The sequence below is a fragment of the Maricaulis parjimensis genome, from assembly GCF_016817355.1.
In the GTDB taxonomy this organism is placed as follows: domain Bacteria; phylum Pseudomonadota; class Alphaproteobacteria; order Caulobacterales; family Maricaulaceae; genus Maricaulis; species Maricaulis parjimensis.
Map to the genome: position 1 here is coordinate 127,094 of NZ_JADOTT010000001.1, position 115,343 is coordinate 242,436.

Here is a 115,343-nt window from a genome sequence, read left to right on the forward strand (position 1 = left end):
CAGCAGGGCAATGGCGGTCTCGACGGCCTCACGGTGTCGCTGACGGCGTTTCCACCCAAGGGAAGGGAGGGAAATTCAGGAGGGTTTTGCGAGCAGGATCCGCGACCGCCATCCAGCCCAGACAGCGCCTGTGCCGGCAATCAAAGCCCAGATGAAAAGCACGCCGGACAAGCCCCCCAGCGGCACCACTACCGCAGAGGCAAGGACCGGAGCCACGAACTGGCCGAGGAAGAACATGCCGGTCCACATACCCGTACCCCGGCCGCGCACGGGTTCCGGAAGCAGATGCAGCACCCAGGACAGCAGTGTCGGCAACAAAAGCCCCGACCCCACGGCTGTGCAGATGGCGAAACCGGCCGTCACAGCCAGAACGCCGGACAGGCCCATTCCGAGATATCCCAGCGCCACGATGCCAAGCCCCAGAGCCAGCAAAGAGACCGGCGCCCGCGCCTTGAGCCTGTCAAAAACAAAAGCGCCGGCCAGCACACCGGCATTCACAGCGGCGCCGATCAAGCCGATCGCGCCTGCCGATACCACGCCTGCCAAGGCCAGAATGTCACCCAGTTTGACGATCGTCGTGTAGAAAAGCACGCCCGCGAGCAGGGTGATAAGCAGAACCGGCAAGACGCGGCCAAGCGGAAAAGCCTGTCCTGAACCCGTCTCCTGATGACGCTCGGTCGGCTCAAACAGCATCGTCGCCACGATCGCTGCCAAAGGCAGTGCCAGGAGATACATCAAGAAGGGCCCGCGGGATCCGAAGACTTCGCCCAAAGCACCGCCCACGGCGATCAGGACAATGGCACTGACGCTGACCACACCGATCTGCAAGGACACCCAGCGCTGCCGTTCCTCACCCTCGAAATAGTCGGCAATCAGAACCGTAGCCACGGTCATGATGACCGCTTCGGCAATGCCCAGGCCCACCCGCGCGATGATGATGGGTATCAGATCCGCGAGGAAAAAGGGCGTGATCCCGACCGCGGCATAGGCCAGCAGCGCAAAGGTCAGAAGATGTTTCCGGCCAATCCGGTCTGACAACCAGCCGGCGAAGGGGGAAAACAGGGCCACACACAGGGCCGGAATGGTCAGGGCAATCGGAACGAGAAACTCGCTTCCCGGCACACCGGAGAATTCGCGGGCCAACATGGGAAGGACCGGAACGAGCGAGATGATCGCCATGGCCGGCATGACGGAGACCAGCAGCAGCACGATACCGTGCCGCGCGCCCGCGACACCAAGCGGCGGCGCTGAATGAGAGGAAGTCGGTCCGGTTCCGGACATGATCAGGTCTCCTGGAAGCTTGGCCGGGCTTAGTGCCCACCATTGCGGGGGCCTGGCGGCATGGCATTGCCGACCACGGACTCGGACGGATCAACGCCGAAACGGTCCGCCAATTCACTGCCATTGAATGCGTGCGAGAAGGAGGCCTCATCATAGGGCAGCATGGTCGCATTCCAGGCGTCGTAACGCGCCTTCAAGGCCGCGAATTCATCCGGATAGCGGTCTTTCAGATTGCCCCGCTCAAGCGGGTCCGCCACCACGTCGAACAGGAATTCACGCCCCGCAATCGACAGATATTTCCAGCGCCCATGACGGACAGCTTTCTGGTCATGCACCTTGAACCGCCAGAAGAGATCGCGTTCGGGCAGCCCGTCGCCGGCCAAAAGCGGCGCGATATCCAACCCGTCCGGCGCATAGTTTTCCGGAATGCCTGCCTGTGCCGCAGCCGCCAGGGTCGGCAGCCAGTCCATGCTCATCACAGGCGCATTTATCTCGGCACCCGACGTCGTCCGTCCGGGCCAGCGCATCAACGTCGGAACGCGAATACCGCCTTCCAGCAACTCGGTCTTGCGGCCCGAGAACGGCCAGGTGTCGGAGAAGCGTTCGCCACCATTATCGGACGTGAAGACCACGATCGTGTTGTCGCTCAGACGCAAACGATCGAGCGTGTCGAGCAGACGCCCGACCTGATGGTCCAAGCGCGTCACCATTTCGGCATAGGTAGCCAGCGTGCCACCGTCAAAATGCAGCAGTCCAAGCGGATTGGGATTGGCGGAGAGGCGGTCGGACTCTGCCGTGTCACCCGGCCCCTCCCAGGGCCAGTGCGGCGCTGAGAAGTGCAGGCTCAGCATGAACGGGCGGCCATTGCGGGCAAAGGCTTCGACCTGGTTGATGGCCTGCTGCCCCAGAAGGTCAGTCAGATAGCCCGTCTCTTCGACAGGCACATCGCCATCCCACAAATCCGGGCGGCCGCCCATTGTGTGGCTGAAGTAATCGACCCCACCATTCCGGTAGCCCCAGAAATGATCGTAGCCACTTGTCAGCGGGCTGTAGTCCGGCAGACGGCCCAGATGCCATTTTCCGACAAGCGCGGTCTGATAGCCCGCAGCCTGAAGGATGGACGGCAAGCTCACATGGCCGGACGGAAAGCCGACATTGCGCGTGGCCAGAGGCTCCTCAAGCCCCACCGGCAGCCGATACTGGTACTGGCCCGACATCAGGGCCGTACGGGTCGCCGAACAGACGGGACTGTTGGAATAGGCACTCGTCAGGCGCACGCCTTCAGCGGCGAGGCTGTCGATGCGTGGCGTTTCGTAATCACGGCGCCCGAAGCAGGACAGGTCCGCATAACCCAGATCATCCGCCATGATGAAGACGATATTGGGCGGAGATTGCGGGCCTGATCCGGTCGAGAAGTCAGAACAGGAGGCGGTCAGCGTCGCCGCCCCCACCCCGGCCAGAAGAGACCGGCGGGACAGACTTGTCCCGCCGGTAACTGGTTGGGCGGCAGCAAGCCTGCCTGGCCGAAGCGTCTTCTGCGTCATTAGAAGTCCATGCGCAGCACGGCACCGAAGGTCCGCGGAGGCTCCATGGCCGATGCGACAACATTGCCGGCCCCGACCTGATAGGTCGACGCAATGGCTTCGTCCGACAGATTGCGGACATAGGCCGTCAGGCTCCAAGCATCGCTGTAGGGCGCGAGGGTGAGCGAGGCATCTGCCGTCAGAACACTGTCCACGCGGCTGCCGGGCACATAGTTGAAGCCGATTTCGCGCTCACCGCGATAGCGGGCATCCAGAGTACCGATGATCTCGAAACTTCCGGTATCCCAGATCTGCTGCACGCCGCCGGTAAACGTCCATTCCGGTGCATTCAGGGCATCCTGACCGGAACAATCGACCAGGAATTCCCGCGGGGTCGCCGGATTGCCATCCACACCCAGCTGGGTCGTGTCGCAGCCCGTAACCGGCGTCAGGAAGTTCGGCGGATCGGTATCATCCGACAGGTCAACCTGGTTGAAGCTGTAAGAGTCATAGGAGGCATCCAGATATTGGACCATACCCCGGATGGAGGTGGTCTCCGTGGCCGCATACTGGAAGTCGATTTCCACGCCCTGGATCGAGGAGTCGCCGACATTGCGAGTGTAGAAGGAATTATTGCCGCGACCATCCAGGCCAAGCGCAGCCAATTGCTGACCTTCATATTCCCAGAAGAAGATTTCGGCATTCAGCTCGAGCGTGTTGTCAAAGAAACGGTTCTTTGACCCCAGCGTGAAGGCGTCGATGAATTCCGGATCATACTCCTCGAACCCGAAGGCCTGATTGAAACCACCGGCGCGGAAACCGGTCTCAAAGCTTGCATAGAGGAGGTTTTCGTCGGTCAGGTCGTACTCGACCGCAATCCGGTAGGTGACTTCCTCATCACCGCTCTCACGATCGACGACTGTTGGCGTTGCGACGATGAGAGCGCCCGGCCCCATCGGCCCGAAAGGCCCATAAGGAGTCACAGCAGGAACACCGGCCGGGTTGTTGGCGATTTGGTCCAGCAACACGAAGAGGGGCGGCCCTGTCAGCAAAGCCGGGTCAAGCGCGCCCAACGTATCCGCCGGCGTCAGACCGACCGGCAAGGTCGGAACCTGCGGACAGCTCGGCGGTCCGAAGGCTGGTTCATCAAGACAGATGCCGGCCATGGAAATGGCCCGGGTGTCAAAGCTGCGCGTTTCATCCGTATAGCGGACACCGCCCACCAGACGGAATGTATCGGTCACATTCCAGGTACCGCGCGCGAAGAAGGCGGTGGATTCCACGTCACTGGCGAAGTCATTGAAAGTGATCGTGGCAAACTGGTTGAACGCATTCACGCCTTCCACGGATTCCTCGAACCAGTAGGCGCCAAGGATGTAGTCAAACACATCGGTCGAGCCGGAAAGCCGGGCTTCGATACTGTACTGCTCGGCTTCATCCTGATTGATGGCGGCCTTGAAGGGCGGACCATTGAACTGGTTGTCCAGCGTGGAGTTCCGGTAGGCCGGAATAATGACGAGATCACCCCAGTCAAATGCGTAATTGATCTCGGCACTCACCCCCCAATAACGGTCATCGCGGGAGGGATAGGCGTAACCGGTGAGCGGAGAATAGAGCGGTGCCCCGATCGAGTTGTCCTGGATGAATTGCAGGGAGGCCGGATCGTGAAGGCCGGCGAAATCTCCCGTCGGCGCCGGAATGAAGGGCCAGTTGGGAACCGGCAAGTTCGGTGAGAAGGGCGCAAACGTGTAGACGCCCTGTGTCTGGAGCCCCGAGCCCACTCCGCCCTGGGTCGAATAATCGGCCGACAGGCGGATCGAGAGCGAGTCCGTGGCATCCACCAGATACTGGGCCCGCACCGCGATGTCTTCGGCATCGCCTGTGCCATCGTCGAAGTAACCGTCATGCCCGGTTGTCGTCGCCGCCAGACGGAAGGCCGAGTTGCTTCCCGCAGAAATATTGGTCACGGCGGTCGCCTCATACGAGGAGTAGTTGCCGAAGCCGAACGTGACGCTCGTGCTGTTCTCGCCGATAACCGGAAGATTGGGGATTACATTGATCGCGCCGCCGGTCGAGTTGCGGCCGTAGAGCGTGCCCTGGGGGCCTTTGAGAACCTCGACCCGGTTCAGGTCGAGAAAGGCCGATGCCGTCGATGACGGACGACCGATATAGACGCCATCAATGTTGAAGGCGATCGCCGGGGCGGTATAGCCATTATTGGTGAAGTTACCGACACCGCGCACGAAGTAGGCCGTGTTCGCACCACCGCCATTGCTGACCGTCAGCGCCGGAGCCACCTTGTTCAATTGGGTCGCGTCTCCGACACCAGCCCGCAGAAGGTCCTCGCCGGAGGCCGCGTTGATCGGAAGCGCAGCGTCCTGCAGCGTCTCCTCGCGGCGCTGCGCCGTGATGGTGATGGTGTCGAGCTGACGGCTGCGACTGGTGTCATTGGCATCTGCCGCGTCATTGTCCTGAGCGAATGCCGGACCCGACAAGGCGACGAGAATCGCGAGTGCTGATACACAGCCTCGATCATTCATGAACATGGCTTCTCCCCTGTATATGGTTTTGTATTTTTTCTGTGACAGACCGTCGCAGAAGCCCAGCCATTCGTGAAATTGTTTTATTGGATGGCGGACTATCATTTTTTGTGATGATTGCGTCTCGCTTCCCGGATGGGTTCATCACGAAATTTGATGCGTTTGCATAACGAGGATCAGTTTTACCTTCGTCCTCCGGCATCCCAGCCTTGGCGCGATTTCCAGGAGGACAATATGCCGACGATCGAACTCTACATGGCGCCGAGTGCGTGTTCACGCGTACCGCTGATTCTGCTGCATCGGATCGGCATTCCCTTCAAAACGAGAACACTCGCCTTCATGCGCGGCGATCATCGTCATCCTGACTATCTGGCCCTGAACCCGTCCGGCAAAATCCCGCTTCTGCTCCATGACGGGCGCCCTCTGGCCCAGAACACGGCGATCATCACCTGGCTACACGCGACCTTCCCTGAAGCCGGGATCCTCTCGGACGCACGTGAACCGGACGCACAGGCCGACAGGCTGTCCGAACTCCTGCGCTTTTCGGCAGACCTTCATCCCTTGGTGACCCGGATCCGCATGCCGCAGCTTTTCTGCGACCTGCCCGGAGCCCCCGCGCGCACGGCCGAAATGGGCCGGGCAAGCATGGCCCTGCAATTGGCGGACCTTGAAGCAAAACTCTGCAAGCAAGACTGGTTGTCCGGCGAAAACTGGGGGGCGCTCGACGCCTATCTTCACTGGGTGTGGTTCCGCATCACAGGCGCCGGCTTCGACGGCACAGACTTTCCCGCCCTGCAGGCCTTCTATGCCCGCACCCTGGAACTGAATGCGGTCAAATCGGCCATGGCGGATGAAGCCGAGGCCCATGCCTGGCTGGAATCACAAGGCCTCGCCTTCACGCCACCGCCCGCGTCGTAGACAGGCAGCTGCGGGTCAGGCGGGATGTACGCCCTGCATCTCGCCAACCCCCTTGAAGATCTCCGACTTGAACCACTGAACACCCGGATCATCCACACGGGCCTCGTGGCAACTGATCATCTGCCGCATGGCCGGCAGTTCGAACGGCAATTCCGCCATCCGCAGATTGAGGCGTTCCGCGTAAAGCCGGGCCAGGCTCTTATGGGTCACGGTAAGAAGCGGTGTGCCGGATACCAGCTCCGGAGCGGCCATGAAGGACGAGACCCGCATGGCGACATGCCGCTTCCGGTCCAGCTGGGACATGAAGGTTTCCACATAGGAGTTGCGCCTGACCCGGCCGATCTCAACGATCACATGACCACTGTTGAAGAAGTCATCCTCGGTGATCATTCCATCAGCCAGAACGGGATTGCTACCGCACCCCAGAACCACCTGTTCTTCGTCATAGAGATGCTCAACCGCCTGATCGTGGCGTGTCATGTATTCCGGAGTGATCAACAGATCGATTTCACCTTGCTGGAATTGCTCAACGCTGCGCTCCGACGGATTGGCGAAATCAACGGAAATGCCTGGTGCCTTTTCGGAGATCAGACGGGCGATGTGAGGCATGGCCAACACCACAAAATAGTCCGAAGCGATCACCTTGAAGACCCGTTCCGATGTCGCCGGGTCAAAGTGGGAAAGCTGGGCCACAAGGGAATCGATATCACCCAGCAGGCTTTTGAGCCGGGGGCCGAGACTGAGCGCATGGGGCGTGGGCACCATGCGCTTGCCATGCTGGGTCAACAAGGGGTCGTTGAAATACTGGCGCAAGCGGGTCAGCACGCCACTCATGGCGGGCTGGCTGACATTCAGCCGTTCAGCAGCGCGCGAAACATGGCGCTCTTCAAGCAGCACATCGAGCGCCTGCAACAGATTGAGATCGAGTCCCTTGAAACGCACGGCAAGCCTCCCCTCGCTTGGCGGTTCGCGCGAGCCCCAAGGCCCGCGCCGGTGACATGGCACCCCGGTGTATAACAAACGCTTATCGAAATATATAACGACAATCATTTTGGCGCATGAATAGAGCTGCGCTACTCAGGTCGGGAATGCTGCCGTCAGACTGCGACGGCTCCCACCCGGTCCGGTCGACACGACCGGAAAAAACAAGTCAAAAACCGGGACACCCGAGGAGAAACCATGGCAAATTCAACGAGTTCGACATCCGACCAGAGCGCGACTCCTCATGTGCAGGCGCGCGTCAATGACATCCGGTTTGTCGGATATGGCGTTCAGGATCTTGAAGCCGAGAAAAATTTCTACATCGACGCCTGGAAGCTGGTTGAAGTGCCCAGTGATGATGGTCTGGTCTACCTGGCCGCACCGGGAAGCAGCACACAATACTGCGTCCGCCTGCGCCAGACCGACGAACCACGCATCGATGTGATCTCATGGGCAGCCAAGGATGAAGCCGAGGTGGACGCCCTGTTCGAACAGGTCAAGGCCGCGGGCGGCAAACCCGTGACCGAGCCCGGCGCATTGACCGGTCTGGGCGGCGGCTATGGCTTCCGCTTCTTTGATATCAGCGGTTTTACCATTGAAGTCGCGACCGGTTTCGAACGCCGTGAGCCGGAAATCCTGGCGGATGGGGAGCCGCGGCCCGAAAAGATCAGCCACGTTGTCTTCCACGCCCCCGATCACAAGCAATGGGTGAAATTCTATGAAGCCGCGCTCGGCTTCAAAGTTTCCGACTGGCTGGGCGATTTCATGTGCTTCCTGCGCTGCAATGAATGGCATCACCGCATGGCCGTGGTGCCCGGACCGCCGACCTTCAATCATATCGCCTATGACATGCCGGGCGTCGACGCGATCATGAAAGGACTGAAACGCCTGCGCAGCATGGATCATGATGTCGTCTGGGGCGTCGGCCGCCACACCGCCGGCAACAATATCTTTTCCTACTATCTGACCCCGGGGGGCTGGGCTGTCGAATACACGTCGGATCTGGAAAAAGTGGATGACGCGACCTGGGAAGCGAAGGTTCATCAGCCGAGCCTCGAGACCATGGATCAATGGGGTGTCGGCATCGGCGGCCCCCAGACCATGCCGCAGCCCAAGCCGGATACCGGCCTGTTTAACGCTCCGGAGGTCTGAGCCTTGGCGCTTTACCAATTCTTCCCCAACTACATCTGGAATCTGTCCGTCGCGATCGCGATGGCATCCGGGGCCGAGATCGGCGAAATTGTCGACATGTGCCAACCCATCCGCGACGCCGCCGACAAAGGCGCCGATGCGGGCACGCCGCAATTCATGGCGGAATGGGCCAAAATGGCCGACAAGCTCAGCGCACTGGCTGACGAAGACCTGGCCAAGGGGCGCAAGTTCTCCGCAGCCGACAAGCTGCGCCGGGCCTGCCTTTACTACACCACCGCCGAGCGCATGCAGGGCCATGGTCATCCGGGCCGGATGGAGACTTTTCGCAAGGCCCAGAACGCTTTCAAGGCCTATGTCGAATATGGCCGTGAGAACTGCGAACGGGTCGATATCCCCTATCAGGGCAAGTCCATTCCGGGCCTGCTGACCCGCGCCGAAGGCGTCGAGGGTCCTGCTCCCTGCGTCCTGTTCGTCAACGGGCTCGATAGCTGCAAGGAATTGCTCTACTGGACCTTTCTGCCCAAGGAACTGGCCCGCCGGGGAATTTCGACCCTGTGCATTGACCAGCCGGGCACGGGCGAAACGCTGCGGGTCCACGAATTGCCGGCCACGCCCTTCACCGAGGAATGGGCCACGCCTTGCTTTGACTGGCTGGCTGCCCACCCTGAAATCGACGCTGATCGGATCGGCATTTCCGGCATTTCACTGGGCGGGCATTTTGTCGGTCGTGCGGCGGCGTTCGAGCCACGCTTTGCTTCGGCCGCCGTTTGGGGTGCCAATCACAACTGGGCCGAGGTCCAGCAGAAGCGCCTCAAGAGCGAGGGCGAAAACCCTGTGCCGCACTACTGGAAGCACGTCATGTGGGTATTCGGCGCCTCCGACATGGATGACTTCTTCAAGAAGATCGAGGGCATGAACCTCAATGGCGTGATGGAGAAAATCCGCATGCCCTTCCTGGTCACGCATGGTGCCGAGGACCGCCAGATCAGTCTGGACTACGCCCATCAGGCCTATGATCAGCTGGTGAATTCGGAACGCCGGGAATTGAAGATTTTCACGCCGCGCGAAGGCGGGGTGGAGCATGTCGGCGCCGACAATATGAGCTTCGGCCGGCACTACATCGCCGACTGGTTCGCGGAAACCCTCGGCGGGCATACCGGCTGACCCAAACCATCCGACCGGTCCAACAAAAAGCCGGCGAAACACAACAGTGAGGAAAACCATGGACAGCAAACCCGTACGCCGGGTCGTGACCGGACATGACGAGAACGGACAGGCCATCATCCAGGAGGATGGTTTCGTGCCACGCGTTCAGCGCATTGGCGGCAACATCGGACCGATGTTCTTTGAAGTGTGGAACACGCGCGAGACCCCGGTCCGCATTGACCGGGCCAGCGGAGAACCGGCCGAAGACGGGATCGTGCTGGCGCCGCCGGCGAACGGCACCCGGATCCGTGTGCTGGAAATCGAGCCGGAAGGCGACAAGCTGGAAAGCCTTACACCGGAAGAGCGCAAGGCGCATTTCGCAGAGATCGGAGCAGAAGATGCGGTCGTCGCCGATGGCACGAGCGAGCGTCACGCTTTCATGCACCGGACCGAGACTGTCGATTACGGCATCATTCTGGAGGGTGAGCTCGTCCTGATCATGGACGAAGGCGAGACCACGGTCCGGGCAGGCGATATCGTTGTTCAGCGCGGCACCAATCATGGCTGGGCGAACCGGTCGGACAAGCCGTGCCGGGTGGCCTTCATCCTGATTGACGGCAAGTTCGACGCGGACCTGGCCTGAGGCGCGCATCATGAAGCTTGCTACACACCCCAATGGCACGCCGGACGGTGAACTTGTCATCGTTTCGACCGATCTGAGCCGGGCCGTCAGCGCTTCCGGGATCGCAGCCAATTTGCAAACCGCCCTGGAGAACTGGGCGCAGGCAGGGCCAGCGCTCGGACGCCTTGCAGAGGACCTGGCGGCCGGACGCGTCGATGGCGATGCCTTTGATCCGCTGGCGGCGCTCGCCCCCCTGCCCCGCGCCTGGCAATGGCTGGACGGGTCAGCCTTCCCCATGCATGGCGAGCTCATGCAGAAGGCTTTCAACCTACCACCGATCGAGACCGACCGGCCGCTCATGTATCAGGGGCTGTCGGATCGTTTCCTCGCGCCATCGGAGCCTGTCCCTCTGCCCTCCGAGGAGGATGGTATCGATTTCGAGGGCGAGTTTGGCGTGATCGTCGATGCCGTTCCGATGGGAATCACGCCGGAAGACGCGCGCGAACACATCCGCCTCATCGTCCAGATCAATGACTGGAGTCTGCGCACCATTGCGCCGATCGAGATGAAAACCGGCTTCGGTTGGGTCCAGGCAAAACCGGCCTGCAGCATGGCGGCCGCGGCCATCACCCCGGACGAGCTAGGCGGGGCCTGGCGTGAAGGCCGGGTCTGCCTGCCGCTGGAAATCGACTGGAATGGCACACGTTTCGGGGCAGCCCGCGGCGATGAGATGGAATTCGGATTCCACGAACTGGTCGCACATGCAGCCCGCACCCGGGATCTGGTCGCCGGGACGATCATCGGCTCCGGCACAGTCTCCAACACAGCTTACGCCGAAGCCGGGTCCAGTTGTATCTCCGAACGCCGGGCAATCGACATGATCGAGTTTGGGGAGATCCGGACCCCCTTCATGGCCTTTGGCGACACGATCCGCATGAATGCACGCGATGGGGCGGGGCACTCGATCTTCGGAGCCATCGAACAAAAAATCGTCCGGGCCTGACCCCGACCCTTTGGGAGAACACATCATGGCAAACTGGAAGTCCGACCTGGTTGGTCAGCAAGCCCCGGATCAATCCGCTGCCTCCGGCGACAGTCGCAAGGCCAGCATCCTGATCATCGGCGCCGGCATTGGCGGTTTGTCCGCTGCCATCGCGCTGCGCCAGAAAGGGTTTCCCGTCGAGATCATCGAACGGGATCCGGAATGGTCCGTCTACGGGGTCGGTATTATCCAGCAGGCCAATGTCATACGAGCGGTCGCAGAGCTGGGCGTGATCGAGGACTATGTCGCGTCCGGTTTCGGCTTCGACCATGTGAAAATCTTCGCGCCCAACGGCCAGGAAGTGGCCACGGTCCCGACCCCCAAGCTGGCGGACGGCTATCCAGCCAATATCGGCATTGGCCGCCAGGCCCTGCAGCGGGTCCTGGGAGAAAGCGCGGTGAAGGCCGGAGCGAGGCTGAAACTCGGTGTCACGGTCGATCATTTCGAGGACACGGGCGATGCGGTTGATGTGACTTTCAGCGATGGCAGTACCGGCCGCTTTGATGGTGTCATCGGTGCGGATGGCGTCTACTCCCAGACACGCAAGGCCCTCTTCCCGGAATTGTCCGGACCGGAATTCACCGGCCAATCGGTCTGGCGCTACAATTTCCGCCGCCCCCCGGAGGTCGAAGGCCTCTGGGTCTATAATGGCAGCCCGGGCGTTGGCCTGGTGCCGATGGGCGAGGACATTCTCTACATGTATGTGACGACCGCCGAGCCAGGGAATCCGCGCTTTGACCCGGACAGTCTGGCCGGTGAAATGCGCGCGCGGATCGAAAATCATCCCTCGCCACTGGTCCGGGGTTTCGCCGAGCACATCACGGATCCGGCCGAAGTTGTCTACCGACCGCTCGAAGGCCTGATGGTCGAGGGCGACTGGAGCAAGGGTCGCGTGGCGCTGATGGGCGACGCCGTGCATGCGACAACGCCCCATCTGGGTCAGGGTGCCGGACTGGCGATCGAGGATGCACTGGTGATCGCGGATGAGCTGTCCAGGCATGGCGATGTCGCGACCGCATTCAAAGCCTTCCGCGACCGTCGCTTCAAGCGCTGCGACTATGTTGTGAAATCAAGCCTGGCAATCTGCATGGGGCAATTGGGCAAGGGGCCGCTTATCGACAATTCCCAGGCGACCGGCGAAATGTTCCAGGTCGTCTCCGAGCCGATCTGATCCCCCTGCCTCTGGAGAGAGGCTCAGCCGGGCTGGGCCCCGCATGCCTCCAGAGCGCGACGCACGAGTGCCTCGACGGATCCATCATGCCGGAACCCCGCCCGCTCAGCGGCGGGTGTCGACAGGATGGGATGCCGGCCGAAGGCCGCCTCAAGGGCTTCATCGGCCTGATAGCGCACATCGCACACCGATTGTCCGTTCGCAGCGGCGATAGCCACCACCAACGCCTCCATGGTTACGCGCAGGGCCGGCAGTGTCACCACACGGTCTTCCGGCAAGAAGGCCGTGTCCATCGATACCGCATGCGCCAGGCATGCCGCCGTCTGCTGCACCGACATCAGCCAGACTTCGGCCTGACGGGAAACGGGCAGCGTGATGGTCCGACCGGCGGCAATAGCGTGAAAAACGTCGCTCATGAAAGCGGATTTCAGCCCCGCAGCCCCTTCCGGACGCGCGACGATACCCGGCAGGCGCAGCCCCACCGCGTCAAGTTCGCCCCGGCGGGTCAGGGTCGCAAGCGCGTCCTCGACCATGCGTTTGTGAAGCCCGTATATCAGGCGGGGCCGCAAGGGCGTGGCGTCATCGACCCCGGCTTCCGGCAAGGGGTCACCAAACACGGCAATCGAGGACGAATAAACAAAGCGCGGCCGATCCAGTCGGCGAGCCGCCTCGCCCATGAGTGTCAGGCTGGCTTCGACATTGACCGCAAAGGACAGGTCGGGGTCTGCTTCAGCCGCACCGCCCGGCAGTGACACCAGGTGAACGACTGACCGAGCGCCCGCCTCAAAGGCTGATGCCAGGATATTTGCCTGCCGCAAATCACCTTCTATCCGGGTCAAACGCTCATGGGCATCCAAGCCATGAAGGGAACGGTCAAGCGCAATCACACCTTGCCCTTCCGCAAGCAGTTTTGTGACCAGGGCCCGGCCGACAAACCCTGCAGCGCCGGTAACAAGAACAGACATGGGACGCCCCCGATATTGGATGATCGCGCGGCAGGAACCGCCTGGAAATTTGCGCTGCCAAGTCTAGCCCGCAACGCGCCGGCAACCTATGCTCTACGGACGATAAACCGACCGAAAAACAAGGAATTGTTTCGGTCTGAACCCGTTCTGGCCACGCGGCGCATCATGGATCTCTTCAGCGACATTCTCTCCAGCATCTCGCTGCGTAATCTGAACCTCGCCCGGTTCCGGTTGCGGGCGCCGTGGGGACTCAACACACAGGGTTTTCCGCCCGGTTTCAGCCTGATCGTTCTGGAAGGCGAATGCTGGATCGGCCCCCGTGAAGACAAGCGACAAGTCTTCAGCAAGGGCGATTCCTTCATTGCGCCGCGCGGCGAGGACATCGAGTTTGCCTCCGAGGCCGAAGGGCCAACCGAGAACATCGCCCGGGTCTGGCAACAGGATGCCTATGCCGGGTTCGAAAACGAGCCTCCGGCAGCGGTTCACGACCGGGTCTGGGGCGGCGATGGTGCGGCCTGCGAACTCCTTGGCCTCGCCTTCGAATTCTCCTCCGGCACGGACGAACGCTTGTTGAAGTCCCTGCCCCGCACCATCGCCCTGCACGATGATGGCAATTACCTGCTCCCGCTCGCCAACTCGGTCGCGCTGTATCTGGCTTCAGCCAATTTCCAGAACGAGCCCGGCGCTTTTGCACAGCGCTCGCGCTTGGCGGAAGCGGTGATGATCAGTCAGTTGCGGCGATACCTGCTCAATCAGCCTGACCAGACCGGGCTGATTGGCGGCATCCGCGATGCCCGGCTGAACAAGGCCCTGGATGCGATGCACCGGGACCAGGGGCGACGCTGGACGCTCGAAAGCCTGGCCCGGGAGGCCGGTATGAGCCGATCGGCCTTTGCCAAGCATTTCAACGACATCATTGGCGAACCGCCCATGTCCTTCCTGAATACATGGCGCGTGAAACGCGTGTGCCTAGAATTGACCCGTTCGGACATTTCGATCAGCGAGGCCGCGCGCCGGGCCGGCTTCCCCTCTGAAACCGCCATGCGCCGCAGTTTTTCCAGGGAAATGGGCTGCAGCCCCCGCGATTGGCGCCGGGAACAGCGCCAATCGCGAAACGGACCAGCCGAAGCATCTCAGTCGAAATCGTCGAGAACCTGACGCAGGAGTTTTTCGGCATCCTCGGTGACGCCGGTTTCGATATTGCGCCCCACTCCGGGAACGTTATCCAACATGAAGTCCCGGACCTTGCGAAGCGGACCGGGAATGCTGTGATAGATGCGACCCAGATTGCGGGCGAACTTGGTGGTGTAATTGGTATAGGGCCGCCGCAGGTCCTCATACTTCGCCAGCCCCGCCCGGATTGATGCCGGATCGTCCATGTCAGCTTTCTTCAGGTATTCGGCGAGGATGTAGGCATCCTCGATCGCCATTCCGGCTCCGTAGGCGGCATAGGGTGAGGTTGGATGGGCCGCATCACCCATCAGCGTCACATTTCCGGTCGTCCATTGTTCCAGCGGCTTGATGTATTCGACGATCCAGCGGAACAGCTGTTTGTCGTGATCCGTCTGGTCGAGAATGTCTCGCGACGGCGCCGCGAAATGACCGATCCGGTCCTTTACATACTGGGTGACATTCTCGGGCGGTGCCTCGCCCTTGTATTGCTCGACCAGCCACCATTCAAAGCATTGCTTGCCTTCAAAGACGAGCGGCGCATAGCCCATTTGAAAGTTCTGGTCGTGCTGGATCACGGTACAGTCGGCTTCAATTCCCTTGGCTTCGCACCAGCCCAGCCAGACAGCAATGCCCAGCGGTTTGGGCGGCGCCACGTCAGGATAGAGCTGACCGCGAATTCGGGAGCGGACACCATCAGCGCCGACTAGGACCTTGGCCCGCTCGACATGACCGTTCTTGAAATGAATGGTGACGCCGTCTTCATCCTGTTCGAAACGCTCGAACTCGTGTTGCGGCACAATCAGATCGTCGGGCACTTTGTCCAGCATGCGGGCGTAGAGCTCTTTGCGCATCATGCCGGACTGCCAGCCATTCGCATTGGCGCGCTTGAGCAGGTCTTCATCGATATTGATACGGGCTCGGACACGGCCATCCCAGCGGCGGAATTCGGCGCGCATACCATTGTAGATATCCTCGATATCCACACCCAACCGGCGCAGGATGGTCAGCCCCACCGCATTGAGGATGATCGCCCCACCCAGAGGGGTGACCTTGTCAGCGCGCTCGAAAACCTTGGCGTTAAGCCCGGCGCGGCGAAGCGCAAGGCCGGCAGTAATCCCGGCCGGCCCTGCCCCGATGATTGCAACATCCAGTGCTGCCATGTCGTCCTCCCAAGACTGTTAGCCTTGGGTTCTAAACAAGGATATCGGGACGATATACGGGTAAAACGTCCAGTATTTCAGCCTTATCGTCCACACCAACGCTGGGCCAGACAAGCTTGCCCGGTCATTGCGGAAATCGCTGGCATCCTTGCGCCGTGTATTGCCGGACTTGCAAAGGAAACTGGCCCCCGATGGAAGCCTAGCCCTCCATCTCCTCCAATTCCTTGCCCCGGGTTTCACGAACCATTTTGACCACGAACCCGATCGAAAGCACTGCGAAGAGTGTGTAGATCCCGTAGGCGCCTGCCAGCCCGATCGAGCTGAGCATGCTCAGGAAAGTGATGGAAATCAGGAAATTCGTTCCCCACTGGAACAGGCCTGCCACCGCCAGGCCGGAACCCCGGATCTGATTGGGGAACATCTCGCCCAGCATGACCCACATGACGGGTCCCCAAGAGAAATTGAAAAACATCACATAGAGATTGGCGGCGATCAGCGCGACAAGCCCCATCTGGTCAGAGAGTTTCAAACCGCCGCCTTCAACCAGTTCGCCAGTCGAAAACGCATAGGTACACAAGGCGAGGGTCACGGCCATGCCGGCCGACCCGATCACCAGCATCGGCTTCCGACCGATCTTGTCGATCACCAGAATGGCAATTGTCACAGAAGCAATCGACAATCCGCCTGACAGGACGTTCTGAAGCAGGGCATCGCTTTCCGTGAAGCCGGCAGCCTGCCAAAGCACGGCGCCGTAGTAGAAAATAATGTTGATGCCCACGAGCTGCTGGAAGCAGGCGAGGCCAATACCAACCCAGACGATCGGACGAATTTTTCTGGCGATGGGATCGATAAGGTCACGCAGGCGAGGCTGATGGTCTTTCTCGATCGAGCCGCGGATTTCGTCGACTTTGCGGGCCGCTGCCTCCTGGCCGAACAATTTGCCCAGAACCAGGCGCGCTTGATCCGTCCGGTTCCGGAAGACGAGGAATCGCGGGCTTTCCGGGATAATGAAAAGGGCCAGGAGGAAGACGACTGCCGGAATCAATTCCATCCAGAACATCCAACGCCAGGCCGGGAAACCACCCCAGAAAACCGCCGTCGATCCCCCCGCGGCGCCGGCCAGAAGATAGTTCGACAAGAAGGAGAAGAAGAGACCGGAAATGATGGCAATCTGCTGGATCGTCGCCAGGCGTCCCCGCATGCGGGCCGGGGCAATCTCCGAAATATAGGCCGGGGCCATGACCGAAGCCGCACCGACAGCCAGGCCGCCAAGAAGCCGGTAGAGCACGAATTCGGTTGCGCCATTCGCAATGCCGGAACCCCAGGCCGACACGATGAAGAATACGGCCGACACGACCAGCAGGGTGCGGCGGCCGAACAAATCGGCAGCACGGCCGGCAATCAGGGCTCCGATCGCGCACCCCAGAAGCATGGACGCCACGCTCCAGCCTGTACCGACATCCTGCGTATTGAACGCGGTTTGGAGGCCCTCCACCGTCCCGTTGATCACGCCGCTATCATAGCCGAACAGAAAACCGCCGATCGTTGCGACGAGCGAGATCAGGATGATGTATCCCAGATTCTGGGTCCCGGCCGGCTCAAGCGCTGCCGTGTTGGTAGATTCTGCCATGCTCTTCTCCTCCCCACGGACCCGAGCCCCGGGTCCAGAGATCCGGGGCAGGCGGATGCCTGCCCCTCGTTTTCAGATGTGGATGCGTGTCAGGGCGTGCCCGGGCCCCAGACGAAGGTGTTTTCACCGGACCCCAGATCCGCAGTCCGGCCTCGCCATTCGAACCTGCCCTCCAGCCCCTCTGGCAGCGTGATCCGGGCGGTGAGCGTATCACCTTCCAGCTCATAGATCGTGTCGATCCGGCCCAACGGGTGCATCATGGCGGCATCCACTGATGTCAGCGGTCCCAGGTGAGGCGCGATATGCACGCGGCTGAAACCCGGTGCCGCGGGCTGGATACCTGCGACATAGGTCAGCAATCCCGTCGTCGGGTGACCGCTCCAGGCATGCGTGTCCGAGCGCGACGGGTCCGGTGTTTCCGGGAAGGTCGTGAAATTCTGGCTCAGCATCTCCCGCCAGGGTGTCAGCATGTCGACATAGCGATCCGTCAGACCGGCATGGTCCATCGCCTGGGCGAGGTAGAAGGAGAAATAATAGGTCGAGCCAAGCATCCCTTCCGGCGGAGCGATTCCGCCTTCCGGACGGGTCACACGCTCCAACATGTCACGATGCTGGGCTTCCGGGATGATGTCGTAAAGCACAGGAAGAATGCCGGCATGCTGGCTGAAAATCGCCTGTTCGGGCGTGTCGGCAAACAGGCCGCGTTCTTCGTTCCAGCAAGCGGTATTCAGACTGTCGCGGATGGCCTCTGCACGCTCCAGATAGACCGGTGTCAGATCGGCATTGCCCAGAGCGGTTTCCAGCTCGGCGGCATCCTGCAAGGCGCCGAAATACTGCATTGAGATCACGCAATGCTCCGGCCCGGTGCCGCCGCGCCATTCCCAGCCGCTGAGGTGACCGACCCAGTCCACGAATGGCCAGCCCGAGGTTTCCTGGACCAGACCATTGGGGCCCAGATTTCCGGTATACCAGTCCAGAATCTCACGCGTACCCTGGAGATTCCGCTCGATCACGCTCGTGTCAGGCTGCCGCATCCAATAGTCGTGCAGCGATCCGATCCACAGCAGTGAGAATGGCGGGATCACATTGTCGCTGGTTTCCGGCCAGGCTGATTGGGGGAGATTATTGTTCCACCGCGAAGCATCGACAGCATCGAGGGCCTGCACCGCAAGGCGCGGATCACCCGAAACGTCGTAGGACAGAAGCATCTGGATTCGGGTATCGCCAATATATTGGAGCTGCTCCCAATACGCCGTGTCCATGTAAGTCTCATGGGCATCGAACAGCGCAGTGTCCCAACCGATCTGCCAGATCCGGTTCAGCTCGGAGTCATTGCTGACAAAGTGCCCGTTCTGTTCGAACGGATAGCCGGTTTCGAACGTATCGAACCGCTCCAGCGTGAGCGGTTCATCGCCGGTTTGCACCGTGATCTCGACAAACCGCCAGCCGCGCCACCAATAGGGGCCCAGGCGTTCATTCTCTCCGCCGTCAAGGATCAGCGTGTCGGAAAGTCCACGGGCCAGCCCGTCATCCACGCGGGCCCGGTCCGTGTATCGGATCATCCGATTACCGCCGAACTCATTGGAAATCCGCGTTTCGTCACGCGGATCATACAGCGCTTCCACATAGGTCATCTCGACCTCTGCGCCGGCACCACCGCTTGTTTCCAGGACGGGATAGGCCGCCAGAACGCGGCCGGCATCGATCAGGATGTTCGCCTCAGTGTGAGGCGGTACCACGATAGCTGACTCCGGAAAGCCCGTGGCTTCCACGCCGGACGCGCGCACAACTTCTCCGCTCGAAATCGGCGTGTAGCGCATCTGTGGCAACTGGTCCTCGACAAGAGTGAGAGGCGTCGGCCGGCTGTCGAGCGGAATGGCTGCAGACCAGTCTCCACCTGTGACGGAAACCCGGTTCCAACCATCCAGACGCTCCGAAGCCGTGATGGTCTCCGGCCCACCAGCGGCATAGTATCCACCGCCGACCTGTTCGATCGTCTGCCGCATGCCCGACCCGACAGTGCGGGACGCGTCGACGCGAACCTGCCAGTCCCCGGCATCTCCGAGTGAAACCGGCAGCGCCGTATCATCGGGCATCAGGTAGAGACCGGTCCGGCCACCCGTTAGCTGAGCCAGAGCGGCGAACTCGCCATCATTCCAGACCTGGATAGCCAAGGCGTTCTCGCCTGCAACGAGGAATGGGGCGAGATCAATGACTTCATAGCGCCAATGTTCGTGGTCACCCCGGGAGGGACCGTCCGCAACACGTTCGCCATTCACGTAAAGAATGAAGCGGTTATCCGCACTGATGCGCACCGGAAAACTTTCAGGAAGCGCCTCCAATTCGACCAAGCGGCGGAACTGGAGCGAAATGGGCGTATTCGCTTCGTCGGCGGCGAGACTTGCAGCCGCCGTGATCCAGCCGGGTCCCGTTGCATCAACCGTCGCGACCGGGGCCGGTGCCACTGTCTGTGCGCTCTCACTACAGGCACCAGCCCACACAGCAGCCAAACACGTCGCCGCAAGCATCAAAGACCGTTTCATTTCACTTCACTCCCCTGAATTTCGCTTTTGCGATGAGTTGTTGTCGAGCGTCCCCTTACCGGGTGACACTCCAGGACACCGGTCCGATCAGTCCGGACGGACGCAAGGGTGCATCCGGCATGTAGGTGGGTGCCGCGGTGAAACTGATGGCGTCCGCACCCTCCTGCCGATCCCCGATCAGCCGGTTGACCCACAAGTTTGCGACCCGGATTTCGAGCGTGTTGGTGCCGGGCTCAAGAATTGGCGCAATGTCGAGCCGGTAGGGCGCACGCCAGACAATGCCGGCGCTCTCACCATTCACAATCACTTCTGCAACATCGCCAACTCGGCCAAGATCCAGCCAGACCTGATCGGCCTGGACCCCTGCTACGGGCATGTCAAAATGGGTGTCGTAAGACGCCACGCCGGAGAAGTAGCGAATGCCGTCCTGGTCAAAGGTCTCCAGCGCCCGCAAAGCGTTCATTTCGATCTGTTGGGGCGCGCCGCGACCAGGCTGGAAACTCACTGTCCAAGGTGCCAGATCCACGCTCAAAGCATGTTCTTCAGGCGTGACAAGCTGCAATGCGCTTTGATCCGTGGGTCGCCGCAGCACGATGAAACGCGAGTCATTGGCCGGGATTGTGATCGGAATAACCGTCACTTCACCCTCTTGCCGGTAGCTGGCCGGTCGGACCTGCCCCGTTACAGCGTCCCAGATGTCCGGCGCGCGCCCGAGAGTGCGCAGACGGATATCGCCTGTGACTTCATCCTCCGTCGGATTGACCACAAAATAAATCTCCGCATCACCACTGGTGCGGTGTGCGAACATCAAGCCCAGGGCGGAGCCCGTGGAGCCAACCTCGAAGTCGGGCGCTACACCGATGGCCTCCAGCCCCGCCTCAATCCCTGTCTCGGGATGAACGTTTTCCAGGCTCCAGATACGGTCAACCAAGGCGCTGAACGCATGATCATCATCCCCCAATGAGGGCGAAGCCACAGGCGGATTGCCCATGATTTGGGCTCCCGCCCTGGCCAGGCGGTGCAAGGCTTCAAGAACCGGCAGGGACATGTGTGCGCTTGTGCCGGACAGGGCAATGGCGCGATAGCGCGCGCCACCCGGACTGACCAGATCCCCATTGGGGGCAACGTCCAGATCGGCCAGCATGGCCGCATTGATGAAATCATAGCCGTAGCGGGTCGGCAGCTCTTCTTGAAAACCGGGCGTGTTGTAGAGCACGGTCAGCGGCGTGTCCTCGCCATAGAAGATCGCGACATCGGACACATGCCGTCCCTGCTGGAGCAGATAGGCCCCGCGGGACATGTAATCGACCCATGGCCCGGCCATTTCGGCCCAGGTTTCATGCCGGTTGAAATACTGGCCGAAAATCGCCAGCGAGAGCCCGGGCTGGAGGTCATCCAGCGGCTGGTGGACCGAGGTATGAACCACCGGCCGGTTCACGCCGCTGACAAGCTCCAGATCGATGACATGCTGCAAGTCCGCGGGCGCGAAAGCCCAAGGCGAAAAGGCTGACGTCATGGATTCCGCGGCAACCAGATTCTGGCCGTAGAAATGCGCGACCGAAGCGGCCCCACGCATGTCAGCCAGCAATCCCTGTCGAGGCTGCCCGTTTTCGGCGAAGGTCCAGAGCGCGGACATCGGAATATCTGCATGGCGGCGCATGTCCAGCTCATCTCCCAGAACGGGACGGCCGTCCTCAAGCGCTTCGCCATAAACGATCAGCCCGTGTTCGTGGGCAACATCAGCAACGACGCGGTAGTGCACGTCTGACAGGAGTTCCGCCAGGGTCTGTCTGTAGTCGTACAGGAATTGCTCGGTCTGCTCGCTCGTCCCGATGATGGCTCCCGCCAGGGCCGGCAACCACGGACGCGCATCATAGCCGCGCCGCGCCTCAAACTCTTCCAGCATTCGCGGCGTCCAGTTCGACGGACCGATCTCGACGCTATCAGTCAGAAGCGCCGAAATTCCGCCTGGGCCAAACGCGTCCTCACCCACTACATCGGCGTAGCGCTGAAGATAGGTTTCCAGATAACGGCGCACTGCGTCAGCATCATACTTGTCGACCTCAAGGCCCGTTGCCTCCGGAGACGCCGGATGATTGGTCTTGCCTGTCAGGGACCAGCCCATGCGGTAGATCCGCCAGCTCTGGCCGGCCGGAGGTGTCCAGTCCAGGCGGCCATCGGCCTGCAAGTACTCCGTCACATCGATCACCGCGTCGGGAACGGGACCGGAGACAAGGCGGGGGTCTTCCAGATCGTGATAGCTCGGAGCGATGCCAAAGCCGGCGCGCAGCTCACTTTGAGGCATGAGGGTATTGGCATAGAGGCGGAATTCACCGACCGAAATGTGGGCAGGCCCGTCCATGGGCGGCACGCCCATATCCAGTTGCGCGCCCGGCACACTCCCCAGTGCACTCAGGGATGGCGTAAAATTGCTCGGGTTCAAGACGATCCGGAAGCGCTGCGCCATGACAGCATCAAAACTCACAGTCGTCGCGGCCTCTCCCAGCGGAATTTCCGTGATCGGGGTCCAACCCGCCTCAAGCTCGGCCTCGAGTTCCGGGTTGAAACGCGGCGGCCCGAAGGGCGGCAAGGCATGTTCAACATAGAGCCGCGCTGAACGGACCGTGACCGGCTCAGCAAAGCTCAGAATGAGGTCCGGTTGCGCGCTGGTTCCGGCTGGGTCGACTTGCACGCCGGTCGTCAGGGCCGCATCCAGCAAGGGCGCAGGCGAAGTCGTGGTGTGGCCCGTTTCGACGTGAATCGGATCCGGAAGTGGCGCATGACTCAACGGCACTGCCAGGACCGCAATTTCGCCATGCGCCACAGGAGGTTCGGACACGGGTTCCGCGCCGAAAAAGCCGACAAAGCCGGCCGTCTGATACACACCGGTCTCAGTGGGGAGAGCACCCAACCGGTCTGCAACAGGCTCGCCGCCCGGAACGATGGTTTCGCTCCAGACAAGTTTCTTCATGCCATCCTCGGGAGACACCCAGGGGCCGCCGGTTTCGCTCCACCCCGGCGACGCGGCGATGGCAAATTCCAGGTCATAGTCTGCGGCCAGACGCACGGCGTGCCGGAAGACATCATTCCATTCGGGCGTCATGTAGACGAGACGCTCGTCAACCACTTGAGGTGTGCCAAGATTGGCGTCGAAATTCTGGACGCCCCCAATGCCGACGCGATGCATCCAGGCCAGGTCCTGCTCCACCCCATGGCGCGTGATATTGCCGTTCAGCCAATGCCACCAGACGCGCGGTCTCGCCGACTGAGGCGGATCGACGAAATCAGCCTCGGTCGGTCCGGACGCCTCGGCTTCCGCCTGCGTCCCCGCTTCCGGTCGCGGCATGACGCCCGCGCAGGCTGACACCATGCCCCCGAGAAGCACGACCGACGTCAAAAGGCGGGACGCCTTCAGCAAGCTTTTTATCGGTTCCGTCACGCCTTTTCCCCTCATTGATCACACGCTCGCCGGCTCAACGACCGGCAATGGGTTCTGTTCTGGCAGCCTGCCGGACCCGCCAGGCCCGGCAGGCTGTGCCCGTCCTACGGTTCCAGGGTTTGGGCCGGCACGTCGGCCGTTCCCGTCAGTGCAGGTTCTTCCCCGGCACTTGCGGCCACGGCGACGCCATACTCTCCCCCGGCGATCTGCCAGGCATTCGCCTCGGAATCGAATTCGGCGAGCAGGCGCGCATCAACGGTGAGGCTGACTTCGGCACTGTCCCCCGGCTCGAGCACGACCCGGTCAAAGCCGACGAGGCGCTGCAAGGGATGGCCCGCCGCGTCCGTCAGGTAGACTTGCGGAACATCTGCGCCCGCTCGATCACCGGTATTTTCCACTTCGAACGTCACCTGCAGGGTTTCGCCGCCCGTGACCTGAAGGTCGGAATAGGCAAAACTCGTATAGCTGAGGCCATGTCCGAAGGGGAAACGGACGGGTGTGCCCGTCCGGGCAAACCATCGGTATCCGACATCGGATCCTTCCTCGTATTCCACCGTTACGGTTTCGCCCTCAACGGTGCCGAGCCCCGGAAGCGGAATGCGCAGATACTGGCCTTCAATCGGGAACGTCACCGGAAGGTGGCCCGACGGATTCACATCGCCGAACAGCACTTCCGTAATCGCTTGGGCGCCAGCCTGCCCGGGGTACCAGGCCGCCATGACGGCGCCGACTTCATCGATCCACGGCATGGCAACCGGGTTTCCGGTTTCCAATACGACAATCGTGTTCGGGTTCGCAGCGGCGGCCGCCGCCACGATGGCATCCTGGCCATTCGGCAAGGTCAGATCAGGTTGATCGAAACCCTCGGCAGCATGGGAAGTCACAAACACAATGGCGATATCGGCCTGCGATGCAATGGACGCAGCAGAGGACGGATACTGGCCTGGGTCAAACCGAACCTGCGCCTCACCGGCCCGGGCCCGGATGGCATCCAGCGGCGCCCCCGGGAAGTAACGCTCGGCCCGCCAGCCCGCCATCGAGCCATCGCCACCGATCGGAACCTCTGCGGCAAACCCGCCATCCGGAGTGACCTGTGAGGATCCACCTCCCGACAACACGCCATAATTGGACCGGCCACCAATAACCGCAATGGACTGGGCCTGAGCCGTGAGGGGCAGCAAGTCTCCCTCATTTTTCAGAAGGACCAGACCTTGGCGCGCAGCCTCCAGCGCGAGCTGTCCATGCGCCTCCAGATCAACCTCCGGCGCCGGCTGCTCCTGGTCAATGCCGACGGAGTAGATGCCATAGAGAATGCGTTGGACCATCTCCGAGATGCGGGAGTGAGGAATGTCACCGCGCTCGACGGCGGCACGCAGGGGCGCATCAAACCAGACTTCGTCATCGAGTTGCTGGCCGGATTGCTGGTCCAGACCGTATTCCGCGAAGCGCCAGTCATAGACGGCACCCCAGTCTGACAGGACCCAGCCCTGATAGTTCCAGTCGCGGCGAAGCACATTGTTCAGGAGCTCATCATTGCCGCAGGCATAATGGCCGTTCACCAGATTATAGGCGCACATGATCGAGGCCGGCTGCCCCTCCTCAAGCGCGATCTGGAACGCCAGAAGGTCGGACTCGCGGTGTTCAGCCGGGTCGATGATGGCGTTGAATGTGTGACGATTGGTTTCCTGCCCGTTGAGCGAGAAATGCTTCACCGTGGTCACGACCCCGGCCTCTTGGGAGCCTCGGACAGACGCAGCAGCCATCAAGCCGGTCAGCAGAGGGTCTTCGGAGAGGTATTCGAAATTGCGGCCATTCCGCGGATCACGGACCAGGTTCATGCCGCCGCCAAGGAGGACGTTGAAACCTCGGCTGCGCGCCTCCAGCCCCAAAGCCCCGCCGATATCGTGCATCAGCGCCAGATTGAACGTCGATCCCATGGCCAACCCGCCCGGAAAAGCGGTGGCCGTGTCGCCCGGGCGAGAACCGAACGGGTTGGTGATCCCAAGGCTGGCGTCTGTCTCGCGCAAGGACGGAATACCCAGACGCTCCACACCCGGGATGTAGCCGGCACCGGGAACCGCATCATCAGGAAGCGGGTTCGGACGATCGCCGAACTGCAGCGCCATGGGACCGTGGATGATGTTGAAGCGCTCATCATCGGTCATTGCCGCTTCGGCGAGGCGCGCGCGTTCTGCAGGATCAAGACTGGTATCCCGCCAGGGTTGATTGTCCTGAGCCGAAGCGGCCCCCAGGCAGGTGGCAAGTACAAGCGCGGATACGCCGATCCTGATCGTCATCATGGTGTCTTCCCCGTTTTGTGTCCGCCTTTGGCGGTACGTTTGTGGCGATGGTCTGAATAGGTTTGGAGGCAGGTCTAGGGCGTGCCTCGGGTTTCGAGCTGGCCTTGCCAGAACTGACGCTCCGCGGCCTCGGGATCGGAGACCAGTCGACAGGCAGCATCAATGAGATAGGTCTCTCGCCCGCTCAGGGTGTAGGGCCGCCATTGCGGCTGCCCTTCGACCGTTGGCACGCCCTGTCGTGCGAAGGATCCCCACAGCGAACTCATATTGTGTGCGGCCAGTCTTTGCTCCGGCGGGGTCGGGTTTCCAAAGAATGACCCCATGCCCGGATTGCCGACATTGTTGAACTTCATCACGATGTCTGACGCATGCGGACTTCCGATCTCGAACTCCGTGCCCGGAAAGCGATCCGTGCTGTGATAGTCCAGGATGTATGCGTAGACGGGCGCCTGGCCCTCGGCGGCCTTCGCTTCGGCAACATGGACGGCCTGCGCCCGCCAGGGCATGGCGGTCTCGATGGCCATCAGGAGCTGAGAGGGCGTGGCGTCCGGACGCGACGCCCGGAAGGCCTCCAGCCAAGCGGCTGCATCGCTGCCATGACTGGCCGTCAACCGCGCGATCAGCCCCGCCTCATCGAGCGAAAATGCCTCTGGGTCACCGAAATGGAAGAAGACGGCTTCATCGCGGTTCGTGCCGATAATCAGCGGCTTGTTCGCTGAAATGGCCGGAGCATGCTCCTTGAACGGAACCTCCGGCAACACCTGGCCATCAATGACGGGCCAGAACCACTGGTCCCGATTGGCCGGCGGCTCTCCCGGCTCCCGAGACCCGGGCGGTAGCGGATTGTCGCCACCATTTTGAAAATTCAGCCACTGCTCGGCCGACAGATCGAGAAGTTCAGCCGGGTCATTCAGGTCGAACCAGCGCATCGCTTCGCGGGCGACATCTGTGGCCTGCTCCGGCGACCAGTCATTCGGTCCGATCGGGCTTTCAATGGACGCACGGGCAAACAAGGGGGCCGCTTGCGGCATGGCATAGAGGCAGCTGACTTTGCCGCCTCCACCGCTTTCTCCGAAGATTGTGACATTCTCCGGGTCGCCACCAAAAGCCGCGATATTGCTGCGCACCCAGTCCAGCGCGGCGACCAGGTCCAGAAGCCCCGGATTGGCCGGGTAGTCGTCGCCAAGCAGACCGCCCAGATACAGATAGCCAAACACGCCGAGCCGATGGTTGACTGCAACGACCACGACGTCCTGTTCACGCGCCAGATTGGCGCCGTTCTGGTATTCGCGAGCGCCTGAGCCCACCGTAAAGCCGCCGCCATGGCAATAGAACATGACGGGCCGGCTGCCCGACTGGGCATCCGGGGTCCAGATGTTCAAGAAGAGGCAGTCTTCGGAACTGGGCTCACCGCCAGGCCCCTGAACAGGCTGGATCGCCTGGGGACCAAATTGTGTGGCATCGCGGACACCGGACCAGCTGGCGGGCGGGGTCGGCGCGCGAAACCTTTGCTCCCGCCCGGAGACGGGACCCGCATAGGGAAGACCGCGAAAGACGCGAACGCCGCGCTCGACATCGCCACGCACCTGGCCGTATTGCGTCGCGACAGTCTGCGCATCGACGTCTCCAAAGGCCCGGCCCGTCAGGGCCGACATGCCCAAGCTGGCACCACCGGCCGCCAGGATAGCCCTGCGCGACAAACGCCCCTTCAACCAAGAATGGGTGTGCATGCGTCCTCCTCATTCGGCAAAGCCGACATCTGGCCCTATTGCGACTCTGGCCGGCAGTACCTTCCGGGGAGGGCAAGCCGACAGGACGAGAGCTCTCTTGTGGGACGGCACACTCACACGATGTCAGGCAAGTTTCAATAGTTTTCGGTCATAATCGCTCACAAAACTGCAAACGAGGATCGCGCGCGTGCGGTTCAACGGTAAGCATGCTCTGAATGAAAATGGTGGGGAGGCGGGAGATCCGCCTAGGCGTCGGCGATAATGACGTTCACGCCGGCCTTTTGCAGCATTTCGAGATCACGGGGCTTGATACGGGCATCCGTAATGATCGTATCAATCTCGTCGATAGCGCACACGACATTTCCGGATGATCCTTCAAACTTGCTGGCATCCACAAGAACGACGATTTCATCCGCCCGCTCGATCAACCGGCGCTCCGCAGCAACCAGGACAACATCCGCCTGCATCAACCCCTGCGGTCCGATGGAAGCGGCGCCCATGAAAAGCTTGGGCGCATGAAAGCGCGGCATGCCATCTTCGCCAAAGACAGACAGGATAATGTTCTGCTCGGGGAAAACCGCACCGGCAGGAACCAGAATACGGGTCCCGCGCTGGCCAAGCAGAGCCGATACAATGTGGAGCGAATTGGTCAGCACCTGAAGATTAAGGCCGGCCAGATGCGAGCACATCTGGAGCGTTGTGGACCCGCCATCAATCATCACGCCTTCGCCGGACTGGCACAGCTTCGCAGCGGCTTTGCCAATCGCCTTCTTTTCTCGAAGATGCAGGTTGATGTTTTCCTGGAAGGGCACGCCGGCCAGACGCTGGAGGTCTGTACCACCGGTCTCGTTCGACGCATTCAGGCGCCGGGCCCCACCCCGGACACGCTCCAGACGCCCCTCCTGAGCGAGGCGTTCCAGATCCCGGCGTATCGTCGCCGGAGACCCATCGATTCGCCGCCCGAGCTCCTGAAATGAAACAAATCCCCGTTCCTCAAGCAGGCGAAGGATAAAGTCCTCGCGTTCAGAAGCGTGCATGCTCTTTCCTTCGAGTGCGTCGGCCTATCAATCAGGGCCACTCATCTTTGACGCGTATATCAATGAGTGCCTTCCCTCAAGCTTGAGCTCGACCAACTCATTGGTTTTGCTGAATCAGCACTCGACACTAACCCTCGTGAATCTGATTGCAAATTGCATCAAGATTCTCGAATTCGCGCCCACCACTCAAACCACTATGATTCATAGATTTCCTCAAAATTTATTGATAAACAATAATTTCGCAGCCAATTTTGTTGTAAATGAGCGATTTTTCTAATTTTTCGATTGAATACGATTGACAATTGTCACTCTCAACCGTCCTAAATGGCGTCGCATCGCTCCAAAAACAAAGAGGGCGAGCAAAAAGCGCAATAGTGAATTCTATGAGCGGGAGGAATAGGAAATGAACAGGACATTTGGGCCGTCCCGGGCCAAATGGGGACTAGCCCTATTGGCCAGCACCAGCATGCTGGCCCTGACTTCACCCACATTCGCACAGGACGAAAACGCACCGTCCGTTGACGAGGATGTCATCATCGTCACGGCCAACAAGCGTGAAGAGCCGATCCAGACCGTCGCAGCGACGGTGAATGTGGTCTCCAATGAAACCATTTCGGACCTGCGGGTTACGACCGTGCAGGAACTGACAACTGTCGTGGGCGGCCTTTCGTTGACCATGACAAGCCCGTCGGAACAATCCGTTTCCCTGCGCGGCATCAAGATGCCGAGCGCCGGGGGGTCTGGGGGGACCACCAACACGGTTGAATCCTACATCAACCAGGTTCCGATCAGCTCGGTCGATCTTTTCTCGGCCACGCTGGACATTGGCCAGGTGGAAATCCTGAAGGGCCCGCAGGGCACGCTTCAGGGCCGCCCGTCTCCGTCCGGCGCCCTGATCGTCACAACGATGCGCCCGTCATTCGACGAAGCCAATGGCTTCATCGAGGGAACGCTGACCGATCATGACGGCCGCAACATCCAGGCGGCCTATGGCGGCCCGATTGGCGACAACTTTGCCTTCCGCCTTGCCGGCGTCTATGACTATAACGGCGGCACGGAAGTACAGAACATTGCCAATGGCAATTCCAACTATGCCGAGATCTATGTGACACGGGGTTCGCTGTCCTGGATGCCGAATGACCGGCTCCAGATCGATGCGATGCTCCAGTACACGCATGATGAGCGGGACTTCTATCGTCAGGTCACGGGCGCACCGCCCTGTACGGCCGCCGACCGTCCGGCCGGTTACGCCAACCCGATCGACTACCCGGTCAGCTCTGTGGGCTGTGGACAGGAAATCACCCTGTTCGACCGCATCGCAATGACCGATGGCGACAATCTGAATGTCTACGAAGGGACGCTGTTCACGCTGAACGCCAGCTTCGAGATCAATGACATTCTCGAACTCGTCTATGTCGGTGGCTACAACGACAACACCTATGACAACCGGCTCGATTTCGACTTTGCCGGCATCGGTGCCGCCAACCAGATCCCGACCTTCCTGACCGCATCCAACGAGAACACGACCTTCTCGAACGAGCTGCGCCTGCACGGGTCGCCGAACGATTTCTACAACTTCATCTTCGGCGTTTTCACGGCTCACCGTGAAACCAGCGGCACTCTGGACTTCGTCCCGTTTGCCTTTGGCATTCCGAGTGGAAGTGAAACGGATGATTTTGGCATCTTCACCAATCAGCGCTTCCAGCTGACGGATGATGACAGCCTCGAACTGGGTGTTCGCTACACGCAGATTGATGTCGAGAACACGATCTCCAGCGTCGAGACCAGCTATCATGCGATCACGGGCAATGCGAACTACCGGCACTTCTTCACGCCGGATGTCATGGGCTATGTGAATTTCGGCACGTCCTACCGCCCCGGTTCTGCCGGCACGCGGGGTTCGCCCGTGGATGGCGTCATTCCGGCGTCTTACGGCAATTTCGACGACGAACACTCGCAGTCGCTCGAGTATGGCCTGAAGACCCAATGGTTCGATAATCGCCTCACCGCGAACATCGCCATCTTCGATCAGGCTTATGACGGCTATATCGCCTCGCAGTTCAACATTGCCTGTACCGGTGTTCCTTCTGCACCGGGCACGGGAACCCAATGGGGTACGCGAGACGGCACACCGACCGGCGATGGCTGCTTCGGCACCATGTTCGGCAATGGCGATGCCGTGTCCAAAGGGTATGAGATCGAGCTGAGCTTCGACATCACCGACAATTGGACCATCAACACCATCTACACCTACACGGATGCGCACTTCGACAACGCGCTGGTGCCGTGTAACGACTATGATGGCGATGGCGTCCTCGACACCAATGGTCCGCCCATGGTTCAGGAAGGCCGCTATGTCAGTGAATGCGCGGTCAATGGTCCGCTCGGAGCCCTGCCGTCCCGGAGCTGGAGCGCCAACACCAATTACGACTTCCAAGTCGGTGGTCTGGACGCCTATGTCCGTGCCAGTGCTGTTGGCTACGACTCCTACTTCTTCCCGCAGACCGGACGCACTTTCGAGGGCGACCTGCGCGTGAATGCCTATGTTGGCATCCGCGACCAGGACCGGAATTGGGAACTCATGCTGTGGGCGAAGAACCTCTTCGACCACGTCGTGGAAGACACGGATGGTGGCGACTGGACGATTTTCGGATCGGTCCCGTCGGGCCTGCGTGTCGGCACGGTCACCAACCATCGTGAAGTCGGCCTGACCCTGCGTCGCGACTTCTAGAAACAACCTCCCTTGAGGCTGAATTGGCCGATTGGCGACGCACTATACCGGTGGCGCATTTTGTTTGCCCCGGAGCGTTCCGCCGATCGGCCATTTTTTCGCCCGGACACAAGTCAAACCGGGCGCCTGCCCGCCACCCTCGACCTAAAGGAGTCCGCCATGACCGCCCTGCGTCCACTTACGACCCTTGCCATGGTGTCAGCACTCGCACTCGGTGCATGTGGCACCGAACCCGATGCCGACGGACCTCTCGTTGAAACCCTGTCCGGCCCGCTTCTGGGTTCAACGGCGGCTGGCGTCGACAGCTTTCTGGGCATTCCCTACGCCGCGCCGCCGACAGATGACCTTCGCTGGCGCGCGCCCCAACCCGTCACGGCATGGTCCGCCACGCGTCCTGCAACCGGGTTTGGCGATGACTGCCAGCAAACGCCCTTCGCCCAGGATGCGGCTCCCAGCACCGCCCCCTTCTCCGAGGACTGCCTCTTCGTCAATGTCTGGCGCCCGGCGGACGTCGAACCAGGAGCAGACCTGCCCGTCGCCGTCTGGATCCATGGCGGCGGCTTCGTCAATGGCGGTTCCTCACCGGCCATTTATTCGGGTGAGAGCTTTGCCCGGAACGGTGTCATCTATGTCAGCATGAATTACCGGCTGGGTCGTTTCGGCTTCTTTGCCCACCCCGCCCTGACCCGTGAAAATGCCGATGAGGGCCTGCTGGGCAATTACGGATATCTCGATCAGATCGCCGCCTTGAACTGGGTGGAGGCCAATATCGCAGCCTTCGGCGGCGACCCCGACAATGTCACGATTTTCGGAGAATCCGCCGGCGGGGCCTCTGTCCAGGCGATGCTGACATCACCATTGGCGCAAGGTCTTTTCGACCGCGCCATCATTCAGAGCGGCGGCGGCCGGCGAACAGGCTTCTCGGACCGGCGCCTGCAGGACGATGCGCCCGGATCCCCCTCCCTGGAAAGCCTTGGCGTGGCGTTTGCCGAAGCGCACGGGATCACGGGCGACGGCCCGGCGGCCCTGGACGCCTTGCGCGCACTCCCGGCCTCGGAGATTGATGGCGGTCTGAGCATGGCCAGCATGGGCCAGCAGGGCGCGACCTATGGCGGCCCATCCATCGATGGCCGTATCGTGACGGCGCCGCTCCAGGACCAGTACATGTCCGGACAGTTTGCCATGGTGCCATTGATGATCGGGGCAACGAGCGCTGATCTCGGCTTTTTGCCGGTGGCGACAAAAGCCGATGCCTTCAACCTGTTCGGGGATTCGGCTGACGCTGCGCGGGCCGCCTATGACCCGGACGGTGTGCTACCGGATGCAGCAGTGATTTCTGCCATCGGGGGCGACCTCTTCATGGTCGAACCCGCCCGCTTTGTTGCCAGCCGGTTCAACGCGGCCGGCAATCCCGTCTTTCACTACCGCTTCAGCTATGTGGCCGAAGCGCTACAGGACACATTCAGCGGAGCGCCGCATGCCAGCGAGATACCCTACACGCACAACACGCTCGCGAACCGCCGGGACGGCGAAACAACCACGCCCGGCGACCAGGCCGTTGCCGAACTGACCCATCGCTACTGGCTGAACTTCATCCGGTCCGGCGACCCGAACAGCGACGATCAGACCGCCTGGCCGCTTTATTCGGCAGTGACAGAGCCGCTCATGGACATCAGCGCATCCGGCGAGGCCGTCGCCGGGCGTGACCCCTGGTCGGACCGGCTGGACATGGTCTGTGATGCCTTTGCGGGAACCGGCTGTCCGGAAGACGATCCGGAATAATCCCGGGGCACCCCTGTCTTGCCTATCAAAAAGGGCCGCGCCTTGGTTCAAGGTGCGGCCCTTTCGTCTGGAAGATGAGCCTGGCTCAGTGACCGCCAGCACCACCGGCGAGCATGTTGCCAACCCCGATGATCACTGTTGACCCAACCAGAAGGGTGATGCCGGCCCAGACCAGCCATTTGGTCTTGGCACTCGCACCCGACCATTCCTTCAGGGCAAAACCCCACAGGGTGGAGAAAAGGATGATGCTGGCCATGTGCAGGGTCCAGGAGGAGAAGCCATAGCTACCCATCTGGCTTTCACCCATCGTGTAGAAGAAGAACTGGAAGTACCAGAGCGTCCCCCCGAAAGCCGCCAGAAGATAATTGGCAATCAGCGGCACGCGCCCCGGCTTGGCGTCTTCGATCGTCACAGTGCCGGCGTCATCCACGACAGCCGCCTTGCGGCCAAACAACTCCATGAAAGAGCGGTTCTTGCGGATCAGATAGCCACACCAGATGAGATTGGTGGTGAGACCGCCTGCCAGAACGACACACAGGACCGGCAGCCCCTGCGAAAGCGTGTTGGTGCCCGCCGCCAGGGTCAGGTCCCGGATTTCCTGCCCTGCATCAAGGCCCCAGGCAAAACAGCCGGACATCACCCCGGAAAAGACGGCGATCAGCAGTCCTTTCTTGAGATCAAACTCCGCAACACCCGCATTGGCGCCACCATCCGTCTCGCGTTCCTTGGAATTGCCGGCAATGGCCACCACGATGATGCCCAAAACAGTGACCACAATCCCGAGGAGCGTCACCTGTCCGCTTTGCGTCATCGCAATGTCCAGCAAAGTCCCCCGGAAAATCGGCGGACCAAGTGTGCCGATGACAGTCGTCAGCCCCAGCGCCACGGCCATGCCCAGGGACAAGCCGAGAAAGCGCATGGTCAGGCCGAAAGTCAGGCCACCAAAGCCCCACATGGCACCCCAGAACCAGCACCAGAACAGCGTGCTCTGCGACGTGGATCCGAGGACGCCCAGAAGGTCTTCCGTTCGCAGGGATGCAAAGATCCACGGCGCGATCAGCCAGGAGAACACGCCCCCGACGATCCAGAAAATCTCCCAGGACCAGAGTTTGATCCGCTTGTAAGGCACGTAGAAACTGGCTGAGGACAAACCTCCTAGCCAGTGAAAGAATACGCCCAGCATTGGATTGGCATTCATGTTCTTCCCCGTTTAGTGCGGCATCCGTTTTGTCAGGATGTCCATGTTGATTTGAGAAATTCGGGTCACCCCTGTCAGGGCCATCGCGACACGCATCTCCGCGTCGATGAGGTCGAGAATGTGGGCAACGCCAGCCCGGCCACGCCCCGCCAGGGCATAGGCCCAGGCCCGCCCCAACAACACGCCGTCAGCACCCAGCGCGAGCATTCGCACGACATCCAGCCCCGATCGGATACCGCCATCGGCCAAGATTTTGAGATCGCCTGAAACCGCATCCGCAATGGCCGGCAGGGCCTCGGCGCTCGCTGGCACGCCGTCCAGTTGCCGGCCGCCATGATTGGACACAACAAGACCATCCACACCGAGCCGCGCGGCTTGCCGGGCATCATCAACATCCAGGATGCCCTTGATGATCAGGGGGCAGTCCCAGTGCTCGCGAATGAAGTCGATGTCAGACCAGGAAATTGCCGGATCGAAATTGTTCCGCATCCAGGCAAAGAAATCCTGCAGGCCGGTCTTGCCTTTCAGCACCGGCGCGACATTGCCCAGATGATGGGGACGCCCCCGCAAGCCCACATCCCAGGCCCAGCCGGGGCGCAGCAAGGCTTGGGCCGCGCGGCGCAAATCTCCGGCAAGACCCGGCGCGCCGGCCAGACCGCTGCGATAGTCGCGATAGCGGGTGCCCGGGACGGGCATGTCGACGGTGAAAACCAGCGCCGGACAACCCAGATTCCGAGCTTCGGCCATCAGGTCGCGCATGAATTCCCTATCGCGGATCATGTAGAGCTGGAACCAGAAGGGCTGGCTCACCCCGGCCCGCACTTCCTGAAGGGGGCAGGCTGAGACGGTCGATAGTGTGAAGGGAATGCCGGCAGTTTCAGCGGCCTGCGCGGCCTGCACCTCTCCACGGCGGGCATTCATGCCAGCCAGTCCGATCGGACCAAGTGCGACCGGCATGGCGAGGGATTGCCCGAACAGCTCGGTCGACAGCTCAATATCGGAAACATCCCTCAGGACGCGCTGTCGCAAGGCTATGCCATCAAGCGCCTCGCGATTGCGTGACAGCGTTACCTCTGCATAGGAGCCGCCATCCATGTATTCGAACAGAAAATGGGGAAGACGCCGTCTGGCCAGTTCGCGATAGTCATGGATGGACGCTGCGATCATGCCACAACACCCTGCTCATTCACGCGGTCCCGCCAGGCAGTCTGATAAGCGGCGAGCTCGTCTTCGAGCGGTCTGACCGGGGACAGCGGTGTCGCTGGCTTCAAGTCTGGATTGAGCAGCCGAAGGGCGCCGAAAGACACATCATTGTGGGCATGCGTGGTGTAGACCTTCATGTCCGGACGCAGGCGCGCGAGACCGCGGACAAACACTTCCGCTTCTGCAAACCGCCCCTCCACGAGAAGCGTGCCGCGGGCGCCAATCAGGTCGAGGGATTCATCCATGACCATGGCGGCGTACAGACAGGCCGCGGCCCGCCGCTGAAACCAGTTATCCGGTTGATTGAGCCAGGTCCCCTTTGTCTCCGGGAAAGGGCCGAAGCCGGGCGCGAAAGTCGGAAGCAACATGGCCTCATTGGCGATGACCGGTGCCACGGAGGCGAGCATCTCCGGCTGGTCCGGCTTGATGTCCACACGGCGGGTATCGATCCCGATCAGGGTTTCGATCTCGCGCCCTCCCATGAAACGGGCGGATGGAACCGGACGTCCGGCAATATCGACATTGATCAGACAGTCGCGCCCGGGCTCCAGACTGGCCGGGTCAAAGGCGTCGGCCATTGACCGCATGGCCACAAACCAGGTGCCCGTGGACAGGATGGTGCAATCCGCATCGGCGATTTCCGGGAAGCCACGCGCTGCGACCAAGGCCGCATTCGAGTCGTGCAGTCCACAATGGATTTCAACGCGCTCCGACAGTCCGGTTTTCGCGGCCAGATCAGGTGAAAGACGCCCGATCACATCACCCGCGCGGGCCAGGGGGGCAAACTTTTCGGCCCAGCCCAATCGCTTGGCCATCGGTGAAAAGTCCTGTTCAGCCGGTGACCAGAGATCCGTATGACAGCCCAGACTCGTCACTTCACTTGTCGCGACGCCAGACAGACGCCACGCCCAGAACTGGGCGAGCGGCATGATGGTGGCCGCGTCAAACAAGCCGGGATTGATTGATTGGAGCCAGAAGAGCTGGGTGCCAAGATTCAAGCCGTCCGGAAGGGAAGGTGACCCGTTGACGGCAAACGGATCCCGCTCGGCCCAATAGGCCTCCCTGATCGCGTCCGGCACCGGTTGTTCGTAGTCCATCGGCGGAGCCACAAGCTGTCCGTCCCGCACCAACGCGGCACTGGCGCCATGGCAGACCGGAATGATCGCTCGAATGGGACCGCGCTTGGAAAACTCAGTGAGCGTTTCCACGACCCATTCAAACGTCGCTTCCGTGTCGAGCGCACGATAATGCGGCGTCTGCGGACTGGCGTTCGGCCGCGCCGCCCGCTCGACCAGCTCGCCGTCAGACGTCCAGGCGCTCAGCTTGCTCAGCGTCTTCCCGACATCCAGGACTATGATTTCGGCAGGCTTCAATTTGGCTCCCCATGCTCTATTTTGATCGATATGTATCGAAACTGATTGAGACGCGCCAGCTTTAATGTTATTTGACCCTCGCGACGCATGTCGTGGATCCGCACCCCAGAACAATTGGACGGCCGATGTCGAGTATTCCTCTTAAATTTCCTGAAGCTATTCCTTTCGTTGTTCCCCAGAACCGATGGTCCGACGACGACGCCCAATCCCTCACACCCGAGGGCTTGCTGCTGTATCGGTCCAATCTGCTTGGCTTCGATCTGACCGTCACGAATTTCGGGGGCGGCAATACATCTGCCAAGCTGAAAGAAACCGATCCGCTCACCGGCGAAACGGTTGATGTGCTCTGGGTGAAAGGCTCAGGTGGGGATATCGGGTCCATGCAGCTCGACGGCTTCTCCACGCTTTACCAGGACAAGCTGCTCGGTCTTGAGCGGCACTATGGCGGTCCGGAAGATGACGACAAGATGGTGGGTTACCTTCCCCATTGTACGTTCAATCTGAATCCGCGCGCAGCGTCCATCGACACACCGCTGCACAGCCTTCTACCCTTTGCCCATGTCGACCATGTGCACCCCGACGCCATCATCGCGCTTGCCGCCTCATCGGGCGGCGAGGCCGCCACGCAAGAAATCTGGGGCGGAAAGATCGGCTGGCTGCCCTGGAAGCGCCCGGGTTACACGCTGGGAATCCAGCTGCGCGACTATGTCGCCGCCAATCCCGGCCTCGAAGGCGTCATGCTTGCGGGCCACGGGATCATCTGCTGGGCCGATACGGCCAAAAATTGCTATGATCACACGATCCAGCTGATCGCTGATGCCGCCAACTATCTGAACCGTAAAATGGATGGTCGGCCAGCCTTCGGAGGCCAACAGATCACGCCGCGGGACGACCGCCGGGAGATTGCAGCCCGGTTGATGCCGAAACTGCGCGGACTGATGACCGGTGCCCGCGCCAAGGTCGGTCATTTTGCCGATGATCCGGAAACCCTGGAATTCGTCGGCTCTGTCGACTTCAATCGCCTGGCTCCGATCGGCACTTCCTGTCCCGACCACTTCCTGCGGACCAAGATCGCACCGCTCGCGCTCGACCCTGAGCGCCTGGAGGATGACGCTTATCTCGCACAATCCATTTCGGATTACCGCGACGCCTATGCCGCCTACTATAACCGCTGTGCCAGCCCGCAAGACCCGGCAATGCGCGATGCCAACCCGATTGTGGTGCTCGTGCCCGGCATTGGCCGCATGACCTTCGCTGCCGACAAGAAGACGGCCCGGCTCGCCGGTGAGTTCTACGCCAACGCCATCAATGTCATGCGCGGCGCGGAAGCCATCGGCTCCTATATCGGTCTGGATGAGCAGGAAGCCTTCAATATCGAGTATTGGGCGCTGGAAGAGGCCAAGCTCCAGCGCATGCCGAAGCCGAAACCGATGGTCGGCAAGATTGCCCTCGTCACCGGCGGGGCTGGCGGCATTGGTCGCGCAACGGCTGAACGCCTTCTGGCGGACGGGGCCTGTGTCATGCTGCTCGACCGCGAAGAAGCTTCGCTGGGCACCGTAAAGGGTGACCTGGAGCAGCGCTTTGGCAAGGATTGCGTCCGCTCCGCACTCTGCGACGTCACGAAGGAAGACCAGGTTCAGGCGGCCTTTGATGCGTGCGCCTTGGAGTTCGGCGGACTGGACATCCTGATCGCCAATGCCGGGATTGCCTCTTCGGCGGCGCTGGAGCAAACCAGCGTGGACCTGTGGCGCAAGAATTATGATGTCCTTGCCGAAGGCTACTTCCTGACTGCCCGCGCAGCCTTCCCATTGATGAAGGCGCAGCAGGGCGGATCGATCATCTTTATCGGGTCCAAGAACGGTATCGCCCCGGCGACCAACGCTTCGGCCTATGCCTCAGCCAAGGCCGCGTCTCTCCACCTGGCCCGCTGCCTGGCTCTTGAGGGGGCACCCGCAGGCATCCGTGTGAACACGGTCAATCCGGATGCCGTCATTCGCGGATCACGGATCTGGGACGGCGATTGGCGCAAGGAGCGCGCTGGCGCTCACGGCATCGACCCCGGCGCCGAGCTGGAAGCCCATTACCGCAATCGCTCAATGCTGAAACGAGACGTTCTGCCGGAGGATATTGCCGAAACGGTCTTCTTCTTCGCCAGCGATCTTTCGGCGAAATCGACCGGCAATATGATAAATGTGGACGCAGGCAATGCCCAAGCGTTCACGCGATAGGGAGAACTCAACATGGGCGCAAACCTGCCGCTCTCAAGCGACCAGATCAGCGAGTCCAATGCGCGGCTGACACCCGCTCTGGAGGATGAATACGACAGTCTCGGCCGCCAGCTGGATCGCCGCGGAATCGACATTTCCGCCATCAAGGCTAGCGTTGCCGAATTCTCCGTCGCTGTCCCCAGCTGGGGCGCCGGGCGCGGCGGGACGCGTTTTGCGAAATTCCCGATCGACGGCGAACCGACCAATATCCACGAGAAGCTCGAGGACTGTGCGGTTATCCATCAATTGTGCGGCATGACCCCGCGCGTTAGCCCGCACTTTCCCTGGGATCATGTCAGCGACTACGCAGCCCTTCGCGAAGAAGCCGACAGCCTTGGCTTGGCCTTTGATGCCGTCAATTCCAACACTTTCCAGGATCAGCCCGACCAAAGCGTGAGCTACAAGACCGGCTCGCTCTCCTCGACCGTCGAGGCGGTTCGCCAGCAGGCGGTCGAGCACAATATCGACTGTATCGAGATCGGGAAAAAACTGGGCTCAAAAGCGCTCACAGTCTGGGTGGGAGACGGTTCAAACTTTCCTGGCCAGCAGGACCTGTCGCGCGCCTATGACCGCTATCTCGATGCCAGCGCCCACATCTACGCCGCCCTGCCCGATGACTGGCACATGCTGCTGGAACACAAAATGTTCGAGCCGGCCTTTTATTCCAGTGTGATCTCCGACTGGGGCAGCTCCATTCTGGCGGCTGAGCAATTGGGTCCGAAGGCGAAATGCCTGGTCGACCTCGGTCACCACGCGCCGAATGTGAACATCGAACAGATCGTGTCGCGGATGCATCGGTTCGGCAAGCTGGGCGGCTTCCATTTCAATGACAGCAAGTATGGTGATGACGATCTGGATTCCGGCTCTATCAACCCGCACCAGCTTTTCCTGATCTTCAACGAGCTTGTCGAAGCGGAACTGAATCCACGCGACGGATTTGATCCGGCCTATATGATCGACCAGTCGCACAATGTAACCGACCCGATCGAATCCATGATGAGCTCGGCCGATGCCATCGCCACGGCCTATGCCAAGGCACTCCTGGTCGACCGCGAAGCCTTGTGGCGGGCCCAGGAGATCAATGATGCCATGATGGCCTTCCAGGCGCTTAGACAAGCCTACAAGACCGACGTGTCACCCATTCTGGGTCAGGTCCGGCTGGAAAAGGGCGGCGCCATCGACATGCTGTCCACCTACCGCCAATCCGGCTGGCGTGATCGCAAGGCCCGGGAACGCAAATCGGTAGGACTGGGCGCCGGCATCGTCTGATTTGCCTCACCCAATAGTTTTCATTCAGGGCACCCTAAAGGGTGCCCTGAATTCGTTTGACGCCGGCTCATCCTGAAAACTGCTGCAATTGCGCAGAGCTGCCATAGCAGGCAAGTGACAAGAAAAGGACCGCTCCTTTCGGAGCGGTCCAGCAAGGCGCGAGGCTGGCCGGGAGTACAGCTGCAGCCGCGCCGAAACCGTGAGTGTGGTCAGACCCGTTCCAGATCATCCGATCTGAACCGGGTCTGGGAGGCCAGGCGGATGGCGGCATTGGCGGCGCCGAATGCGTCATAGCCGCGCCGTTCGACCACTTCGAAGAAGAAGCGCTTGGCGAAGGCCCGCGTGTAGAACTGGAAGTATTCGCCATCAGCGTCCTGGTCGTAGAGGATGCGGGCGGCCCGCAAACGGTCCAGCAGGGCCGCATCCAGGCCAAAGCGGGCGCCGATATCGTCGTAATAGCTGTCAGGAATATCGAGCAGGCTGGCACCGGCAGCGCGCATCCGATCCGCAGCGGCGAGAATGTCATCCGTTTCGAACGCAATGTGCTGGACGCCGGACCCGAAATAGGTTGTCAGCATGCGCGAGGACAAGGATTGGCGGGCGGCAGAGCCGGACATGCTGATCCGTAAACTCCGATCCGCATTCTGCACGGCCTGGCTTTGCACGAGGCCGAACGGATCGGGGATTTCCACCAGCGGCGATTTCTCGAGCCCCAGGAGCGCGCTGTAATAGAGCAGCCAGGTCAGGACTTCCTCAAAGGCGACATTGTGGGCGACATGGTCGACCCGTGTGAGCGGGCCGGGGCGGGGCGCAGCGCCGATGGTGACGAATTCATCCGTCCAGATATCGTCCACCTTGGCGCTGTCCATGAAATAGAGAAGGCTGCCACCGACGGCGCGGACTGCCGGGATTTCGTATTCCCCTTCGGCGACAGGCTGGTCGAAGGCCGTCATGCCGAGGGCCCGGGCCCGCGCAAGCGCATCGCCGGCCGCGTCGACCTTGAGCCCGATGGCGCAGACCGAACACCCATGCACCAGGGCATGGGAGGCCGCGAAACCCTCGGCCTCCGAATTGACCACGATATTGATGCCGCCTTGCCGCCAGCGTGTGACCGCCTTGCGCCGGTGCTGGCCGATCTGGGCGAAGCCGAGGGCGGACAACCAGTCGGACAGGGCCATGGCCTCGCTTTCACTGGCGGCGAATTCGAGAAACTCCACGCCATGGCAAACGGGTGGCGGGGCCAGGGCAGAAGCCGCTCCGCGATGACGGGCGATCTGGTCTTCCAGGGCGAGCAGAGAGCGGCGGCCATCAAGCGCGATCTGGGCCGTTGAAGCCGCCCGGAAACGGTCGTTGAAAATCTCCAGGCTGAGCGCGCCATCGAAACCGATCGCCTGAAGATTGGCGACATAGGTCTCCAGATCGAAATCCCCCTGCCCCGGCATGCACCGGAAGTGGCGGCTCCAGTAAAGCGCGCCGGCATCGATGAGCGGGGCGTCGGCAATCTGGACCAGCTCGATCTTCGCCGGATCGATCTCCAGAAGGCTGTCGGACGGGATATTCCGGGCGAGGCTGTGGAAGGTGTCGAGGATCAGGCCGAGATTGGGATGATCCGCCGCCTGAACGATCTGCCAGGCATCGCGATGATCGCTGACATGGCGGCCCCAGGCGAGTGCTTCATAGCCGATACGCAGGCCGCGCCGGCCCGCGCGCTCGCCAGCTTCGCGCAAGTCCGCTGCCAGGACAGTCCGGTCACCCACACTGTGCTCGGACACGTTGGAGCAGACGAGAAGGAGCTGTGCGCCCAGATCCTCCATCACATCGAACTTCCGCTCCAAACGGTCGAAGACACGCCGGCGCATGGCGCCGGGCATGCCTTCCAGGTCACGGAAGGGCTGGAAAGCGGTGCAGACTAGCCCTTCATCCCGGATCATGCGTCCGATGTCAGCCGCACTGCCCGGATAGGCGAGCAGGTCGTGCTCGAAAATCTCCACCCCTTTGAACCCGGCCGCAGCCACGGCTTTGAGCTTTTCGTTCAGCGTGCCGCTGATGGACACGGTGGCGATGGAGTGCCGCATGACAATGCCTCCGCAAGGCTCAGTTTTCCTGGACGGCCGGTTCCTGGATGAAAAGCGCCGTCATGCCCGCAATGAAGGCCGCGACACAGAAGACGGCGAACAGCTGGAAAATCGACAGGCCAGCCCCCAGCAGGAATCCCCCGACCAGCGGCCCGAGAAAGGCGCCAATCCGGCTGACACCGAGGGCCAGGCCGATCCCGGTCGAGCGCAGTTCGGGCGGATAGACCTTGGCGGCCAGCGCCCAGAATCCGTTGAAACCGCCCTGGACCGTAATGCCGACACAGGCCGCAATGATCAGTGTCGGCAGAACCGGAAGACTGGTACCGCCAAAGACAAGCATGGCGAAGATGGACGCACTGAACAGGCTTGCAATGACCCGGCTGACACGGAAACGGATGGCCAGCCACCCCATCATCGCCGTGCCCAGGAAAGCGCCGAAATTATAGGTCGCGCCAGCATAGATCGCGTCCTCGATCGGCAGGCCGGAATCCACGGCCAGTTTGGGAATCCAGGAAATCAGGAAGTAGAGAACGAAATAGCCAAAGCTCGCTGCCAGCCACAGGAGCAGGGTGTTCTTGAGACGGTCCCCGGCCATGAGGAAACGCAGGCCCCGGCGTTCCGGACCGGTCTTGGCGGCTAGCGCCAGACGCGCCTCGAAGTCGACACCCAGCCGGCTGGCGATCCCGCGCGCCTTGACGAGATCCCCGTCACGGCCCCGTCGCAGCAGGAAAGAAAAGGACTCCGGCAAGAGCACGAATACGACGGCGAGCAGAACCAGGCAGAGGACACCGATACTGATCAGCGGTGGCCGCCAGCCCGTCTGCTCGATCACCAGGGCGGTAACGAAGGCGGTAATGATGGACCCGACCGGCCAACCGGCCTGCACCAGACCGGCTGCAAAACTGGAATGCCGCGCCGGGGCGAATTCAGTGGCCATGGACGTCATGGTCACACCGATTGTGCCGACCCCGACACCGACCAGGAAACGCAGGATGATGAGGTCCCGGATCGTCTCGACAAAGCCGGAAACGATCATGGCTATCGCGACCAGGCCCAGCGCGCCCATGATGAGATTGCGCCGTCCGAACCTGTCTCCGAGCGGCGCCACGAAGACGCACCCGACAGCCATGCCCGGCAAGCTGGCCGCGAAGACCGCGCCCAGCGCTTCCGGCCGCAATCCCCAGTCATTGGAGATCACCGGCGCCACAAAGGCGATGATCAGCATGTCCGCCCCGTCCAGCATGTTGAGGACGAAGCAAAGACTGACAACCAGAATGCGGATTGGCGTCCAGGTCTCGGCCAGAGGGCCGCCCCCCGCCGGAGCCGCATCCTGCCTTGCATCGATCGAGGTCATACACGTCTCCCTGAACCGGCCCTGCTCGCGTGAGCAACCGGTCTTGAAGTCTTGTTACCGAGCCGCCCGGTCAGTCCTGTTCAGGCAGCCGGCATTGGTAGCGGGTTTGCCCGTCCTGGCGATTGCCGACCGCGATTTGCGGATAGGGGCAAAGCGGGACACTCAGCCCGGCCAACGGGCCATCGGGTGCCGCGGACGCGGAAATCCGGTCCGGCGCATCACCCTCAAGGACCCAGGCTTCAAGGGCTGTGAGGGAATCAAACCGGTCCGGACCGGGGCCCCCGGCGCAATGATTCATGCCAGGCACAGCAAAGACACGCGCAAACTCGGCGGCGTCACCTCCGGCCGTCTCGTTCACGCCATTCCACCAATCAATCGTGTCGAGGACGGAGAAAACCGGATCGCTGACACCATGCGGAACGATGAGGCGGCCACCCTGGTCCGCAAAGGCGGACAGATCGGTCGAGCGCATGCCGACATCCTGCCAGGCGGAGGTTTGGAACGGTGGCTCGACGGCGTAGATGCGCTGGGCATCGACATCAAAATCGAAACCCATTTGCCATTCGAGCAAGGCCTGCGGATTGCCGGGCAAGGCGGTGGGCGGCGTCGTGAATACCGCGGCCAGCGACGCTCCGCCGAGCAGAATGTTCAAGGAGGGCGGAGCCGGTTCCAGACCGATCTTCCAGACCGACCAGCCCGGAGACGCCAGACCGGAATCCCAGGCGAAGGGCGCATAAAGCGGCTCGCCAGCGCCATTGCGCGCGCCGTCGATTACGCTCACCAGCGCGTCGATCTGAGCGGTTTCAAGACAGGGTCCAGTTGCGTCGGCCTCACAGGTCAGCGCCCGCAGCCGGGGTTCGATGCGCGCGGTCGTACAGGCGCCGACAGCACCGATCAGCCCGTCCTCCAGACCGTCATCACCATCGCATTCCGCCAGTACTTCCCGCCCGACCAGGCCCAGTTCTTCCTGGCTGATCAGGGAGGCAAAATTGAAGGCTGAGACCGGTTCGCCCCGGCTTTCGAAAATTCCGGCAAACGCCTGGACATCCCAGGCCTCGGCGATCGCGGCGCGCGGCAAGGACATGCCCGGTGCCATGGCGACAATCCCGTCAAAAGCTTCCGGGTAGCGTTGGGCGAAGGCCATGCCTTCCTGACCGCCCTTGGAGCAGCCCCAGAAAATATTCGTTTCGGCAGACCGGTCATAGAAGGCCTGAAGCATCGCATGGCCCAGATCATAGGTCCGGATCAGGCTGGCATGGCCGTAATCTCGACGGGCCTGCGGATCGAAGCCGAACACGAGCTCACCCTGATGATCGGGCACCGTGTTACGGGTATTGTCGTGGCCTGAATCCTGGGCAATGACGGCATAGCCCCGGATCAGGGCCGCGGGATTACCCGCACCGTTGGGGCCGGTCGCATCGCCGACCACGCCATTGGAACCGCCCCCGCCCTGGAAAAAGAAGCGTCCATTCCAGTCATCAGGAAGCCGCATCCGGAAACCCGTGCGGTATTCGCCACCGACGCGGCCTTCATGCGCACCATAATAGCCTTCCACGAGGCAATGGGCCGGCAGCGCTTCCGCTGCCTGCCACTGCGCCGCGGTCACGACCAGGTCCGAAACCGGTGCCGAGCCAGCCAGGCTGGATGCCAGGCTTGCGCAGCGTTCAGGTGATCCGGCATCAGCCAGGCTGCCGACCTGCGCACCCGGCTGGGGCGCGCAAGCCGTGAGCAGAACCGTTCCCCCCAACACAAGAGTCGAGGACACGGATGCAAGGCGGGAACGGTAGGATTTCATGTCAGAAGCTCACTCGGGTTCTGAGACCGTATTCGGCAGGTGCTCCGTAGAACTCGTTATTGCCGGTTTGGCCCGTGGAATACTCTTCATCGAACAGGTTGGTTGCCCAGAATTCGATCTCGAAGTCACCAAGCTCGGCGGTCACCGCCGCATTGACAAGAGCATAGGATGGGAGGCGATCGCGCACCGGGTCGTAGGCCAAGTAGGCGTAGCGCTCATCAATATAGGTATAGGTCAGCCGCGGCGTGACGAAGGCCGAGCCCACCTCGAATTCATAGGCAAGAGATGCGTTCAACGTCCATTGCGGCGAGAACAGATTGGGACCGCCGGCCGTATTGCCGGTGAAGGGCGTGTAGTCGGCACACCCCGTTGTCTGGCCCGGAGCACATTGCGGCACGTTCGACACGCCGGGATTGGCAAAGGCGAAGGCCCGGGAGTCGACAAAATTCGTGCCGGAGAGCGAGCTGTCCGTGTAGGCAAAGCCGGCGCTCAGATCGAACCCGCCCTCGCGATACTGGATCTGGCCTTCAACGCCCATCACTTCAGCATCGGCGATGTTGATCACGGACGTCCGCCCGGTTGCCGCCTCCAGTGCATCCAGTTGGAAACCGGAATAGTCATAATAGAAGGCTCCCAGCTGCGTGGTGACGGCGCCCCCGGCAAATGTGCCGCGCCAACCGAACTCGTAATCCATCACCGTTTCAGGGTCGAAGGACGCTGTCGGGCTGGAGAAACCGCCGGATTTGTAGCCCTTGGCCACAAAGGCAAAGAAGAGGTGATCCTCATTGGGGCGATAATTCAGTGTCACCTGGCCGGTGAACTGGTCGTCATCATAGATACCACCGGGGTCGGCCACGACGATGTTCGGAATGACCAGGCGCACAGCACCGACAGCATCGATATCATAGGTGGAATAGCGCGCCCCGACATCGACGGAGAACTGGTCGTTCAGGTCGAAGGAGACCTGGCCGAAAAGACCCGTCGTCACCTTTTCATTGGCAATATCGATATCAATCGCAAAGGCGGCCGGGTCATTGGTGATATCGACCAGGATCTCATTGCGCTGGTAGTAACCCCCGAGGATCCAGCGCACCGGCTGGGACTCGTCCGAAATGATATTGCCTTCCGCCGTATAGACTTCTTCTCGGACAAACTGGTCCGCGACCGAGCTTGGCAGCGTCGTGGAGTTGGTGGCGTCCATGTCATACAGGTTCGAGATCGACTTGTTCTGGTAGCCCGCAATCCCCCGGAAAGTCGTGCCACCATCGGTCACATACTCAAAGCGCCCAGTATACTGCTCATTGCGCTCATCATTGCGCGTGTCGGTATCATAGTTGAGCGTGCGGATATCGGAGGTCCGGAACCCCTCATAGCGGGTGCCCAGGATCGGCCGGTAGGCATACCCGCCGGTCTCCTTGTCCGCGACTTCGGCCCGCAAGAGCGCGCTGAAATTGGCGGTCGGTTCCCAGAGTAGCCCGACGCGCACGCCGTATTCGTCAAGCGCAGCAGGCTCGGTCAAACCGGCCGAATTGGAATAGTAGCTGTCACGTTCGCGGAAAATGCCCGCCGCGCGGACCGCCAGCGTATCGCTGAGCGGAATATTGACAGCACCTTCCAGGCCGCGCCGGTTGTAATTGCCGATCTCGCCCTGGACATAGCCCCCCATGCCGTCCAGTTCCGGTTCGCGGCTATTGATGAAGATCGCACCGCCCGTGGAATTGGACCCGACAAAAGTACCTTGAGGACCGCGGAAGACTTCCACTGATCCAATGTCATAAAAGCTGTTCGTAGAGACGATCGGCGGCTGGAAAACGCCATCATAATAGGTGGCCACACCATTGGAGACATTCGGGCTGCCGCTGGCGAGGCCGATACCGCGGATGTTCACGGACTGGGTCAGACCGGAATCGGTGATCGACAGGCCCGGGGTTGCGTTTTGCAAATCATCCAGGCGCTCGATGCCTTGCGATTGAAGATCGTCTCCGGCCAGGACAGAGACAGCGGCGGACGTATCCTGCAGGCCCGCCTCGCGCTTCTGGCCCGTCACCGTGATGACATCGGCGGTCTGATCGTCGGTCTGCATCGCCAAAGCCGGTGACGCGACAACAAGGGCCAACACGGACGCGCCGGCCTTCAATGCATGGCTATTCATGGGTGTCTTCCTCCCCCTTCGGACCCAACGGGTCCCGTTCCAATGATGCGGAAGCTGGCTGCGTCCCCTTCACGGGCGTTGCGTCAACCAGTCCGAGCCTAATCTTCTGCCTGCCCGCCGCGGGTCATGCCGGGCATGACATCGCGGTGCGCGGGCGTTTCTGCGGACACTTCATCAGGAAGAAAACGAGCCTGCCGGCCCCGTGGACCGTGCGATGGGGTCAATCCTGACCCGGATGGCACCGAGACCGGTTCCATCAGCTCCTCCCTCTCTGTGCGTGCTTTTGCTCGCTTATGTACTAATTAGTACATTGAGCTTTTCATCGCTGTCAACAACTACTATACGTCATAGCAATTAGGGCGTTCTGACGCACATCAGATGACGAACCAGCCCGTACAGACCGGACGTTGGGGAGATGAGGCATGACGGCTCAAACAGCTGATATGACACCGCCTGAACAGGGCTCGGACGGCCCATCAAACGCGCCGATCTGGCTGGGCTTGGTGGGGCGCGGCATTCTCGGATCCGGCTCGCCGGCGATGCATCATGAAGAAGGGCTCGCGCAGCAGTTGGAGGTCTCCTACCGCCTGTTCGATTTCGACGCCTTCCCACTGGAAGACGACAAGCTGCGGGACATCATCCGGTCTGCCCAAATGCTTCGCCTGAACGGTCTGAACATCACCCATCCCTTCAAACAGACGGTCATGGCCAGCCTTGATGCCATCGATGCCGATGCCGCCCTCGTCGGCGCCGTCAACACGGTCGTTTTCCAGTATGGACGCGCCATCGGCTACAACACCGACTTCTACGGGTTCCGGGAAAATCTGAGCCGCCACCTGCCCGAAAAAAGGCCCGGCCCGATTGTCCAGATTGGTGCAGGCGGCGCTGGCGCGGCCTGCGCGGCTGCCGCGCTTGATTTGGGATGCCCGTCACTCGGCCTCTATGATAGTGACCCCCTGCGGTCCGCCGCGCTCGCGGCCCGCCTGACAGATCGCTTCCCGAACGCGCAGATTGAGGCCCTGGAAGAAATTGAGCCGGCCTTGGCGAAGGCCGCCGGCCTGGTGAACACATCCCCGATCGGCATGTCCGGACATCCGGGAACACCTGTCGCTGCAACACTTCTCCGCCCGGAGCTGTGGGTGGCTGACATCGTCTACTTCCCGCGAGAAACGGAATTGCTGAAACAAGCCTCGGAGCGTGGCTGCCTGACGATTGACGGAGGCGGCATGGCCGTTCTCCAGGCCGCGGCCGCCTTCGACCTGTTCACACGCCGGACAGCGGATCGCGACCGGATGATGGCTGAGTTCGACCGGCGCCGGCCACTTTGACCCCTTCAGCATCCGCGCCTCGCCAAGCTGCTCAAACCCCGCATAGAATAGAGCGCAGCTGCCAGGCCGGAAATCACTGATGGTTCAATCCCAACACCCCTCCCCGTCACCGGAAACGCCCAGCCGGCGCCAGGCCGAGACGGATGATAATCGCCGCAACATTCTGGATGTCGCGATATCGGAATTCTCGGACAAGGGTCTGACCGGCGCGCGGATTGACGAGATTGCCGAACGCACGCGCACTTCCAAGCGGATGATCTATTACCACTTCGGCAGCAAGGAAGGCCTGTACAAGGCCGCACTGGCCGAGGCCTATGGCCGGATTCGCACCCTGGAAACCGAGATGGATCTCGACTCCCTCTCTCCGACCGAAGCCCTGCGCGGGATTTGCGAATTCACCTTCAATTATCACAATGACAATCCGGAATTCGTTCGCCTCATCATGAATGAGAACATGCTCTATGGCGCCCATCTGGGCGAAATGGATGTGGTGCGCAGCCGCAACCGGGCCATCGTCACCCTGCTCAGCCATTTGATTGAACGCGGTGTCCAGAGCGGTGAATTCCGCAATGATCTCGACCCGATCAATCTTCACATGTCGATCAGCGCACTGTGCTTCCACTATGCGGCCAACCGCTACACGTTTTCGAAGATTTTCGCTTGGGACATGGAATCTCCCGAAGCCGTCGCCGAGCGCCGGAAAATTGTTGCCGACATCGTGGAACGCTGGTGTTTGGCTTGAAGCATCCCTGTTTTTGGGCATTGAGCAGCAGAATACAGCTACCCGACCTAGCCAAAACAGGCCCGCCAAGCCTGGCGGAAATTTGGCCCAGGCACGCCTGGTCCCGAAGCCTGCTTCGGCGGACAGGCGCCCTAGCCCACAGACTGTCGAGGGAGCAGCGGGCGCCACTGCCATACCCAGAACTAAGGGAATAATGGCGGTGAGGGTGGGATTCGAACCCACGAGACGGGGACACCGCCTACACGCGTTCCAGGCGTGCGCCTTCGACCACTCGGCCACCTCACCGCAAGAGGCGCGGACTATACTCATAAGAGCGCGGCGGGCAAGGCGTCTCGCTCAGTTGAGAAGCCTGTCCAAAGTTTCACTGGTCCTTCCCGTCACTTGCCGGAAATATCGCGGCCGAGAAAAAGCCGGGGTCACAGCCCCGGCCCAACGGGGAAACATGATGCAAAACAAGACTTTGAAAGCTGGCTTTCTGGCCGTTTCGACTGGCCTTCTGATCGCACTCACGCCGGCAAGTTTCGCGCAGGACGAAGCCGTGAGACGCAGTTGGGGCGAAGAGGCCCGCCAGGAAATGGCACAATTGGCCCCGCTCGCGGGCGACTGGGTCGTGACCGAGCAGGATTACGGCCAGGACGGCAACTGGCATACGGCCGAAACCCGGTATCGCGAGACCACACGCTTCCTGCTCGACGGCATGGCCTTGCGGATCGATCCGGCGGAGCGGCCTGCCAAGCCCTGGCGCCTGGAAACCACGATCCAGTACGACCAGAACCGCGATGTCTTCCGGCTCGTCGCCCTGGATGACACTTGGGGCAATCTGGATGTGTTCGAAGGCGATTTCGACGCGGACGGCCATCTCAGCGTCACCAATTTGCGGGTCGACACGCCCTATGTCTCGCCGGATGGGTCACGCACCCATTTCCGTCTCACCTTCATCCTCACCGATAACGACCACAACTCCCTTGTGATCGAGTCCACCGGGGATGGCGGCGAGACCTGGCGCCCCTTCCAGCGCCTGGACCGGGTGCGCTTCGGCAGTGAGGCGCACTGATCCCTCTGGCATTCGCCACCATCGCTCCTAAATTGGGGTCTGCAACCCGTTTCCGGATTCTGTCATGACACCGACCGACCCCAATTCCACCCTCATCACGACCGGCCAGGCCCTGCCGGGCCGCGACACGCCCCTGCCGACGGCTGACACCCATTTTGTCACCGGCCGCGATCTCAAGATCGCCGCCCCGGACGGGATGGATGAAATCATTTTCGGCATGGGGTGTTTTTGGGGCGTGGAACGCCTGTTCTGGCAGACCCAGGGCGTCTGGCACACGGCTGTTGGCTATGCCGGCGGCATCTCACCCAACCCGACCTATGAGGAAGTCTGTTCGGGACAGACCGGCCATGCCGAAGTGGTGCGGGTGATCTATGACCCGTCCGTGATTGCCCTGGACGATATCCTCAAAGTGTTCTGGGAAGGACATGATCCCACGCAAGGCATGCGCCAGGGCAATGATCTGGGCACGCAATACCGCTCGGCGATCTACACCACCACGGCGGACCAGGCCGAACTCGCCCATCAGAGCCGGGCGACCTACCAGGCCGAGCTGGACAAGGTCGGGATGGGCCCGATCACGACACAGATCGAGCGGGCGGGCGATTTCTACTATGCCGAGGATTATCACCAGCAATACCTGGCCAAGAATCCGGACGGGTATTGCGGCCTTGGCGGCACCGGCGTGGTCTGCCCGATCGGCCTGGGCGTGGGCGCCTGAGCGCCACAGTCAAAACAGACTGACAAGCGCTCCATGGCTTTCTAGACTCAGTGTCTGGACTGCCCCGGATATGCGCACGTGACACGCCTGATTGCCTTCGACGTCGATTCCACGCTCCTGCGCGTTGAATCCCTGGACACGGCGCTGGAAGCCGCCTTTTCCGCCCTGCCCGACCCGGCAGCGGCGCGCAAGCAATTGCACGAGATCACCAATGCCGGCATGTCCGGCCGGATGGCCCTGCGGGACAGTCTGGAAGCCCGGCTCAAACTGGCCGGCCTGGACAAGTCCGGTGTCGACATGATTGCCGAACTGCTGCGCCAGCGGATCACACCGGGCATGTCACCCCTGATCCGGCGCCTGCGCGAGCGGGGCGATGCCCTGCATGCCGTCTCCGGCGGGTTTGCCGACCTGATCGAGCCCGTCCTGGTGGATCTGGGCTTCCAGCGTGGCGACATCCACGCCAATCGCTTCGTCTGGCAGGATGAGCGCGTGGTCGGGCTGGATATCGACTGTCCGCTCTCGCGCAATGGCGGCAAGGCTGAAGTCCTCGACCGCATTGCCGCAACCGCCGCCGAGACCATCATTGTCGGTGATGGCATGACGGATTTCGAAGCTTTCGAGAATGGCGCGGCCGACCGCTTCATCGGCTTTGGCGCCATAGCCAAACGCGATGTCGTCATCGCGGCCTGCGAATATTCCGGCGCGGACTATGTCCGCACCGTTGCTGACCTGGCCAAATCGCTGGGCGTCTAGTCCGCGAAGATGACGCGGGCGCGGATCGAGCCTTCCAGCGCATTCACCCGGTCGATGAAATCAGCCGGCAGCTCACCTTCCAAATCCGAAGCCACATAGCCGAGCTGACCACGGGTCTCGAGCTGCTGGGCCGCGATATTGGCCGCGGTCGAGGAGATCGTCTCGTTGAGCCGCATCAGGAAGCCCGGTGCATTGGCATGGAAGGAGAGCAGACGGGCCCGGCCCGGCTTGATCTCGCCCGGCTCGATCTCCGGCACATTCACCGCGCCCTTGGTCGAACCCTGGGAGAGATAGCGCGTCAGCTTGGCGGAAACATCCTCGCCAATGGCCGCCTGGGCCTCCAGCGTGGAACCGCCAACATGCGGTGTCAGAATGATGTTTTCAAATCGTTGCAGGGGCGAAACGAAAGCTTCGTCCTTCGATGCCGGCTCTTTCGGGAACACATCGATGGCCGCGCCCAGAAGGCGCTCCTCCGCCAGCGCATCGGCCAGCGCATCGATATCCACCAGATCGCCCCGTGCATGATTGATCAGGAAGGAGCCCGGCTTCATCTTGGCGATCGCCTCGCGGCTCATCATGCCGCGCGTCTGCGGCGAGGACGGCACGTGCAGCGTCACGACGTCGGAGATTTCCAGGAGCTCGTCCAGCGAGCCACAGGCGCGCGCATTGCCGTGGGCCAGCTTGGGTTCGACATCATAATAATAGACATGCATGCCCAGGCCGGAGGCCAGGACGGAGAGCTGGGAGCCGATATTGCCATAGCCGACAATGCCCAGCTTCTTGGCGCGGACCTCGTGGGAATTGGTCGCCGTCTTCATCCACTCGCCGCGCTTGGCCGCCGCCGAGCGCATCGGCACGCCGCGCATCAGCATGACAACCGAGGCCAGGGTCAGCTCGGCCACGGAACGCGTATTGCCGAACGGACCATTGAAGACCGGAATACCGCGCGCTTCGGCCACATCCAGCTCGACCTGGTTGGTGCCGATGCAGAAACAGCCCAGCGCGGCCAGGTTCGGCGCCGCATCGAAAGCCGCCTTGTTCATCTTCGTGCGGGAGCGGATCCCCGCCAGTTTCGCGCCAGCCAGACGGTCATGAAGCTCTTCAATCGGAAGCGCGGACGTATGGCGCTCGACATCAAGCCCCGCGACCTGGAAGGCGCGGTCGGCGAGCGGGTGGATATTCTCGAACAAAACGACGGTATCGGACATGGGGGGCACCTGATTCATGCAGACCTCAGTTTAGAGGTAGATATGTGCGCAACAAGAAAGCGAAACCCCCGTTCGCACAAACTTGATCGCGCGTCATGGCAAAACTGTGAAAAAACCTTTCCTTTTCACAGTCAGCTCCGGGCCAAGGCGTTAACGAAGCGCAACAAGCTTCTTGCTAAAGCCCATCCATATTGAAGTGAGCCAGAGACCTGTTGAACCCGATGACCAAGACCCCGCTGCACTGGATCTATCTGACAACCCTCATCCTTCAGGCCGTCATCATCGTCTGGAATCTGGTATGGGCCATTCCGGACGTGGCGATCCGGCTGGGCCTTTGGCCGTTTGAACAGGATATGGGGCTACGCCAGCTCATCCCCTCCATTCCGCTTTGGCAGGAGGGCGTCTTCTTCACAGCCATCGCCTTGATGATCGCGGCCTTTGTGCAGACGCTGAGACATTCAAGCCTGGCCCTGCCACTGTTTTTGGCCGCGATGCTGCTGGACCGGCTGGACTGGATCATCCTGTCCTTCAGCCCCGAAGACGGCCATGGCATTCCGGGCAAGAATATCCGGGACCTGATTGTCCTGACGATCGAAATGACAAGCCTGGCGGCCATGGGCTTCCTGTCGGTCCACGGCACTTTGCGCTCGCCAAAATGGCTGCGCGATCTGATCACACGCCTTCTGACCTGACGCCCGGCCAAGTCCGGCAGGCGCCAAGTCCGGCATGCATCGGGCCCGATCAGTCCGCGTTCAGCGCACGAACCGCCGCAATCGTCTGGTCGACATGCTCATAAGGGTTCATTTCCGACCAGGTGAAGGCAATCGTCGAATTTTGGTCAATTACATATGAGGTCCGGTTGGTCCAACCCGGACGCATCATCATGCGAACCTCATACTCACCCGCCATGCCATCGCCGACCGCGAAGACCGGGAAGGCCGAGGCACAGTGCTGGGTGGAGAAGTCGGCGAGACGGTCCGTATTGCCGCCCGTCACCCCGATGACCTGGGCCCCTTCGGCCTCGAACAGTTCGATCGATTCCGCAAAGCTCGCCGCCTGCGCTTCACAGCCCGAGGTGAACGCCGCCGGGAAGAAGAAGAGCACGACCGGCCCCTCTTCCAGCGCTTCGGCGAGGTGGAAGCTCACCGGCTCACCGGCCTGGAAACCCTCAACCGTGAAGTCCGGCGCGGCTTCACCCGGACGCAATTCGGCCAGGGCCGGAGCAGACAGCGTGGCAGCGATGGCAACGGAAGCGATGAGATGGCGCATGGGAATCCCCTTGAAAAATCCGGTTGCACAGAATTTGGTGCATTCTGCGCGTCTGGCAAGAGGCCAAGGATCAAACCTTAGTCATCATCCATCTTCAAAGCCGCGATGAAGGCTTCCTGCGGGATCTCGACCTTGCCGAACTGGCGCATCTTCTTCTTGCCGGCCTTCTGCTTGTCCAGAAGCTTGCGCTTCCGGGTGGCGTCGCCGCCATAGCATTTCGCCGTCACATCCTTGCGCAGGGCAGACAGGGTCTCGCGGGCAATGATGCGTCCGCCCAGGGCCGCCTGGATCGGGATTTTGAACATGTGCCGCGGGATGAGATCCTTCAGCTTCTCGCACATGGCCCGGCCGCGCATTTCGGCGCGCGCCTTGTGAACCACCATGGAGAGGGCATCGACCGGCTCGTCATTGACCAGGATCGACATTTTCACCAGATCGCCGACCCGGTCCTCGATCCACTGATAGTCGAAGGAGGCATAGCCCTTGGTGACCGATTTCAGGCGGTCATAGAAGTCGAACACGACCTCATTGAGCGGCAGCTCATAAACGACGAGCGCGCGATTGCCGGCATAGGTCAGCTCGACCTGATTGCCGCGGCGGTCCTGGCAGAGTTTCAGCACGCCGCCCAGATACTCGTCCGGCACCAGAATGGTGGCCTTGATCCAGGGCTCGGCAATCGTGTCGATCTTCACCGGATCGGGCATGTCGGCCGGATTGTGCAGATCAATCTCGGTGCCGTCCGTCATGGTCAGGCGATAAACCACGGACGGGGCCGTGGTGATCAGCTCGATATCGTATTCCCGCTCGAGACGCTCGCGGATCACTTCCAGGTGCAACAGGCCCAGGAAGCCGCAGCGGAAACCGAAGCCCAGGGCGGCAGAGGTTTCCATCTCAAAGGAGAAGGAGGCGTCATTGAGCGCCAGTTTCTCGATCGCCTCGCGCAGATCCTCGAACTCGGCGCTGTCGACCGGGAAGAGACCGCAGAACACCACAGGCTGGGCCGGCTTGTAGCCGGTCAGCGCCTTGTCGGCCGGGCGCTTGTCATCGGTGACGGTGTCACCCACGCGCGCATCACGGACCTGTTTGATCGAGGCGTTGAGATAGCCCAGCTCGCCCGGACCCAGGCTTTCAATGCTTTCCTTCTTGGGACGGAAGACGCCGACACCATCCACCGGATAGGCCGCACCCGTGCCCATCAGGCGGACTTTCATGCCCTTTTTCAGCGTGCCCTCGATCACGCGGACCAGACAGATCACGCCGAGATAAGGGTCATACCAGCTGTCCACCAGCATCGCCTTGAGCGGGGCCGTCGGATCTCCGGCATTGGGCGGGGGTAGGCGCGTCACAATGGCTTCCAGCACATCGGGAATGCCCAGGCCCGTCTTGGCGGAAATCTCCACCGCGTCGGAAGCATCCAGGCCAATCACATCCTCGATCTGTTCCTTGACCCGGTCCGGCTCGGCGGCCGGCAGGTCGATCTTGTTGAGCACGGGGACGATCTCGTGGTCGACCTCGATCGCCTGATAGACATTCGCCAGCGTCTGGGCTTCCACGCCCTGCGAGGCGTCCACGACGAGGAGCGAGCCTTCACAGGCAGCCAGGGAGCGGTTGACCTCATAGGCAAAGTCAACGTGTCCGGGCGTGTCGATCAGGTTCAGGACATAGGTCTTTCCGTCCTTTGCCTTGTAGTCCAGACGCACGGTCTGGGCCTTGATCGTGATGCCCCGTTCGCGCTCGAGCTCCATCGAGTCGAGCACCTGCTCCTTCATCTCACGGTCGGACAGGCCGCCCGTGAACTGGATCAGGCGATCGGCGAGGGTCGATTTGCCGTGGTCGATATGCGCCACGATGGAGAAATTTCGGATCAGGGACGGATCTGTGCTCATGGCGCGGGCAGGTAGCATTCAAAAGGGGTTTGGCCAAGCGGGATAGGCATGGGGCACCCGGCCAATAACGCAGGCTTGGACCGCACAATCATGACGCGATAGTATCATTTCACAACCCATAGGAAATCAGACGTGACCCAGGCCTTCCCCCAACACTTCCTGATCATTGATGATGACGAGGTCGACCGGATCGCGCTGAAACGCCGGCTTCGGGCGATGGCGCCGAAAGCCGCGATCACCGAAGCGGCCTCCCCCCTCGACGGGCTGAAAGAGCTGGAAAACCCGTCCATCGAATGCGTCATGATCGATTACGACATGCCCTTCTGCAATGGCGTCTCCCTGGTCAACTCGATCCGCCACACGCCGGCCACGCGCCATCTCCCGGTCATCATGATCACCGGTACGGACGAGGTGGCCGTCGCGGTGGAGGCCATCCAGCAAGGGGCGGATGAATTCCTCTCCAAGGCGGATGTCAATGAGACCACTCTGGGCTGGGCCATTCACAGCGCGCTCAACCGGTCGGAACTGCGACGCGAGGCCGCCTCCCGCGAGGCCGCCTTGCGGAGTTTTGCCTTCCACGCCGCCCATGATCTCAAATCCCCGCTCAACGGGATTGTCGGCCTCGCCAATGTGCTCCAGCACACCATGGACAGCCTGCCGGCAGAGGCCCGCCCCTTCCTCGCCAAGATCGAGGAACAGGGCCGCCACATGGCCTCGCTTATCGACAATCTCCTCGCCTTTGCGGACACAGAGCAGAGCCCGGCCGAGTTCGAGCCCGTCGATCTGACAGCAGCCGCGCAGCAGGCGGCGAGCCTGCTTGACGCCGACATCCGCGAGGCCGGGGCGCACGTCACGATCAGCGACCTGCCGAAAACACGGGGCCATGCCGCGCAGCTGGAGCGCGTCTTCACCAACCTCATCCAGAATGCCATCAAATACCGGACTGACGCGGCCCCGCAGATTGCCATCAGCGCAGAAGCCCTGGGCGACCAGGTCCGCGTGGATGTCCGCGATAATGGCATCGGCGTGCCAGATCATTTGCGCGAACGGATTTTCAATCCGCTGGACCGCGGTGATGCCGATGACGACGCCGGGCACGGGCTGGGCCTGTCCATCGTCAAACGCATCATCGAAACCCATGGCGGCCGGATCTGGTGCCAGCCGGCACCGGAAGGCGGCAGTGTGTTTTCCTTTACCCTCATCCTGTTGCGGGAGGCGTGACACAGATGACCGGCCTGCTGGACAAATGGAATGAGGAACCGGTCTGGCGATTGGCCATCGCAGCCTGTGTCGTCATGTTCAGCGCCATCATCATGGTCAGCTGGAAAATGGGTCTGGAGAGCATGGTTCGCGTGCACCCGTCCTGGTCCCCGACCCAGTTCAATACCGCGCTCACCTGCTTTCTTCTGGGCCTGGCCAGCCTTATCCGGCCCGGCTTCCGCCATGCCGCCGCCGGCCTCGGCCTGTGCGCCTTCATCATCGCCGTACTGACAGGACTGGAACATGTTCTGGGCATTGATCTGAGCGTCGATCAGGCATTTCACACGCACCAATTTGTTGAGCCCGGCGCTTCTCCCGGTCGCATGTCGCTCAATTCCAGCCTGGTCATCGCAGCCCTCAGCCTGACCTATGTCAGTCTGGCGGCGGAGGCCCCTCTTTTGCGCGACCGGCTGGCACTCTGGTCCACCATGGTTGCGTCCGGTTTTCTGATCACCTTCCTGATTGGCTATCTGCTCGGCCAGGTCGCGCTTTTCAACCTGTCTGCCGGGACCGGAATGGGTGTGCTGACCCTCGCCATGACGGGCGGGATCTGCATCATCAAGATCAGCCGGACGCTGAGTTTTTCACGCAGGGTCATGGCCAGCCGCCACGCCACGACCCTGATCGGCGCCGGCCTGTTCCTCGCCAGTTTCAGTATCGCCCTCCTGCTCGGGATCTCGGCACAGCATCGTTTCAACGCCCTGGCAGGCCAGGCCAGCGAGCTCGACCTGCTCGCTCTCACCCTCGACGCCCGCTTCAATGAGCAGGTGCTGGCCCTGGAACGCATCGCCGACCGCTGGCAAGTGCCCGGCGGAACGCCGGAGCCGGCCTGGCGCGAGGATGCCGGAAACTATGTCAGCCACACCGCCTTGATGACCTCCCTGTCATTGATCTCGGCGCAGGGAGAGACGGTCTGGAGCGTTCCGGAGACCGGCGCGGACTGGGCCGAAGGCAGCGCTCTGGACGGCGTCGCCCGTGCCGCTTTCGATCAGGCCCGTATGACCGGCGAGATCATCATCACGGATATTTTCGCCCTGCCCGGCGGAAATGCCGGCTTCCTCGCCCTCGCGCCCGTCTACACACCGGAGGGTGATTTCGACGGGGCCATGATCGAGGTGAACGCCCTGGACCGGGTCGATGCCATGCTGGGCAGCCTGCCCCGCCGTTTTGACATTCCGCTGCATGTCCTCGCGCCGGACGAGCCCGACCCCGCCAACTCCATCATCTCGCAGCTCGATTTTGGCGCGCCACGTCCGATCCGCATCTCACTGACCGAAGCCGAGGCCCTGGCGCATGCGCCGCCCAATTCGGGTGGTGCCCTTTTCCTGGTCTTCGCCCTGATCGCCTCGGCGCTCGCCCTTCAGGCTTTCCACCTCACCCTGGTGGAGCAGAAGCAGAAATCCCTGCTGTCCGACATCAACACCCAGCTGGAAGCCGCCAATGCCGAGCTGGACAGTTTCGCCTACACCGCCTCCCACGACCTGAAATCCCCCCTGCGCGGGATTCGCCAGCTCGTCGACTGGCTGGGTGAGGATCTGGGCGACGCCATCCCCGATGACGCAAAGCGCTACATGTCCCTGCTCCACAGCCGGGTCGAGCGCCTGCAGGGCCTGCTGGATGCGCTGCTGGAATATTCCCGTGTGGGCCGAAAAGCGGTCTCGCGCAGCCATAACCAACTTGATGAACTCACCCAGTCCGCCCTTGACCTCCTCTCCCTGCCCGACGGTCACAAAGTGGAAATCCTGGGTGGCGAATTCGATGTCTTCACCGATGTGAATCTGATGCAGATCATTCTCATGAATCTGATCAGCAATGCCTCCAAACACCATGACCGCGACATGGCCCGCATCCAGCTCACCCTCTACCAGACGGGCGAGAATTGGCGCGTCGAAGTAGCCGATGACGGGCCGGGCATCCCCGAGGACCTGCATGAGCGCGTCTTCGGCATGTTCGAAACGGTGAAATCCCGCGACGAGAAGGAAGCCAGCGGGATGGGCCTGGCCATTGTCGCAAAAGCGGTTGCCCGTCTGGACGGCACGATTACGCTGAAGTCCAATCCCGGCCTCGCCCGGGGCAGTCGTTTCATTCTGGAGTTCCCCAATGGTTGAGACCGGCATCCCGCCGCGCGTCGTCACCATCCTCCTCGTCGAGGATGATGATATCGACGCCGAAGCTGTCCAACGCAGCCTGACCAAGCGCCGTCTGGCGAACCCGGTCATCCGCGCGCGCAATGGCAGGGAAGCGCTCGACATGCTACGCGGCAAGACCGACGGCGTGACGGTACGGGCGCCCTTCATCATCCTGCTTGATCTCAACATGCCCGTCATGAACGGGCTGGAATTCCTCGCCGAGGTCCGCGCCGACCCGGTCCTGCATTCCGCCGTCATCATGGTGCTGACCACGTCGAATGCCGAACGCGACCGGGCGGAGGCCTACGAGCACAATGTCGCCGCCTACATCCTCAAGGCCCGCGCCGGCATGGAGTTCGAGGCCGCCCTGGAACTGGTCGATTGTTATTGGCGCTACGTCGAATTCCCTGACTGATCCCCAAAAGAAAAGGGCGCCCCGACGGAGCGCCCTTTCCCATTCAGACTTGAAGCGATCCTATTCGCTGTCGCCCATGCCCTCCGGCACCGGGAAGCCGCGATCACGCATCAGCGCAGCCGGATCGGCATCGCGGCCGCGGAATTCGCGATAGGCCACAGCCGGGTCGATCGCATTGCGCGGGGCAAAGAGATAGTCGACCAGACGGCCGGCCACTTCCGGGTCGTAATACCCGCCCGGCGCTTGCTCGAAGGCCTCTGCGGCATCCGAGGTCAGCACATCAGCCCACATATAGCCGTAATAGCCGGCCGAATAGCCTTCGCCGGAGAAGACGTGACCGAAGTGCGGCGAGCGGTGACGCATGACGATCTCGTCCGGCATGCCCAGCTCGGCCAGGGTCTCGCGCTCGAACGTGTCCGGATCGGACATCTCGCTCGGCTCGGTCGTGTGATAGACCATGTCCATCAGCGCCGAGGCCAGATATTCGCCCGTCGAGAAGCCCTGGTTGAAATTGGCCGCCGCACGGATGCGCTCGACCAGTTCCGCCGGGATCGGCTCGCCGGTTTCCACATGGACCAGGTAATTCTCGATCACCGGATCGGTCAGCAGCCAGCGTTCCAGCAGCTGCGACTGGAATTCGGTGTAGTCCCGCACCCCGCCATTGAGCGTCGGATAGGCGACGTTCGAGGAGAGATAGTGCAGGGCGTGGCCGAATTCGTGGAAGAAGGTCTCCGCATCATCCCAGGACACCAGGACCGGTTCGCCCGGCGCACCCTCGATGAAGTTGGAGTTGTTCGTGGCCAGCACATTCTGCTCGCCATCAAAAGTGGTGTGGGAGCGGAAGGAATTGGCCCAGGCGCCGGAGCGCTTGCCCTGGCGGGCGAAGGGATCGAGATACCACAGGCCGACATTCTCGCCGCTATCGCGGGCGGTGACTTCCCAGACCCGCACGGTCGGATGCCAGACCGAGACTTCGCCTTCCGGCAGTTCGCGGAATTCGAAGCCGAACAGCTCGCCGGCCACGTAGAACATGGCTTCGCGCAGATTATCCAGCTGCAGGTATTGCTTCACCTCATCGCTGTCGAGCGCATAGCGGTCCTGGCGGACCTTCTCGGCGTAATAGCGGTAATCCCACGGCGCGATCGTGATGCCGTCACCGCGCGCATCGGCCAGGGCCTGCATGTCGGCGACTTCTTCCTCGATCCGGCCGACCGCGGCCTGCCAGACCGGAACCATCAGATCCATGGCATTCTGCGGATTGCCGGCCATCCGGTCTTCCAGACGCCAGGAGGCGTAATTGTCATAGCCCAGCAGGCCGACACGCTCATCGCGCAGGGTCAGGATTTCCGTGATGATGGCGTTATTGTCGTACTCATCGCCATTATCGCCGCGGCTGTAATAATTCCGCCAGACCGTCTCGCGCAGATCGCGTTCATCCGAGAAGGTCAGGAAAGGATCCATCGAGGAACGCGTATTGGTGATGGCATACTCGCCCTCCCGTCCGCGTGAGGCTGCAGCGGCCGCGGACGCCTGCACGAAACCCTCCGGCAGGCCCGACAGCTGATCGGCGCTCAGATAGGTGACGTAGTTTTCCTCGTCGTGCAGGACATTGTTGGAGAAGGTCGTGTGCAGCTCGGCCAGGCGCTGATTGATCGCGGCATAGCGCTCGGCAGCTTCGCCTTCCAGCGTGGCACCATTGCGGGCGAAGCCGTCATAGGTCAGCTGGACAACACGCTGCTGATCCGGACGCAGCGTCGCCATTTCCTCGCCCTCATAGACCGCCCGGATGCGCTCAAACAGCGCCTCATTCTGGGTGATCTGGGACTGGTAGGCCGACAGGGCCGGGATCATCTCGCCCTGGATGGCGCGGAATTCCGGCGACGACATGTTGGCCGACCAGATACCCCAATAGGAGAAGACGCGGCCCAGCGGATCACCGGCACGCTCCATGGCGACGATCGTGTTCTCGAAGGTCGGCGCTTCCGGATTGTTCACGATGGCATCGATCTCGGCGAGATTGGCCGCCATGCCGGCTTCCAGCGCCTCACGCAGATCGTCCAGGCTGGCCGTCTGGAAATTCGGCACACCGCCATAAGGCCCGGTCCATTCCGCCAGCAGCGGATTGGTCGACATCACGTCGGTGGCGGACATGTCCTCAGCCATGGCGGTCTCATGGGTTTCAGCCACGCTTGTATCCTCGGCCGCCTGCGGCGAACAGGCCGTGGCAAGGAGGGCGGCAAGGCTGGCCGTCGTCATCATCAATTTACGCATTCAAAGTGCTCCCCTGGAGTTTGCCGGGAGACTAACGGCACTGGGCATGTCGCGAAAATGAAGATTTCACCATCTTTTCCTGCCAGCTCTGCCAGCGCCCCGGCGGTGAGGCTTGATCCGGATCGAGGAAGCGCCAATCCTGCCGTCCGGAAAAGGACAGCGCATCGTGAAAACCGGCTTCATCCTGGCATTCCTCACCCTGGTCCTGGCAGGCCTGTGGGGCATCTACCGCACGCCCTCCGCGCTGGAGCCCCCGTCCGATCTGCGCCTGCCGGCCCGCTCACTGCCCTCCGCACCCGCGGCCCATCTGGTCGCCATCCAGCCCTGGCTGGATGAACGCCATTACCAATCGCCGGACCGTCTGCAGCTTCATCTGGCCGCCTATCTGCGCGAGGCACAGATCGCCGGTCATCTCGGCCAGGGCTCGATCATCGTCTTTCCCGAGCATGTCGGCACCTGGCTGGTCGCCTCACGCGCACCGCGATTCAGCTTCACCGCCAACAGCACAACCGGCGCGATGGCCCATCTCATCCTCGCCAATCCTGTGCCCTTCGCCCTCGCCCTGGCGCGCTCAAACGAAGACGACCGTTTCGCCGCCGCCGTCTTCCGCATGCGCGCCCATCGCATGGCGCACGACTATCAATCCGTCTTTGCCAATCTCGCCCGCGAATTCAGCGTCACCATTGTCGCCGGCTCCATCGTCCTGCCGGACCCCTCCGTCATCGAGGGCGAGATCCGCCCCGGCAATGGTCCGCTCTACAATGTCTCTGCCGTCTTCGCGCCGGACGGACGCGTCCATGACCGCCTTGTGCGCAAGCTTCACCCCATCCCCGACGAAGCCGGCTTCACCGCCGCCGCCACACCGCAGGACATCCCGGTCTTCCACACCCCGGCCGGCCGCCTCGGCGTCCTCATCTGCGCCGACAGCTGGCACCCGGACGCCTACGCCCCGCTCACCGAAAACCAGGCCGATTTCATTGCCGTCCCCGCCTTCCTCCAGCCCTCCGGCGTCTGGACCCAGCCCTGGGGCGGCTACACCACCGGCTGGCCCGCCGACGCCGACCAAGCCGATGCCGGCCGCCTCACCGAAGGCGAAGCCTGGCAAACCTACTCCCTCGCCGGCCGCCTCAACACCGCCGGCGCCCGCCAGGGCGTCACAGCCTTCCTGCGCGGATATCTGTGGGATCTGGGATCCGACGGCGCCAACATCCTGGTCGAGGGCAACACGCACCGGGTCGCTGGGGATGTGGACGGCGCGTCGATCTCGGTGCTGCGGATTGGGGATTAGGTGGGGGTGCCCCCACCTCCATTTCCCCCGGGCGCAGTCCCGGGGCCGACGGTGCGTTCCGCCTTTTCATAGGATGAGGATGCGGCACCTTCGGTTGGCCCCGGAACAAGTCCGGGGAAAATGCGGGGGTGCGGGGTATGGGTCCTCTTTCTCCCGAACAAGAGCTTCTGATTGTCATCCCGGCCACCCGCCTTCGCGGGCGCAGGCTTCCGCCCCGCGAAAGCGGGGCATAGAGCCGGGACCTATCGTGCCACGGGGCGCAAATGGGTCCCGGACTTACGCCCGGCTCAAGGCCGGGCATCCATCCGGGATGACAAGACAATACGCTTCAGAAAGAGGGCGAAGCTCCACAGGTTTTCACCTTGGAGGTATGAGAGGTGTGCGGGAGGCCGGCGACTGTCTGCCGGCGTGTTTTCTAAGTGTGTGTGACAGGCACTTGCCTCCCGCACGCGGAGATTTCCCGAACGCTCTCGCCCCCGTTTCCAATCCGGCCGGTATTCGGGTCGGGCGTTTAGTGCCGTCAGACCGGGCCGGACGCCCTGCCGGTGCTCAGGATGTCACCCCTTCGCGCGGACAGGCTCCGCAAACCTCCGGGCACAAGGGACTGAGCTCATGCCTCTCTTCCCGGAAGTCGAGGAGAAGTGTCTCACAGGTTTTGGGGGTGGGGATAAGTGGAGCCGATTTCAGCACCCCCTCTCCCTTGGGAGAGGGTGGCGCGCATGCGCCGGGAGAGGGGGAAGTCCCGGTTTCCTCAGGATAAATCTCGCGTCAACGCAGGGGCATTCGCAAAGCTTCAGCCTAGCTCAATCGAACCTGAAGTCCGACCTCGCTGATGGGTATGTGTTCCCGTTTTTTTTCAAAAGTGGGCACGCACCCATTCAGTCAATTCATTCAATCCCTCTGAATCGACATGCCTTCCGTCTTCACCGACATCGATGCCCACGCCCATCTCCTCGATAATGTCACGGCTTGCGTCTTCGGAGGATGCGTAGGTGAACATCCAATAGTCGCGCTCACGCCCGACGAAGCACTTGTCGTCATTCTTCAACAACAACCATCCACGGTCTTGGGAACCCAAGATCCGTTGAAACCATCCAAGGTCCACTCTCCGCTCGCTAAAACCCCGTCGTTTGAGAGCGTTCCTGAGCGTCACTGAAAAGTTCTTGAAAGCCATCATCCAGAGTGAACCATCATGCTCGTTGATCACCACCCGCCTCGAGCTTTGATTGGAATGCCGCGAAATCCGAGCAAACAAAATAACTCTCAACTGGAGAGGCCGATAAATCTATAAACAAAATGGATCCATAACCCTGCATATTCAGATCTATTGCGAATATTCCCCCACCGGAGTCGGACCCGATGGGTAGAACATTGGGACAATCCGGATACTCTTGTGTGATAGTTTTATAGTTCCACAACACGTCATCAGAATCCCTCACCCCATAAGCGCTAAACAACGAATCAATATCTGTTGGCGAACCAGGCATGCCAGGAATATCAATGACGCAACCCGCGGGCTTCACGGAACCCGCATTTGAAAGAAAAATCCTGTACTGTTGAGGAATAGAGCAAGAGCAAGCTGCTTCTAATTTTTCAATCGCCTCGATGAGGACATCGGCATTCATCACAGGGTTCCCACACTTCAACACATTCTGAAAATATTGGTGCTTACACTCTTTATTCTGCGACCACGCAGGAACGCTCGCAAGGCTTCGGCTCGGATCATGCGAACCAGAACTCCGACCTCGCTAATGGGTGTGCGCCCCTGTTTTTCTAAATCAAACACTATCCCCCCTCGACCTCAACAAATACAATACTATAGTAGAGGCCATTATGACCAATGGGATGGCATCGAGCCACAAAAATGCAATCCAATAATTATAACAACCGCTTGCCAATGGCGAAAAGTGGCAAAGCGTGAATTCACCCCTCTCACTGTTCATTGCGAGGATGAAATCCGCGGGTATTGCGATAAATAAATGCAATACAACAACACACTTAAGAAGCGTAATTACTATCCGCCTATTCAACCTGGCCTCCCACGCAGCTTGATATCATCAGCATTTAGATTCATTTCGCACCAGTCATCCTCCGATAAAATCGGTCCACACACCACTGCCCGCGCGCCCCTAAACCAACCCCAATTCATGCGAATCCCAGGCGCGGACCAATTCCTCGGCCACATCCGTCCGGCCGGCCTCGATCATGGCCAGAACCCGGTGCTCCGCCGCCGCGATCCGGGCCTGCACGGACTGGCGCGCCTCCCGGTCTCCGGCCAGGCGGCGGGATTGTTCGGCGCCGCGCTCCCAGAGGGTCGGGTCGAACACGCTCCATTCGCCGTCAAAACCGGCCGGACGGAAGAGGGAGACACAGGGCGTCATCGTGCCGGTGAAGGCCAGACGCGGCGGCTCGCCTGGTGTCAGCAGGGCCAGCATGGAATTCGTGGTGGCGTGCGGCCGCAGCAGGCCGCCGGCATGCATGCAGACATCCGCGGTCGAGCCCTTTTCAAACCCGGTCCCGCGATCATGGCTGCGCAGCAGGGCGGCCATCGGCACCAGTCCCGGCTCGGCCATGGCTTCCAGCCCGGCCATCGTACAAGCCTGCCGCTCGCGGGCCTTGCCGAAAGTGCGCATCAGCCAGGTTTCATCCTTCGCGCCGAACCCGTCCTCCGGCGCGCCCTCGGACTGCATCGTGACCGGTCCGGTCAGGGAATAGGTATTGGAGATCGAGGCCCGGTCGGCCAGGCGCTGCAGGCGCCACTCGCGGCCGCAGGTCTCCAGCACGAGGATGTCGCGCGCATCGGCAATCAGGAAGGAATTGTCATAGCGAAAGAGCTTGTCCTTGAAGCCGGCCGGTCCACCCTGGCCGTGGGTTTCCAGCAGATGGATGATCGTGCCGGCCGCCTCATGCGCCGTCGAGCCGCGCTCCAGGGCCAGCCGCACCAGATCCATGCCCAGCAGGGCCGCACCCCGGCGCATCACATGCTTGGAGAACACCGCCTCATTGCCGACCACGACCCCGGCGGCATTCGCCCCCATTTCCGCGCCCCACATCCAGTCGGGCCGGCACAGGATTGTCGCCTGCCGGTCCGGCACCTGGTCGATCTCGATATGGGTGCAGCGCACGGTCCTGGCCGTATCGCCCGTCACCGCCGCATGCCGCTCGACCCGCTGGGCCTCCTTCGGCTCACGATCGGAATTCTTGGCAAAGAAGACCGAGGCGCCGGAGCGGATGGCGAGCGTGTCACACATCAGCCCGCCTCCAGCGCGCGACTGACTTCCGCCACCGCCCGCTCGGCCGCGTCGAGGGCGCCCTCATAATATCCGAAATAGGATGTCGCCGTCTCTGTCCCCGCCATGTGGAGCGACCCCAGCGGCTGGCGGAGATGTTCGCCATAGGCGGTCCACACACCCGGTCCCATCAGCGCGGCATAGCAACCGCGCGAAAAGGGCTCGGCCGTCCAGTCATGGTCCACATAATCAATGGGATGCAGCGCCTTTTCATTAAAATAAGCGCTGAATGCGCGCAGCACGGCGGCCTTTCGCTCCTCCGAGTCACGGCCCGACCATTTGCGCGCTTCATTGCCCTCAATGAAGCCCAAAAGCTGGCCCGCCGTCTTGCCCTCTTCGGTATTGTCAAAGGTCACGCGCACGGTCAGCTCCGGCCCAACCGCTTGACCGGCAAGGCCTTCTTCGCGCCAGAACGGGGCCTCGTACTGGGCGATACACTTGATGCAGGCCCCCGGCGGCATGCGCAGCCACAGCCCCGCCCGGCCTGCCGGCAGGTCCGGCGCATAGCGGATCCGCATCGCCTGGCTCGGCGGGATCGCCATTATCCCCCGCCTTGCATGATGGATAGCCCGGTCGGTTTCCACGCGAAGACCCTTGGACCAGTCGATCAGGCGCACCGGCTCATTGAGCCGGATCCGCTCGCCCAGCCCGTCCGCTATCCGCGTGGCCAGGCCCGCCATATCCCCATGCACCCGGTCCTGCTGGGCCCCGCCCGTGGTGGAGACGAGATTGTCCAGCGAGGTCCCGGCCCTGGCATAGAAAAGCGCATGCAGGAGCGAGACATCATGCGGTTCGGCCGCGAAGACCGCGCCGATCCCGACCGCGAAAATCTCGAAGGCCCGACGTGAAAGGGCATGCTTGCGCATCCATTCCGCCACGGTCTGGCTATCCCATTCCTGCGCCCTGGGATGCGCCCAGGGCTGGGCCGGATCGATCTGGGCCGCCATCGCGTCGAACCGCGTCATCATCCAGTGGATATTCAGGAGGATATGCGGCGCGAGCTTGGGGATTGTCCCCCTGTATGTGCTCAGCCGGTCCCGGCTCAGGATCAGCCGGTCGCCCGTGTCCCAGAGGGGATAAGTTGTCATCCCCATCGCCTCGATCAGGGCGTAGAGACGGTCCTGTCCAGGCCCGACCCATTGCCCGCCAACATCGACACTGTCCCCGTTTTCAAACGTGTGTGACAGGGCCCGTCCGCCGACCCGGTCCCGGGCTTCCAGGACACAGACATCATAGCGCTCGGACAGAAGCTGGGCGGCGCGCAGTCCGCTCATCCCGGCCCCGATAATGATCACATCATGCTGGTGGATATCGGCCATGTTTCTCCCCTGACGCCATGCTGCGCCGATTTTTGCCGGATTGGCCAGCCCGACGGCCCGATCTTAACCAAGCCTCAACCCTTTCGCCGCTGTCTCGCCATAGTCGGCGTGCAGACATGCAAGCCTACAGAGCCGCGAACGGAGAGTTTCGATGCGAGCCCTTGCCAGCCTGGTTGCCGGTATCAGCCTGACCTTCACCCTGTCCTCCGGTTTGACACCGGATGCCCAGGCCCAGGACCCCGATTACGGTCAGCCCAGCCAGTATTCCGAACCCGTCGACACCTATTCCCAGGACGAGCTTGTGGATGCCGTGTCCGACTTCTTCGGCGTCACCGCCGAGGCGGCGGCCAGCGTGCTGGAACGCGTTTTCTCCGATCTGGGCCGTCCTGTGGGCTATGTGGCCGGTGAGGAAGTCGCCGCTGCGGCCGGGATCGGCCTGCGCTATGGCGAAGGCTATCTCACGATGAAATCCGGTGAGCGCGAGAAGGTTTATTGGCGCGGTCCGTCGATCGGTTTCGATGCCGGCGGCAATGCCAGCCGCGTCTTCGTCCTGGTCTATAATCTCAATGATACCGACCGGCTCTATCAGCGCTTTCCGGGCGTTGAGGGTTCGGCCTATTTCATCGCCGGTCTGGGTGTGAACTATCAGCGCGCCGATGAGATCACCCTGGCACCCATCCGCTCGGGTGTCGGCCTGCGCGCCGGGGCCAATGTCGGCTATCTCGCCTATACGCGCCGCCGCGCCTGGCTGCCCTTCTGATCCTGACACATCATGCAGATCCGCGCCGCCGACGAGGCTGATTATCCCGGCATAGATTCCTTGCTGAAGTCAGCCTTTCCGGGGCCGGAGGAAGCGCGTCTGGTTGTCTGCCTGCGGGCCGCCGACCAGGACACGCTGGAACTCGTGGCGGAGGATCATGGCCGGATTGTCGGCACGATTTTCTTCTCTCCCGTTCAGGCCCTGTCCCCGGCCGGTACGGAATTCTACGGCATCGGCCTGGCCCCCATGGCGGTCACGGCAGAACACCAGAAACGGGGGATAGGCTCGGCCCTGATCGAGCACGGTCTCACCTTCCTCACCACGCTCGGCGTGCCCTGGTGTGTCGTGCTGGGAGATCCGGCCTATTATTCCCGTTCAGGCTTCCAGCCGGCTTCGGTCATCAACTGGCGCTGGGATGGCGATCCGGAGGGCGATCATGCCGAAGCTTTCATGATCAAACCCCTCGGCAATCACGCCCTGCCCGACCAGGCCGCGCTGGTCAGCTATCATCCGGCTTTCGAGACGGTCTGATCCTCGCCATGCTCGTGCTCGCACAGGGCATGGTCCGACAGGGTCTGGATAACCCGGCACTCATCCACCACACCATGCGAGCACCGCTCCACCATGCGCAGCAGCTCGTGACGCACCGCTTCCAGCCCGGCGATCCGGCGTTCGACATCGAGCAATTGGCGCCGCGCAATCCGATCCGCCTCCTCACAGGACTGGTCCGGCCTGTTGGACAAGTCCTGCAAAGCCCGCAGATCATCCAGGCCAAATCCCAGATCCCGCCCATGCCGGATGAAGCGCAACCGCTCCAGATGCGCATCCCCATACCGCCTCTGCCCTCCCGGCGATCGCGGCGGCGCTTCCAGCATGCCGATGGATTCATAATAGCGGATGGTCGGAACCTTCACGCCCGACAGACCGGACAGGCGGCCAATCGACATATCTGACATTTTGCCCTTGAACCTCTAGTCGCTAGAGGAATTAGGCTCTCAAAGCTGACGGGAATCAAGGAGTGCGTCGTGTCCGGCTGCTGCGATCATGACACTGAATTCGACGGAACCTCGCCGGCCTTCCGCCGCGCGCTCTGGATTGTCATTGCCATCAATGCCGGCCTGTTTGTCGTGGAAATGCTGGCCGGTGCGGCGGCCCATTCCCAGGCCCTGAAAGCCGATGCCCTTGATTTCGCGGCCGATGCGGCGACTTACAGCCTCTCGCTCTTCGTGATCGGAAAACCGGCCCTGTGGCGCGCCAATGCCGCGCTTCTCAAGGCGGCCAGCCTGTTTGTCATGGGCGCACTCATCCTGGCGCTGGCGCTCTACCGGGCTTTCGTCTCGACCGAGCCCGACGCCGGCCTCATGGGCGGCATCGCGCTCCTGGCCCTGGCCGCCAATCTGGCCAGCGTCCTCATCCTGGTCCGCTGGCGCAATGGCGATGCCAATGTCCGCTCGGTCTGGCTGTGCTCGCGCAATGATGCGATCGGGAATATCGCCGTATTTGCCTCGGCGGGACTGGTCGCCTGGTCTGGTACGCACTGGCCGGACGTGATCGTGGCTGGCCTGATGGCAGGCCTGTTTGTGTCATCTGCCGTGCAGATCCTCGGCAAGGCCCTGCACGAAAGACGGCATGCCCGGACAGCCTGCAGCCCATCCGGGCATTCACATGACGAGCCCTGCCAGACCGGCTAGTGGCCGTCGCCTCCGGTTGAGAAGACCGACCCCATCAGATCATCGCTTTCATGCGTGTGCCGCCGGCGCTCCGGTGCCGGCTGCGACGGACCGCTACGGCGCGGACCACAGGACTGGCAATCACTGGCAATACGCTCACGCACCAGCGAGAGGCGTTCCGACAGATCATGGAAACGGTCCTGGCTGTCATGCCAGAGCGAGGCGGTATCCTGGCAGCTGGCTTCCTCGAACCGGTTGACTTGCAGACAGCGATTATAGGTTCGGCAGGAGGCCGTCGCGAAGCGGTAGGAGGCGTCCAGATCGGTTTCAAAGGCAGCAATCAGTTCCTGCGTTTCCGTGTCAGCCACATTGGCGCGGGAGGATGCGGTCGACCCGATGGCCTCGCGATAGCCATGCACTTCCTCCAGCATGGCCAGACGCTGTTCGGCCAGGGTTTCGACCATGCACATGTCGATCGCGGGCTGGACCGTGTCCTGCATGGGCGGGCGCATCGGCCGCGCGGGGCCGGCAGCCTGGTTCTGCGGCGGTTGCGGCCGCCGGGATTGACTATGCTCGCAGGCGGACACGGCCGCCGTCGCGATCAGCAGGACTGCCAGTTTTCTCATCACACAGGTCCTTCCTGGATTACCGCTCCGCCGAGCCGGAGGTCTCGCCACCGCCTGCGGAGGCCTGACCGTCCAGCGCTGCCTGATAACAGCCCGGCAGGTTCAATTCTGCGCCATTGGCGCGTCTCATCTCATCCACCCGCCTCTGCCAGGCGAGATAGAAGCGATCGCCAGTACGTTCGGCTTCTGTGAGCAATTGCTCGGAAATGCGTGACCACCGCTCAGCGGGTGTACCCCGGCGCCCGGCATATTGGCGCAGCGCGACGGCGCGCGGATGCCCCAGCTCAGCAGCCTGGCGCAAATAGCTCTCGGCACGTTCCGGGCTCTCCACGATGCCGCACAGGCGGTAGCTGCCCTGCACCGTGCCGGTCCCATAAATCAGGGCAAGATTGAAATTGGCGCCGCCATGACCGCGCTCAGCCGCTGATTCCAGCCATTCCAGCGCCGTGTCGATATTCTGCTCCAGGCCCAGACCGGTCGCGAACATGATGCCAAGAAGATTCTGGGCATGCGTATCGCGTGCGGTCAGCGCGGCATGGCACATCAGGGTGACGGTTTCCGACGGTGTCAGGGCGCCGGTCTGGTCAAATCCCATATCACCCTGGAAATCCCGGACGGAGCGCCGGGTCATCGGGCCATAGCTTCCGTCGACATCACCCGGATAATAGCCCAGGGCCGAAAGGGCACGCTGGCGCTGTTCCAGCTCAATGATGTCGCCATCATCCTCGGTCTCGGAGAAGCCATAGGCAATCCGGGCCAGGGATTGCGGTGTGGTCGGACAGGAGCGTTCCAGGATCGCGGCCTGGAGACGGCGATGGGCCGTCAGGGAGGATTGCGATCCGCCTGTCGTTGACCCGATCAGCAAGGCTTGGTCCCAAGCGTCCCGGGCATCCTCGATCCGCCCGACGGCCTGGTAGGCATCGCCGACATTGAGCCAGCATCGCGCGATATCCGCATCGGCCACGCCATAGGAACGCGACGCACAAATCCGCCCGCCCGGGTCATAGCTGTAGAAGCTTGGGCGGCGATAGCTCGATCCCAGGCCCGACGCGCCCGCGCCGAGCGGGAAGCTGAAACCGGAGCCCGATGAGCCGGAAGCACGGTCGGAACCGGTATCGCTGTACGTGTCGGAACCGGGATAGGTGATTGTGCCGCTTGGCGGCAGGCCACTGAAATCATTCCCACCCTGGACATAGCCATCGCGCGGGTCAGGGTCTGCATAATAGCGGTCACCGGCCCCATAATCGCCCGGCCGGATCACCACCCGATCCGGATCGGACGGCGTTGTCCGGCGGGTTTGCTGGCCAAAGGGCCACCAGGCCGGCGAGCGGCTTTCCCCCTCCGGGCAATGGCGCGTGGCGCAATAACCGGCTTCATAGGCTTGGGAATGCGTGAAGGCGAGAACAGCGACGAGGCCGATGACGACCAGAATGGTCGCCGCCGCCTGAGCGAGTAGCGCTGTTACGCGTTCCACCATGTCTGATCCCACCAATACCGGAGCGCCCCACCGCACCGGTCACCTTCACTCTTGGTTAACCATACTAGCGGTGGCAAAGCGCGACCGCCATACGCGCAAGGCGGGATTTTCAAAGAATTTCGCTCAATCAGTGCGGGAATATTTTGATTTCGCGCAGGAGGGGAATTTTGCCCGAACAATTCGCGTCAGACGTCAGCGTAGACGAAATCCAGCTCGGGCCAGACCTGTTTTTGCGAATCGCATTTGCGGTTCCAGCCCTCTGGATTGGCGACACCCGGCATCGGTTTGACGGTGCGGGAAAACACCGCGTCCAGACCGCATGGTGCGAGAAGGTCCTCCTCGCCTGTCTCATCCAGACGAAGCGCCACGGCATGGGTAAGCGAAGCAAAATGCCGGAGGGCGTCTTCGGTATTTTTGAGGGGAGCCCGCTCTGTCCCGAATTTCTCGTTGAACCAGAGATGCACCCGCGCCTGATTGCAGACCTCAACCGGCACAGGCAAACCGGCAAACTCCGGTTCGGCGCGGCGGATCACGGCGTCCTCGGCCTCCCAGCTCAAATCCGAGCTGTCGAAATAGGCGAGGTCATAATCATTGATACCGTGGCCCGGCGGCCGGCCTGTCATCGCATTCCAGACTGCCTTGTAGACAGCCCCTGCCATCAGGGCGTGATCCGGCAGCCCTAGCCGCCGTGCGCCTTCCAGCACCCGCACCGCCAGCGGGTCGGCCAGCACCGCGTCAATCACGAAGCGGCGCTGTTCCTCCTTCGGCGGCAGGGTCCAGGCCATCGGCTCAGCCGCGCAGGCTGCCGCCGGTTGCCTTTTCCACCTTGGAGACGATGGCCGCGGCGACCTTGTCGATCTCCTCATCGGTCAGCGTCTTGTCCTTGGGCTGAAGCGTCACTTCGATACCCAGCGAGACCTGACCCTCCGGCACGCCCTTGCCATCATAGGTGTCGAACACGGTGACACCAGAGATCAGCGCCTTGTCAGCGCCCTTGGCGGCTCGCACTAGGGCATCGGCGGCCACGGCCTTGTCGACCAGGAAGGCGAAGTCGCGGCGCACCGGCGTCAGCTCCGCCCGGTCCAGCTGGGCACGGGCCTTCAGGCCGGAAGACTTCTTAGGCAGCGGGATATTGTCCAGCACGATCTCGAAGGCCAGCACGCGGCCATCAATGTCCAGCGCCTTCAGGATGGCCGGATGGATCTCGCCGAACTCGGCCAGAACATTCTTCGGCCCAAGGCGCAGAACACCGGAGCGGCCCGGATGCCACCAGTCACGCGCCTCGGCCGCGACCTGGAGATTGTCGACCGGGGCCCCGGCCGCTGCGAGGGCTGCCAGCGCATCGGCCTTCACATCGAAGATATCCGGAACACGTGTCCCGGCCCAATGGCGACCGGCCTCAACCGGACGCACGCCCGTTGCGACCAGACGCTGTCCGTCCGGCGCATCGCTCAGATAGACCGGTCCCACCTCGAACAGACGCGGATCGTCCTGACCCTTGTCGGTATTGGCCTGCATGGCCGTCAGCAGATGGATCAGTGCCGTCGGACGCATTACGTCCAGTTCCGACGAGATCGGATTGTCCAGTTCCAGACCGTCACCATGACCACCAAAGAGGGCCGCCTGGCTCTTCTCGCAGAAGGACCAGGTCACCGCCTCCGAATAGCCGCGGCCTGCCAGGGCCCGGCGGGCATAGCGGGCGCGCAATTGCATCGGCGTCGCCGGCGCTTCGCGGCGCACGGGCGGACGCGGCAGGGAGACGGCATCCAGCTTGTCGAAACCGTGGATGCGGGCGACTTCCTCGACCAGATCGGCTTTCTGCGAACAATCCATCCGCCAGGACGGAACGCCCACGGTGAGGACATCGCCTTCACCCTTGGGTGCAAAGCCCAGCGTCTCCAGAATGCGCACGATTTCGGCGCGCGGCAGGTCGAGGCCCGTGAGGCGCTTCACTTCCGACAGCGGGAATTGGATATCCGCCGGCGGGTTCGGAATTTCGCCGAACACAACCGTCTCGGAGGCTTCGCCGCCGCAGAATTTCAGGATCAGCTCGCTGGCCTGTTCGATACCGGCCTTCACCGAAGCCGGATCCACGCCGCGTTCGAAGCGGTATTTGGCATCGCTGTCGATCCCGGTCGCCTTGGCGGTCGCGCGGGTGATCAGCGGATCAAACCAGGCGCTCTCGATGAAGACGTCCGTGGTCTCGGCCGACACGCCGGAATAAGTGCCGCCCATGATCCCGCCGAAGCCGAGACAATGGCTGTTGTCGGCGATCACGCACTGGTCTTCGCCCGGCACGTATTCCTTGTTGTCCAGCGCCTCGAACTTGTCGCTCTCACCGGCACCCCGGCGCGCGCGGATCGGGCCGTCCAGCTTCGCCAGGTCATAGACGTGGAGCGGACGGCAACGGTCATAGGAGATCATGTTGGTGATGTCGGCGAGGAAGTTGATCGGACGCAGGCCGATCGATTTCAGCGCTTTCTTCAACCAGTCCGGGCTTTCGCCATTCTTCACGCCGCGGATCACCCGGCCGGCGAACACCGGACAGGCTTCCGGCCAGTCCAGCTCAACCGTGACCGGACAAGGGAAGCTGCCGGGAACGTCCTGGATGTCGTGCGTCTTGGGTGTGCCGATACCCGTGGCGGCGAGGTCGCGGGCTATGCCGCGCACGCCCAGCCAGTCCGGCCGGTTCGGCGTCACTTCGAAATCGATGACCGGGTCGTCCTGGCCCAGCGCCACAACAGCCGGCGTGCCCACTTCGAACGGTTCCGGCAAGTCGATGATCCCGTCATGATCCTCGCCCAGTTCCAGCTCCTTGGCGGAACACATCATGCCATGGCTTTCCACGCCGCGGATCTTGCGCGGCTTCTTGTCCAGCGCGAAGTCGAGGCCCGGGATATAGGCACCCAGCGGGGCATAGACGGCATACATGCCGGTGCGGGCATTCGGTGCACCACACACGATCTGCTTCTCGCCATCCTTCGTCGCCACCCGGCAGACACGCAGCTTGTCGGCATCGGGATGCTGGACGGCTTCGATCACGTGACAGACTGAAAAATCGGCGAATTTCTCGAGCGGATTGTCGATATCCTCGATCTCCAGCCCGGCCATGGTCATGGCCTCGGCGAGTTCGTCGAGCGTGGCATCCGTTTCGAGATGGTATTTCAGCCAGGACAGCGGGAATTTCATTGTGTTTCCTCCGGCCGCGCATCGGCCGTTTCGCTTGTTTCTGTCGTCACTTGCGCCGGGGCGGCCTCGCCCAGGCGTTCAAACACGTCGTCTTGCGCCGGAGCGCACTGGTTCACACGCTCGGCGAGGGCCCCACCGACGGGCGAGGTTTCCCAGCACCGGCCGAATACCGAGCAATAGCAAACCCGCAAATCCCAGCGGTCCCATTCGGATGCCGCCATGTAGAGCTGGTCCGGTGTGATGTCCTCTGCGGCCCAGCTGATCCGGATCGGCGAGACCATTTCGCCCGGCGCCAGGGCCCGTCCGGTCAGGCCGGACCAGGACAAATCATATCCGCGCGGCAGAACCGCCCGATAGCCTTCCAGATCGGCCTGGCGCTCACCGTCATGATAGATGGTGACACTCTCAATGAGGGCCGGCCCCACACCATTATTGGCCACACGTATGCCCAGCGAGGCCTCGCTGGGTGTGTTGCTGACAAACCCGTCCACCTGCAGCACCGGGAAAACGGCCCCATGCTGTTGCGCCCGCATGACCCGGCCCTGGTCCCAGGCGACAAACAGCGCCGCGATGCCAACAAGCATCGCGCCGATCCCTGTCAGCGTCTGGTGGTTATTGGAGAGCCAGCGCCACATCAGGATCAGCTCAGACCCGTCGCCAAATTCGCCTGCAGCAGCGGCGAGAAGCCGTAATGGGCCAGCCAGCGGACGTCGGAATTGAAGAAGTCGCGCAGGTCCGGTGCGCCGTATTTCAGCATGGCGAGACGGTCCACGCCCATGCCGAAGGCAAAGCCCTGGTATTCGTCCGGGTCGAGGCCGCAATTACGGATCACATTCGGGTGGACCATGCCGCAGCCGAGGATTTCCATCCATTTATCGCCAGAGCCGACCTTCACGGCATCGCCCACGCGCTCATAGCGCACATCCATCTCCGCCGAGGGTTCGGTGAAGGGGAAGTGGTGCGGCCGGAAGCGCGCCTCGACCTGGTCGGTCTCGAAGAAGGCCGCGATGAAGTCCAGCAGCACGCCCTTGAGGTGACCCAGATGGGTTTCCTTGTCGATCACGAGGCCTTCGACCTGGTGGAACATGGGCGTGTGGGTCTGGTCCCAGTCACAGCGATAGACACGGCCCGGCGCGATGATGCGGATCGGGGTGTCGCCCTTCAGCATGGTGCGGATCTGGACCGGCGAGGTATGCGTGCGCAGGACCTTCCGGAGCCCTTCGGCATCCGGCTTCATGAAGAAAGTGTCCTGAGTATCGCGGGCCGGGTGGCCTTCCGGGAAATTGAGGGCCGTGAAATTGTGGAAGTCGTCTTCCACGTCCGGACCTTCCGCGACGGCAAAGCCCATATCCGCAAAGATCACGGCCAGCTCTTCCATCACCTGGGTGATCGGATGCAGCGTGCCGGTCTGTTCCGGACGTACCGGCAGGGAGACATCGACCGTCTCCGATGCCAGGGCGGCATTCAGCGCCACGGCTTCCAGATCGGCCTTGCGGGCCTCGATGGCATCATTCAGGCGCGTCTTCAGCCCGTTCAGGGCCGGGCCCATCACCTGGCGCTCTTCCGGGCTCATCTTGCCCAGCTCACGCATCATCAGCGACACGGAGCCCTTCTTGCCCAGCGCCGAGACGCGCACTGCGTCCAGCCCGGCTTCATCGGTCGCGCCATCGATCTGGCTGCGCACCTCGGCTTCAAGCGTGTCGAGATTGGAAGTGTCGGTCATAGCGTTTCGTCCCTCGCGGTCGAGGTGGATTTAGCGGTTGATGCAAAGGGTGTCGACCATATGGCGCGGTGAAAGTCGCCAGCAATGCGGCCCCTCCCCTATTCCGGGGACTTGTTGATGCCTGAAGTGGCTGCCTAGGATCGGCAAAGGCGTGACGCTTGGTGGAATTCGGGGACGGGAAACAATGTGGAACAGGATACGATCCTGGCTGGGCCTGGGCCGGCCTGAGACCCGCCCTCAAACTGTCGCAACAAGCCGCCTGGACGCCGACCGCCTGCCTTCGGCCGGCTCGCCCGAGCGCCGCGCCGAGATCCGCAAAGCCTTGTCCTGGGTTCTCGCTGCTCCGCTGGAAGCGGTGGATGACCGCCTGCGCCCCCATCTCCTCCCGGTGAACCGTGATGCCTTCGAACGCTCACCGTCCGAACTGGTCCGCCTGACGCAGGCCACGCTCCAGGCCGAGCCCGACTTGCTCCCCACCTATCTCTTCCACGGCAATGGCCATGTCCGGCAAACGGCCCTGGAACAACTGACGGCCGACACCCTCACGCCTTTCACCTTTGTCGCGCTTTGCCTGCGCTGCAATGACTGGGTCGATGAGGTCCGGAACACGGCGCTGGACAGGCTGAAAGCCGTCCTGCCGGACCTCGAGCCTGAGCTTTTGAAGGCCGTGCTGCCCGCGCTCATCCGCCGAATGCCGTCCTGGCGCCGCATGCTTTCGACACGCTGGGCCATCTCCGCTCCGGCCCAGCCCGGCAATCTGTCCCTCATCCTGTCCGTTCCGGCGGCGCAAAAGGCGGCAATCGACAGTCTTCTGGAGCACAGGCCGGGCCCAACGACACGGATGGTCCTGGCGCTGGCCCGTTTTGACTGGCTCGACGAGCATCTGGAGCGGCTTGCGGTGGACGCACCCGCGCCCGGGGTCCGGCGGGTGGCGGTCTCGGCCCTTTTGACAGGATCCCTGAGATGGCCGGTCCGTCGAAAACCGGCCGGCTCGACCCGGCCGGGACAAGTGGAGACCGTGCTCGATCACCGCCCCGTGACCTGCCAGAGCGATCGCGCCTCTGTTTTCCGACTGGCCGCACGCGACCGCGCCTCGAGCGTCCGCGCCTTGGCTGCTGACGCGCTCATCTCAGACGGACCTGGCGCCTTTGCCCGACAGGACTGGGCGCATCTGGCCAAGGACAAACGTCACGCTGTGCGCAGCCGGATGAACTTCTTCCATCGCAAATGGGTTGAGAAGGACTTGCCGGACTATCTTCAAACCTGAAACCGGCCCGGCAGCCAAAGAAAAAGGCCCGCCAGCGTGTCGCTGACGGGCCTTTTCAAATTCCGTGTCTGACCAATCAGGCCAGAGCAGCGCGGGCCTGGTCGACCAGGGCCTTGAAGGCTTCCGGTTCGCGGATCGCGATGTCGGACAGGACCTTGCGGTCAACTTCGATGCCAGCCTTGGACAGGCCGTTCATGAAGACCGAATAGGTCATGCCGTGCTCGCGGGCACCGGCATTGATGCGCTGGATCCACAGACCGCGGAAATTGCGCTTCTTGGCGCGGCGGTCGCGGTAAGCGTACTGGCCGGCCTTCTCCACGGCCTGGACGGCAGCGCGGAAGGTGTTCTTGCGGCGGCCATAATAGCCTTTGGCTGCCTTGATGACTTTCTTGTGGCGTTTGGCGGTCGCCGGACCGGACGTGACTCGAGACATGTCTAAGTGCTCCTAGCTCGAAAACCGCGGCTTAAAGGCCGTTCGGGATGTACTTCTTGACGATGCGCGCATCTTGCGGGGACAGGGTGACCTGGCCGCGCTTGTTGCGGATCTGCTTGGGAGTACGCTTGATCATGCCGTGGCGCTTGCCTGCCTGGCCGGCCTTGATCTTGCCCGTGGCGGTGAGCTTGAAGCGCTTTTTGGCGCCGCTCTTCGTCTTCATCTTCGACATTTTCATCTCCTTCGTAGAGGTGCGCGAGGCGCCTCGGTGGATGGTTCAACCGGCGGGCATGTCGAATGTGGCCCGGACGGCTGGTGTTGGAAGCGGGGGTTTATACGCGCCATTGCACCAAATGCAAGGGCGAAAGGGAGTCTGGCAGGCGCCTGGTTTCAGGCGTGATCATGCTCGCACAGACCACAATCCCGCTCGTGGTCATGACCGGCACGGCCGCGCATGCGCCAGTTCACGAAATGGGCGATGGCCAGAATGCTGACACCGGTCAGGGTCAGAATGGTTTCCACCAGGCGCGGCACGATATGGCTGGCGCCAATGGCCATCAGAGCCAGGCCGAACAGGCCGACGGCGAAAAGTTTCCAGCCGCCCTGTGTGGAGCGCACACCCCAGCCCAGACCGATCAGCGAGACCGGGGCTGCCAGCGCCAGCAGGACCAGGTGCCAGTCATGGGACAGACCCACGACTTCACCCAATTCCGGTGCCAGCATCGGCGCTGCGGATGCGGCGGCCGGAAGCAGAAGGCAGTGCAGCATGCAGATGAAAGACAGGCCGACCCCGGTCGCATCCAGCGTATTGCGATGCGCATGGGGGGCGTTCTTGTCTGAAACCTGGGGGTCGGGGCTCGGCGACATGGATATCCATTCCGGTTGGGTCGAGATGATATAGTATAACATCTCTGACTTTGGAAGCACCCGGCACTGATTTTTTATCAGCGACCATAAGAAAAGGGGCGGCCCGAAAGCCGCCCCCCATCAGATCACGGGTTGGACCGGATTATTCCGGCTGCAGGAAACCCAGCTCGGAAATGGCCAGCTGCGCCGGAGCACCCTCGCCTTCCCAATAGGTCCCGACCCAGATGTCATAGACACCGGCCTGCGGGTCTTCGAAATGAATGCCCGGATTGAGCCCCTCCGAACCATCATCATTGCAGACCCAATTGCCAGACGGATCATTGATCACCAGCGTGGTGTCACTGTCGGACAAGGCGGAGATGTACAGGTCCAGCATGCCCGGCTCGAAGGTGAGCTCGAAGTCCGGCTGGGCCGTGACATAGCCGCGGCAGAACTGGTCAGCACCTTCTTCCGCGGCGATATCGCCGCCTGCGACCAGCTCGACGATATAGGGGTCCGGCGTGAAGCCGCCGGTCAGCGAGACGCCGCCGAAATTGCTTTCCAGCGAGAAGTCCAGCTGCGGGCTCGGCAGGAATTCGCTGCCCCAGCCCAGTTCGGAAATATGCAGCGTGGCATCGGCCAGCGGTCCTTCCGAATAGGTGCCGACCCAGATGTCGTAGCGTCCCGACATCGGGCTGTCGAAGACGAGGCCCGGATTGAGATCGCCCGCGCTGTCATCATCGCACCACCAGGACCCATCCGGCGCATTCACGATCAGGGTCGCGTCACGATCTGCTGTGGCAGAGATGTAGAGGTCGAAACTGCCCGCCTCATAGGTGATGTCATAATCCGGGGCCGTCGTGGCATAGCCGCGGCAATTGCCACCGACCGCTTCCATCACCGGCACATCGCCGCCGGCCTGCATCGGCACATTGTACGGGTCCGGCGCAAAACCGGCCGTCAGCGTGGTCGAGCCATAATTGGACGGCAGGGAGTAATCCAGCACGGGCGGCGTATCCACCTCGCCCAGATAGCCCAGCTCCGACACATAGATCGTGGCCGGCACATCGGCGCCATCGGAATAGCGTGCCCCCCAGATCGCATAGCGGCCGGACATCGGCTCATCGATGCGGATCCCCGGGTTCAGACCGATTTCGTCATCGCTGCAGAACACGTCGCCGCCGGGGCCTTCCACCATCAGCGTCGTGTCACTCTCCGACTCCATGGAGATGTAAAAACGGTGCTCGCCATCGGCTTCATAATCGACCCACAGGTCGGGCGCCTGATCGGTGTGGCCCCAACAGGTTCCGGTCGTGCGGGACAGGTTTACATCGCCGCCAGCCTGGACCTGGAACGTGCGCGGATCCGGCATGAAGCCCGCCCGCAGATTCGTCGCGCCGTATTCCGGCGCCATCGACGCGTCCGGCGACTGCGAGTAGATATTCTCGGTCGAGAAGGCGAGCTCGGAAATGTGGAGCATGGCCGGCTCATAGCCCGCACCGGATCCGTAGGTACCGACCCAGATATTATAGGTGCCCGATTGCGGGTTCTCGATCATCACGCCCGCATTCAGGCCGATCCCGTCACCATCATCATTGCAAGCCCAGCTGCCATCGGGCTGGTGAACCACCAGGACCGTGTCGACATCGGACGCCGCCGAGAAATACAGGTCAAACGCATTCCCGGCCTCGAAGTCCAGATTGTAGGACGGCTGATGGGTGATATAGCCCCAGCACATGTCCGAGGCCTGGCTCGCATCGATCGCGCCGCCGGCCCGCAGTCCGATTGACATCGGGTCAGGCGTGAAACCGGAGCTGAGCTGGGTGGAACCATAGGCCGGCGGAGCCGACGGGTCCTGCGCCATCGCAGGAGCGGCAAGAAGCGTCGCAGCCAGGGCAACGCCCGTCATCAATTGAAGTTTCATTCTCAATCTCCCCCTAGTGAGATGTCCCTATTCAAACAGTCTTTCCGGCCGATTGCATCCCAAAACAAACCGCCTGAATGCGGGCTGAACATGAACGGCATGGTCTCGCCCTATTCCGCAGTTTGCTGCGCCACCTCTTCAGACGCCACAGATTCAACCTCTTCCGTTTCCGCCGCACCGATCCAGCGATCCATCACGGTACAGGCCGTCAGGTCGCCGGTGACATTCACTGCCGTCCGGCACATGTCCAGGATACGGTCGACGCCGAGCAGGACCGCAACACCGGCCGGCGGAATCCCGATCGAGGCCAGCACGCCGGTCAGGATCACAATCCCCACACCCGGGGTGGACGGGCTGCCGATCGAGGCCCCGATGACGGTCACAGCCAAGAGGATGAAATCCGCCACCGAGAGATCGACCTGGAACAGCTGCGCCATGAACAGCGCGGCCACGGTCTGGTAGAGCGCCGTCCCGTCCATGTTCACCGTCGCCCCCAGCGGAATGATGAAACGGCTGATCGCGGGCCGGACCTTCAGGCGCGTCTCCGCGATCTTCAGCGAAAGCGGCATGGTCGCGGCCGAGCTGGAGGTGGAAAACGCCAGCAATTGCGCATCCAGCACGTCGCGCAGGAAACGCACGGGATTACGTCGGCCGAGCACAAGCACAATCACGAGATAGACGAGCAAAAGCAGGACCAGGCCCGCCAGGACAGACAGGATATAGGCCGACAGAGAAACCAGGGCGGACAGGCCGACCCGCATCACGAAATCCGCGATCAGGCCGAACACGGCGATGGGAGCCAAGCGCATCGCCCAGCCGACGATCACCAGCGCGGCTTCCTGCACCACCTGGATCAGATGGATGAGCGGCCGCGTCCGGTCGCGGTCCAGACTGGCCAGGGCCACACCGGCCAAAGCCGCCGCGATCACGATCTGCAGCATGTTCTGGGTCAGGAAGGCGGACGAGAGATTGGCCGGGATGAGCGAGGCCAGGCCTTCAACAATGACGTCCGACCCCGGCACCGCCGCGCTGGCGCTCTCCTCGGCCACGGGCAGGGCCTCAGCCGGCATCTGGTTGAGCAGACCCGGATCGACCAGCGTCCCCGGCGCCACCACCACGGCGACCCCGACCCCCAACAGGACGGCCAGTGTCGTCGTGACCAGAAAATAGGGCAGGATCCGGCTGGCCACCCGGCGAAGCATGGCCGCATCACCGGATGCGCAAATCCCCAGCACGATGGAGGAGGTCACAAGGGCGATCACCACCATCTGGATCAGGTTGAGGAAAACAGCTCCGGGCAGACGCAGCCAGGGCCCCAGCTCCTCGGCCTGCGCAATCGTGACCGACAGGCCAGAGCCCACGCTGGGCGCCAGCAGCGCGCCCAGGGCAATCCCGCCGGCCATCGCCAGCAGGATCTGCGCCCACAGACGGCTTTTGAGAAGGCCGCTGACGGCGCGAAACTTGAGTGCGTGCCGGGTTCGGGCACTGCGATGACGGCGCCAGGTCAGCATGTGGTTCGCCCGTATTGACTGTTCCGGCGTGTACATGGCCGGATTTCCCGCCCCGGTAAACCGGTCCGCTTGCCGCACCCAAACTCAATCCATCTTGATGTGCGTCGGGGATTCCTTTGCAGCAGACACAGGGATAGCTTGCGCGGGCAGACAGGACGCCACCGCATGCTGACACCCTCTTTGGACATTTTCCGCCACCAGCCCTACCGGCACTACTGGTTCATGCGCCAATCCCTCTCGGCCGCCCGGCAAATGCAGGCCGTGGCGATCGGCTGGCAGGTCTATGATGTGGCCCGCGAGACGCGGTCGATCGAAGAGTCCGCACTCATGCTCGGCTTTGTCGGCCTGGCCCAGTTTGCGCCGGTCTTCCTCCTGTCTCTCGTGGGCGGACAGGCCGCAGACCGGCTCGACCGCAAACTTATCCTTGTCGTCACCAATCTGGTCCGCGTCGCCTGCGCCCTGGTCCTGGCGATCAGCCCTTTCTACGCCAATGAGATGACGCTCTGGCTGGTATTCAGTGCGGCCATCGTGCTGGGCGTGATGCACGCCTTCTCCCCGGCCGCAGCCAGCGCGCTCCTACCGCGCATCGTGCCTCGGGACGATATGCGCCAGGCGATCGCCTGGAACTCGCTCGGCTTCCAGGCCGCCGCAATCGGCGGACCGGCGATTGGCGGCCTGCTCTATATCCTTGGGCCGACGACAGTCTATCTCACATCTGCGGCCCTGCTCGCCTTCGCCACCCTGGCGATCGGTACGGCCCGCACGCCAAAGCATGAGAAGGTCACCGGGCAGTCGGGCTGGAAAATGACCCTTCAGGGCCTGCGCTATGTTCGCGACAACAAGGTCGTGCTCGGTGCCATTTCCCTGGACCTGGTCGTGGTCCTGTTTGGCGGGGTCACTGCCCTCCTGCCCGTCTTTGCGCGGGATGTGCTGATGACCGACACGGTCGGCCTCGGCCTGTTGCGAACTGCCCCGGCCATCGGCGCCGCGGTGATCGCCTTCTTGCTGGCGACCCGGCCACTGACCAAGAAAATCGGCATCTGGATGCTTGGCGCGATTGCCGTCTACGGCATCGCCATGATCGGTTTCGCCCTCTCCACCGTGCTGCTCCTCTCCCTGATCGCCCTGGCAGTAACCGGCGCAGCGGACATGATCTCCGTCTTCATCCGCCAGTCCATCATCCAGCTGGCCACGCCGATGAGCATGCGCGGCCGGGTGTCCTCGGTGGAATTCATCTTCATCTCCGCCTCCAACGAGCTGGGAGAATTCGAGAGCGGCGTCGCTGCGCGCTTCCTTGGCCCGATCGGCGCCGTCCTGCTGGGCGGGGCGATGGCCCTCGTCACCGCTGCGGCCTGGTTCCGGCTCTTCCCGCAACTGGCCCATACTGACGAGCTGGAACACGTCGAGGACGATACAGAGAAGGCCTGACCCCAAACAGAAACGGCGCCCCGAGAGGCGCCGTTTGCTTGTGCGTGCTGGAAAGGGAGCCGTTTAGCGCGGCGCCATCACCATGACCATAAGACGGCCTTCGAGTTTCGGCTCGAATTCCACCTTGGCGACTTCCGCGAAGTCTTCCTTGACCCGGTTCATGATATCCATGCCGCGATCCTGGTGAGCCATTTCACGGCCCCGGAAACGCAGGGTGACCTTCACCTTGTCGCCGGCTTCGAAGAAACGCGTCATGGCCTTGGTTTTCACCTGGTAGTCATGCACGTCGATGTTCGGACGCATCTTGATCTCTTTGATCTCGACGGTCTTCTGCTTCTTCTTGGCCTCGGCCTTTTTCTTCTGTTCCTGGTATTTCAGCTTGCCGTAATCGACAATCTTGCAAACAGGCGGGTCGGCATTGGGGGACACCTCGACCAGGTCGAGTCCCACTTCCTCTGCGGCTTCAAGGGCGGCCTCTACCGGCATGATCCCTTGTTTTTCGCCAGTCTCGTCGATCAGGAGGACACGCGGTACGCGGATGTCCCGGTTGATGCGCGGCCCTTCTTTCTTGGGCGGCTGCGCCTGGTGCGGTCTACGGGCTATGGCCGAGTCTCCTTTGTGGCCCTTCAAGCTGAAGCATACTAATCCCTCCGAGCCGTCATCGGATCAAGTCCTTGAGCGGCAATTCACGCCGCAGGCCGGTCGGGAAGCCGCGCACTATGGTCAAATGATCACATTTGGCAAGCGCGCTGGCCTGTATCTGGCGTTTTGAGACTGCGGATTCAACCTTGTTTCCCGCCACGACCATCAAGCCGCAGCCGGTTCCCGGGTAAAGCCGCCGGCAAACTTCATGGCCGCCATCGCCTCTTCCGGCGTCACCTGGGCCAGGGTCGTGGCGTGCATCAGGATCACCGGTTCCTCGCCGCGCGGGGCAATCAGGGCCGGATCCTCGACATCGCCATACAGCGCCAAGGCCGGGGCCCCGGACGCCACGAGCAGGTGGAGAAGCGGCGTATCCTCGCCGAACACGAAACTCGCATGCCGGGCCAGGCCCGCCAGCTGTGCCAGCTTGGCCTTGCCGGTGATATCCCGGGCTCCCGGCGTGACATGGGCCACATGCCGGCCGACATCACGCGTATCCGGCCCGCCAACAATGGCCGGTGTGAAACCGGCCTGTTGCAGCTCATGCGCCAGCGCCGCCCATTTTTCCTGCGGCCAGCGCAGCGGGGCTTTCACCGTGTCACCGGCCGGAGCGAGAAGGGCGAACGGCCCGTTCAGTCCGAAATATTCCGGATCCAGCATGCGGGATTTCTTGGCCAGGAAATCGACCCAGCTGGCATCCGGTGCCGGAGCCCCGCCCAGCGGGTAATGGTCAGGCCCGGTGCCCAGCACCGCATTCATCTTGCCGCCCACCTCATCAACCGGGTGCTGCCCGGTCTTGCCGTTCGGAGCCACCTCATTCCATTCGCACCGCGAGAAGCGGAACAGCTTCTTCAGCTTGCGCGAATCCGAACTGCCCACCAGGTCGAACACGCGTTTCGGCTTGGTCAGCTTGATGCGCTTGTCACGCAAGCCTGCCAGTGGCCGCGTGTCCGGCAGGGCGTCGATCTCGATCGCATTGAAATACGGGCTGTGCTTGAGAAAACTCTCATAATCCGGCGTCGTCAGCAGGATGATCCGGTCGCGCCGATACACGTCCCGCACCATGCGGGCCGCCGCCAGCATGCGGACCGTCGAGGCCAGATCGCCCCAATGCAGGATGTAGGTGATATCGCGCTGCGGTTCGTTCATGGGACCGAGTTTAGAACCTCGCGATAGACCCGCAAAGTCGAAGCTTGCAGGGCAGCGGTAGAAAAATGCTCTGAAACATGCGCCCGGGCCCGGCGCCCCATCACGGCCCGGTCTTCAGCCGACAAACTCAGCGCGCCCTCGATCGCCGCCGCCAGAGCCTCGTCATCGCCAGGCTGGACACGCCAACCCGTCTCCGAATGCAGGATGACCTCCTGGGCGCCGCCATGGTCAGCCGCGATCACCGGCACTTCCATTGCCCCGGCCTCGGCAGCCGTGCGCCCGAAGGCCTCCGGCTCGTTTGACGGCGTCAGGACAAGGTCACTCAGGGCAAAGGCGGCCGGCATGTCCGTACAATGCCCGACGAGACGTACATTATCCTGCACCCCTTCCGACCGGATCAGCGCCTCCAGCTCCGCGACATAGGCATCACGCCCTTGGGCATCGCCCGCCAGAAGGAGTAGCGGCTGGGCGATCTCGCCATGCCGGCGGATCCGTCCCATGGCCCGGATGGCCTCGCGTTGGCCTTTCCAGCCGGTCAGGCGCCCGGGCAGGAGAAGCACATTCCGGTCTTGCCCCACGCCCCAGGCCGCGGCCAAGCCGTCCATCCGTTCCTGCGGCACCGAACCGGGTTTGAAACGGTCCAGCTCGACCCCGCGCGGAATAACCCGGATGCGCGGCGTCGCGAACGGATGCTCCTGCGCAATATGGCTGGCAATGAATTGGGAATTGGCGATGACCAGCTCGCCCCGCGCCATCACGGAATTATAGCGGCGCTTGAGGGCCGACTTGGCGTTGTAGGTGCCGTGATAGGTCGTCACAAAATGCGCATGCGTGCGATCCGCGGCCCATTTCGCGCTCCAGGCCGGCGCCCGCGACCGGGCATGGACAATGTCCACGCCTTCCTGACGGATGAGTTTCGCCAGCCGGCTGGTATTCTGCCACAGCGTGACGGGATTTTTGCTGGCCAACGGCATGCGGATCAGACGGCCGCCCAGCGCTTCCAGCTCGCCTTCAAGACGGCCGCCCTGGCTGGCCACGAGGGCCTCGCCCCCATCCGCGATGATGGCCTCGGCCACTTCCAGCGTCGTCCGCTCGGCGCCGCCGGCATCGAGTTCGGGAATGACCTGGAGAATCTTCATGAAATCGGGACACGCCGCGCCGTCGGAACTATGTCCCTTGTTTCATACCTTGCCGCTGAAAACAAACGGCTCTGGCGACCCGGCCTGCGGTGTGATGTCTTTGTAAGGCAGCGACCGATGGACGGCGGTCCACCGTATAACTAGCCTGTCGCCCAACCAGTCTGCGAGTAGTTCATGTCCCGTCTTGCCACCTGTCTCCTGTGCCTGCTGATCAGTCCGGCCGCCCTGGCCCAGACCGATGCCCGCCAGGAAGAGCGGATCCGCTATCAGGCCTGCATCGCCATGACGGCTGACGATCCGGTCGCGGCTCTGCAGGAAGCCCAGACCTGGCGGATCGATGGCGGTGGCTGGCCGGCGGAAGTGTGTGAAGCCCACGCCTTTATCGGTCTGAATGATCACGCGGTCGCCGCGGCCATTCTGGAAGAATTGGCGGCCGAGCGACGCCCCGGCATGGTGGAGGAAGAACGCGTCGACTTCCTGACCCTTGCCGCCGAAAGCCGGATGGCGTTGGGCGAAACCGACGCCGCGCGTCTGGACTATGACACCGCCCTGGACATCAATCCGTCCGCCATCCTGACGCGAACGGGGCGCGCCCGTCTTTTCCAACAGGAAGCGGACTGGCCGGCCCTGTCACGCGATGCTGAAGAACTGATCCGCCGCGTGCCGCAGCTGGCGATCGGCTGGCATTTGCGGGGCGTCTACCGCCTGGAAACCGGTGATCTCGACGGAGCCTGGCAAGATATGGAGCGGGCCCGCGAACTGGAGCCGGAACGGGTGGAAACCCTGCTCCTGCGAGGCCGGATCAATGAGGCCCGACGCCTGGCCGGGAACCGGCCGGACTAGCCGACCGCCGCAATCCGCGGAACCGCATCACGCGGCGGCGCGATCATCACGCGGTTACGCCCCGCACCCTTGGCCTCATAAAGCGCCTCATCGGCCTGCTGCAGCAGGCTTTCCGCCGTTTCCATGGCATCGCAATCATCGGCGAAAGCCAGGCCAAGGCTGGCGGTAACCGGGATCGGCTCGCCCTTGTCATCCTTGAAGACCTGCCCGGAAATGGCCGTCCGGATGCGTTCAGCCGCCCGGATCGCCGCCTCACCGTGGGCACCGGGCAGAACCACCGCGAATTCCTCGCCGCCCAGCCGACCCAGCATGTCACGGTCCCGCAGACAGGCCTGAACGGCCTTGACCGTCCCGGTCAGCACCCGGTCACCGCAGGCATGGCCATAGGTGTCATTGATACGCTTGAAGTGATCGAGATCGACCATGATCACGGACAAGGGCTGATCGCCCCGACGGGCCAGACTCGCCTGGCTGTCGAGATATTGCATGAAAGCCCGGCGGTTGGCGGCGCCGGTCAGGGCGTCGGTCTCGGCCATGCGCCGGAACTGGCGCTGCATGCGCACAAGCCGGGTCGCAGCCCGCAGGCGCGCCCTCAACTCGGTCATGTTCACGGGCTTGCGGATGAAATCATCAGCGCCGGCATCGAGGGATTCCTCAAGGCGCTTTTCCTGGCCCGATGCTGTCACCACAATTGTGTAGACGGTCTCGGTCTCCGGATTGGACTTGAGCAGCCAGCAGGCTTCCAGACCACTGGTCTGGCCCACTTCGATACCTGTCAGGAAAATGTCGATCGGCATCAGCCGCAACAGGCCCAACGCATCGTCGGCCGTGGTGGCCGTGTGCACTTCATAGCCGGCCGCCCGCACGGCTTCGGACAGAATACGCAGCTGGACCTGACTGTTTTCGCAAACGAGAACAGACACACGCGAACCGCGTGAAGCCGTGTCAGCCGGCGCAAAAGGCATATCCGCCTCGGAACCTGTCAATTGATCGCTCCCCCGAACGCATCGTCAGAATGACGACCTGGTTGCTTTAGGGGGAAAAGCCTAACAAGCCATCAACTTAACGGCGTATCTTCAGAGCTCTGCCCACTCCGCCCGAACCTGGGCATCCGGCTCATCCGATGCTCGCATACGGGCGTGTTCAGCCGCGCTTTCAGGTGCCAGCCGGGCCAGCGCCCAGACCGCCATGCCCCGCACGAGGGACGATTCATCCGACAGCAGGGCCTCAAGGCACGGCACCAGGCTGACATCTTCGGAATTGCCGATTGCGATCAGCACATTCCGCACGAACCGCTCCCGCCCGATGCGCTTGATCGGAGAGGCTGTGAACACCTGGCGAAAATCCGTGTCATCCAGTGCGGCGAGTTCCGAGAGAAGCGGCCCCTTCAGTTCGGCGCGAGGATGAAAGGCCGCTTCTTGGGCCGTCGCGGCGAACTTGTTCCAGGGACAGACCGCCAGACAATCATCACAGCCATAGATCCGGTTACCCATCAGCGGCCGGAACTCATCGGGGATCACCCCTTTGTGCTCGATCGTCAGATAGGAAATGCAGCGGCGCGCATCGATCTGGTAGGGCCCGGGAAACGCCTTGGTCGGGCAGATGTCCAGACAGGCCTGGCAGGAACCGCAATGATCCGTCTCGGCCTCGTCCGGCACAAGTTCCGCCGTCGTCAGCATCACGCCGAGGAACAGCCAGGAACCATGCTCGCGACTGACCAGATTGGTGTGCTTGCCCTGCCAGCCCATGCCGGCCTTCGCGGCCAGCGGCTTTTCCATCAGGGGTGCCGTGTCGACAAAGACCTTCACCTCGGCACCGGTCTCCGCCACAAAGGCGCGGGCCATTTGTTTGAGCCGCTTCTTGATCAGGTCGTGATAGTCGGTGTTCTGCGCATAGACCGAGATCACACCCTCCGACTTGCGCTCCAGCAGGGGCAGCGGATTGGTGTCCGGCCCATAATTCATCGCGACAACGACAGCCGATTTTGCGTCCGGCCACATCGCGGTGGGATGACGGCGCCGGTCCAGCGTGTCTTCCATCCACGCCATCGTCCCATGCCGGCCCTCCGACACGAATTCCGCCAGCCGTTCGCCCGCCGCCCACGCTTCATCGGCCCGGCAGATGCGGACATCGGTAAAGCCGATCTCTGCGGCTATGGATTTGAGGGCCGCAATATCCATGGCCAGCCTGCGCTAGAAATCCAGATCCGCATAATGACCCGAAGGCGTCATGCCCGGCAATTTGTCTGCCAGTAGCCCGCGGAAGGCCGGGCGGCATTTCACGCGTTGATACCAGTGCTTCACCTGTTCGAACTCATCCCAGGGCACATCGCCCAGATAGTCGGCACAGGACAGGTGCGCCGCTGCGGCGATATCCGCCATCGTATAGCGCGGCCCCGCCAGCCCATCCCGGCTCTCCAGCAACCAGGCCATGTGATCGAGATGCCAGCGCAAATGCTCGCGGCCGGCCCGCAGCGCCGCCGGATCCGGCGCGCCCAGGCCCTGCACCCGCTTTTCCAGCTTCTCGTGCAGGAGGTAGGCATTGACCTCGCCATCATATTTCCGGTCGAACCAGTCCATCAGGCGCCGGGCCTCGGCGCGCTCGGCCGGTCCGCCCGGCAGAAGGCAAGGGCTGGGCGTGGTTTCCTCGAGATATTCCAGAATGGCCCGGCTCTCCACGACCACCCGCCGGCCACCCCCGCTCTCATCGATCAGGACCGGCGTACCGCCAGCCGGGTTGAGCGAGAGGAGATAGTCGGCCTGTTCCCAGGGCTCTTCGGTCTGGAGTTCATGCCGCAGGGATTTTTCGTCGAGAACCAGCCGGACCTGGCGCGAAAACGGATCCAGGGGCCAGTGAAGCAGGGTGCGCATCGCCACAGGCTAGGCTCCCATCATGGCAAGACCAAGGAGCACGGCCATCATTCCTCATCCGGGCGGAAAAAATCCGCCCCGTGACGCTCGGCCTCTCCGTGCGGGTCGGCATGGATAATGATGTCGGCAGCCGGGTAGGCCTTCAAAAGACGCCGCTCACAATCGACCTGGATCGCATGCGCATCGCGCAGGGCAATGCCCGGCGGCAAGGCCATGTGAAACTGGATATGCAGCAAGGGTCCGGCAGCCCGGGTCCGCAATTGGTGGATATCAATGATCCTCGGATCATCCTCGGCAATGGCCTGGATTTGCTCGCGATCGCTCTGGGGCAACTCACGGTCCATCAATTGATTGCCGGCGCCGCGGGCCACGCCCCAGGCAGTCCAGCCCAGCCAGCCGGCCACACCAAGTGCCGCCACCGCGTCCAGCCACAGCCATCCGAACATCACAGACCCGATAATGCCGGCAATCACGACAAGATTGGAGGCCAGATCGGTAAAGTAATGGGCCCGGTCCCCTTCAACCGCGACAGAACCCGTCTTCTTGACGGCCTGTGTTTGCACCCAGAGCAGGCCGACGGTCAGCAGGATGGACAATCCCATCACACCCAACGCCCAGGGCGAGGCCCGCAAGGGCAAGGGTTCGATGATGTGGTCTATGCCTTCGCGGATCAAAAGCGCTGCGGACACCGCCACCAGTATGGCCTGGAAAATGCCGGCAAATGCCTCTGCCTTGCCATGGCCGTATCGGTGTTCATGATCTGCCGGCTCGGCGGCATAACGGACTGAAAAATAAACGGCGAGAGAGGCGGTCAGGTCGAGAAGACTGTCCGCGGCCGAGGCCAGGATGGCGACCGAGCCGGACATCCACCAGACAATGCCCTTGGTCAAAGCCAGGGTCGCGGCCACACCGACAGAGGCCGCTGTTGCACGACTGGTGTATTTCAGCGCCTGTTCGGGACGCAGGCGCCCCGGACCGGCCGGTGATGCAACATGATCATGGGGCATGGGCGAAACATCCTTCTCCAAGCGGTTTAGGGCGTGCGCCGCAGCAGCGTCAATCTCCGCCGGTCACCCCGGGCCGGGAGAATGCGCCTGGGGCCTTTCCAAGCCCGGGCAAGTGTTCAACACTGCCGCCACCGTCAAGAGGAAGCGTCGCGATGTCTCTGGTGTATCTGGTCGTTCTGGCACTGGTTCAGGGCATCACCGAATTCCTGCCGATTTCCTCGTCCGCCCATCTCATTCTCGCCCCCAGCGTACTCGGCCAGGCCGATCAGGGACCGCTGATCGATGTCATGGCGCATGCCGGATCTCTGGTGGCGGTCCTCGTCTATTTCTGGCGCGACATTCTGAATGTCGCCCAAGGCAAGCTGGCCCTGCTGACCGGCAAGATCACGCCCGGCGGCCGGCTCGCCCTTCTTGTCGCGGCCTCCATGCCGCCCGTCTTCATCGTTGCGGGCGGGCTTTACGCGTTCGATCTGGTGGATGCCCTGCGTTCGCCGGCCGTGATCGCGGTCTCCACCCTCGTCTTCGCCCTGCCCCTCTGGCTGGCGGACCGCTTCGGCAAGCAGACCGTCGAGATCGAGACCATGACCTTCAAACAGGCCGCGCTGATCGGCATCGCCCAGCTCTTCGCCCTCATCCCCGGCGCCTCGCGCTCCGGCGTGACCATGACAGCCGGCCGGGCGCTGGGCATGAAGCGCTCTGAAAGCGCGCGCTTCTCCATGCTGATGGCCGTGCCCGTGATCGCCGCCTTCGGACTGGTGTCCGGTCTGGAACTGGCCCGCGGGGCGGATGCCGGCGCCAGCCTGACAGACGGACTGGTCGTGGCCCTCCTGTCTTTCCTGGCCGCCTGGGCCGCGATTGCGGTTCTGATGAAGCTGGTCGACCGGATCGGTTTCCTGCCCTTCGTCATCTACCGGATCGCTCTGGGTCTCGCCCTGATTGCAATGCTCGCCCTTTAGGAGACGCCGAATGCGCGCCATTGCGGTCTTCATCGCCATTGCCTTCGGTTTCAGCTGGGCCATCGCCTTCTGGATGCAATCGCAGGGCGGATTTGAGGGCGTCGGCATCTGGGCCGGCCTCTACCTGATCGTCTTCATGTTCGGCCCGGCCCTGGCTGCGCTCATTTGCGGTTTCACATTCGACCGGGGCCGAACCCTGTCGGCACTGGGCTTCAAACCCGGCCGCACCATCCCGGTTCTGGTCTGGTCAGCCTGGGGCTGGATTCTGCCGGTCATCCTGGTGGCCCTGTCCAGCCTGCTCATCCTGGCGCTGACCCGCTCCGCACCCGCCGACGCTGCCGCCCGCCTTGCCGAAGCTGTTGAAGCGACCGGCGAGAGCCTCCCCATGCCGGCTCAGACCCTGCTCATCATCCAGCTCGCTGTCGGCATCCCGATTGGCATCCTGACCAATACGGCCATCCTCATCATCTCCGAGGAATTGGGCTGGCGCGGCTGGCTGCAACCGCGCCTGGCACCGCTCGGTTTCTGGCCTGCCGCCCTGGTCAGCGGCGTGATCTGGGGTGTGTGGCACGCCCCCATCATCCTGATGGGATACAACTACCCGGGCATGGGCTGGGCCGGCGTTGCGGCCATGACCGGTTTCACCATCCTGCTGACACCGTATCTCGCCCTGCTGCGCGAACGCGGCGGCGGGGTCTACGCGGCCGGGGCCTTCCATGGCAGCCTCAATGCGGTCGCCGGCGTCGGCCTGCTTTTCCTGCCGGATCCCAGCTTCCCCTGGAATGGTCTGCTGGGACTGGCCGGGTTCGGCCTGCTCGCCGCGGGCTGGCCCCTTATCGCGCTGTACCGGCACATGAAAAAGCCGGCCTGAAGGGCCGGCTTCTCAACACATGCGATATCGCGATGCTCAGGCTTCGCGCTCGTGGAACTGGCCATAGCGGCGATAACGGCCGAGATAGCTCGGCACGATCGCATCCATGGTTTCGGCCTGGACACCCAAATCCGCCAGCGTCTTGGCACCCTCGGCCACAACATTGTCGGACTTCAGCTGAACCAGCTGATCCTGCGTCAGGACCGGCGGGATCAGCGGCAGGATGGCGACCAGTTCGGACACCATCGCAATCACCGAACCGATCTGCCAGGGCAGCGGCAGGAGGAAGCGCGGACGGTCGATCTCTTCCAGGATGAAACGCATCAGCGCTTCAAAGGAATAGACACCGGGTCCGCCCAGCTCATAGGTCTCGCCCTGGGCTTCCGGCGCCTCGAGAGCAGCCAGAACGGCTTTCGCCACATCACCAGCAAACACCGGCTGGAATTTCGTCTTCCCGCCACCGAACAGCGGCAGGGCCGGCGCAAAACGTGCCATGGAGGCAAACCGGTTGAAGAAACCGTCTTCCGTGCCGAACACGATGGAAGGCCGCAGGATGGTGGCCGTCGGAACAGCGGCCATCACGGAAGCTTCGCCTTCCGCCTTGGTGCGAGCATAGCGGGATGCGCTGTTTTCATTGGCCCCGATCGCCGACATCTGCACGAAACGCGTGATGCCCGCGGCGGCCGCGGCCTCGGCCACCGTCTTGGCGCCCTGCGCATGCAGGCGGGAGAAGGTCTGCCGGCCATTCTCATTGAGAATGCCGACCAGATTGACCACGCCGGACGCGCCTTCCAGGGCACGCTCAACCGAAGCGCCGACACGCAGATTGGCCTGCACCAGCTGAACCTGGCCGACCACGCCCATCACGCGCAGGTCCTGGGCCAGGTGCGGGCGGCGCGAGGCGACGCGAACACGATAACCGGCTTTCGCCAGAGCCCGGACAACATGGCGGCCGATGAAGCCGGACCCGCCGAATACGGTGATGATTTCGTCTCGCAGCATGGCTGTTCCTCGGGAAATCCTGTGATGGAACCGGATAGACCAAAAAAGCGCGGGCATGTCCATCGGGCATTGCGCCTCAGTGTCGGCAGCGCGGCTGTGAAATATGCAGCCAACCGTGCAAACCGCCCGTTGACATGGGCCCGGCTCAGCTTTAGACACCGCGCTCCTGACACCTGCCCAGGTGGCGGAATTGGTAGACGCGCTAGCTTCAGGTGCTAGTGCCCGTATGGGCGTGGAAGTTCGAGTCTTCTCCTGGGCACCATTTCTCGGCTCTAACGCCCTGAAATCCCTTTCAATGCATTGCGGTAGCCGGATTTTTTGGTACATGGCTTGGTACATGAGGACCAGCCGTGAGGATAGATGTGCCCGGCCTGCAGCTACGGAACAGCACCTACCATTTTCGCCGCCCCGTACCCCCTGATCTCGTCGAGATTGTCGGTAAGCGCGAGTGGAAACGCTCCCTGCGGTTAAAGCCCGGACAGGAGTTGAAGGCCCATGCGCAGGCCGACCGCCTTTGGAAGCAGACCGAAGAGCAAATTGTTGCGCTAAGACGCGAGCTTGCAAACTCTGAGGACCCCGTAAGGCTTGCAAAGAAAGCCGCACAGTGGGCAAACGATTTCCAGCTTCTTGATGGGCAAGCCGGAGCCACACGCGAGGCAGCTTGGATCAATGGTGAGAAAGTTGAACTCGACAGCCAACGCGACCTTCATATTGTTCACATTATTGAAGCCGCCGGGCGGGAGTTTGGCTGGGATGAGCAGGGGCACCCGAAGCGGTTGAGCCCCGAGCAAGAGGCGCGGCTTGCCGTACTCATCGAAGGCAAGCCGATTGACCCTCCCATGACGGTCTCGCAGGCACGGGACATCTATCTAGCCGACAAAGAGCGAGGCCCAGCAGACAAGGCCACGGCACAGGGGACGCAGCAATTTATCGACATGGTTGGAGATATGGAACTCTCCCAAATCTCGCGGCCCATGGTCATAAAATGGCTTCGCGAACTTCGCTCCGAAAGAGGGCAGGCCCCAGCGACGGTTCGTAGAAGGCTCACCACAATGCGCGCAATCTACAACCACATGCGTAAGAACTACGAACTGAAATCAGACAATCCGTTCGCCAGTCAGGACCTGCCTGCCAATGTCGACGACGACCGAAAACGTGTGCCATTCCACACCAAGCATTTCGAGCTTATCGAAGCCTATCTGATCAAGCCCGACACGGATCCGCATGTGCGCCGTATCATCACCCTATTGAAGCACACTGGGTGCAGGCCGATGGAAATCGGGGGCCTCAGCAAATCAGAAGTCTACCTAGACCTTGAAATCCCCGCGATCCAAGTCCGGTGGACCGCAGACAGGCGGCTGAAAGCGAAATCCGCGAAGCGCCTGGTTCCCCTCATTGGACCGGCACTGATCGCTGCCCGTGAAGCGGTCGCGGCTGCGGAGGGCGACACCCTGTTCCCATCGAAGTTCCTAAAGACCGACCGTCTGTCGCAGACACTGAACGGCGCAATCAGAGATGCAGGCGTTCCGAAATCTCCCAACAGACTGATCGCCTATTCGTTCCGACACTCCATGAAGGAAGCCTTGCGGCTAGCCGCAGTCCTTGAAGAAACTCAAGACGCCTTGATGGGGCATGCCAAGGCTGAGGTTGCGGCGAGGTACGGGGCGGACAGGAAGCATATGCACATCCTGAAAGATGCGCTGCAGCGTGCCACGCCACACTTGGGCGATATCGTTGAAACGCAGTATCTGCCCGGCGAGCTTCCCTGAGCGCCGGAATTTATGACGAAAATTTCCGAAGCGGCTTAGGATATGCCGAGCGTCTAATTTCCCCCCATGCCCCCCAGCGGATCGCCCTGGGCGGCATTAAGCATCCCCCTAGCAGTCCCCAGGGTTGAAGCTATAGGGGTATATCCTTTGGGCTGTCCTTAAGATGATCCTTTGGATGGCCTCAGAGTTTCCCTCAGAGCTCAGCTCCCACCCCCACCCTTCCAATCCTGTTCCTCAGAAGGGTGGGTTTAGGAGAGGTTCAGTCTCCGCTCGGCGCTGGGGTCAGGTACCCGTTCACTACCGAGAGGATTTGTTCGCACTGATAGGTGTTCGCTACTGCGAGGTGCATGCACTGTTCGCGTATGCCTCTGAGCATCCGCCTCTCCTGAACACCGTGATTGATCGCACCAAGCTCACCAATCAACAGCACGCCGAATAGGACAATCAACGGCCCTTTTGCCGCTTCTGTCAGCGCCTGGAACTTCCACAGGTAATAGGCGCAGCAGCCTCCGATGAAGAGCGGTAGGAGCTCCACAACGTTGTACTGGTCAGGGCCGAACGCTGAACCTACTAGAGCGGCAATCCCGAGGGCCGTGATGAGTTGAAAACGCCGTTTACTGCGGTCGAGCTGAGGGGCGTCATCTTCAAGTTTGGCCATGCGCCCCTCCCGCGTCACCCATGAGGTTTCCGGTGCAGGTGAGGGTGATGCCCAATGGGGCGGGAGGAGGCGCACCCGCCCCCCATTCAGAGATATAAAAAGTCATAGCTAGCCCTATGCACGAGTTATCGGCGTCCCGCCGCTGGTGGCGGGCCGACAGTCACATCACGGGCTAGCGTGTGTGCTCGCTTATTCCCCAAGCACAGATGATCAGTCCGTGCCGCGAACGGGTATTGTATTCGGCGAGCGACCCGCCGTAGCGGTCGCCCGTGAAGTGACTGTGCCTTAAGAATCTATTGCCCGGAGTCATCCGTCAATGCGCCCGAGCGGGCGGCCTACGCGCCAAACAAGAATGCGCCCTTTGACTTGCACCCAGGAATGCGGTCAGGCTGCAAGGAACAGCCGCACAGCCGCTGACAAACTCCACTGGAGCCCCTTTTCCATGACGCCTGCAGAGTGCCTTGAACGTATTCGCGCATACACTCAGCAACACCCGGAGCTACGAGAAGCGCATCACTTCCTCTTCGACCTTCCCATCACGGAAAAGCGCGATCCGGTAGATGTGCTTGTCATGGGAATTAACCCCGGGGAAAGCCCCAGTGATTTTGACATTTGCGACCCTGTTGCTGAGGAGTCCAGTGCGTACGACTTTCACGAGAGAGATGGAGCGGGTCGGGACCACATCCCCTGGCACAGGCATGCGAGAACCATTCTACGCGGCACCGTAGCGGTCCAAACAGAGGCATTCTTTTGGAGCTCGGAGAAGTCAGGCGCTAAGTTTCGCGCCCGCTTCGGCACGCCCATAGAACGCTCACCGCACCTCAAGTTCTGCACCGAAATGAATACTGCATTGATAGCGCACCATCAGCCGAAGGTGGTGGTTGCCGTCGGGCTCGCGATGGAATGCTGGCTGCCTGGTCGCTTCGGACTCCGCTATGTCGATACGCGCTTCACAAGCGACGGCGATAGTCGCGTAATAGAATGCTTCACTGACGGAACACGCCCTTGGTTGCTTACAAAGCATTGGACCGGGGCCTGGCTGTCAGAAGGAGAGAAGAAACTCATCCAGCAGGAAATAAGAGCCCACCTAGGCAACGGTTGAGCCAGTCCGCTTGATCCGCTGGACGCTTGATCGACTGATATCGAGCCGCTCAGCAACCGCCACCTCAGTCAGCCCCTCAGACAGCAACCGCTGGACCTCCTCAGCTTTCCTTCGTGCCGTCGGTGCGCGGCCCTTGTACTTGCCAGCGGCCTTGGCCTTAGCAATACCCTCTCGCTGCCTTTCCAGCATAATTTCCCGCTCAAACTCGGCAACGGAGCCGAGGATGCCGAGCATGAGCTTTCCTGTGGCTGAGCCGGTGTCTAGGTCCATGGCCAGAATGCGTAGAGCGGCGCCCTTGGCCTTGACGGCTTCCACGGTCTCCATGAGGTCTCGGATTGATCGGGCCAGTCGGTCCAACTTCGTGACCATCAGAACGTCGCCATCCCGGAGATAGTCCAAGGCGTCTCTCAGGGCCGCTCTCGTGGCTACTGACGAGGTTTCTTCGCTGAAGAGCCTCTCAGCCCCAGCGGCACGCAAATCGCGCTCCTGGGCCTCTAATCCGGCTTTTTGATCAGTTGTTGAGGTTCGGGCGTATCCGATAATCATTTTCGACTCCACAGCATCACATGGCTCTATGAATCTATGGAGCCACTGGCTTCATAAGTCAAATTTGATGTGTGTGACGCCTCGCTGGGAGTCGCTGGGGAGGCATCACTGGGGCAAGGCCGTGTGGCTCAGCCCCCGCCCCACAGGCACTGGAAGCGACTAAAACTTCTTGAATCTGCACATCCAACCTTCATCTCCATACCTGCCTGACATTCGAGTGACGCCGAGCGTTTTGCCGTAGAGCCGCATGAGCGCAGCTTGCCTTCGCTCGAATGCGGGGCGCATCGGGGAGCCGTCAGGTAGATTTCCCTCATATTCCAGGGGGTACGCCTTCAACACGATGAGGGAGAAGTCCGGAAACACCGCCGCAATCAGACTTTCCAAGATCTCACCTGACGCCCCTGCGACTTCAGGAACCGGACTCAACCAAACTCGGTTCAGCTCGATAATGTCGCCGTAGTCTCCAACTTCCTCACTGACAGAATCAAATTCATGAGCCAAAGCGCAGGAGAGGCGATGGGTTTCGCTGCTCTCTCGGTCCATTACGTCCAGAAACTCTTCATTTGTCATGAAAGTGGGAATTGTAAATCGGCTCAGGTTCACTCCGCCGACAGACCGACCATCATGCCGAACCCAAGCCCTGCAGACCTGTCGACGCAGATGATAGGTGGTCTCATCCAGAGGCACGTCTACTTCACCATCCACAAAGTAGGGTGCGGACACGGCGTACTCCACGGTGATATCACCACTGCCGATCCAGATAGTCGGCAGACCTGACGCCTCTCGATATGATTTTTCGTTGAACTCGGCCGGAAGCTCTGTCTGTCGGTGCAATCGCAGCTTTGTCATCGTGCCTCCCCAAGCCTCGGCGCCAAAAACCCAGGCGCTTCAATACAAACAGTAGCGACAGCCACCCGCCCCTATCTGTTTTCACCTACGACAGGTCTTGTCACCCCCGCGTGACCAAGCTCACGCCCTCGGATATTCCTTCTGGGTATCAAACAAGAATCAAGAGGTTGAGCCGACACGCCTTGCCCAAAGCGAGCGCATGCGGTTCACTCAACCTCAACGGGGAGAGGGGCGAGATCGGCGATGACGCCAACACCAACCAATGTGCAAGGCTTGGCGAACTTTGCCTGGTCTATCGCGGAGCTTCTTCGAGGGGACTTCAAGCAGTCCGAATACGGCAAGGTGGTGCTGCCTTTCGTGGTGATGCGCCGTCTCGATGCCATCCTGGAGCCGACCAAGGAGGCTGTCCTCTCGGCGGCGGCGAACTTGCCCGAGGACATTGATGACGAGACGCGGAGGATGATCCTGCTGGGTGCCGTGGGAAGCGACATCAAGGTCTTCAACACCTCGCGCTTCACCTTCGCCACGCTGAAGCAGCAGGACCCCGGCCAGCTCCACGCCAACCTGATCGATTACATCCGGGGCTTCCCGGCGGATGTGCAGGATGTCTTCCTTGAGAAGTTCCTGATCACCGACCAGCTCAAGCGCCTCAATGATGCCGGGCTGCTCTGGAAGGTGTTCGAGCGCTTCACCGAGATCGACCTCCACCCCTCGAAGGTACCGAACCTGGAGATGGGCTATCTCTTCGAGGAACTCATCCGCCGCTTCTCGGAGATTTCCAACGAGACTGCTGGTGAACATTTCACTCCGCGCGAGGTCATCCGTCTGATCGTCGATCTCCTGGTCGAACCGGACAAGGACAAGCTCGCGGGTCTGGGTGTCATCCGTCAGGTCTATGACCCGGCCTGTGGCACCGGGGGTATGCTGGCCCTCACCGAGGAAGCCTTGAAGGAGATCAACGCGGACATGCGCGTGGAGCTCTTCGGGCAGGAAATCAATGGCGAGTCCTTCGCCATCTGCCGGTCGGACATGCTGGTCACCGGCCACGACCCGGACCAGATTGCCTATGGCAACACGCTCACCCAGGACGCCCATCCCGCCCGCAAATTCCACTACATGATCTCCAACCCGCCCTATGGGGTGGACTGGAAGAAGTACAAGGAACCCATCGAGGCCGAAGCCAAGGGTATGGGTCATGATGGCCGCTTCGGAGCAGGAACCCCGCGTGTCTCCGATGGCCAGCTCCTCTTCCTCCAGCACATGATCTCTAAGATGCGCCAGGATGAGGCTGGGTCGCGGATCGGCATCGTCATGAATGGCTCACCGCTCTTCACAGGCGGGGCGGGCTCTGGCGAGAGTGAAATCCGGCGTTGGATGTTGGAGAATGACTGGGTCGAAGCGATCATCGCCCTGCCCACCGATCTCTTCTACAACACCGGCATCCAGACCTATGTCTGGCTTCTCTCCAACCGCAAGTCGGTGGAACGCCGGGGCAAGGTCCAGCTGATCGACGCGTCCGGCGAATACTTTTGGAAATCCATGCGAAAATCGCTGGGATCGAAACGCCGGGAAATCCCTGATGAGGCCCGCGACGAGATCGTACGCAATTACACCCTCTTTGAGGCCGCAGACGACAAGATCTCCAAGGTCTTCCCGCGCGAAGCATTCGGCTATCGGGAAATCCGGGTGGAGCGACCGCTCCAGCTCGCCTTCGACGTGACCGAGGAGAAGATCGAGGCGCTGAAAGCCGAGAAGGCCATACAGAAGTTGAAGGATGACGAGGTCGAAGCCTTGCTGGCTGCGCTGGAAAGCCTGCCCAGGGATCATCGCTGGATGTCGCGGGATGGCTTCGAGGCCGACTTGCAGAAGAGCCTCAAGGCCGCTGGCGTGAAGATCGGATTGCCGGTGAAGAAGGTTGTCCTCTCTGTCTTCGGTGAGCGCGATGAAGACGCTAAAGTCTGCCGTGACAAGAAAGGCCAGCCGGAAGCGGACAGCGATCTGAGGGACACCGAACTCGTGCCTCTGGACGAGTCTTGGGAAGCCTATGTCGAACGCGAGGTGAAGCCCTTCGTGCCGGATGCCTGGGTGGACGAGAGCCACATGGATGCCAGCGACGGAGAGGTGGGCCGGGTCGGCTACGAGATCAACTTCAACCGGTATTTCTACGAGTATGTCCCGCCGAGACCGCTGGAGGAGATCGATGCGGAACTGAAGGCGCTGGAAGCGGAAATCGCTGGGCTTCTGAAGGAGGTCGCGGCGTGAGCGCAGCACTGGAGGCCGCCCGCCTAGATCGCCTACCGGCGAATTGGCCACGGGTTCGTGTGAAGCACGTTGCCAAAGTCGTTGGTGGCGGCACGCCGTCAAAAGAGGTGAACGAGTACTGGTCCGACGGAAACATCCCCTGGGTTTCTCCCAAGGACATGAAGCGTCGGGTGATTGATACCACGGAAGACTGCATCACCGAGGAAGCGGTCAGGGAAAGTGCGACCAACATGGTTCCAGCGGGCGTTCCGTTGATCGTCACACGATCAGGTATTTTGCGCCACACCCTTCCGATCGCGATGTCAGGACGTGACGTCGCCATCAATCAGGACATCAAGGCACTCCTGCTACACGATCGACGGCTTCTACCAGATTACTTTGTCTACTGGGTGACCGGACAATCATCCGATTTGCTTCTGGAGTGGAGGCAATTCGGCGCGACCGTCGAGAGCATTGATGTTGATCGTATGAGAAACGGCCAACTGGGCTTGCCCGACCTCGACACCCAGAAGGCCATCGCGGACTTCCTCGACAAGGAAACCGCCCGGATCGACCAGCTGATCGAGAAGAAGCAGCGCCTGGTGGAGCTGTTGGGGGAGCGGGAAGCTCGCGAAATCGGTCGTCTGATCCAAGGTGCTTCGTCAGGCACAACGCAGCTCAAACGAGTCGCAAGGATCATCGATTGTAAACACGTCACCCCAACTTACGTGGACACCGGGGCACCCTGCATCAGCACAACTGAAGTGAAGCCATTTTCGATCTCATTTTCTGACAAGCGCTTGGTTGCACCAGATGATTACGCAATCATGCGGTCAGGAGGTAGAGCGCCGGTGCCAGATGACATTATCTACAGCCGCAATGCGTCTGTTGGTTCGGCTGCCCGTGTCGGCGACAATCGAGAATTCTGTGTCGGCCAAGACCTATGCATCATTCGTCCAGAGGGTGTTGATTCTGAGTTGCTCGAACTCGTCCTCAACAGTGAGTTCGTTCTCACGCAGCTGGATGAAGTGCTGGTTGGCGCGACGCTTAAGCGAGTGAACATCGACACGATCCGACGCTTTTCTATCCCGCTGGTCGCGCCTGATCGGCAGCGAGGCCTCGCCCGTGACCTCCAAGCCTCACGAGGACAAATGGGTCGCTTGGCTGCGACGGTTAGGGTGTCCATGGACCGCCTCAAGGAATACCGCTCGGCCCTCATCACAGCGGCCGTCACAGGCCAGATCGACGTGACCTGCTGGGGCCAGACCGGCGAAGGCGACAAGCGCCTAGATCAGATCCAGGAGGAGATGGCGGGATGACGAATGTCTGGTTGATACGCCTCGGCAAGTACGGCGAAAGCGAAGCGCGAGCGTTGCAGGATGGTCAGCTTGCGACCGGTTGGGAGTTGTCGCGGGAGCTGGAATCTTGCGCCTCGAAGGAAGACATCCTCACGTATCTGGAACCGCACTACCCGGGCCAGAAGCAAGGGACACTCCAGAACTGGGCGGTTCAACTCAATCAACTGAAGCACCAAGTGAAGCAGGGCGACCTTGTCGTCGTACCTTTGAAGACCACCAAGGACATCGCCATCGGGAAGGTGACCAGCGACTTCCTCATGGTCGATGGCAAGCATCCTGGCCGAGCCGTCACATGGTTGGTGACCGATCTTCCACGGCAGGCTGTGAAGCAGGATCTGCTCTTCTCGCTCGGTGCCTCGCAGACTGTCTGCCGTGTCTCTCGAAACAACGCCGCTGATCGGTTCGCCGAATTGGCTAGGTCCCGCCGCGACCCTGGTCCGTCGCTCGCTCGACATGTGCCGATCCAAGGCAAGCCCTCAGAGGACGAAGGAGGCGATGATGCAGACGTTCAGCTCGATCTCGCGGAGATCGCCCGCCAGCAGATCGAGGAACACATCTCAGCCAACTTCGCGGGTCATGAATTCACTCACTTGATCGCAGCAATCCTGGAAGCCCAGGGGTATCGGACAGAAGTCTCTTTGCCTGGTGCTGACCGGGGTATCGATATCGTCGCAGGCAAGGGAGCCTTGGGCTTCGACTCGCCGCGTCTCGTCGTCCAAGTGAAGTCAGGCGACATCGTCGGAGATCAGCCGACGCTTCAGAGCTTGATCGGGAGTGTCCAGGATGCCCATGCCGACCAAGGCTTGCTCGTGTGCTGGTCCGGCTTCAAGTCCACAGTCCGCAGCCGCATCAATGAACTCTACTTCCGCATCCGCCTCTGGGGCCGCGAGGAAGTTCTCGATGAACTCTTCGATGTCTATGACGACCTCTCGGACGAGATGAAAGCCAAGCTGAGGCTCCAGCGCATGTGGGCTGTCGTGCCGGAGGAGGGGTGATGGCGCTGGACAATCTTCAGAAAAGCGAGCTGGTCATCTCCAAAATTCTTGAGGCGCTAGTGGAGCAAGGCATTCAATGCCGAACCCACCTTCCGTTCGCAGAACTCGGCCTGTCGGATGAGTTGAAGCCGTTTTTTGAGGGCTGCTGCCTGTGGCTCTACGATGAAGGTATCGTTCGTTGCACGAACCCTCACCAGCTAGGCACCAATGGTAGCATGGTGAACCCGTCAATCACCGCATATGGGTTCCAGTTACTTGGTCAGAAGTTCTTGGCGGGCGACAAGGAGGAGGCGCTCGGTACCGCAGTCAAAGAGGTTGCGAGTGGCCAGAAGAACTACGCGGCAATCGGTGACTTCTTCGGTGGCATCCTTGGTGGCTTCACCAAATCACTCGGGAGCGGATGATCCATGGCAATCACACAGTCCGCGCTACACCGCGAAATCGCCGTCCAGGAACACTTCGTCCAGCAGCTGGTAGCCCACCAAGGCTATCGCGAACGCCAGCCTGACGACCACGACAAGCCGCTCGCGCTCGATGTCGCACTGGTCTGCGAGTTCCTGAAGACTTCCCAGCCGGATGCCTGGGCGACACTCGCTTCGAACTATCCTGGTTCCGAGCAGCGCACGGTGATCGACAAGCTCACCAAGGATCTGAGGACCTTCGGGACGCTGGAAGTCCTGCGCAAGGGCATCAAGCTGGTGCCGAACATCAAGTTCCAGCTCTGCGCCTTCAAGCCTGCCTCGTCGATCAATCCTGATCTGGTACGGCTCTACGAAGCGAACATCCTCTCGGTGATCCAGGAAGTCGAATACTCGACCAAGAACGGCAACCGGATCGACACCGTCCTCTATGTGAACGGCATCCCGGTCGCGACCTTCGAGTTCAAGAACACGCTCACAGGGTCGAACTACAAGACTGCAGAGAAGCAGTACAAGAAGGACCGCTCGCCCGCTGGTGAGCCTCTACTGACGTTCAAGCGCGGCGCTCTCGTCCACTTCGCGCTGGACCAGGACTATGTCTCGATGGCCACGCGGCTGGCCAATGGCAGCACCTATTTCCTGCCGTTCAACCGGGGCCGCGAGGGAGGCGGTGGGAACCCGGATGTGAAACTGGACGACGGAACCGAGGAGTTCCGTATCGCCTATCTCTACCGGGACCTGCCGGACGGCAAAGCGATCTTCGCGCGGGAGGTCCTGCTCGACATCATCGGACGCTTCATCCACCTCAATGAAGACGGTGTGATGATCTTCCCGCGCTTCCAGCAGCTCGACGCCGTGCGAAAGCTGATGGCCCATGCTCGCGAACACGGATGCGGGCAGAACTATCTCATCCAGCACTCGGCCGGCTCAGGGAAATCGAACACCATCGGCTGGACGGCCCACCAGGCGATCAAGCTCCATACCGAGGACGACAAGTCGATCTTCGATACGGCCATCATCCTGACCGACCGCCGGGTTCTCGACAGGCAGCTCCAGAAAACGCTCACCGACCTGGAGCAGACGCCGGGCGTAGTCCGGGCTATCGATGGAACGTCTCGTCAACTCAAGGAAGCCTTAGAGGCGGGCGCGAAGATCATCGTGTCGACGATCCAGAAGTTCGGCACCGAGCATCTCACCGCGATCTCTGCCCAGGCGCACAAGACGTTCGCCGTGATCATGGACGAGGCGCACAGTTCGCAGTCCGGTAAGGCAGCGGAGGCTGTCTCCAAGGCTCTGACAGCGCAGGAAGCCGAGGAGGAAGGCCGTTCTGCGGAGGACATCATCCTCGCCTACCAGAACGAACGAGGGCCGCAGGAGAACATCTCCTACTTCGCTTTCACGGCGACACCCCGGAACGTCACGCTGGAGCGCTTCGGACATCCTGGCGAGGACGGAAAGCCCCATCCCTTCCACTTGTATTCGATGCGTCAGGCCATCGAGGAAGGTTTCATCCTGGATGTGCTGAAGAACTACTCGACCTACCAGGCCTATTACGAGCTGGAGAAGACCATCGAGGACGATCCGCGCTTCGAAGGTTCGAAGGCCCAGCGCAAGGTCGCCAAGTTCGCGCATCTCCACGACGAGGCCATCGATCAGAAGGTCGAGGTGATCGTCGAACACTTCCGCCGCCATGTGATGCATGAGCTGGGCGGTGAAGCGAAGGCGATGGTGGTCACAGCCAGCCGGGAAGCGGCCCTGAAATACTATCGGGGGATGGAACGCTATCTGGCTTCGAAGAACTATGACGATCTGGGTGTTCTCGTGGCGTTTTCCGGAGCGCTCCCGGATGGAACCGGGGGCGAGATCACTGAACCGGAACTCAACGGGTTCGCCGAGACGGAACTGCCCAAGAAGTTCGACAAGGGCGACTACCACCTCCTCATCGTGGCCGAGAAATACCAGACCGGTTTCGACCAGCCCAAGCTCTGCGCCATGTATGTCGACCGCAAGCTGGCGGGCCTCCAGTCTGTCCAGACACTCTCGCGTCTCAACCGGACCAAGCGGGGCAAGGACAGGACCTTCATCCTCGACTTCCAGAACTCCATCGAGGACATCCAGGAGGCCTTCAAGCCTTTCTTCGAAGCGACCACGCTGGAAGAACGCTCTGACCCCAACCAGATCTACGAGCTGGAACAGAAAATCATCAGTTACGGCTTCATAGACCGGCCGGAGATCGACAGGTTTGCGGCGATCTACTTCAAACCGGAAGGGGTGACCACAGCAGACCGGCCTTCTCTGGAAGCCATCGTTCGCAATGCGGTGGATCGCTGGCAGGCTGAGGACGCAGAGGGGCGTCGCGAGGAATTCCGTCAACTCTTGAAGAGCTATCAACGCTTCTATGTCTTCCTGGCCCAAATCATGACCCTAGGGGACACCTGGCTGGAGAAACTTTACGTCTACGCCTCCTGGTTGGACCGAAAGCTGCCCGACAGAGAGCAGCCTGAAGACCCTGACATCACGGACGACATGCTCCGCCTCGCAGCTTTCAAGGTGGAACACAAGAAAGATGGGTCCGCGTCCCTTCACGAAGGGGACACGACAGCCCTGAAGCCTATCAGCGAGTTCGCGGCCAAGCCTTTCACTGAGAAGGAAGCCAAGACTCTCCAGGAGATCATCGACGCCTTCAACGAACGGCACGGGACAAGCTTCTCCGAGGAAGACACACGCCGCTTTGTCGACGTAACGGAGCAGCTGCTCGACGACCGCAACATGCGAGCGATGTTGGAAGACAACCCGGTTGACGTCGTGCAAGGCGCGTTTCGGCAACGGGCAACCGCTGGAGTGGCGGCGGCCTTTCAGCGTGACGGCGAGATGCAAAGCATCTTTTTCTCGGACAAGGAGATCCGAGATAGGGTCCTCGACTGGATGCTAAAGGCCGCACTGGACAGGGTGAGACGCGCATCTTGACCCCAGCGCCGCACCACGATTTGGTACATGGAGTTCAACAACGCGCCATGTACCAATCGACCACGCCAAGCATAACGCATTGAAATTACAACGCATTGAAGAGCTCAAAAATTCTCCCGCGCTCTTCTCCTGGGCACCATTCTCCGTTGGGGGAATGAAACAAAAACCCCGAGCCAACCGGCTGCGGGGTTTTTGTTTGGCCTGAAGCCGTCTACTGCGCCAACAGAAGCAGCCCTCGAAGAACATAGGCTGTCGCGGCAACCACCAGTCCGCCTGCCAGCGCCAGCCCGGCGAACCAGAGCCATTGCCGCGTCGGGGCGAGTTTTGTGTCGGCCGCAGGCGGCCCGGCCGGCTCCAGCCACCGCGTCCAGTCCCGCCTAGTCATGATAGCCATCCCCCGGCTGAACCTTGCCCCAGAAGAGCCGGTAGACATAGGCGGTGTAGGCCAGGATGACAGGCAGCATGATCACGGCACCGACCAGCATGAAGGCCAGCGCATTATCACGCGCCGCCGCCTCGTGGATCGTTACCTGATAGGGCACAATGAAGGGCAGGAGCGAGACCGCCAGGCCCAGATATCCCGACAGGAAAATCCCGATCGTGATCAGGAACGGCCAGGCGTCATGTCCTTTCGCCTGGCCGGGAGAAGCGGACAGGGCACGCCAGAGCAGCCCGCACAACACCATGCCCGCCAGCGGGATGGGCAGGAGCGGGATCAGCACGGCCGGACGGATCTCCGTCATGGAGAACCCCCAACGCTGCACCACCTGCTCATTGACGGACAGGGTCGCCAGGCTCACCGCCAGGAAACAGGCTGCCAGCACGATCAGCGCGGCCCGGGCCCAGCCGCGGGCGCGCCTCTGCAGCTCGCCCTCGGTCTTCAGGTACAACCAGCCGGCGCCGAGCAGGATATAGCCCGTCGCGACCGAGACGCCGACCAGAAGGCTGAACGGCGTCAGCCAGTCAAAGGGACGTCCCGCAAACACGCCATCCTCCACGGCCACACCCTGCACGAAGGCGCCCAGGATCACACCCTGCGACAGCGCCGCTGCGAAGGAACCGCCGAAGAAGGCGGCATTCCAGAAGCGCCGGGTCACAGGGCGGACCGCCTTGTGCCGGAACTCGAAGGCCACGCCCCGGAAGATGAGGGCGGCCAGCATGACCAGTATCGGCAGATAAAAGGCCGGCATCAGGATCGCATAGGCGGTCGGGAAGGCGGCGAACAAGCCTCCACCGCCGATAATCAGCCAGGTCTCATTCCCGTCCCAGACCGGTTCGACGGTTGCCGTCATCATGTTGCGTTCTTCGTCCGAACGCGCACGGCCCGTCAGGATGCCAACGCCCAGATCGAACCCGTCGAGCACGACATAGAGCATCACACCAATGGCCAGGATCAGGGCCCAGATCAGCGGAAGGTCCAGCATCACTTGCTCTCCCCTTCAAAGGCTTCGGGAAGCTCCGCGGGATCATCGACGGCGGCCAGAGGAGACCCCGGCGCGCGGGGGCGGGCCGTCGCCGGCTGATCAACAAACCCACGCGATGCAATACGCGCCATGTAGATCACGCCAGCCGTGAAAATGATTGCATAGACGATCATGAAGACCAGCAGGGAGAACGCGACCTGCCCGGCCTCGACCGGCGCGACACTGTCGACCGTTCTGAGGACGCCATAGACCGTGTAGGGCTGGCGGCCGACCTCGGCCGTCACCCATCCCGTGACCACGGCCAGAAAGCCCAGCGCCCCGCCCGGAACGGCGAGATAATGGTAGAGGCCCGGCCGGTCCAATCGTCCGTGCCACCACAGGAACACACCCCAGAGCCCCAGCGCCAGAAGCGCCAGACCGGCGCCCACCATCAGCCGGAAACTCCAGAACACGATCCAGAAGGGCGGACGTTCGCTTTCCGGGAAAGCGTCCATGCCCTGCAGGGGTTCATCCGTGGCAAACAGAAAACGGCTGGTGCCCGGGATACCGACCGCATCGCGCCCGCAGGCCCCGTCCGAGGGCCAGGCCAGCAGCAGGGTCGGCTGCACGTCTGCAGTCTCGCACCACCCTTCCATCACGGCGATCTTGGCCGGTTGGTGATGGTGGGCCACTTCGCCGGACCAGTGTCCCGCCCAGATCTGCAGCGGCAGAAGCAAGGCGAGCGTACCCGCTGCCATCCGCATCTGCCAGCGCGTCGGTTCCGTGCCGCGGCCGCGCAGCACCTGCCAGGCTCCGGCGGCCAGGACGACGGCCGCAGTCGTGATATAGGCCGCCAGCATCATGTGGGCGAAACGGCTGGGAAAGCTTGGGTTGAAGATCACGGCCCACCAGTCGGTCGCGTAGAAATTCCCCGTCACCGGATCCGTCGCAAACCCGGCCGGTGTCTGCATCCAGGAATTGGCCGACAGGATCCAGAACGCCGAGAAGGTCGTACCGATGGCAACCGCGCAGGTGGCCACGAAGTGGAGCTTGTTACCGACCCGGTTCCAGCCGAACAGCATCACGCCCAGGAAGGTCGCCTCCAGGAAGAAGGCGGTCAGAACTTCATAGCCCAGCAAGGGCCCCATCACGCTGCCGGTCCGCTCGGAAAAGACGCTCCAATTGGTGCCGAACTGGTAGGACATCACCACGCCCGACACGACGCCCATGGCGAAGGCCAGCGCGAAAATCTTGACCCAGTGCAGATAAAGCCGCCGGAAGACATCCTTGCCGGTCTTCAGCCACAGCCCCTCGCACACGGCCAGGAAGGCAGCGAGGCCGATCGTGAAGGACGGGAATAGAATGTGAAACGCGACGACAAACGCAAACTGCAGCCGGGACAAGAGCAGGGCATCGAATTCCATGGCGGATCTCCTTGCAGCCGCAAACTAGGCAGCATCAGGACACCCGGCCAGTCACGCTTTGTCACATGAGGCAATAGAGCGCGGCGATGCCCCAAACACCAAAACGCCCGGCAGGGGGATGCCGGGCGTTCAGTGACCTGTATGTGCTTCGTACAGGTTGGGGGCCGAGTGTCAGGCGGGTCGCTTAGCGCGTTCCGGCCTGAGCCACCGAGGACGCGCCCCGGCGGGTGATCTGGAAACTGCCTTCATCGCCCGGGCGCAGATAGGCACGGCAGAAACCGGCATCATCCACGGGGAAGGGGCAGGCAAAGCTGGTGTGTTCCACCGAAACGGTCAGGCGCAGTTCGCCACGCTCCGGGACCGAGTAGGAGCACAGGCCGCCGGTGACATCCGCCACGGCGAAACGGCCATTATCGTGAAGGCCGCGGCCGCGTTCCCGGGATTCAATGACATCGCCATCATCCTGGTTCAGGCGGCAGGACACTTCCCAGCCGCGCTGGCCGAGCATTTCAAGAACGAAGGCTTCACCCGATTGCGGCGTTTGCGCAGTGGTCGTGCCGACCAGGGCCAGGGCGCCAGCGAGGGAAGCTGCGATCATCATGGTTTGTTTTTTCATGACTTCTCCTCCTGCGAGAAATTCATTGGGGTCAGTTGTATGACACTAATGTTACAGCGTTCCCTACTCCTGTAAAGTCCGTACACGGACGTTTCGGGATTTCACGCAATGACTCTTATACACTCGTTTTTCTGCGCTTTTTGATCAATGCTTCGACATTATTCGCAGTATTATTGCATACGCTAAATCCTTGAATGACACCCGGCTGTCACAAAACAGGTCCGGTTATCCACAGCCCCCAGCTCGCGTGCAGCCCCGCCTTGCCGCTTCAGCCGCTGCCCGCTAGCGTCCTGCCCACTCGGGGCGCGGCGCTGGCATGATCTTCAATTCCTTCGAATTCCTGTTTCTTTTCCTGCCGGCTGTGCTGCTCGCCTATTATCTGGCGCGCCGCTACATCTCGCACTGGACCGCCCTCTCCCTGCTCGCGGGAGCCAGTTTCTTCTTCTATGCGTGGTGGGACGTCTCCCGCGCACCCTGGCACGAGCTAACCGGGTTCAATGGCGAGAGCGTGATCCGGGCGCTCTGGTTCATCCGCCACGTCCTGCTTCTGCTGATCTCGGTCATCACCAACCACATCATCGCCCGCTTCATGCGGCGCTGGGGCAATCAGCCGCTGCTGGCGATCGGGATCATTTTCAATCTCTCCCTGCTCGGCTTCTTCAAATATGCCGACTTCCTGGCCAGCAATATCAACGCCCTGACCGGGCTCGACATTCCGGAGCTGGGACTGGGCCTGCCCCTGGCCATTTCCTTCTTCTCCTTCCAGCAGATCTCCTATCTGGTGGATGTGGCCCGCCACAAAACCGATCCGGGCCGCTTCTTCGCCCACGCGCTCTTTGTCAGCTTCTTCCCGCACATCGTGGCGGGCCCGCTGATCCAGCACCACCAGATCGCCTCGCAATTCAACGACACCAAACGCAAGGACGATATCTGGGACAATCTGGGCGTCGGCCTGTCCCTGTTCGCGATCGGCCTCGCCAAAAAGGTTCTGATCGCCGAGAGCATCGAGCCCTACGCTTCCTCGCTCTTTGCCATGGCCGAGCGCGGCGACACGCCCGGCCTCGTAGCCGCCTGGGTCGGGGCCATCGCCTACGCCTTGCAGATCTTCTTCGACTTCTCCGGCTATTCCGACATGGCGCTGGGCCTGGCCCGCTGCCTGGGCTTCCGTCTGCCGGTCAATTTCAACGGGCCGTACAAATCCGCCTCCATCGTGGAATTCTGGCGCCGCTGGCACATCACGCTGAGCCATTTCCTGCGCGACCATCTCTACATCCCGCTCGGCGGCAACCGGCATGGCGAGACCCGGCGCTCCATCAATCTCATGGCGACCATGCTGCTGGGCGGTCTCTGGCATGGCGCGGCCTGGACCTTCGTGATCTGGGGCGGACTGCACGGGCTGGGCCTGACCGTGAACCATTATTGGAACAAGTGGGGCCCCAAGGGCTGGTTTGACGGCCATCGCCGCGTCCTCGCCATCGGCCTCACCTTCGCTTTCACGACCATCGCCTGGGTCTTCTTCCGGGCCGAAAGCTGGAGCGGGGCCGGCCGCATCCTGGCGGGCATGTTCGGTTTTGCCGGCTGGGGTCTGGAAGGCGTCGCGACCGAGGCTGTGGCCTGGATCATCTTCGGCCTGGCCATTGTCTGGTCCCTGCCCGACACACCGGAAATTTTCTCCGACGTGATCGACGAGCAAACGCTGAAAGACGCCCAGATCAAGCCGAAACCCGGCCTGCGCTGGCGCTTCTCCCGGGCCATGGCGATCTGCGCCGCCCTCCTGCTCTTCCTGTCCGTGCTGAACGCCTGGAAGACGTCCGAATTCATCTATTACACCTTCTAGGGAGACCGTCATGCCGCGCTACGCCTCGACATTGCTGGTCACCCTGTTTGCCAGCCTCACCCTGTTTGCCGGTTTCAATGCGCTCATTGATCCGTTCGGCATCACCGGCGCGCCTGACATTCCCGGCCTGACCGGCCGCGATACGCGTCTGCTGGAGGATGGCGGCCGGGTCCATGTCGCCGACCGGCTGGCCCGCGGCGGTGACCACGCGATCCTTCTGGGATCATCACGCACGGTGGACGGCTTTCCGCACGAGCCGGAAAACTGGCCCGGCGGGCTCTATAATGCCGGCATGCGCGGCACGAATATTTTCGAGTTGAGCCAAGCCGCTGCTCTAGCCGCTGAAAGCCCGGCATTGCGCTGTGTCGTGATCGGCCTCGACCTCGATGAATTCGGCACGCATTCAAAGGCCAAGGCGACCTATTGGCTTTCCGCGCTGACGGATGGCAATCGCCTCTTTTCGCTGGCACGCGTCGCCCTCTCCCCGAACACGTTCGGCGCGTCTGTGCAATTGATCGCCGACAATCTCACCGGCGGTGAACCGCGCGTTCCCTGGGCCGACACCTACCCGGAAGGCGCCCAGCTTGAGCGCTATGAAGGCGGAACGCGCGGCATGTATCGCTGGTATCTGGGCTATGATTTCGATCCGGAGCGCCTCGCCCTGTTCGAAACCGTACTCGACCGCCTGACGGCCAATGGCATTCAGGTCACCGGCTTCATCCACCCGCTCCATGCCTGGCGGGAAGAGGCGATGTGGCGGGCAGGCCGCGGGGAGGATTATCTCGCCTTCCGCGTCGAACTCGCGACCCTGTTCGAGCGCTATGCAGACCGGCAGCCTGCTTCCACCTGCGTGCCGGGGGGCAGTGCCGTCCTGTGGGACTTCTCCGGCTTCCAGCCTTTCGCCAGCCTGCCAGCGCCAGCTCCGGACCAGTCCGACGCCCATCCGGCCTTCTACGAGCCCTCGCACTATCTGCCCCATATCGGGTCCGCCATGCTGGAACGGATGCAAGACCGGCGTGAAAATGACCCCTTCGGCCATGCGGTTTTCGGGTTTGAATTGACGCCGGGCAATGCCGGCGACAGCGCCCGGGCCCTGCAGGAACGCCGGACGGCCTGGCTGGCTACGGAGGATGGCGCCATCGCCACCCGCCTGCTCGACGCGGTCATTGCCGGCGACCCGGCACCGGAAGTGTCTCCGCCGCAATTTCTCAACCGGGATGAGCGCACAAGCCTGTCGGACAAGCTGGACGCCATTGCGCCCGCCGCCGCCCGGCGCTAGGACGCAGGTCACACAGAAGGACACATGATATGACGGTGCACTATCACAAGGGCGACCTGCCCGCC

At 61.8% G+C, this 115,343-nt stretch carries 93 protein-coding genes and 2 tRNA genes (1 of these 95 cut by a window edge); 40 read left to right on the forward strand and 55 right to left on the reverse strand.

Features of this window, described 5'->3' with window-relative positions:
• Positions 1 to 75 precede the first annotated feature (75 nt).
• The 3 genes from I0K07_RS00415 to I0K07_RS00425 are packed head-to-tail and all read right to left on the reverse strand — an operon-like array spanning position 76 to position 5,350.
• A complete protein-coding gene (locus I0K07_RS00415) occupies positions 76 to 1,281 on the reverse strand; it encodes an MFS transporter (RefSeq protein ID WP_203290696.1) in 1,206 nt (401 codons plus the stop codon).
• Between the two features lie 29 nt (positions 1,282 to 1,310).
• Entirely contained in the window at positions 1,311 to 2,825 is a 1,515-nt protein-coding gene (locus I0K07_RS00420) for a sulfatase family protein (protein WP_203290697.1), read from the reverse strand.
• Complete coding sequence (locus I0K07_RS00425; RefSeq protein ID WP_203290698.1) at positions 2,825 to 5,350, reverse strand: TonB-dependent receptor; 2,526 nt, start codon at positions 5,348 to 5,350, stop codon at positions 2,825 to 2,827. The genes I0K07_RS00420 and I0K07_RS00425 overlap by 1 nt, the downstream gene beginning before the upstream one ends.
• A 228-nt stretch (positions 5,351 to 5,578) precedes the next feature.
• On the opposite strand from I0K07_RS00425, the gene I0K07_RS00430 reads away from it, so the two are divergent.
• Positions 5,579 to 6,262, forward strand: coding sequence for a glutathione S-transferase family protein (locus I0K07_RS00430; protein WP_203290699.1), 684 nt, complete (start codon positions 5,579 to 5,581; stop codon positions 6,260 to 6,262).
• A gap of 15 nt (positions 6,263 to 6,277) precedes the next feature.
• Here I0K07_RS00430 and I0K07_RS00435 read toward each other — a convergent pair whose 3' ends face one another.
• Positions 6,278 to 7,204 (reverse strand): LysR family transcriptional regulator, encoded by a 927-nt coding sequence (locus I0K07_RS00435; RefSeq protein WP_203290700.1) that lies wholly within the window; start codon positions 7,202 to 7,204, stop codon positions 6,278 to 6,280.
• Between the two features lie 237 nt (positions 7,205 to 7,441).
• On the opposite strand from I0K07_RS00435, the gene I0K07_RS00440 reads away from it, so the two are divergent.
• The 5 genes from I0K07_RS00440 to I0K07_RS00460 are packed head-to-tail and all read left to right on the forward strand — an operon-like array spanning position 7,442 to position 12,376.
• Positions 7,442 to 8,395, forward strand: a complete 954-nt coding sequence (locus I0K07_RS00440) for a VOC family protein (protein ID WP_203290701.1) — start codon at positions 7,442 to 7,444, stop codon at positions 8,393 to 8,395.
• A gap of 3 nt (positions 8,396 to 8,398) precedes the next feature.
• The gene (locus I0K07_RS00445) at positions 8,399 to 9,559 is read left to right on the forward strand and encodes an alpha/beta hydrolase family protein (RefSeq protein ID WP_203290702.1); all 1,161 of its coding nucleotides are present in this window, start codon (positions 8,399 to 8,401) and stop codon (positions 9,557 to 9,559) included.
• 58 nt (positions 9,560 to 9,617) lie between these two features.
• Positions 9,618 to 10,184 (forward strand): cupin domain-containing protein, encoded by a 567-nt coding sequence (locus I0K07_RS00450; protein WP_203290703.1) that lies wholly within the window; start codon positions 9,618 to 9,620, stop codon positions 10,182 to 10,184.
• Positions 10,185 to 10,194: 10 nt separating this feature from the next.
• The gene (locus tag I0K07_RS00455) at positions 10,195 to 11,166 is read left to right on the forward strand and encodes a fumarylacetoacetate hydrolase family protein (RefSeq protein ID WP_203290704.1); all 972 of its coding nucleotides are present in this window, start codon (positions 10,195 to 10,197) and stop codon (positions 11,164 to 11,166) included.
• A gap of 25 nt (positions 11,167 to 11,191) precedes the next feature.
• Positions 11,192 to 12,376, forward strand: coding sequence for an FAD-dependent oxidoreductase (locus I0K07_RS00460; RefSeq protein ID WP_203290705.1), 1,185 nt, complete (start codon positions 11,192 to 11,194; stop codon positions 12,374 to 12,376).
• Positions 12,377 to 12,399: 23 nt separating this feature from the next.
• Here I0K07_RS00460 and I0K07_RS00465 read toward each other — a convergent pair whose 3' ends face one another.
• Positions 12,400 to 13,341, reverse strand: a complete 942-nt coding sequence (locus tag I0K07_RS00465) for an NAD-dependent epimerase/dehydratase family protein (RefSeq protein ID WP_203290706.1) — start codon at positions 13,339 to 13,341, stop codon at positions 12,400 to 12,402.
• On the opposite strand from I0K07_RS00465, the gene I0K07_RS00470 reads away from it, so the two are divergent.
• The gene (locus I0K07_RS00470) at positions 13,222 to 14,499 is read left to right on the forward strand and encodes an AraC family transcriptional regulator (protein ID WP_238934361.1); all 1,278 of its coding nucleotides are present in this window, start codon (positions 13,222 to 13,224) and stop codon (positions 14,497 to 14,499) included. The two genes, I0K07_RS00465 and I0K07_RS00470, sit on opposite strands and share 120 nt — an antisense overlap.
• Here I0K07_RS00470 and I0K07_RS00475 read toward each other — a convergent pair.
• The 7 genes from I0K07_RS00475 to I0K07_RS00505 all read right to left on the reverse strand — a co-directional run bounded on the left by I0K07_RS00475 (position 14,475) and on the right by I0K07_RS00505 (position 28,353).
• Positions 14,475 to 15,674, reverse strand: coding sequence for an FAD-dependent oxidoreductase (locus tag I0K07_RS00475; protein WP_203290708.1), 1,200 nt, complete (start codon positions 15,672 to 15,674; stop codon positions 14,475 to 14,477). The genes I0K07_RS00470 and I0K07_RS00475 overlap by 25 nt on opposite strands.
• 199 nt (positions 15,675 to 15,873) lie before the next feature.
• On the reverse strand, positions 15,874 to 17,304 hold the full coding sequence (locus I0K07_RS00480; RefSeq protein WP_203290709.1) for a sugar porter family MFS transporter: 1,431 nt from the start codon (positions 17,302 to 17,304) through the stop codon (positions 15,874 to 15,876).
• 89 nt (positions 17,305 to 17,393) lie between these two features.
• Positions 17,394 to 19,847 (reverse strand): family 78 glycoside hydrolase catalytic domain, encoded by a 2,454-nt coding sequence (locus I0K07_RS00485; protein ID WP_238934362.1) that lies wholly within the window; start codon positions 19,845 to 19,847, stop codon positions 17,394 to 17,396.
• Positions 19,848 to 19,902: 55 nt separating this feature from the next.
• Positions 19,903 to 23,286: a glycosyl hydrolase gene (locus I0K07_RS00490; RefSeq protein WP_203290711.1), complete on the reverse strand. Its 3,384-nt coding sequence runs from the start codon at positions 23,284 to 23,286 to the stop codon at positions 19,903 to 19,905.
• Positions 23,287 to 23,390: 104 nt separating this feature from the next.
• Entirely contained in the window at positions 23,391 to 25,586 is a 2,196-nt protein-coding gene (locus I0K07_RS00495; RefSeq protein WP_203290712.1) for a beta-glucosidase family protein, read from the reverse strand.
• A gap of 74 nt (positions 25,587 to 25,660) precedes the next feature.
• Positions 25,661 to 27,316, reverse strand: coding sequence for a carboxylesterase/lipase family protein (locus I0K07_RS00500; RefSeq protein WP_203290713.1), 1,656 nt, complete (start codon positions 27,314 to 27,316; stop codon positions 25,661 to 25,663).
• 245 nt (positions 27,317 to 27,561) lie between these two features.
• Entirely contained in the window at positions 27,562 to 28,353 is a 792-nt protein-coding gene (locus tag I0K07_RS00505; RefSeq protein WP_203290714.1) for a DeoR/GlpR family DNA-binding transcription regulator, read from the reverse strand.
• 451 nt (positions 28,354 to 28,804) lie between these two features.
• Here I0K07_RS00505 and I0K07_RS00510 point away from each other — a divergent pair, with 451 nt between their 5' ends.
• Both I0K07_RS00510 and I0K07_RS00515 read left to right on the forward strand, forming a co-directional pair.
• Positions 28,805 to 31,084, forward strand: coding sequence for a TonB-dependent receptor (locus I0K07_RS00510; protein WP_203290715.1), 2,280 nt, complete (start codon positions 28,805 to 28,807; stop codon positions 31,082 to 31,084).
• Positions 31,085 to 31,243: 159 nt separating this feature from the next.
• Complete coding sequence (locus I0K07_RS00515) at positions 31,244 to 32,866, forward strand: carboxylesterase/lipase family protein (RefSeq protein ID WP_203290716.1); 1,623 nt, start codon at positions 31,244 to 31,246, stop codon at positions 32,864 to 32,866.
• Between the two features lie 85 nt (positions 32,867 to 32,951).
• Here the strand turns inward: I0K07_RS00515 and rhaT are convergent, their stop codons facing one another.
• Genes rhaT through I0K07_RS00530 form a run of 3 tightly spaced genes read right to left on the reverse strand, consistent with a single transcriptional unit; the run spans position 32,952 to position 36,640 of the window.
• Positions 32,952 to 34,064, reverse strand: a complete 1,113-nt coding sequence (gene rhaT, locus I0K07_RS00520) for an L-rhamnose/proton symporter RhaT (protein WP_203290717.1) — start codon at positions 34,062 to 34,064, stop codon at positions 32,952 to 32,954.
• Positions 34,065 to 34,076: 12 nt separating this feature from the next.
• Positions 34,077 to 35,231, reverse strand: coding sequence for an FMN-dependent L-lactate dehydrogenase LldD (gene lldD / locus I0K07_RS00525; protein ID WP_203290718.1), 1,155 nt, complete (start codon positions 35,229 to 35,231; stop codon positions 34,077 to 34,079).
• Entirely contained in the window at positions 35,228 to 36,640 is a 1,413-nt protein-coding gene (locus I0K07_RS00530) for an FGGY-family carbohydrate kinase (protein ID WP_203290719.1), read from the reverse strand. The genes lldD and I0K07_RS00530 overlap by 4 nt, the downstream gene beginning before the upstream one ends.
• Before the next feature lie 125 nt (positions 36,641 to 36,765).
• Between I0K07_RS00530 and I0K07_RS00535 the strand changes: the two genes are divergently transcribed.
• The gene (locus I0K07_RS00535; protein ID WP_203290720.1) at positions 36,766 to 38,868 is read left to right on the forward strand and encodes a bifunctional rhamnulose-1-phosphate aldolase/short-chain dehydrogenase; all 2,103 of its coding nucleotides are present in this window, start codon (positions 36,766 to 36,768) and stop codon (positions 38,866 to 38,868) included.
• A gap of 12 nt (positions 38,869 to 38,880) precedes the next feature.
• On the forward strand, positions 38,881 to 40,176 hold the full coding sequence (rhaI, locus tag I0K07_RS00540) for an L-rhamnose catabolism isomerase (protein ID WP_203290721.1): 1,296 nt from the start codon (positions 38,881 to 38,883) through the stop codon (positions 40,174 to 40,176).
• 209 nt (positions 40,177 to 40,385) lie between these two features.
• Here the strand turns inward: rhaI and I0K07_RS00545 are convergent, their stop codons facing one another.
• From I0K07_RS00545 to I0K07_RS00560, 4 genes are all read right to left on the reverse strand, one after another.
• Entirely contained in the window at positions 40,386 to 42,251 is a 1,866-nt protein-coding gene (locus I0K07_RS00545) for a bifunctional sugar phosphate isomerase/epimerase/4-hydroxyphenylpyruvate dioxygenase family protein (RefSeq protein WP_203290722.1), read from the reverse strand.
• A gap of 19 nt (positions 42,252 to 42,270) precedes the next feature.
• The gene (locus I0K07_RS00550; RefSeq protein WP_203290723.1) at positions 42,271 to 43,605 is read right to left on the reverse strand and encodes an MFS transporter; all 1,335 of its coding nucleotides are present in this window, start codon (positions 43,603 to 43,605) and stop codon (positions 42,271 to 42,273) included.
• Between the two features lie 70 nt (positions 43,606 to 43,675).
• Entirely contained in the window at positions 43,676 to 45,400 is a 1,725-nt protein-coding gene (locus I0K07_RS00555; protein WP_203290724.1) for a tannase/feruloyl esterase family alpha/beta hydrolase, read from the reverse strand.
• Between the two features lies 1 nt (position 45,401).
• Complete coding sequence (locus I0K07_RS00560; protein ID WP_203290725.1) at positions 45,402 to 47,552, reverse strand: TonB-dependent receptor; 2,151 nt, start codon at positions 47,550 to 47,552, stop codon at positions 45,402 to 45,404.
• A 443-nt stretch (positions 47,553 to 47,995) separates the two neighbouring features.
• On the opposite strand from I0K07_RS00560, the gene I0K07_RS00565 reads away from it, so the two are divergent.
• A complete protein-coding gene (locus I0K07_RS00565; RefSeq protein WP_420828475.1) occupies positions 47,996 to 48,880 on the forward strand; it encodes a shikimate dehydrogenase in 885 nt (294 codons plus the stop codon).
• Positions 48,881 to 48,959: 79 nt separating this feature from the next.
• A complete protein-coding gene (locus I0K07_RS00570) occupies positions 48,960 to 49,622 on the forward strand; it encodes a TetR/AcrR family transcriptional regulator (protein WP_203290727.1) in 663 nt (220 codons plus the stop codon).
• 194 nt (positions 49,623 to 49,816) lie between these two features.
• On the opposite strand, the gene I0K07_RS00575 is transcribed toward I0K07_RS00570, so the two are convergent.
• A tRNA-Ser gene (locus I0K07_RS00575) sits at positions 49,817 to 49,907 on the reverse strand.
• A 253-nt stretch (positions 49,908 to 50,160) separates the two neighbouring features.
• Here I0K07_RS00575 and I0K07_RS00580 point away from each other — a divergent pair.
• The 3 genes from I0K07_RS00580 to I0K07_RS00590 all read left to right on the forward strand — a co-directional run bounded on the left by I0K07_RS00580 (position 50,161) and on the right by I0K07_RS00590 (position 52,147).
• On the forward strand, positions 50,161 to 50,676 hold the full coding sequence (locus I0K07_RS00580; protein WP_203290728.1) for a DUF1579 family protein: 516 nt from the start codon (positions 50,161 to 50,163) through the stop codon (positions 50,674 to 50,676).
• A 64-nt stretch (positions 50,677 to 50,740) separates the two neighbouring features.
• Positions 50,741 to 51,394 carry a peptide-methionine (S)-S-oxide reductase MsrA gene (gene msrA / locus I0K07_RS00585; RefSeq protein WP_203290729.1) on the forward strand — a complete coding sequence of 218 codons (654 nt, stop codon included), beginning with the start codon at positions 50,741 to 50,743 and terminating at the stop codon, positions 51,392 to 51,394.
• Between the two features lie 78 nt (positions 51,395 to 51,472).
• Positions 51,473 to 52,147 (forward strand): HAD-IB family phosphatase, encoded by a 675-nt coding sequence (locus I0K07_RS00590; RefSeq protein WP_203290730.1) that lies wholly within the window; start codon positions 51,473 to 51,475, stop codon positions 52,145 to 52,147.
• Here I0K07_RS00590 and serA read toward each other — a convergent pair.
• Complete coding sequence (gene serA, locus I0K07_RS00595; RefSeq protein WP_238934364.1) at positions 52,144 to 53,355, reverse strand: phosphoglycerate dehydrogenase; 1,212 nt, start codon at positions 53,353 to 53,355, stop codon at positions 52,144 to 52,146. The two genes, I0K07_RS00590 and serA, sit on opposite strands and share 4 nt — an antisense overlap.
• 221 nt (positions 53,356 to 53,576) lie before the next feature.
• Here serA and I0K07_RS00600 point away from each other — a divergent pair, with 221 nt between their 5' ends.
• Positions 53,577 to 54,047, forward strand: a complete 471-nt coding sequence (locus I0K07_RS00600; RefSeq protein ID WP_203290732.1) for a hypothetical protein — start codon at positions 53,577 to 53,579, stop codon at positions 54,045 to 54,047.
• A 49-nt stretch (positions 54,048 to 54,096) separates the two neighbouring features.
• Here I0K07_RS00600 and I0K07_RS00605 read toward each other — a convergent pair whose 3' ends face one another.
• Entirely contained in the window at positions 54,097 to 54,624 is a 528-nt protein-coding gene (locus I0K07_RS00605; RefSeq protein ID WP_203290733.1) for a peroxiredoxin, read from the reverse strand.
• Between the two features lie 77 nt (positions 54,625 to 54,701).
• Positions 54,702 to 56,510 (reverse strand): translation elongation factor 4, encoded by a 1,809-nt coding sequence (lepA, locus tag I0K07_RS00610; protein ID WP_203290734.1) that lies wholly within the window; start codon positions 56,508 to 56,510, stop codon positions 54,702 to 54,704.
• 132 nt (positions 56,511 to 56,642) lie between these two features.
• Here lepA and I0K07_RS00615 point away from each other — a divergent pair, with 132 nt between their 5' ends.
• The 3 genes from I0K07_RS00615 to I0K07_RS00625 are packed head-to-tail and all read left to right on the forward strand — an operon-like array spanning position 56,643 to position 60,314.
• Positions 56,643 to 57,731 (forward strand): ATP-binding protein, encoded by a 1,089-nt coding sequence (locus tag I0K07_RS00615; protein WP_203290735.1) that lies wholly within the window; start codon positions 56,643 to 56,645, stop codon positions 57,729 to 57,731.
• 5 nt (positions 57,732 to 57,736) lie between these two features.
• The gene (locus I0K07_RS00620) at positions 57,737 to 59,878 is read left to right on the forward strand and encodes a sensor histidine kinase (protein ID WP_238934399.1); all 2,142 of its coding nucleotides are present in this window, start codon (positions 57,737 to 57,739) and stop codon (positions 59,876 to 59,878) included.
• Positions 59,871 to 60,314 carry a response regulator gene (locus I0K07_RS00625; protein WP_203290737.1) on the forward strand — a complete coding sequence of 148 codons (444 nt, stop codon included), beginning with the start codon at positions 59,871 to 59,873 and terminating at the stop codon, positions 60,312 to 60,314. The genes I0K07_RS00620 and I0K07_RS00625 overlap by 8 nt, the downstream gene beginning before the upstream one ends.
• A 60-nt stretch (positions 60,315 to 60,374) precedes the next feature.
• Here the strand turns inward: I0K07_RS00625 and I0K07_RS00630 are convergent, their stop codons facing one another.
• A complete protein-coding gene (locus I0K07_RS00630) occupies positions 60,375 to 62,585 on the reverse strand; it encodes a M3 family metallopeptidase (protein WP_203290738.1) in 2,211 nt (736 codons plus the stop codon).
• A gap of 112 nt (positions 62,586 to 62,697) precedes the next feature.
• Between I0K07_RS00630 and I0K07_RS00635 the strand changes: the two genes are divergently transcribed.
• Positions 62,698 to 63,873, forward strand: a complete 1,176-nt coding sequence (locus I0K07_RS00635) for a nitrilase-related carbon-nitrogen hydrolase (RefSeq protein ID WP_203290739.1) — start codon at positions 62,698 to 62,700, stop codon at positions 63,871 to 63,873.
• Between the two features lie 856 nt (positions 63,874 to 64,729).
• On the opposite strand, the gene I0K07_RS00640 is transcribed toward I0K07_RS00635, so the two are convergent.
• From I0K07_RS00640 to I0K07_RS00655, 4 genes are all read right to left on the reverse strand, one after another.
• Positions 64,730 to 65,080 (reverse strand): hypothetical protein, encoded by a 351-nt coding sequence (locus tag I0K07_RS00640; RefSeq protein WP_203290740.1) that lies wholly within the window; start codon positions 65,078 to 65,080, stop codon positions 64,730 to 64,732.
• Positions 65,064 to 65,498 carry an SMI1/KNR4 family protein gene (locus I0K07_RS00645; RefSeq protein WP_203290741.1) on the reverse strand — a complete coding sequence of 145 codons (435 nt, stop codon included), beginning with the start codon at positions 65,496 to 65,498 and terminating at the stop codon, positions 65,064 to 65,066. The genes I0K07_RS00640 and I0K07_RS00645 overlap by 17 nt, the downstream gene beginning before the upstream one ends.
• A gap of 504 nt (positions 65,499 to 66,002) precedes the next feature.
• Positions 66,003 to 67,124: a peptidase C69 family protein gene (locus I0K07_RS00650; protein ID WP_203290742.1), complete on the reverse strand. Its 1,122-nt coding sequence runs from the start codon at positions 67,122 to 67,124 to the stop codon at positions 66,003 to 66,005.
• Complete coding sequence (locus I0K07_RS00655) at positions 67,124 to 68,482, reverse strand: flavin monoamine oxidase family protein (RefSeq protein ID WP_203290743.1); 1,359 nt, start codon at positions 68,480 to 68,482, stop codon at positions 67,124 to 67,126. The genes I0K07_RS00650 and I0K07_RS00655 overlap by 1 nt, the downstream gene beginning before the upstream one ends.
• 151 nt (positions 68,483 to 68,633) lie before the next feature.
• Between I0K07_RS00655 and I0K07_RS00660 the strand changes: the two genes are divergently transcribed.
• Complete coding sequence (locus I0K07_RS00660) at positions 68,634 to 69,242, forward strand: DUF1134 domain-containing protein (RefSeq protein WP_203290744.1); 609 nt, start codon at positions 68,634 to 68,636, stop codon at positions 69,240 to 69,242.
• A 12-nt stretch (positions 69,243 to 69,254) separates the two neighbouring features.
• Positions 69,255 to 69,773 carry a GNAT family N-acetyltransferase gene (locus I0K07_RS00665; protein WP_203290745.1) on the forward strand — a complete coding sequence of 173 codons (519 nt, stop codon included), beginning with the start codon at positions 69,255 to 69,257 and terminating at the stop codon, positions 69,771 to 69,773.
• On the opposite strand, the gene I0K07_RS00670 is transcribed toward I0K07_RS00665, so the two are convergent.
• Positions 69,749 to 70,198 (reverse strand): MerR family transcriptional regulator, encoded by a 450-nt coding sequence (locus I0K07_RS00670; RefSeq protein WP_203290746.1) that lies wholly within the window; start codon positions 70,196 to 70,198, stop codon positions 69,749 to 69,751. The genes I0K07_RS00665 and I0K07_RS00670 overlap by 25 nt on opposite strands.
• 69 nt (positions 70,199 to 70,267) lie before the next feature.
• On the opposite strand from I0K07_RS00670, the gene I0K07_RS00675 reads away from it, so the two are divergent.
• Positions 70,268 to 70,933: a cation efflux transmembrane domain-containing protein gene (locus I0K07_RS00675; protein ID WP_203290747.1), complete on the forward strand. Its 666-nt coding sequence runs from the start codon at positions 70,268 to 70,270 to the stop codon at positions 70,931 to 70,933.
• Here the strand turns inward: I0K07_RS00675 and I0K07_RS00680 are convergent.
• From I0K07_RS00680 to pheS, 6 genes are all read right to left on the reverse strand, one after another.
• Complete coding sequence (locus I0K07_RS00680; RefSeq protein ID WP_203290748.1) at positions 70,930 to 71,538, reverse strand: hypothetical protein; 609 nt, start codon at positions 71,536 to 71,538, stop codon at positions 70,930 to 70,932. The genes I0K07_RS00675 and I0K07_RS00680 overlap by 4 nt on opposite strands.
• A 19-nt stretch (positions 71,539 to 71,557) precedes the next feature.
• Positions 71,558 to 73,015, reverse strand: a complete 1,458-nt coding sequence (locus I0K07_RS00685; protein ID WP_203290749.1) for a peptidoglycan-binding protein — start codon at positions 73,013 to 73,015, stop codon at positions 71,558 to 71,560.
• Positions 73,016 to 73,200: 185 nt separating this feature from the next.
• A complete protein-coding gene (locus I0K07_RS00690) occupies positions 73,201 to 73,800 on the reverse strand; it encodes a nucleotidyltransferase family protein (RefSeq protein WP_203290750.1) in 600 nt (199 codons plus the stop codon).
• Between the two features lie 4 nt (positions 73,801 to 73,804).
• Positions 73,805 to 76,204, reverse strand: coding sequence for a phenylalanine--tRNA ligase subunit beta (gene pheT / locus I0K07_RS00695; protein WP_203290751.1), 2,400 nt, complete (start codon positions 76,202 to 76,204; stop codon positions 73,805 to 73,807).
• Entirely contained in the window at positions 76,201 to 76,839 is a 639-nt protein-coding gene (locus tag I0K07_RS00700) for a hypothetical protein (protein ID WP_203290752.1), read from the reverse strand. Before I0K07_RS00700 ends, pheT begins: the two co-directional genes overlap by 4 nt.
• A gap of 5 nt (positions 76,840 to 76,844) precedes the next feature.
• Complete coding sequence (pheS, locus tag I0K07_RS00705; RefSeq protein WP_203290753.1) at positions 76,845 to 77,927, reverse strand: phenylalanine--tRNA ligase subunit alpha; 1,083 nt, start codon at positions 77,925 to 77,927, stop codon at positions 76,845 to 76,847.
• 184 nt (positions 77,928 to 78,111) lie between these two features.
• Here pheS and I0K07_RS00710 point away from each other — a divergent pair, with 184 nt between their 5' ends.
• Positions 78,112 to 79,194: a hypothetical protein gene (locus tag I0K07_RS00710; RefSeq protein WP_203290754.1), complete on the forward strand. Its 1,083-nt coding sequence runs from the start codon at positions 78,112 to 78,114 to the stop codon at positions 79,192 to 79,194.
• Positions 79,195 to 79,270: 76 nt separating this feature from the next.
• On the opposite strand, the gene rplT is transcribed toward I0K07_RS00710, so the two are convergent.
• The 5 genes from rplT to I0K07_RS00735 all read right to left on the reverse strand — a co-directional run bounded on the left by rplT (position 79,271) and on the right by I0K07_RS00735 (position 83,908).
• Positions 79,271 to 79,627, reverse strand: a complete 357-nt coding sequence (gene rplT / locus I0K07_RS00715; RefSeq protein ID WP_203290755.1) for a 50S ribosomal protein L20 — start codon at positions 79,625 to 79,627, stop codon at positions 79,271 to 79,273.
• Positions 79,628 to 79,658: 31 nt separating this feature from the next.
• Entirely contained in the window at positions 79,659 to 79,859 is a 201-nt protein-coding gene (rpmI, locus tag I0K07_RS00720) for a 50S ribosomal protein L35 (protein WP_203290756.1), read from the reverse strand.
• A gap of 158 nt (positions 79,860 to 80,017) precedes the next feature.
• Positions 80,018 to 80,536, reverse strand: a complete 519-nt coding sequence (locus I0K07_RS00725) for a MerC domain-containing protein (RefSeq protein WP_203290757.1) — start codon at positions 80,534 to 80,536, stop codon at positions 80,018 to 80,020.
• Between the two features lie 100 nt (positions 80,537 to 80,636).
• Complete coding sequence (locus I0K07_RS15745; RefSeq protein ID WP_238934365.1) at positions 80,637 to 82,397, reverse strand: hypothetical protein; 1,761 nt, start codon at positions 82,395 to 82,397, stop codon at positions 80,637 to 80,639.
• A 110-nt stretch (positions 82,398 to 82,507) separates the two neighbouring features.
• Positions 82,508 to 83,908 carry a dicarboxylate/amino acid:cation symporter gene (locus I0K07_RS00735; RefSeq protein ID WP_203290758.1) on the reverse strand — a complete coding sequence of 467 codons (1,401 nt, stop codon included), beginning with the start codon at positions 83,906 to 83,908 and terminating at the stop codon, positions 82,508 to 82,510.
• 165 nt (positions 83,909 to 84,073) lie between these two features.
• Here I0K07_RS00735 and I0K07_RS00740 point away from each other — a divergent pair, with 165 nt between their 5' ends.
• The gene (locus tag I0K07_RS00740; protein ID WP_203290759.1) at positions 84,074 to 85,336 is read left to right on the forward strand and encodes an MFS transporter; all 1,263 of its coding nucleotides are present in this window, start codon (positions 84,074 to 84,076) and stop codon (positions 85,334 to 85,336) included.
• A gap of 63 nt (positions 85,337 to 85,399) precedes the next feature.
• On the opposite strand, the gene infC is transcribed toward I0K07_RS00740, so the two are convergent.
• The 3 genes from infC to I0K07_RS00755 all read right to left on the reverse strand — a co-directional run bounded on the left by infC (position 85,400) and on the right by I0K07_RS00755 (position 88,266).
• Entirely contained in the window at positions 85,400 to 85,966 is a 567-nt protein-coding gene (gene infC, locus I0K07_RS00745) for a translation initiation factor IF-3 (protein ID WP_238934366.1), read from the reverse strand.
• Between the two features lie 177 nt (positions 85,967 to 86,143).
• Entirely contained in the window at positions 86,144 to 87,127 is a 984-nt protein-coding gene (locus tag I0K07_RS00750) for a glycosyltransferase family 9 protein (protein ID WP_203290760.1), read from the reverse strand.
• Positions 87,124 to 88,266 carry a glycosyltransferase family 4 protein gene (locus I0K07_RS00755; RefSeq protein WP_203290761.1) on the reverse strand — a complete coding sequence of 381 codons (1,143 nt, stop codon included), beginning with the start codon at positions 88,264 to 88,266 and terminating at the stop codon, positions 87,124 to 87,126. The genes I0K07_RS00750 and I0K07_RS00755 overlap by 4 nt, the downstream gene beginning before the upstream one ends.
• Before the next feature lie 174 nt (positions 88,267 to 88,440).
• Here I0K07_RS00755 and I0K07_RS00760 point away from each other — a divergent pair, with 174 nt between their 5' ends.
• On the forward strand, positions 88,441 to 89,109 hold the full coding sequence (locus I0K07_RS00760; RefSeq protein WP_203290762.1) for a tetratricopeptide repeat protein: 669 nt from the start codon (positions 88,441 to 88,443) through the stop codon (positions 89,107 to 89,109).
• On the opposite strand, the gene I0K07_RS00765 is transcribed toward I0K07_RS00760, so the two are convergent.
• From I0K07_RS00765 to I0K07_RS00780, 4 genes are all read right to left on the reverse strand, one after another.
• A complete protein-coding gene (locus I0K07_RS00765) occupies positions 89,106 to 90,074 on the reverse strand; it encodes a GGDEF domain-containing response regulator (protein WP_203290763.1) in 969 nt (322 codons plus the stop codon). The genes I0K07_RS00760 and I0K07_RS00765 overlap by 4 nt on opposite strands.
• A 111-nt stretch (positions 90,075 to 90,185) precedes the next feature.
• Positions 90,186 to 91,289: a tRNA epoxyqueuosine(34) reductase QueG gene (queG, locus tag I0K07_RS00770; protein ID WP_203290764.1), complete on the reverse strand. Its 1,104-nt coding sequence runs from the start codon at positions 91,287 to 91,289 to the stop codon at positions 90,186 to 90,188.
• A gap of 12 nt (positions 91,290 to 91,301) precedes the next feature.
• The gene (gene fzlA / locus I0K07_RS00775) at positions 91,302 to 91,979 is read right to left on the reverse strand and encodes an FtsZ-binding protein FzlA (protein ID WP_203291450.1); all 678 of its coding nucleotides are present in this window, start codon (positions 91,977 to 91,979) and stop codon (positions 91,302 to 91,304) included.
• A gap of 47 nt (positions 91,980 to 92,026) precedes the next feature.
• On the reverse strand, positions 92,027 to 92,986 hold the full coding sequence (locus I0K07_RS00780; RefSeq protein ID WP_203290765.1) for a cation diffusion facilitator family transporter: 960 nt from the start codon (positions 92,984 to 92,986) through the stop codon (positions 92,027 to 92,029).
• Between the two features lie 152 nt (positions 92,987 to 93,138).
• On the opposite strand from I0K07_RS00780, the gene I0K07_RS00785 reads away from it, so the two are divergent.
• Together I0K07_RS00785 and I0K07_RS00790 are read left to right on the forward strand one after the other, a co-directional pair.
• Complete coding sequence (locus I0K07_RS00785; protein ID WP_203290766.1) at positions 93,139 to 93,942, forward strand: undecaprenyl-diphosphate phosphatase; 804 nt, start codon at positions 93,139 to 93,141, stop codon at positions 93,940 to 93,942.
• A gap of 10 nt (positions 93,943 to 93,952) precedes the next feature.
• Positions 93,953 to 94,813 (forward strand): CPBP family intramembrane glutamic endopeptidase, encoded by an 861-nt coding sequence (locus I0K07_RS00790; protein ID WP_203290767.1) that lies wholly within the window; start codon positions 93,953 to 93,955, stop codon positions 94,811 to 94,813.
• A 36-nt stretch (positions 94,814 to 94,849) separates the two neighbouring features.
• On the opposite strand, the gene I0K07_RS00795 is transcribed toward I0K07_RS00790, so the two are convergent.
• Positions 94,850 to 95,815, reverse strand: coding sequence for a complex I NDUFA9 subunit family protein (locus I0K07_RS00795; protein WP_203290768.1), 966 nt, complete (start codon positions 95,813 to 95,815; stop codon positions 94,850 to 94,852).
• 175 nt (positions 95,816 to 95,990) lie between these two features.
• Here I0K07_RS00795 and I0K07_RS00800 point away from each other — a divergent pair.
• Both I0K07_RS00800 and I0K07_RS00805 read left to right on the forward strand, forming a co-directional pair.
• Positions 95,991 to 96,077: transfer RNA gene (locus tag I0K07_RS00800), tRNA-Leu, on the forward strand.
• Positions 96,078 to 96,177: 100 nt separating this feature from the next.
• Complete coding sequence (locus I0K07_RS00805) at positions 96,178 to 97,584, forward strand: DUF6538 domain-containing protein (RefSeq protein WP_338041001.1); 1,407 nt, start codon at positions 96,178 to 96,180, stop codon at positions 97,582 to 97,584.
• 259 nt (positions 97,585 to 97,843) lie between these two features.
• Here I0K07_RS00805 and I0K07_RS00810 read toward each other — a convergent pair whose 3' ends face one another.
• Positions 97,844 to 98,242 (reverse strand): hypothetical protein, encoded by a 399-nt coding sequence (locus I0K07_RS00810; RefSeq protein WP_203290770.1) that lies wholly within the window; start codon positions 98,240 to 98,242, stop codon positions 97,844 to 97,846.
• Between the two features lie 442 nt (positions 98,243 to 98,684).
• Between I0K07_RS00810 and I0K07_RS00815 the strand changes: the two genes are divergently transcribed.
• Positions 98,685 to 99,344 carry a hypothetical protein gene (locus I0K07_RS00815; RefSeq protein WP_203290771.1) on the forward strand — a complete coding sequence of 220 codons (660 nt, stop codon included), beginning with the start codon at positions 98,685 to 98,687 and terminating at the stop codon, positions 99,342 to 99,344.
• Here the strand turns inward: I0K07_RS00815 and I0K07_RS00820 are convergent.
• The gene (locus I0K07_RS00820) at positions 99,330 to 99,890 is read right to left on the reverse strand and encodes a recombinase family protein (protein WP_203290772.1); all 561 of its coding nucleotides are present in this window, start codon (positions 99,888 to 99,890) and stop codon (positions 99,330 to 99,332) included. The genes I0K07_RS00815 and I0K07_RS00820 overlap by 15 nt on opposite strands.
• Positions 99,891 to 100,049: 159 nt before the next feature.
• Positions 100,050 to 100,739: a hypothetical protein gene (locus I0K07_RS00825; protein ID WP_203290773.1), complete on the reverse strand. Its 690-nt coding sequence runs from the start codon at positions 100,737 to 100,739 to the stop codon at positions 100,050 to 100,052.
• Positions 100,740 to 100,982: 243 nt separating this feature from the next.
• Here I0K07_RS00825 and I0K07_RS00830 point away from each other — a divergent pair, with 243 nt between their 5' ends.
• From I0K07_RS00830 to I0K07_RS00850, 5 genes are read left to right on the forward strand one after another with little or no spacing between them, the layout of a single operon-like run.
• Positions 100,983 to 103,001: a type I restriction-modification system subunit M gene (locus tag I0K07_RS00830; RefSeq protein ID WP_203290774.1), complete on the forward strand. Its 2,019-nt coding sequence runs from the start codon at positions 100,983 to 100,985 to the stop codon at positions 102,999 to 103,001.
• Positions 102,998 to 104,299: a restriction endonuclease subunit S gene (locus I0K07_RS00835; protein ID WP_203290775.1), complete on the forward strand. Its 1,302-nt coding sequence runs from the start codon at positions 102,998 to 103,000 to the stop codon at positions 104,297 to 104,299. The genes I0K07_RS00830 and I0K07_RS00835 overlap by 4 nt, the downstream gene beginning before the upstream one ends.
• On the forward strand, positions 104,296 to 105,333 hold the full coding sequence (locus I0K07_RS00840; RefSeq protein WP_203290776.1) for a restriction endonuclease: 1,038 nt from the start codon (positions 104,296 to 104,298) through the stop codon (positions 105,331 to 105,333). The genes I0K07_RS00835 and I0K07_RS00840 overlap by 4 nt, the downstream gene beginning before the upstream one ends.
• A complete protein-coding gene (locus I0K07_RS00845) occupies positions 105,333 to 105,737 on the forward strand; it encodes a hypothetical protein (RefSeq protein ID WP_203290777.1) in 405 nt (134 codons plus the stop codon). The genes I0K07_RS00840 and I0K07_RS00845 overlap by 1 nt, the downstream gene beginning before the upstream one ends.
• Positions 105,738 to 105,740: 3 nt before the next feature.
• Positions 105,741 to 108,719 carry a type I restriction endonuclease subunit R gene (locus I0K07_RS00850; RefSeq protein ID WP_203290778.1) on the forward strand — a complete coding sequence of 993 codons (2,979 nt, stop codon included), beginning with the start codon at positions 105,741 to 105,743 and terminating at the stop codon, positions 108,717 to 108,719.
• A 211-nt stretch (positions 108,720 to 108,930) separates the two neighbouring features.
• On the opposite strand, the gene I0K07_RS00855 is transcribed toward I0K07_RS00850, so the two are convergent.
• From I0K07_RS00855 to I0K07_RS00870, 4 genes are all read right to left on the reverse strand, one after another.
• Entirely contained in the window at positions 108,931 to 109,104 is a 174-nt protein-coding gene (locus I0K07_RS00855) for a hypothetical protein (RefSeq protein WP_203290779.1), read from the reverse strand.
• Positions 109,097 to 110,143, reverse strand: a complete 1,047-nt coding sequence (gene cydB, locus I0K07_RS00860) for a cytochrome d ubiquinol oxidase subunit II (RefSeq protein ID WP_203290780.1) — start codon at positions 110,141 to 110,143, stop codon at positions 109,097 to 109,099. Before cydB ends, I0K07_RS00855 begins: the two co-directional genes overlap by 8 nt.
• Positions 110,143 to 111,546, reverse strand: coding sequence for a cytochrome ubiquinol oxidase subunit I (locus tag I0K07_RS00865; protein ID WP_203290781.1), 1,404 nt, complete (start codon positions 111,544 to 111,546; stop codon positions 110,143 to 110,145). The genes cydB and I0K07_RS00865 overlap by 1 nt, the downstream gene beginning before the upstream one ends.
• Before the next feature lie 184 nt (positions 111,547 to 111,730).
• On the reverse strand, positions 111,731 to 112,162 hold the full coding sequence (locus I0K07_RS00870; protein ID WP_203290782.1) for a hypothetical protein: 432 nt from the start codon (positions 112,160 to 112,162) through the stop codon (positions 111,731 to 111,733).
• Positions 112,163 to 112,478: 316 nt separating this feature from the next.
• Here I0K07_RS00870 and I0K07_RS00875 point away from each other — a divergent pair, with 316 nt between their 5' ends.
• The 3 genes in view from I0K07_RS00875 to I0K07_RS00885 are tightly spaced (at most 29 nt apart) and all read left to right on the forward strand, a layout consistent with a single transcriptional unit that may run on beyond the window.
• Positions 112,479 to 113,999 (forward strand): MBOAT family O-acyltransferase, encoded by a 1,521-nt coding sequence (locus tag I0K07_RS00875; RefSeq protein WP_203290783.1) that lies wholly within the window; start codon positions 112,479 to 112,481, stop codon positions 113,997 to 113,999.
• Between the two features lie 10 nt (positions 114,000 to 114,009).
• Positions 114,010 to 115,278: a hypothetical protein gene (locus tag I0K07_RS00880; protein ID WP_203290784.1), complete on the forward strand. Its 1,269-nt coding sequence runs from the start codon at positions 114,010 to 114,012 to the stop codon at positions 115,276 to 115,278.
• A 29-nt stretch (positions 115,279 to 115,307) separates the two neighbouring features.
• On the forward strand, positions 115,308 to 115,343 hold the 5' portion of the coding sequence (locus I0K07_RS00885; RefSeq protein WP_203290785.1) for a ribonuclease D. The gene runs 579 nt beyond the window's last position; the window shows 36 of its 615 coding nt (coding positions 1–36); it begins with the start codon at positions 115,308 to 115,310; its stop codon lies off the right edge, out of view.

Excerpts from the sequence above, each read along its gene's own strand:
- I0K07_RS00415 (WP_203290696.1), bottom strand. The coding sequence starts at position 1,281 with ATGTCCGGAACCGGACCGACTTCCTCTCATTCAGCGCCGCCGCTTGGT.
- I0K07_RS00420 (WP_203290697.1), bottom strand. The coding sequence starts at position 2,825 with ATGACGCAGAAGACGCTTCGGCCAGGCAGGCTTGCTGCCGCCCAACCA.
- I0K07_RS00425 (WP_203290698.1), bottom strand. The coding sequence starts at position 5,350 with ATGTTCATGAATGATCGAGGCTGTGTATCAGCACTCGCGATTCTCGTC.
- I0K07_RS00430 (WP_203290699.1), top strand. The coding sequence starts at position 5,579 with ATGCCGACGATCGAACTCTACATGGCGCCGAGTGCGTGTTCACGCGTA.
- I0K07_RS00440 (WP_203290701.1), top strand. The coding sequence starts at position 7,442 with ATGGCAAATTCAACGAGTTCGACATCCGACCAGAGCGCGACTCCTCAT.
- I0K07_RS00450 (WP_203290703.1), top strand. The coding sequence starts at position 9,618 with ATGGACAGCAAACCCGTACGCCGGGTCGTGACCGGACATGACGAGAAC.
- I0K07_RS00455 (WP_203290704.1), top strand. The coding sequence starts at position 10,195 with ATGAAGCTTGCTACACACCCCAATGGCACGCCGGACGGTGAACTTGTC.
- I0K07_RS00460 (WP_203290705.1), top strand. The coding sequence starts at position 11,192 with ATGGCAAACTGGAAGTCCGACCTGGTTGGTCAGCAAGCCCCGGATCAA.
- I0K07_RS00470 (WP_238934361.1), top strand. The coding sequence starts at position 13,222 with ATGGGCATCCAAGCCATGAAGGGAACGGTCAAGCGCAATCACACCTTG.
- I0K07_RS00465 (WP_203290706.1), bottom strand. The coding sequence starts at position 13,341 with ATGTCTGTTCTTGTTACCGGCGCTGCAGGGTTTGTCGGCCGGGCCCTG.
- I0K07_RS00475 (WP_203290708.1), bottom strand. The coding sequence starts at position 15,674 with ATGGCAGCACTGGATGTTGCAATCATCGGGGCAGGGCCGGCCGGGATT.
- I0K07_RS00480 (WP_203290709.1), bottom strand. The coding sequence starts at position 17,304 with ATGGCAGAATCTACCAACACGGCAGCGCTTGAGCCGGCCGGGACCCAG.
- I0K07_RS00485 (WP_238934362.1), bottom strand. The coding sequence starts at position 19,847 with ATGAAACGGTCTTTGATGCTTGCGGCGACGTGTTTGGCTGCTGTGTGG.
- I0K07_RS00495 (WP_203290712.1), bottom strand. The coding sequence starts at position 25,586 with ATGATGACGATCAGGATCGGCGTATCCGCGCTTGTACTTGCCACCTGC.
- I0K07_RS00500 (WP_203290713.1), bottom strand. The coding sequence starts at position 27,316 with ATGCACACCCATTCTTGGTTGAAGGGGCGTTTGTCGCGCAGGGCTATC.
- I0K07_RS00505 (WP_203290714.1), bottom strand. The coding sequence starts at position 28,353 with ATGCACGCTTCTGAACGCGAGGACTTTATCCTTCGCCTGCTTGAGGAA.
- I0K07_RS00515 (WP_203290716.1), top strand. The coding sequence starts at position 31,244 with ATGACCGCCCTGCGTCCACTTACGACCCTTGCCATGGTGTCAGCACTC.
- rhaT (WP_203290717.1), bottom strand. The coding sequence starts at position 34,064 with ATGAATGCCAATCCAATGCTGGGCGTATTCTTTCACTGGCTAGGAGGT.
- lldD (WP_203290718.1), bottom strand. The coding sequence starts at position 35,231 with ATGATCGCAGCGTCCATCCATGACTATCGCGAACTGGCCAGACGGCGT.
- I0K07_RS00535 (WP_203290720.1), top strand. The coding sequence starts at position 36,766 with ATGTCGAGTATTCCTCTTAAATTTCCTGAAGCTATTCCTTTCGTTGTT.
- rhaI (WP_203290721.1), top strand. The coding sequence starts at position 38,881 with ATGGGCGCAAACCTGCCGCTCTCAAGCGACCAGATCAGCGAGTCCAAT.
- I0K07_RS00545 (WP_203290722.1), bottom strand. The coding sequence starts at position 42,251 with ATGCGGCACTCCATCGCCACCGTGTCCATCAGCGGCACGCTGAACGAA.
- I0K07_RS00550 (WP_203290723.1), bottom strand. The coding sequence starts at position 43,605 with ATGACCTCGATCGATGCAAGGCAGGATGCGGCTCCGGCGGGGGGCGGC.
- I0K07_RS00555 (WP_203290724.1), bottom strand. The coding sequence starts at position 45,400 with ATGAAATCCTACCGTTCCCGCCTTGCATCCGTGTCCTCGACTCTTGTG.
- I0K07_RS00560 (WP_203290725.1), bottom strand. The coding sequence starts at position 47,552 with ATGAATAGCCATGCATTGAAGGCCGGCGCGTCCGTGTTGGCCCTTGTT.
- I0K07_RS00565 (WP_420828475.1), top strand. The coding sequence starts at position 47,996 with ATGACACCGCCTGAACAGGGCTCGGACGGCCCATCAAACGCGCCGATC.
- I0K07_RS00570 (WP_203290727.1), top strand. The coding sequence starts at position 48,960 with ATGGTTCAATCCCAACACCCCTCCCCGTCACCGGAAACGCCCAGCCGG.
- msrA (WP_203290729.1), top strand. The coding sequence starts at position 50,741 with ATGACACCGACCGACCCCAATTCCACCCTCATCACGACCGGCCAGGCC.
- serA (WP_238934364.1), bottom strand. The coding sequence starts at position 53,355 with ATGTCCGATACCGTCGTTTTGTTCGAGAATATCCACCCGCTCGCCGAC.
- I0K07_RS00600 (WP_203290732.1), top strand. The coding sequence starts at position 53,577 with ATGACCAAGACCCCGCTGCACTGGATCTATCTGACAACCCTCATCCTT.
- I0K07_RS00605 (WP_203290733.1), bottom strand. The coding sequence starts at position 54,624 with ATGCGCCATCTCATCGCTTCCGTTGCCATCGCTGCCACGCTGTCTGCT.
- lepA (WP_203290734.1), bottom strand. The coding sequence starts at position 56,510 with ATGAGCACAGATCCGTCCCTGATCCGAAATTTCTCCATCGTGGCGCAT.
- I0K07_RS00620 (WP_238934399.1), top strand. The coding sequence starts at position 57,737 with ATGACCGGCCTGCTGGACAAATGGAATGAGGAACCGGTCTGGCGATTG.
- I0K07_RS00625 (WP_203290737.1), top strand. The coding sequence starts at position 59,871 with ATGGTTGAGACCGGCATCCCGCCGCGCGTCGTCACCATCCTCCTCGTC.
- I0K07_RS00630 (WP_203290738.1), bottom strand. The coding sequence starts at position 62,585 with ATGCGTAAATTGATGATGACGACGGCCAGCCTTGCCGCCCTCCTTGCC.
- I0K07_RS00645 (WP_203290741.1), bottom strand. The coding sequence starts at position 65,498 with ATGAATGCCGATGTCCTCATCGAGGCGATTGAAAAATTAGAAGCAGCT.
- I0K07_RS00650 (WP_203290742.1), bottom strand. The coding sequence starts at position 67,124 with ATGTGTGACACGCTCGCCATCCGCTCCGGCGCCTCGGTCTTCTTTGCC.
- I0K07_RS00655 (WP_203290743.1), bottom strand. The coding sequence starts at position 68,482 with ATGGCCGATATCCACCAGCATGATGTGATCATTATCGGGGCCGGGATG.
- I0K07_RS00660 (WP_203290744.1), top strand. The coding sequence starts at position 68,634 with ATGCGAGCCCTTGCCAGCCTGGTTGCCGGTATCAGCCTGACCTTCACC.
- I0K07_RS00665 (WP_203290745.1), top strand. The coding sequence starts at position 69,255 with ATGCAGATCCGCGCCGCCGACGAGGCTGATTATCCCGGCATAGATTCC.
- I0K07_RS00670 (WP_203290746.1), bottom strand. The coding sequence starts at position 70,198 with ATGTCAGATATGTCGATTGGCCGCCTGTCCGGTCTGTCGGGCGTGAAG.
- I0K07_RS00680 (WP_203290748.1), bottom strand. The coding sequence starts at position 71,538 with ATGAGAAAACTGGCAGTCCTGCTGATCGCGACGGCGGCCGTGTCCGCC.
- I0K07_RS00685 (WP_203290749.1), bottom strand. The coding sequence starts at position 73,015 with ATGGTGGAACGCGTAACAGCGCTACTCGCTCAGGCGGCGGCGACCATT.
- I0K07_RS00690 (WP_203290750.1), bottom strand. The coding sequence starts at position 73,800 with ATGGCCTGGACCCTGCCGCCGAAGGAGGAACAGCGCCGCTTCGTGATT.
- pheT (WP_203290751.1), bottom strand. The coding sequence starts at position 76,204 with ATGAAATTCCCGCTGTCCTGGCTGAAATACCATCTCGAAACGGATGCC.
- I0K07_RS00700 (WP_203290752.1), bottom strand. The coding sequence starts at position 76,839 with ATGTGGCGCTGGCTCTCCAATAACCACCAGACGCTGACAGGGATCGGC.
- pheS (WP_203290753.1), bottom strand. The coding sequence starts at position 77,927 with ATGACCGACACTTCCAATCTCGACACGCTTGAAGCCGAGGTGCGCAGC.
- I0K07_RS00710 (WP_203290754.1), top strand. The coding sequence starts at position 78,112 with ATGTGGAACAGGATACGATCCTGGCTGGGCCTGGGCCGGCCTGAGACC.
- rplT (WP_203290755.1), bottom strand. The coding sequence starts at position 79,627 with ATGTCTCGAGTCACGTCCGGTCCGGCGACCGCCAAACGCCACAAGAAA.
- rpmI (WP_203290756.1), bottom strand. The coding sequence starts at position 79,859 with ATGTCGAAGATGAAGACGAAGAGCGGCGCCAAAAAGCGCTTCAAGCTC.
- I0K07_RS00725 (WP_203290757.1), bottom strand. The coding sequence starts at position 80,536 with ATGTTATACTATATCATCTCGACCCAACCGGAATGGATATCCATGTCG.
- I0K07_RS15745 (WP_238934365.1), bottom strand. The coding sequence starts at position 82,397 with ATGAAACTTCAATTGATGACGGGCGTTGCCCTGGCTGCGACGCTTCTT.
- I0K07_RS00735 (WP_203290758.1), bottom strand. The coding sequence starts at position 83,908 with ATGCTGACCTGGCGCCGTCATCGCAGTGCCCGAACCCGGCACGCACTC.
- I0K07_RS00740 (WP_203290759.1), top strand. The coding sequence starts at position 84,074 with ATGCTGACACCCTCTTTGGACATTTTCCGCCACCAGCCCTACCGGCAC.
- I0K07_RS00750 (WP_203290760.1), bottom strand. The coding sequence starts at position 87,127 with ATGAACGAACCGCAGCGCGATATCACCTACATCCTGCATTGGGGCGAT.
- I0K07_RS00755 (WP_203290761.1), bottom strand. The coding sequence starts at position 88,266 with ATGAAGATTCTCCAGGTCATTCCCGAACTCGATGCCGGCGGCGCCGAG.
- I0K07_RS00760 (WP_203290762.1), top strand. The coding sequence starts at position 88,441 with ATGTCCCGTCTTGCCACCTGTCTCCTGTGCCTGCTGATCAGTCCGGCC.
- I0K07_RS00765 (WP_203290763.1), bottom strand. The coding sequence starts at position 90,074 with ATGCCTTTTGCGCCGGCTGACACGGCTTCACGCGGTTCGCGTGTGTCT.
- queG (WP_203290764.1), bottom strand. The coding sequence starts at position 91,289 with ATGGATATTGCGGCCCTCAAATCCATAGCCGCAGAGATCGGCTTTACC.
- fzlA (WP_203291450.1), bottom strand. The coding sequence starts at position 91,979 with ATGCGCACCCTGCTTCACTGGCCCCTGGATCCGTTTTCGCGCCAGGTC.
- I0K07_RS00780 (WP_203290765.1), bottom strand. The coding sequence starts at position 92,986 with ATGCCCCATGATCATGTTGCATCACCGGCCGGTCCGGGGCGCCTGCGT.
- I0K07_RS00785 (WP_203290766.1), top strand. The coding sequence starts at position 93,139 with ATGTCTCTGGTGTATCTGGTCGTTCTGGCACTGGTTCAGGGCATCACC.
- I0K07_RS00790 (WP_203290767.1), top strand. The coding sequence starts at position 93,953 with ATGCGCGCCATTGCGGTCTTCATCGCCATTGCCTTCGGTTTCAGCTGG.
- I0K07_RS00795 (WP_203290768.1), bottom strand. The coding sequence starts at position 95,815 with ATGCTGCGAGACGAAATCATCACCGTATTCGGCGGGTCCGGCTTCATC.
- I0K07_RS00810 (WP_203290770.1), bottom strand. The coding sequence starts at position 98,242 with ATGGCCAAACTTGAAGATGACGCCCCTCAGCTCGACCGCAGTAAACGG.
- I0K07_RS00815 (WP_203290771.1), top strand. The coding sequence starts at position 98,685 with ATGACGCCTGCAGAGTGCCTTGAACGTATTCGCGCATACACTCAGCAA.
- I0K07_RS00820 (WP_203290772.1), bottom strand. The coding sequence starts at position 99,890 with ATGATTATCGGATACGCCCGAACCTCAACAACTGATCAAAAAGCCGGA.
- I0K07_RS00825 (WP_203290773.1), bottom strand. The coding sequence starts at position 100,739 with ATGACAAAGCTGCGATTGCACCGACAGACAGAGCTTCCGGCCGAGTTC.
- I0K07_RS00830 (WP_203290774.1), top strand. The coding sequence starts at position 100,983 with ATGACGCCAACACCAACCAATGTGCAAGGCTTGGCGAACTTTGCCTGG.
- I0K07_RS00840 (WP_203290776.1), top strand. The coding sequence starts at position 104,296 with ATGACGAATGTCTGGTTGATACGCCTCGGCAAGTACGGCGAAAGCGAA.
- I0K07_RS00845 (WP_203290777.1), top strand. The coding sequence starts at position 105,333 with ATGGCGCTGGACAATCTTCAGAAAAGCGAGCTGGTCATCTCCAAAATT.
- I0K07_RS00850 (WP_203290778.1), top strand. The coding sequence starts at position 105,741 with ATGGCAATCACACAGTCCGCGCTACACCGCGAAATCGCCGTCCAGGAA.
- I0K07_RS00855 (WP_203290779.1), bottom strand. The coding sequence starts at position 109,104 with ATGACTAGGCGGGACTGGACGCGGTGGCTGGAGCCGGCCGGGCCGCCT.
- cydB (WP_203290780.1), bottom strand. The coding sequence starts at position 110,143 with ATGCTGGACCTTCCGCTGATCTGGGCCCTGATCCTGGCCATTGGTGTG.
- I0K07_RS00865 (WP_203290781.1), bottom strand. The coding sequence starts at position 111,546 with ATGGAATTCGATGCCCTGCTCTTGTCCCGGCTGCAGTTTGCGTTTGTC.
- I0K07_RS00870 (WP_203290782.1), bottom strand. The coding sequence starts at position 112,162 with ATGAAAAAACAAACCATGATGATCGCAGCTTCCCTCGCTGGCGCCCTG.
- I0K07_RS00875 (WP_203290783.1), top strand. The coding sequence starts at position 112,479 with ATGATCTTCAATTCCTTCGAATTCCTGTTTCTTTTCCTGCCGGCTGTG.
- I0K07_RS00880 (WP_203290784.1), top strand. The coding sequence starts at position 114,010 with ATGCCGCGCTACGCCTCGACATTGCTGGTCACCCTGTTTGCCAGCCTC.